The organism is Pectobacterium quasiaquaticum (assembly GCF_014946775.2).
GTDB lineage: Bacteria > Pseudomonadota > Gammaproteobacteria > Enterobacterales > Enterobacteriaceae > Pectobacterium > Pectobacterium aquaticum.
Map to the genome: position 1 here is coordinate 4,320,778 of NZ_CP065177.1, position 115,343 is coordinate 4,436,120.

Annotated in this window: 92 protein-coding genes, 3 tRNA genes, 3 rRNA genes and 1 pseudogene (2 of these 99 only partly in view); 49 read left to right on the forward strand and 50 right to left on the reverse strand. The window is 52.2% G+C overall.

Features of this window, described 5'->3' with window-relative positions; translation table 11 throughout:
• From IG609_RS19775 to IG609_RS19795, 5 genes are all read right to left on the reverse strand, one after another.
• Positions 1-1,186, reverse strand: the 5' portion of a protein-coding gene (locus IG609_RS19775; RefSeq protein WP_193400982.1) for a PTS mannitol transporter subunit IICBA. It extends 722 nt beyond the left edge of the window; 1,186 of the gene's 1,908 nt are visible here — the first part of the coding sequence; it begins with the start codon at positions 1,184-1,186; its stop codon lies off the left edge, out of view.
• Positions 1,187-1,622: 436 nt separating this feature from the next.
• Positions 1,623-2,327 carry a DUF3053 domain-containing protein gene (locus IG609_RS19780; RefSeq protein ID WP_193399027.1) on the reverse strand — a complete coding sequence of 235 codons (705 nt, stop codon included), beginning with the start codon at positions 2,325-2,327 and terminating at the stop codon, positions 1,623-1,625.
• Positions 2,328-2,677: 350 nt separating this feature from the next.
• The gene (gene glyS / locus IG609_RS19785) at positions 2,678-4,747 is read right to left on the reverse strand and encodes a glycine--tRNA ligase subunit beta (protein ID WP_193399026.1); all 2,070 of its coding nucleotides are present in this window, start codon (positions 4,745-4,747) and stop codon (positions 2,678-2,680) included.
• 9 nt (positions 4,748-4,756) lie between these two features.
• The gene (glyQ, locus tag IG609_RS19790; protein ID WP_010286428.1) at positions 4,757-5,671 is read right to left on the reverse strand and encodes a glycine--tRNA ligase subunit alpha; all 915 of its coding nucleotides are present in this window, start codon (positions 5,669-5,671) and stop codon (positions 4,757-4,759) included.
• Positions 5,672-5,798: 127 nt separating this feature from the next.
• Complete coding sequence (locus IG609_RS19795; RefSeq protein WP_193400984.1) at positions 5,799-6,605, reverse strand: sulfite exporter TauE/SafE family protein; 807 nt, start codon at positions 6,603-6,605, stop codon at positions 5,799-5,801.
• A gap of 269 nt (positions 6,606-6,874) precedes the next feature.
• Between IG609_RS19795 and IG609_RS19800 the strand changes: the two genes are divergently transcribed.
• From IG609_RS19800 to IG609_RS19840, 9 genes are all read left to right on the forward strand, one after another.
• Positions 6,875-7,438: a DNA-3-methyladenine glycosylase I gene (locus IG609_RS19800; protein ID WP_193399025.1), complete on the forward strand. Its 564-nt coding sequence runs from the start codon at positions 6,875-6,877 to the stop codon at positions 7,436-7,438.
• Complete coding sequence (locus IG609_RS19805; protein WP_193399024.1) at positions 7,435-7,884, forward strand: N-acetyltransferase; 450 nt, start codon at positions 7,435-7,437, stop codon at positions 7,882-7,884. Before IG609_RS19800 ends, IG609_RS19805 begins: the two co-directional genes overlap by 4 nt.
• A 156-nt stretch (positions 7,885-8,040) precedes the next feature.
• Positions 8,041-9,003, forward strand: coding sequence for a glyoxylate/hydroxypyruvate reductase GhrB (ghrB, locus tag IG609_RS19810; protein WP_193399056.1), 963 nt, complete (start codon positions 8,041-8,043; stop codon positions 9,001-9,003).
• A gap of 303 nt (positions 9,004-9,306) precedes the next feature.
• Positions 9,307-10,944, forward strand: coding sequence for a TIGR04028 family ABC transporter substrate-binding protein (locus IG609_RS19815; protein ID WP_193399023.1), 1,638 nt, complete (start codon positions 9,307-9,309; stop codon positions 10,942-10,944).
• A gap of 27 nt (positions 10,945-10,971) precedes the next feature.
• Positions 10,972-11,916, forward strand: a complete 945-nt coding sequence (locus tag IG609_RS19820) for an ABC transporter permease (protein ID WP_193399022.1) — start codon at positions 10,972-10,974, stop codon at positions 11,914-11,916.
• The gene (locus tag IG609_RS19825) at positions 11,913-12,773 is read left to right on the forward strand and encodes an ABC transporter permease (RefSeq protein WP_193399021.1); all 861 of its coding nucleotides are present in this window, start codon (positions 11,913-11,915) and stop codon (positions 12,771-12,773) included. Before IG609_RS19820 ends, IG609_RS19825 begins: the two co-directional genes overlap by 4 nt.
• Positions 12,770-14,452: a dipeptide ABC transporter ATP-binding protein gene (locus IG609_RS19830; protein ID WP_193399020.1), complete on the forward strand. Its 1,683-nt coding sequence runs from the start codon at positions 12,770-12,772 to the stop codon at positions 14,450-14,452. Before IG609_RS19825 ends, IG609_RS19830 begins: the two co-directional genes overlap by 4 nt.
• A 30-nt stretch (positions 14,453-14,482) precedes the next feature.
• On the forward strand, positions 14,483-15,517 hold the full coding sequence (locus IG609_RS19835) for a putative FMN-dependent luciferase-like monooxygenase (protein WP_193399019.1): 1,035 nt from the start codon (positions 14,483-14,485) through the stop codon (positions 15,515-15,517).
• Positions 15,514-16,647: an alkylhydroperoxidase domain protein gene (locus IG609_RS19840; protein WP_193399018.1), complete on the forward strand. Its 1,134-nt coding sequence runs from the start codon at positions 15,514-15,516 to the stop codon at positions 16,645-16,647. Before IG609_RS19835 ends, IG609_RS19840 begins: the two co-directional genes overlap by 4 nt.
• 56 nt (positions 16,648-16,703) lie before the next feature.
• Here the strand turns inward: IG609_RS19840 and IG609_RS19845 are convergent, their stop codons facing one another.
• Positions 16,704-17,213, reverse strand: coding sequence for a phenolic acid decarboxylase (locus tag IG609_RS19845; protein WP_014913676.1), 510 nt, complete (start codon positions 17,211-17,213; stop codon positions 16,704-16,706).
• A gap of 102 nt (positions 17,214-17,315) precedes the next feature.
• On the opposite strand from IG609_RS19845, the gene IG609_RS19850 reads away from it, so the two are divergent.
• Positions 17,316-18,188 carry a LysR family transcriptional regulator gene (locus IG609_RS19850; RefSeq protein ID WP_193399017.1) on the forward strand — a complete coding sequence of 291 codons (873 nt, stop codon included), beginning with the start codon at positions 17,316-17,318 and terminating at the stop codon, positions 18,186-18,188.
• A gap of 43 nt (positions 18,189-18,231) precedes the next feature.
• Here IG609_RS19850 and IG609_RS19855 read toward each other — a convergent pair whose 3' ends face one another.
• A complete protein-coding gene (locus tag IG609_RS19855; protein WP_039510292.1) occupies positions 18,232-18,855 on the reverse strand; it encodes a LysE family translocator in 624 nt (207 codons plus the stop codon).
• A 267-nt stretch (positions 18,856-19,122) separates the two neighbouring features.
• Between IG609_RS19855 and dsbG the strand changes: the two genes are divergently transcribed.
• Complete coding sequence (gene dsbG, locus IG609_RS19860) at positions 19,123-19,878, forward strand: thiol:disulfide interchange protein DsbG (RefSeq protein ID WP_193400986.1); 756 nt, start codon at positions 19,123-19,125, stop codon at positions 19,876-19,878.
• Between the two features lie 33 nt (positions 19,879-19,911).
• Here the strand turns inward: dsbG and IG609_RS19865 are convergent, their stop codons facing one another.
• The 7 genes from IG609_RS19865 to IG609_RS19895 form a co-directional block, all read right to left on the reverse strand.
• A complete protein-coding gene (locus tag IG609_RS19865; RefSeq protein ID WP_193399015.1) occupies positions 19,912-20,817 on the reverse strand; it encodes a siderophore-interacting protein in 906 nt (301 codons plus the stop codon).
• 266 nt (positions 20,818-21,083) lie between these two features.
• Positions 21,084-22,436 carry a glutathione-disulfide reductase gene (gene gorA, locus IG609_RS19870; RefSeq protein WP_193399014.1) on the reverse strand — a complete coding sequence of 451 codons (1,353 nt, stop codon included), beginning with the start codon at positions 22,434-22,436 and terminating at the stop codon, positions 21,084-21,086.
• A gap of 128 nt (positions 22,437-22,564) precedes the next feature.
• On the reverse strand, positions 22,565-23,407 hold the full coding sequence (locus IG609_RS19875; protein WP_102118774.1) for a 23S rRNA (adenine(2030)-N(6))-methyltransferase RlmJ: 843 nt from the start codon (positions 23,405-23,407) through the stop codon (positions 22,565-22,567).
• A gap of 465 nt (positions 23,408-23,872) precedes the next feature.
• Positions 23,873-24,694 (reverse strand): energy transducer TonB family protein, encoded by an 822-nt coding sequence (locus IG609_RS19880; protein ID WP_193399013.1) that lies wholly within the window; start codon positions 24,692-24,694, stop codon positions 23,873-23,875.
• A gap of 200 nt (positions 24,695-24,894) precedes the next feature.
• On the reverse strand, positions 24,895-25,884 hold the full coding sequence (locus IG609_RS19885) for a FecR domain-containing protein (protein WP_193399012.1): 990 nt from the start codon (positions 25,882-25,884) through the stop codon (positions 24,895-24,897).
• Positions 25,881-26,393, reverse strand: coding sequence for a sigma-70 family RNA polymerase sigma factor (locus tag IG609_RS19890; RefSeq protein WP_010296516.1), 513 nt, complete (start codon positions 26,391-26,393; stop codon positions 25,881-25,883). Before IG609_RS19890 ends, IG609_RS19885 begins: the two co-directional genes overlap by 4 nt.
• Before the next feature lie 179 nt (positions 26,394-26,572).
• A complete protein-coding gene (locus IG609_RS19895; protein ID WP_193399011.1) occupies positions 26,573-29,122 on the reverse strand; it encodes a TonB-dependent receptor in 2,550 nt (849 codons plus the stop codon).
• 321 nt (positions 29,123-29,443) lie between these two features.
• Here IG609_RS19895 and prlC point away from each other — a divergent pair, with 321 nt between their 5' ends.
• From prlC to IG609_RS19910, 3 genes are all read left to right on the forward strand, one after another.
• On the forward strand, positions 29,444-31,486 hold the full coding sequence (gene prlC / locus IG609_RS19900) for an oligopeptidase A (protein WP_039284904.1): 2,043 nt from the start codon (positions 29,444-29,446) through the stop codon (positions 31,484-31,486).
• On the forward strand, positions 31,483-32,229 hold the full coding sequence (gene rsmJ, locus IG609_RS19905) for a 16S rRNA (guanine(1516)-N(2))-methyltransferase RsmJ (protein ID WP_193399010.1): 747 nt from the start codon (positions 31,483-31,485) through the stop codon (positions 32,227-32,229). The genes prlC and rsmJ overlap by 4 nt, the downstream gene beginning before the upstream one ends.
• A 151-nt stretch (positions 32,230-32,380) precedes the next feature.
• Positions 32,381-34,276, forward strand: coding sequence for a bifunctional metallophosphatase/5'-nucleotidase (locus tag IG609_RS19910; protein ID WP_193399009.1), 1,896 nt, complete (start codon positions 32,381-32,383; stop codon positions 34,274-34,276).
• A 279-nt stretch (positions 34,277-34,555) separates the two neighbouring features.
• Here IG609_RS19910 and IG609_RS19915 read toward each other — a convergent pair whose 3' ends face one another.
• From IG609_RS19915 to gmk, 7 genes are all read right to left on the reverse strand, one after another.
• Positions 34,556-36,247 (reverse strand): AsmA family protein, encoded by a 1,692-nt coding sequence (locus IG609_RS19915; protein ID WP_193399008.1) that lies wholly within the window; start codon positions 36,245-36,247, stop codon positions 34,556-34,558.
• A 158-nt stretch (positions 36,248-36,405) separates the two neighbouring features.
• Positions 36,406-37,794, reverse strand: a complete 1,389-nt coding sequence (locus IG609_RS19920; RefSeq protein ID WP_193399007.1) for a nucleobase:cation symporter-2 family protein — start codon at positions 37,792-37,794, stop codon at positions 36,406-36,408.
• Positions 37,795-38,000: 206 nt separating this feature from the next.
• Positions 38,001-40,082 carry an ATP-dependent DNA helicase RecG gene (recG, locus tag IG609_RS19925; protein WP_193399055.1) on the reverse strand — a complete coding sequence of 694 codons (2,082 nt, stop codon included), beginning with the start codon at positions 40,080-40,082 and terminating at the stop codon, positions 38,001-38,003.
• Positions 40,082-40,774 (reverse strand): tRNA (guanosine(18)-2'-O)-methyltransferase TrmH, encoded by a 693-nt coding sequence (trmH, locus tag IG609_RS19930; protein ID WP_193399006.1) that lies wholly within the window; start codon positions 40,772-40,774, stop codon positions 40,082-40,084. Before trmH ends, recG begins: the two co-directional genes overlap by 1 nt.
• Positions 40,775-40,779: 5 nt before the next feature.
• Positions 40,780-42,879: a bifunctional GTP diphosphokinase/guanosine-3',5'-bis pyrophosphate 3'-pyrophosphohydrolase gene (spoT, locus tag IG609_RS19935; protein ID WP_193399005.1), complete on the reverse strand. Its 2,100-nt coding sequence runs from the start codon at positions 42,877-42,879 to the stop codon at positions 40,780-40,782.
• A gap of 18 nt (positions 42,880-42,897) precedes the next feature.
• The gene (rpoZ, locus tag IG609_RS19940; RefSeq protein WP_005968230.1) at positions 42,898-43,173 is read right to left on the reverse strand and encodes a DNA-directed RNA polymerase subunit omega; all 276 of its coding nucleotides are present in this window, start codon (positions 43,171-43,173) and stop codon (positions 42,898-42,900) included.
• A 53-nt stretch (positions 43,174-43,226) separates the two neighbouring features.
• Complete coding sequence (gene gmk, locus IG609_RS19945; RefSeq protein WP_193399004.1) at positions 43,227-43,850, reverse strand: guanylate kinase; 624 nt, start codon at positions 43,848-43,850, stop codon at positions 43,227-43,229.
• A 321-nt stretch (positions 43,851-44,171) separates the two neighbouring features.
• Here gmk and ligB point away from each other — a divergent pair, with 321 nt between their 5' ends.
• The 4 genes and pseudogenes from ligB to IG609_RS19965 all read left to right on the forward strand — a co-directional run bounded on the left by ligB (position 44,172) and on the right by IG609_RS19965 (position 48,998).
• Positions 44,172-45,863 (forward strand): NAD-dependent DNA ligase LigB, encoded by a 1,692-nt coding sequence (ligB, locus tag IG609_RS19950; protein ID WP_193399003.1) that lies wholly within the window; start codon positions 44,172-44,174, stop codon positions 45,861-45,863.
• Between the two features lie 256 nt (positions 45,864-46,119).
• Positions 46,120-47,799: a kdo(2)-lipid A phosphoethanolamine 7''-transferase gene (eptB, locus tag IG609_RS19955; RefSeq protein ID WP_193399002.1), complete on the forward strand. Its 1,680-nt coding sequence runs from the start codon at positions 46,120-46,122 to the stop codon at positions 47,797-47,799.
• Positions 47,800-47,931: 132 nt separating this feature from the next.
• Positions 47,932-48,008 (forward strand) — tRNA-Pro (locus IG609_RS19960).
• 261 nt (positions 48,009-48,269) lie between these two features.
• A pseudogene (locus IG609_RS19965) lies at positions 48,270-48,998 on the forward strand (IS1 family transposase).
• Between the two features lie 140 nt (positions 48,999-49,138).
• Here IG609_RS19965 and IG609_RS19970 read toward each other — a convergent pair.
• Positions 49,139-50,344: a BaiN/RdsA family NAD(P)/FAD-dependent oxidoreductase gene (locus IG609_RS19970; RefSeq protein WP_193399522.1), complete on the reverse strand. Its 1,206-nt coding sequence runs from the start codon at positions 50,342-50,344 to the stop codon at positions 49,139-49,141.
• Positions 50,345-50,621: 277 nt separating this feature from the next.
• Here IG609_RS19970 and pitA point away from each other — a divergent pair, with 277 nt between their 5' ends.
• Positions 50,622-52,127, forward strand: coding sequence for an inorganic phosphate transporter PitA (gene pitA, locus IG609_RS19975; RefSeq protein WP_193399523.1), 1,506 nt, complete (start codon positions 50,622-50,624; stop codon positions 52,125-52,127).
• 131 nt (positions 52,128-52,258) lie between these two features.
• On the opposite strand, the gene uspB is transcribed toward pitA, so the two are convergent.
• Positions 52,259-52,594, reverse strand: coding sequence for a universal stress protein UspB (uspB, locus tag IG609_RS19980; protein WP_010281678.1), 336 nt, complete (start codon positions 52,592-52,594; stop codon positions 52,259-52,261).
• Positions 52,595-53,152: 558 nt separating this feature from the next.
• On the opposite strand from uspB, the gene uspA reads away from it, so the two are divergent.
• The 3 genes from uspA (at position 53,153) to IG609_RS19995 (ending at position 56,728) form a co-directional block, all read left to right on the forward strand.
• A complete protein-coding gene (uspA, locus tag IG609_RS19985) occupies positions 53,153-53,590 on the forward strand; it encodes a universal stress protein UspA (RefSeq protein WP_102118793.1) in 438 nt (145 codons plus the stop codon).
• 291 nt (positions 53,591-53,881) lie between these two features.
• Entirely contained in the window at positions 53,882-55,225 is a 1,344-nt protein-coding gene (gdhA, locus tag IG609_RS19990) for an NADP-specific glutamate dehydrogenase (protein WP_193399524.1), read from the forward strand.
• A gap of 189 nt (positions 55,226-55,414) precedes the next feature.
• Entirely contained in the window at positions 55,415-56,728 is a 1,314-nt protein-coding gene (locus IG609_RS19995) for an NAD(P)/FAD-dependent oxidoreductase (RefSeq protein WP_193399525.1), read from the forward strand.
• Between the two features lie 363 nt (positions 56,729-57,091).
• Here IG609_RS19995 and fabY read toward each other — a convergent pair whose 3' ends face one another.
• The 4 genes from fabY to typA form a co-directional block, all read right to left on the reverse strand.
• Positions 57,092-58,033: a fatty acid biosynthesis protein FabY gene (gene fabY, locus IG609_RS20000; RefSeq protein ID WP_193399526.1), complete on the reverse strand. Its 942-nt coding sequence runs from the start codon at positions 58,031-58,033 to the stop codon at positions 57,092-57,094.
• 106 nt (positions 58,034-58,139) lie between these two features.
• Positions 58,140-58,577, reverse strand: coding sequence for a D-aminoacyl-tRNA deacylase (dtd, locus tag IG609_RS20005; RefSeq protein WP_102118797.1), 438 nt, complete (start codon positions 58,575-58,577; stop codon positions 58,140-58,142).
• A gap of 64 nt (positions 58,578-58,641) precedes the next feature.
• Positions 58,642-59,253 (reverse strand): glucose-1-phosphatase, encoded by a 612-nt coding sequence (gene yihX / locus IG609_RS20010; RefSeq protein ID WP_193399527.1) that lies wholly within the window; start codon positions 59,251-59,253, stop codon positions 58,642-58,644.
• 162 nt (positions 59,254-59,415) lie between these two features.
• A complete protein-coding gene (gene typA, locus IG609_RS20015) occupies positions 59,416-61,239 on the reverse strand; it encodes a ribosome-dependent GTPase TypA (protein ID WP_010298147.1) in 1,824 nt (607 codons plus the stop codon).
• Between the two features lie 369 nt (positions 61,240-61,608).
• Here typA and glnA point away from each other — a divergent pair, with 369 nt between their 5' ends.
• The 4 genes from glnA (at position 61,609) to IG609_RS20035 (ending at position 65,987) form a co-directional block, all read left to right on the forward strand.
• Entirely contained in the window at positions 61,609-63,018 is a 1,410-nt protein-coding gene (glnA, locus tag IG609_RS20020; protein WP_010298142.1) for a glutamate--ammonia ligase, read from the forward strand.
• Between the two features lie 217 nt (positions 63,019-63,235).
• The gene (glnL, locus tag IG609_RS20025) at positions 63,236-64,285 is read left to right on the forward strand and encodes a nitrogen regulation protein NR(II) (protein WP_010281649.1); all 1,050 of its coding nucleotides are present in this window, start codon (positions 63,236-63,238) and stop codon (positions 64,283-64,285) included.
• An 8-nt stretch (positions 64,286-64,293) separates the two neighbouring features.
• Positions 64,294-65,706, forward strand: coding sequence for a nitrogen regulation protein NR(I) (gene glnG, locus IG609_RS20030; protein ID WP_193399528.1), 1,413 nt, complete (start codon positions 64,294-64,296; stop codon positions 65,704-65,706).
• A gap of 143 nt (positions 65,707-65,849) precedes the next feature.
• Positions 65,850-65,987, forward strand: a complete 138-nt coding sequence (locus IG609_RS20035; RefSeq protein WP_145962345.1) for a YshB family small membrane protein — start codon at positions 65,850-65,852, stop codon at positions 65,985-65,987.
• Between the two features lie 183 nt (positions 65,988-66,170).
• Here IG609_RS20035 and hemN read toward each other — a convergent pair whose 3' ends face one another.
• The 3 genes from hemN to yihI all read right to left on the reverse strand — a co-directional run bounded on the left by hemN (position 66,171) and on the right by yihI (position 68,498).
• Complete coding sequence (hemN, locus tag IG609_RS20040; RefSeq protein ID WP_193399529.1) at positions 66,171-67,544, reverse strand: oxygen-independent coproporphyrinogen III oxidase; 1,374 nt, start codon at positions 67,542-67,544, stop codon at positions 66,171-66,173.
• A gap of 219 nt (positions 67,545-67,763) precedes the next feature.
• A complete protein-coding gene (locus tag IG609_RS20045) occupies positions 67,764-67,940 on the reverse strand; it encodes a hypothetical protein (RefSeq protein WP_164669126.1) in 177 nt (58 codons plus the stop codon).
• A 3-nt stretch (positions 67,941-67,943) separates the two neighbouring features.
• On the reverse strand, positions 67,944-68,498 hold the full coding sequence (gene yihI / locus IG609_RS20050) for a Der GTPase-activating protein YihI (RefSeq protein WP_039510244.1): 555 nt from the start codon (positions 68,496-68,498) through the stop codon (positions 67,944-67,946).
• Between the two features lie 203 nt (positions 68,499-68,701).
• On the opposite strand from yihI, the gene yihA reads away from it, so the two are divergent.
• Positions 68,702-69,337, forward strand: a complete 636-nt coding sequence (gene yihA, locus IG609_RS20055; protein ID WP_029367904.1) for a ribosome biogenesis GTP-binding protein YihA/YsxC — start codon at positions 68,702-68,704, stop codon at positions 69,335-69,337.
• 206 nt (positions 69,338-69,543) lie between these two features.
• Here the strand turns inward: yihA and spfP are convergent, their stop codons facing one another.
• From spfP to IG609_RS20075, 5 genes are all read right to left on the reverse strand, one after another.
• The gene (gene spfP, locus IG609_RS20720) at positions 69,544-69,591 is read right to left on the reverse strand and encodes a small protein SpfP (RefSeq protein ID WP_071892919.1); all 48 of its coding nucleotides are present in this window, start codon (positions 69,589-69,591) and stop codon (positions 69,544-69,546) included.
• Between the two features lie 162 nt (positions 69,592-69,753).
• On the reverse strand, positions 69,754-72,543 hold the full coding sequence (gene polA, locus IG609_RS20060; RefSeq protein WP_193399530.1) for a DNA polymerase I: 2,790 nt from the start codon (positions 72,541-72,543) through the stop codon (positions 69,754-69,756).
• Between the two features lie 378 nt (positions 72,544-72,921).
• Positions 72,922-73,545, reverse strand: a complete 624-nt coding sequence (gene dsbA / locus IG609_RS20065) for a thiol:disulfide interchange protein DsbA (RefSeq protein ID WP_193399531.1) — start codon at positions 73,543-73,545, stop codon at positions 72,922-72,924.
• A gap of 24 nt (positions 73,546-73,569) precedes the next feature.
• Entirely contained in the window at positions 73,570-74,556 is a 987-nt protein-coding gene (locus IG609_RS20070) for a serine/threonine protein kinase (RefSeq protein ID WP_193399532.1), read from the reverse strand.
• 78 nt (positions 74,557-74,634) lie between these two features.
• Positions 74,635-74,904 (reverse strand): YihD family protein, encoded by a 270-nt coding sequence (locus IG609_RS20075; protein ID WP_005968263.1) that lies wholly within the window; start codon positions 74,902-74,904, stop codon positions 74,635-74,637.
• Between the two features lie 210 nt (positions 74,905-75,114).
• Here IG609_RS20075 and mobA point away from each other — a divergent pair, with 210 nt between their 5' ends.
• Positions 75,115-75,693, forward strand: a complete 579-nt coding sequence (gene mobA / locus IG609_RS20080; RefSeq protein ID WP_193399533.1) for a molybdenum cofactor guanylyltransferase MobA — start codon at positions 75,115-75,117, stop codon at positions 75,691-75,693.
• Complete coding sequence (gene mobB, locus IG609_RS20085) at positions 75,683-76,204, forward strand: molybdopterin-guanine dinucleotide biosynthesis protein MobB (protein ID WP_193399534.1); 522 nt, start codon at positions 75,683-75,685, stop codon at positions 76,202-76,204. The genes mobA and mobB overlap by 11 nt, the downstream gene beginning before the upstream one ends.
• Positions 76,205-76,393: 189 nt before the next feature.
• Here the strand turns inward: mobB and rrf are convergent.
• The 12 genes from rrf to IG609_RS20145 all read right to left on the reverse strand — a co-directional run bounded on the left by rrf (position 76,394) and on the right by IG609_RS20145 (position 88,424).
• Positions 76,394-76,509, reverse strand: a 5S ribosomal RNA gene (gene rrf, locus IG609_RS20090).
• Positions 76,510-76,638: 129 nt separating this feature from the next.
• Positions 76,639-79,545: ribosomal RNA gene (locus tag IG609_RS20095) — 23S ribosomal RNA — on the reverse strand.
• 221 nt (positions 79,546-79,766) lie between these two features.
• A tRNA-Ala gene (locus IG609_RS20100) sits at positions 79,767-79,842 on the reverse strand.
• A gap of 42 nt (positions 79,843-79,884) precedes the next feature.
• Positions 79,885-79,961 (reverse strand) — tRNA-Ile (locus IG609_RS20105).
• A gap of 73 nt (positions 79,962-80,034) precedes the next feature.
• Positions 80,035-81,576 (reverse strand): 16S ribosomal RNA (locus IG609_RS20110).
• The 16S, 23S and 5S rRNA genes sit together here with 2 tRNA genes alongside, the layout of an rRNA operon.
• A 429-nt stretch (positions 81,577-82,005) precedes the next feature.
• Positions 82,006-83,001, reverse strand: coding sequence for a ribose operon transcriptional repressor RbsR (gene rbsR / locus IG609_RS20115; protein WP_193398783.1), 996 nt, complete (start codon positions 82,999-83,001; stop codon positions 82,006-82,008).
• Between the two features lie 3 nt (positions 83,002-83,004).
• Positions 83,005-83,931 carry a ribokinase gene (gene rbsK / locus IG609_RS20120; protein WP_039317415.1) on the reverse strand — a complete coding sequence of 309 codons (927 nt, stop codon included), beginning with the start codon at positions 83,929-83,931 and terminating at the stop codon, positions 83,005-83,007.
• A gap of 71 nt (positions 83,932-84,002) precedes the next feature.
• The gene (gene rbsB / locus IG609_RS20125; RefSeq protein ID WP_039275930.1) at positions 84,003-84,890 is read right to left on the reverse strand and encodes a ribose ABC transporter substrate-binding protein RbsB; all 888 of its coding nucleotides are present in this window, start codon (positions 84,888-84,890) and stop codon (positions 84,003-84,005) included.
• Positions 84,891-84,915: 25 nt separating this feature from the next.
• Positions 84,916-85,884 (reverse strand): ribose ABC transporter permease, encoded by a 969-nt coding sequence (gene rbsC, locus IG609_RS20130; protein WP_193400306.1) that lies wholly within the window; start codon positions 85,882-85,884, stop codon positions 84,916-84,918.
• A gap of 7 nt (positions 85,885-85,891) precedes the next feature.
• Entirely contained in the window at positions 85,892-87,397 is a 1,506-nt protein-coding gene (gene rbsA, locus IG609_RS20135) for a ribose ABC transporter ATP-binding protein RbsA (protein WP_193400308.1), read from the reverse strand.
• 7 nt (positions 87,398-87,404) lie between these two features.
• Entirely contained in the window at positions 87,405-87,824 is a 420-nt protein-coding gene (gene rbsD, locus IG609_RS20140; protein WP_193400310.1) for a D-ribose pyranase, read from the reverse strand.
• 204 nt (positions 87,825-88,028) lie between these two features.
• Entirely contained in the window at positions 88,029-88,424 is a 396-nt protein-coding gene (locus tag IG609_RS20145) for a YgiW/YdeI family stress tolerance OB fold protein (protein ID WP_193398785.1), read from the reverse strand.
• 258 nt (positions 88,425-88,682) lie between these two features.
• On the opposite strand from IG609_RS20145, the gene qseB reads away from it, so the two are divergent.
• Both qseB and qseC read left to right on the forward strand, forming a co-directional pair.
• Positions 88,683-89,345 (forward strand): quorum sensing response regulator transcription factor QseB, encoded by a 663-nt coding sequence (gene qseB / locus IG609_RS20150; protein WP_193398786.1) that lies wholly within the window; start codon positions 88,683-88,685, stop codon positions 89,343-89,345.
• Positions 89,342-90,700: a quorum sensing histidine kinase QseC gene (qseC, locus tag IG609_RS20155; RefSeq protein WP_193398787.1), complete on the forward strand. Its 1,359-nt coding sequence runs from the start codon at positions 89,342-89,344 to the stop codon at positions 90,698-90,700. The genes qseB and qseC overlap by 4 nt, the downstream gene beginning before the upstream one ends.
• 129 nt (positions 90,701-90,829) lie before the next feature.
• Here the strand turns inward: qseC and kup are convergent, their stop codons facing one another.
• Positions 90,830-92,698: a low affinity potassium transporter Kup gene (gene kup, locus IG609_RS20160; protein ID WP_102118008.1), complete on the reverse strand. Its 1,869-nt coding sequence runs from the start codon at positions 92,696-92,698 to the stop codon at positions 90,830-90,832.
• 348 nt (positions 92,699-93,046) lie between these two features.
• Here kup and ravA point away from each other — a divergent pair, with 348 nt between their 5' ends.
• Positions 93,047-94,546 (forward strand): ATPase RavA, encoded by a 1,500-nt coding sequence (gene ravA / locus IG609_RS20165; protein WP_193398788.1) that lies wholly within the window; start codon positions 93,047-93,049, stop codon positions 94,544-94,546.
• Positions 94,547-94,551: 5 nt separating this feature from the next.
• Positions 94,552-96,030, forward strand: coding sequence for an ATPase RavA stimulator ViaA (gene viaA, locus IG609_RS20170; RefSeq protein ID WP_193398789.1), 1,479 nt, complete (start codon positions 94,552-94,554; stop codon positions 96,028-96,030).
• On the opposite strand, the gene asnA is transcribed toward viaA, so the two are convergent.
• The gene (gene asnA, locus IG609_RS20175; RefSeq protein WP_193398790.1) at positions 96,027-97,019 is read right to left on the reverse strand and encodes an aspartate--ammonia ligase; all 993 of its coding nucleotides are present in this window, start codon (positions 97,017-97,019) and stop codon (positions 96,027-96,029) included. The two genes, viaA and asnA, sit on opposite strands and share 4 nt — an antisense overlap.
• Positions 97,020-97,171: 152 nt before the next feature.
• Between asnA and asnC the strand changes: the two genes are divergently transcribed.
• The 13 genes from asnC (at position 97,172) to IG609_RS20240 (ending at position 108,691) form a co-directional block, all read left to right on the forward strand.
• A complete protein-coding gene (gene asnC, locus IG609_RS20180; RefSeq protein ID WP_102118004.1) occupies positions 97,172-97,633 on the forward strand; it encodes a transcriptional regulator AsnC in 462 nt (153 codons plus the stop codon).
• A gap of 89 nt (positions 97,634-97,722) precedes the next feature.
• Complete coding sequence (gene mioC / locus IG609_RS20185; RefSeq protein ID WP_193398791.1) at positions 97,723-98,166, forward strand: FMN-binding protein MioC; 444 nt, start codon at positions 97,723-97,725, stop codon at positions 98,164-98,166.
• 390 nt (positions 98,167-98,556) lie between these two features.
• Positions 98,557-100,446 carry a tRNA uridine-5-carboxymethylaminomethyl(34) synthesis enzyme MnmG gene (gene mnmG, locus IG609_RS20190; protein ID WP_193398792.1) on the forward strand — a complete coding sequence of 630 codons (1,890 nt, stop codon included), beginning with the start codon at positions 98,557-98,559 and terminating at the stop codon, positions 100,444-100,446.
• 82 nt (positions 100,447-100,528) lie between these two features.
• The gene (gene rsmG, locus IG609_RS20195) at positions 100,529-101,149 is read left to right on the forward strand and encodes a 16S rRNA (guanine(527)-N(7))-methyltransferase RsmG (protein WP_102118002.1); all 621 of its coding nucleotides are present in this window, start codon (positions 100,529-100,531) and stop codon (positions 101,147-101,149) included.
• A gap of 622 nt (positions 101,150-101,771) precedes the next feature.
• Positions 101,772-102,158, forward strand: a complete 387-nt coding sequence (gene atpI, locus IG609_RS20200) for a F0F1 ATP synthase subunit I (protein ID WP_102118001.1) — start codon at positions 101,772-101,774, stop codon at positions 102,156-102,158.
• A 22-nt stretch (positions 102,159-102,180) separates the two neighbouring features.
• On the forward strand, positions 102,181-102,981 hold the full coding sequence (gene atpB / locus IG609_RS20205; RefSeq protein WP_193398793.1) for a F0F1 ATP synthase subunit A: 801 nt from the start codon (positions 102,181-102,183) through the stop codon (positions 102,979-102,981).
• 49 nt (positions 102,982-103,030) lie between these two features.
• Positions 103,031-103,270, forward strand: coding sequence for a F0F1 ATP synthase subunit C (gene atpE, locus IG609_RS20210; protein WP_005976545.1), 240 nt, complete (start codon positions 103,031-103,033; stop codon positions 103,268-103,270).
• A gap of 63 nt (positions 103,271-103,333) precedes the next feature.
• Positions 103,334-103,804: a F0F1 ATP synthase subunit B gene (atpF, locus tag IG609_RS20215; RefSeq protein ID WP_010681466.1), complete on the forward strand. Its 471-nt coding sequence runs from the start codon at positions 103,334-103,336 to the stop codon at positions 103,802-103,804.
• A gap of 14 nt (positions 103,805-103,818) precedes the next feature.
• The gene (gene atpH, locus IG609_RS20220) at positions 103,819-104,352 is read left to right on the forward strand and encodes a F0F1 ATP synthase subunit delta (protein WP_193398794.1); all 534 of its coding nucleotides are present in this window, start codon (positions 103,819-103,821) and stop codon (positions 104,350-104,352) included.
• 12 nt (positions 104,353-104,364) lie between these two features.
• The gene (gene atpA, locus IG609_RS20225; protein WP_005976551.1) at positions 104,365-105,906 is read left to right on the forward strand and encodes a F0F1 ATP synthase subunit alpha; all 1,542 of its coding nucleotides are present in this window, start codon (positions 104,365-104,367) and stop codon (positions 105,904-105,906) included.
• A gap of 52 nt (positions 105,907-105,958) precedes the next feature.
• Positions 105,959-106,822, forward strand: a complete 864-nt coding sequence (atpG, locus tag IG609_RS20230) for a F0F1 ATP synthase subunit gamma (protein WP_005976554.1) — start codon at positions 105,959-105,961, stop codon at positions 106,820-106,822.
• Positions 106,823-106,869: 47 nt separating this feature from the next.
• On the forward strand, positions 106,870-108,252 hold the full coding sequence (gene atpD / locus IG609_RS20235; protein ID WP_039317443.1) for a F0F1 ATP synthase subunit beta: 1,383 nt from the start codon (positions 106,870-106,872) through the stop codon (positions 108,250-108,252).
• Positions 108,253-108,271: 19 nt separating this feature from the next.
• On the forward strand, positions 108,272-108,691 hold the full coding sequence (locus IG609_RS20240; RefSeq protein WP_005976558.1) for a F0F1 ATP synthase subunit epsilon: 420 nt from the start codon (positions 108,272-108,274) through the stop codon (positions 108,689-108,691).
• A 410-nt stretch (positions 108,692-109,101) separates the two neighbouring features.
• On the opposite strand, the gene pelX is transcribed toward IG609_RS20240, so the two are convergent.
• Positions 109,102-111,336, reverse strand: a complete 2,235-nt coding sequence (pelX, locus tag IG609_RS20245) for a pectate disaccharide-lyase PelX (RefSeq protein ID WP_193400312.1) — start codon at positions 111,334-111,336, stop codon at positions 109,102-109,104.
• A gap of 324 nt (positions 111,337-111,660) precedes the next feature.
• On the opposite strand from pelX, the gene glmU reads away from it, so the two are divergent.
• The 3 genes from glmU to IG609_RS20260 form a co-directional block, all read left to right on the forward strand.
• Positions 111,661-113,031, forward strand: a complete 1,371-nt coding sequence (gene glmU / locus IG609_RS20250) for a bifunctional UDP-N-acetylglucosamine diphosphorylase/glucosamine-1-phosphate N-acetyltransferase GlmU (RefSeq protein ID WP_116237569.1) — start codon at positions 111,661-111,663, stop codon at positions 113,029-113,031.
• Between the two features lie 201 nt (positions 113,032-113,232).
• Complete coding sequence (glmS, locus tag IG609_RS20255) at positions 113,233-115,065, forward strand: glutamine--fructose-6-phosphate transaminase (isomerizing) (protein ID WP_193400314.1); 1,833 nt, start codon at positions 113,233-113,235, stop codon at positions 115,063-115,065.
• Positions 115,066-115,181: 116 nt separating this feature from the next.
• A protein-coding gene (locus IG609_RS20260) for a TnsA endonuclease N-terminal domain-containing protein (protein WP_193398798.1) crosses the window boundary here: on the forward strand, positions 115,182-115,343 show its start. The gene runs 204 nt beyond the window's last position; the window shows 162 of its 366 coding nt (coding positions 1-162); its start codon is at positions 115,182-115,184; its stop codon lies beyond the right edge, outside the window.

The following is a 115,343-nucleotide window of genomic DNA, read 5'->3' on the forward strand; positions in this document are numbered from 1 at the left end:
GCACACCCGCACCCATCGCGCTGGAACCCATACCGGCGTCACACGCTACGATGATTTTACGCACGGTGCTCATATCACCGCTGACACCGACATTAGTCGCCGTACCTTTAGAAGACGCTTTCATTTCCTGCATGCGGCGCGTTGCGTCGCTCAGGTCTTCTTCTTTTTGCTTGGTGCTTTTCAGCAGAATCGCCGACACGATGAAGGACACCGCGAAAGCCGCTGCAATAGCGGCAAGGTTAGCGAAGTAAGCGCCTTTTGGCGTCATCGCCAGCACCGCCAGAATGGAGCCCGGAGACGCAGGAGAAACCAAACCGCCACCCAGCACGCTCAGCGTAAACACGCCGGTCATCCCGCCCAGAATCACCGCGATAATCAGACGCGGATTCATCAGCACATAAGGGAAGTAGATTTCGTGAATCCCGCCCAGGAAGTGGATAATCGCCGCACCCGGTGCTGATTCTTTCGCGTTACCACGACCGAAGAACATGTACGCCATCAGCACGCCCATACCCGGGCCTGGATTCGCTTCGATCAGGAAGAAAATAGATTTGCCCGTTTCCGTCGCCTGCTGAATGCCCAGCGGTGAGAAGATACCGTGGTTAATGGCGTTGTTCAGGAACAGAATTTTCGCCGGTTCAACGAAGATAGACGTAAACGGCAGCAGGTTGTTCTGCACCATCAGGTTAACGCCGGAAGCCAGTACCTGAGAGAAGACTTCAACTAGCGGACCAATTGCCAAAAACGACAGGATTGCCAACAACATACCGATGATACCGGCAGAGAAGTTGTTGACCAGCATTTCAAAGCCGCTCTTGATTTTACCGTCGACCATGCGGTCAAAACGTTTGATCGCCCAGCCGCCCAACGGGCCCACAATCATGGCGCCGAGGAACATCGGGATATCGGTCCCGACGATCACACCCATCGTCGTAATCGCACCCACCACACCGCCACGCTCACCGAATACCAGACGTCCGCCGGTATAACCAATCAGCAATGGCAGCAAATAGGTAATCATCGGACCGACGAGCTTCGCCAATGTTGCATTGGGGAACCAGCCAGTAGGGATAAACAGCGCGGTAATAATACCCCAGGCGATAAATGCGCCAATATTGGGCATCACCATATTACTGAGGAAGCGACCAAAGTTTTGCACCTTGATCTTAATATCTGGTGAAAGCATAAAAACACACCCCTATTGAAACGCGCTGACAATAAGAGCGCGTGGTAATTATCGTGAGACGGCGTGGCAATAAAAACACCGATTACCACAAGAAGACGTCCGTCATTATTACTGTATGCAGCGCGGACTCTAACACGCTGTTTTCATACCGCAACTCCATAGCGGTAACGTGACAAAAATCACACAACCACCCTACATCAACGACACAAATAGGTGATTTACTTCACAAAAAGCCGTTAAAAATGAAAAACTAAACAGATTTTTAGACAAACACCGCGCCTTATATGTGATTTGAGTCACACTTTACAGGCCTGTATTTGTTTTATTTGTGTGACGTTAATCACAATTTATTTTTACCCTCTCACCAGCCACATGCATCTTATCCAGAACACCTCTCTGCCATACCACATCGCTAAAGCGTCGGGGCACGACGCGGTTAGGGGTAATTCACGCCAGTTATTCCTCTGAGCGCATTCATTAAATTCTGCTGCTGTAGAGGTAACGCTGCCACCATGCTGTTATATTGCGCCACCTGTTGCGGCGTACGGAATTGCACGGACGCGCCATTAAACACAGCCTGATCGCCCTGAGCCTGAAGGAAATCGCCGATCTGGATCAGGCTCTGTGCGAAGGCAATCGCATTCGGAATGGCGGGTAGCAGCGCATTGGTGGGCTGTATTACCGTGCGTGCATACAACCGCTCATAGGGTATTTGCACGTCTTCGGGCTGTTTTAGCAGCCGATGGGCATTGTCTGCCTGCACTTTCGCCGCCTGCACATGCTGGCTCAACAGGTTCATTGCCCCAATGGATTGCCGAAGGTCATCACGCTGTGCCAAATAGTCTTTAGGGACGCGAATACGGGAAATTTGTCCCAGCATCGGTGTTAAACTGCCGGACACCGCCTGATTAAACTGCTGAGAAAAGGTGGTTAAGATCGCGTAATCGTTAGTGAAATTGCCAAAATTCTTCTTCTGCTCTTCCGTCAACGTCGGCAATTTCCCATCCTGCTGCGACTGCACGATTTGCAGGAATGCAACGAATGCCTTCCGCTGATCGGCTTCGCTGTCACCACAGGCAGCCAGTTGCAATGCCGCCAGAATAACCAGAACTGGCAGCAGCCAGCGTGAACGGTACGTCATCAGCCTTCTCATTCCCTACTCCTGTTACGCTTACTGCCCCGCCAGCCATGCTTTATTCAAACAAAAACACGCTGACGACGGATTTTCCATGACAAGATTTTCTACGACATAAGCATAGTCGAATCAGGCTGGCTGTGCAGAAAAAGGCCAAGCCTGACAACGAATACCGCTCGTTTAGGCATCGGGATACACGGGGCGACCATAGGATTTTACCAACGAAGTCGTCAGTCGATACGGATCGATACGAATCGATACCGCGGGGTGAGGCGGGACGCTTTGCGGAGCGGAAAAAAATAACCCCCGAACAGGCGAACCTACTCGGGGGTTAGTATTACGTAACGCTATCGCCGTTATTGCAGGACGGAAATATCCGCAACCTGCAAGAACAGCTCACGCAGTTGGCTCAGCAGCGTCAGGCGGTTCACTCGAACCTGCTCATCTTCCGCCATGACCATCACCTGATCGAAGAACGCATCGACAGGCTCACGCAGTGAGGCCAGCTCAACCAGCGCTTCCTGATAGCGGCCTTCAGCGAACAGCGGCGTCAGTTTGTCGCGCAGCACGACAAGGTGCGTGGCCAGCGTAATTTCCGCCGCGTCTTTCAATACGGCAGCGTTGACGCTCTCGTTCAGCGTATCGGTAGATTTCGCCAGAATGTTGGAAACGCGCTTGTTAGCCGCTGCCAGCGCCGCGGCGGCATCCAACGAACGGAAGTGGCTGACGGCTTTCACGCGGGCATCGAAATCAGCCGGACGGGTCGGACGACGCGCTAATACCGCCTGAATGGTATCCACGCTGTGGCCTTCTTCCTGATACCAGGCACGGAAGCGACCGAGCATAAACTCAATCACGTCATCCACAACCTTGGCATTAGACAGCTTATCGCCATACAAACGCGCCGCTTCTTCGGTCAGCGTCTGCAAATCCAGCGGCAGACGTTTTTCGACGATGATGCGCAGCACACCGAGGGCAGCACGACGCAGCGCAAACGGGTCTTTGTCGCCTTTAGGATGTTGGCCGATGCCAAAAATCCCTGCCAGCGAATCCATTTTGTCGGCAATCGCCAGCGCACAGGCCACCGCAGAAGACGGCAGTTCGTCACCCGCAAAGCGCGGCTGATACTGCTCATTCAACGCCACGGCAACATCTTCCGCTTCGCCATCATGACGCGCATAGTGCATCCCCATCACGCCCTGCGTGTCGGTGAATTCGAACACCATGTTGGTCATCAGGTCACACTTGGACAGCAGACCCGCGCGCGTCGCGTGATTCACATCAGCGCCAATCTGACCAGCAACCCAGCCAGCCAGTGCCTGAATACGGTCAGTTTTGTCGCGCAATGAACCTAACTGCTGCTGGAACAAGACGGTTTCCAGACGCGGCAGGTGATCTTCCAAACGCTTCTTACGGTCGGTATTGAAGAAGAATTCGGCGTCAGCCAGACGCGGGCGCACCACTTTTTCGTTACCGGAAATAATCTGCTGTGGATCTTTGGATTCGATATTGGCAACAAAGATGAAGTTCGGCAGCAGATTGCCGCTGTTGTCGTAAACCGGGAAATACTTCTGGTCACCTTTCATGGTGTAAACCAGCGCTTCGGACGGCACAGCGAGGAATTTTTCTTCAAATTTCGCGGTCAGCACCACTGGCCATTCCACCAGCGAGGTGACTTCTTCCAGCAGGCTGTCGCTCAGATCGGCATTACCGCCAATCTTGCGTGCGGCTTCTTCTGCATCGGCTTTGATTTTCGCTTTACGTGCATCGTAGTCGGCGACGACTTTACCGCGCTCCAGCAGAATTTGCGGATACTGTTCGGCGTTATCGATCGTAAATTCAGCTTCACCCATAAAGCGGTGACCGCGAAGAGTACGAGCGGAATCGATACCCAATACCTGACCGGGGATCAGTTCTTCACCCAGCAGCATGGTTACCGTGTGCACCGGACGCACAAACTGCGTTTCTTTGTCGCTCCAGCGCATCAATTTTGGAATCGGCAGCTTAGATAATGCAGTGCTTACCATGCCAGCCAGCAGTGTCTGCGCCTGTTCGCCTTTCGCGTGAGCGCGATACAGCAGCCACTCGCCTTTGTCGGTCGTCAAACGTTCAGCTTGCTCAACGGTAATACCACAGCCACGCGCCCAGCCTTCTGCCGCTTTGGTCGGTTTGCCTTCAGCATCAAACGCTTGTGAGATCGCCGGACCACGTTTTTCTACTTCGCGATCGGGCTGAGAAGCGCTTAAGCGTGCCACTTTCAGCGCCAGACGGCGCGGCGCGGCAAACCAGCTTACGTCACCGTGTGCCAGATTGGCGGCATCCAGCTCCGCCGTGAAATTCGCGGCAAAAGATTCTGCCAGATTACGGAGAGCCTTCGGCGGCAGCTCTTCCGTGCCAATTTCCACCAGAAAAGTCTTGTCAGTCATCGCTGCCTCTTAGCTCTCTTTCTTATTACACATCGGGAAACCCAACGCCTCACGCGAGGCATAGTAGGCTTCCGCAACCGCTTTGGTCAGGGTACGAATACGCAGAATGTAGCGCTGGCGTTCGGTAACCGAGATCGCTTTACGCGCATCCAGCAGGTTAAAGCTGTGCGCCGCTTTCAGAATGCGTTCGTAAGCCGGTAAAGGCAGCGGTTTTTCCAGCGCCAGCAGGTGCTGCGCTTCTTTCTCATATTGCTCGAAGCAGCTGAACAGGAAATCGACATCAGCGTGTTCAAAGTTGTAGGTCGATTGCTCGACTTCGTTTTGATGGAACACGTCGCCGTAGGTGGTTTTCCCTAACGGGCCATCGCTCCAGACCAGATCGTAAACGCTATCAACGCCCTGAATGTACATCGCCAGACGTTCCAGACCGTAGGTGATCTCGCCCGTCACCGGTTTACATTCCAAACCGCCAACCTGCTGGAAGTAGGTAAACTGCGTGACTTCCATACCGTTCAACCAGACTTCCCAGCCCAGGCCCCATGCGCCCAGCGTTGGGTTTTCCCAGTTGTCTTCCACGAAGCGGATATCGTGAATGGTCGGATCCATACCCAGCTCTTTCAGAGAACCGAGGTACAGCTCCTGAATATTGTCCGGTGATGGCTTAATAACGACCTGAAACTGGTAATAGTGCTGTAAGCGGTTCGGGTTTTCACCGTAGCGTCCATCGGTCGGACGACGAGAAGGCTGCACATAGGCGGCAGCCATCGGCTCCGGTCCCAGTGCCCGCAGGCAGGTCATAGGATGTGAAGTGCCTGCGCCGACTTCCATGTCCAATGGTTGAACAATGGTGCAGCCCTGGCGAGCCCAATAATCCTGTAACGTCAGGATCAGGCCCTGGAAGGTCTTGGTATCAAACTTTTGCATGTTGGATTCGCGCGCGATACAAGTGGATTTATAAGGAATGCGCCAGTATACCCTCTGACCGCAAGATATACAGCCAGAATGCGGCAACAAGTGCAAATCCCCCGTCATCATCTTTCAAATTTCAGGATCAGCCGGAAAAAACGGTCTGCAACATCTTCAGGCTCAACAGCAGCAACAGCGCGGCAAAGGCCTTTTTCAGCGTCGCCACGGGCAGACGGTGCGCCAGACGAGCCCCAACGGGCGCGGTGAAGAAGCTGACGGCAGAAATCAGGAGAACGGCAGGCAGAGAGACATAGCCGACGCTGTAATCAGGTAATCCCGTCGTCGACCAGCCGTTAATCATGTAGCCCAGCGCACCGGACAGGGCAATGGGTAGCCCCACCGCCGCCGATGTGCCAATCGCCTGCTGAATACGGACGTTGCACCACGTCAGGAACGGCACGGTGAGCGACCCGCCGCCGATAGCCACCAGCGCCGAAATGCTGCCAATCACCAGTCCCGCCAGCAACACACCTGCCGTACCGGGCAACTGGCGCTGCGGTTTTGGCTTGATATTCAGCACCATTTGCAGCGAAACGTAGGCCATAAAACAGGAGAAAAAGATCGCCAGCGCCCGCGTCGGTAACAGCGTCGCCAGCCAGGTGGCCGCGAATGTCCCAATCAGGATGGCAGGCGTAATCCGCATCACCACAGGCCAAAGCACCGCCTGATGTTGATGATGCGTGCGCAAGCTGGAAATCGCCGTGACGACAATCGCCGCCATTGATGTGCCCAACGCCAGATGCACCAGATGCGTATTCTCCACGCCCTGTGCAGCAAACAGCGCCGTTAGCACTGGCACCATAATACCGCCACCGCCAATACCCAATAACCCCGCCATAAAACCAACTACCGCGCCTAATGCCAGATAGGCTGCTATCCACTCTACTGCCATTCCCTGTACCCCTGTCTCTGTCTATGCTTTTCTTATGATCGATTGAACAGCCTTGAGCGAATAAAGCGAATAAATAGCCCTAAGCTGTTGGCGAAACATTATTCATGATTCCGCGACGACTTTCTGCCCCATCCGCAAGCGACCTTTCATATCTGCGAGCACACCCGCAAAACACTGGTTGCATATACAGCAACATAAATGCCATGATCGATCCCGACTTGCGACAGACTGCCTTACAATGAACGGCTCACCCTAATCAGGAGAAAGGTATGCAACGCTGCGGCTGGGTTACACAAGACACCTTATATCAGGATTACCACGATAACGAGTGGGGGAAACCCTGCACCGACAGCCAGAAGCTGTTTGAGTTACTGTGTCTGGAGGGCCAGCAGGCAGGTCTTTCCTGGATTACCGTCCTGAAAAAACGCGAACACTATCGCCGTTGCTTCCACCAGTTCGATCCTGAGCAAGTGGCGCAGATGACGCAGGATGACGTCGAGCGACTGGTGCAGGACAGCAGCATTATTCGCCATCGCGGAAAAATCGAGGCAATTATCACCAATGCAAAAGCGTGGGTGGCGATGGAAAGTCAGGGAGAGCGTTTCTCGCACTTCATTTGGTCTTTCGTCGAACACCAACCGCGTCTCAATCACCCCGCTTCGCTCACCGAGGTGCCAGCTAAAACCGACGTTTCAGATGCCATGTCCAAGGCCCTGAAGAAACGCGGCTTCAAATTTATCGGTTCAACCATCTGTTACGCCTTCATGCAGGCAGGTGGATTGGTCAATGACCATGTCACCGACTGCTTTTGTCATCAGGAAAGCCCCTCATGATTCGACCTTACCGCGACCCCGATCTCGAACCGCTGATGCAGCTTTGGCTGAAAAGTACCACTCTGGCGCATCCGTTTATTCGTGAAGGTTATTGGCGAGAAAGTGCCAGCGCGGTACGTGAGATCTATATTCCCCAGTCGCAAACCTGGGTTTATGAGGAACAAGGGAGCCTCATCGGCTTTATCAGCGTGCTGGAGGCACGGTTCATCGGCGCGCTGTTTGTGGAACAAGCCTATTATGGCAAGCAGATTGGTACAGCGCTGATCCAGCATGTTCAGGCACAGTACCCCTTACTCAGCCTGGAAGTGTATCAGCAGAATACGCGCGCCTGCCGGTTCTACCATAAGCAGGGATTTGTCATCGTGGAGGAAAACGTCAATCAGGATACACAGGCCACGGCGCTGATCATGCAGTGGAAACAGGAACATCCTGTGTGTTTACGATGAGGCGGTTGCTCATCACATCAATCGTGCAGACTTCCCATTAATCACGGTTAACCTTGGGCAGGTGCGGGGGCGGTATCGCTTGCAGTCTCTCGCCAGCTACGCGATTATTCGATGAGCTATTTCTACGTTAACTTCCTTAATCTGCTGGAGTTTGTGATGAAACCTAGCGTTATCCTGTATAAAAAAATTGCTGACGACCTACGCGCTCGTTTAGACCAACACTTCACCGTCACTGAACTTGACGCCTTTCCCTCCCTCGACCACCCCGCTCTGGCAACGGCCGAAGGCATCATTGGTTCCGGCGGTAAAGTCGATAAAGATTTCCTGCAACACGCACCGCGTTTACGCGCGGCTTCCACCATTTCAGTCGGTTATGACACCTTTAACGTCGACGCGCTGAATGAAAAAGGGGTGATTCTCATGCACACCCCGACCGTGCTGACGGAAACGGTAGCGGATACAGTTCTGGCACTGATGCTCGCCAGCGCGCGCCGGGTCGTGGAAGTGGCCGAGCGGGTCAAGGCGGGCGAATGGAAAGAGGGGGTAGGCAGCGACTGGTTTGGTACCGACGTTCACCATAAAACCATCGGTATTCTGGGGATGGGCCGCATTGGTCTGGCCGTCGCGCAACGCGCCCACTTTGGTTTCAGCATGCCGGTTCTGTACAACGCACGCCGCCATCACGCCGAAGCCGAGCAGCGTTTTAATGCCCGCCACTGCGATCTTGATACGCTATTGGCTGAATCTGATTTCCTCTGTATCACGCTGCCGCTTACGACGGAAACTCACCATCTGATTGGCCGCGAGCAGTTGGCAAAAATGAAGTCCAGCGCCATTTTGATTAATATCGGTCGTGGTGCCGTTGTGGATGAAGACGCGCTAACGGAAGCCCTGGTGAAAGGGACAATCCAGGGCGCAGGTCTGGATGTGTTTGTCAAAGAACCGCTGCCCGTCGATTCTCCACTGCTGGATTTACCTAACGTGGTGGCGCTGCCGCACATCGGTTCTGCCACGCACGAAACTCGTTACGGCATGGCTGCCTGCGCCGTTGACAACCTGATTGCCGCCCTGAGCGGTCAGGTGAAAGAAAACTGCGTGAATCCGCAGGTTTTGAAATAACCCTAAGTCGACCTTAGCGCTGCGACGAGGCTTTCGCAGCGCTGCTTTTCCCCACGAACCAACCCCATCATCACACGCGAAACGCGGCGATTTCTCGCAAAAACCATGCTTTTTCCTAACTAAAAACTGGATAACCAATACCGGTATTGTTCTTTGCGGTTTCTTACTTCCTATGGAAGTATCGGCTGTAACGAGCGGTTAACGTCTTCTGCTGTATTCCCCGTTTCAGGACGTAATCGATACGCGTATTTACCTGATAAAAAACAAATTTAATAAAAACCATCACCTGTAGGGAAAACCATCGTGGCGACTTTTTTGCATCCTCATCAGAAACTCACTATTTTTGCCTCATTGCTCCTTCTGGGCGGTGCGTTAAGCGCACAGGCAGCGAACGACACACCGAAAATCGGCGGCACGCTGATTTATCTGGAACAGCAGGCGCACACCAACCTCTATACGCCCGCAGGTGGGTTTTACCCGAACGGCGGCATTCTCAACCAGATTACCGATAAACTGACGTATCAGAACCCCGAAACGCTGGAGATCGAGCCGTGGATTGCGGAATCCTGGACCATTAATGCGGGTAACACCGAATACACGTTCAAGATTCGTCCCGGTGTCAGCTTCTCTGACGGTACGCCGCTGGATGCCAACGCGGTAGCGAAAAACTTCGATACCTATGGGTTAGGAAATACGGCGCTCAACCAGCCGGTTTCCGAGGTCATCAATAACTACCTACGCAGTGAAGTCATCGATCCGCTCACGGTGAAGTTTTACTTTAAGAAGCCGTCTCCGGGCTTTCTGCAAGGGACTGCAACCATCGGTTCCGGTCTGGTTTCTCTCAGTACGCTGGAGCGCAATTTCAACCAGTTAGGCAATGCTAAAAACATTATTGGCTCCGGCCCGTTCGTGGTGAGCAGCGAGAAACTGGGACGCGAACTGAAGCTAACCGCCCGTAAGGATTACAACTGGGCACCGGTTAAATCGAAGCATCAGGGGCGCGCCTATCTGGACGGTATTACCTATCTGGTGACCCCGGAAGACAGCGTGCGTATTGGCGCGTTGGTATCCGGTCAGGCTGACTTCATTCGTCAGATTCAGGCCTATGATGAGAAGCGGGTGCAGAGTCAGGGCTTCAATCTTTATGCTCCGCCGACGCGCGGCGTCAATAACAGCGTAGTTTTCCGCCCGGATAACCCGCTGGTCGCCGATATCCGCGTGCGTAAAGCACTGCTGCACGCCACCAACACCAAAGAGATCATCGATACGCTGTTCTCAGACAACTACCCACAGGCCACGTCACCGCTGGCTAAAACCGCCGCTGGCTATGTCGATCTCTCCAGCAAGCTCACGTTCGATCCCGCACAGGCCAACAAACTGCTAGATGACGCGGGCTGGAAAACCGGCTCGCAGGGATTACGGCAAAAGGATGGCAAAACGCTGGAGCTGACCGCCTATGAATCCCTGCCGCAACCGCAGAACAAAGAAACCTTACAGCTGGTTTCTCAACAGTGGGCAAAAGTCGGCGTGAAGCTGAACGTGCTGGCAGGCGATGCGGGCAGCAAGACCGTCGATAGCCTGGATCCGCTGAAAACCGGCGTGGCTCCCGCGATGGTAGGCCGTGCCGACCCGGATGTGCTGAAAAGCCAGTATTACCCGACGGTACGTAACGTCCTGCTGCAAAAAGGCGGTTCCAGCGACAAGGTGAACACCTTTGTAGATTCACATCTGAATACGCTATTGGATGGCATCGCGGCGGAAACCGACCGCAGCAAGCGGCTGACGCTGGTTGGAGAGGTGCAGAGTTACCTGATCGATCAGGCCTACGTCATTCCTATTTTTGAAGAACCGCAGGTGTTTGCTGGCGCCCCTACCACGAAAGGCATCGCGTTTGAAGCCGTTGGTCGCCCCAGCTTCTACAACACCTGGCTGGATAAGTAACACAGAAGAAAGAAGGAGGAGGTCATCATGAACCGATATCTGGCATTGCGCATCGGTCAGGCACTGCTCGTCCTGTGGGCGGCATTTACTCTGTCTTTTATCCTGCTTCAAGCGATGCCGGGTGATGCGGTACTGATCAAGTTCCAAAACCCAGAGCTCGGCCTCAGCACCGAGCAGATCGCCCAGTTACGTTTGTCCTACGGTGCCGATACACCGGTACTCACGCAATATTTTCATGCGATAGCCCAGATCCTGCGGGGCGATCTCGGCCTCTCTCTTCAGGCGGGCGTGCCGGTCACCGAGCTGATTGCCGCAAATCTGCCGCCTACGCTGCTGCTCGCGGTGCTGGGTTTTATTGCCGCTGGGCTGCTGGCGTTTGCCCTCGCGTTCTTATCGACGTTAACGCCGTTCCAGTGGCTGCGAACCGTGCTTCAATCGCTACCGTCGCTGTTTATTTCCGTGCCGACCTTCTGGCTCGGCATCGTACTGATTCAAATTTTCTCTTTCCGTCTGGGGCTGATCCCGGTGATTAACCCCGGCGAATGGGAAGGGCTGATTTTGCCCGTTCTCACGCTGGCATTGCCGATTTCCGCTCCGCTTGCCCAAGTACTAATGCGCAGCATCGATCAGGTGCAAACCCAGCCGTTTGTTGCCGTCGCCCGTGCCAAAGGCGCCAGCCGCAGCGGCGTACTCTGGCGACACATCGCCCGCAACGCGATGCTGCCCACACTGACCATCGCCGGCCTGCTGTTGGGCGAGCTGATTGCGGGCGCACTGATTACCGAAACCGTATTTGGCCGTAACGGGCTCGGCCAGTTGACGCAGGAAGCCGTGAACTATCAGGACAGCAGCGTATTGCAGGCCATCGTACTGATTTCCGCTGCCGCCTTTGTTGTTGTCAATCTGGCCGTCGACCTGCTCTATCCCCTTCTCGATCCGCGCCTGAAAAAAACGCCAGGAGCCACGCTATGACTACCGTACAGCTGGAAAAAATTACGTTTCCTCTTCTGCGCAAGCGGCCTCTGCTGCGTCGCTACGCCTTTCAGCCGGGGCTGTTGCTGGCCTGGCTGGTTATGCTGACCGTCGCGCTCTGGGCGCTGTTCCCCAGCTGGTTTACCGGCTATAGCCCGACGGAAGGCATCGCGGGCGCACAGCGGCTGGCACCTGACGCCGACTACTGGCTCGGCACCGACCAGTTGGGGCGCGATCTCTATGCGCGCATCGTTTATGGCGCGGTGCACTCGCTTTCGGGCGCGGTTATCGCCGTCGGGCTGGGTCTGGTGCTCGGCAGCCTGTTCGGTCTGTTGGCGGGCGCGGTGGGCGGCTGGCTGGATAGCATCGTGATGCGCAGCATTGATGTATTACTGGCTATCCCCGGCCTATTGCTGGCACTGAGCGTCATTATCCTCTTGGGTTTCGGCACGGTTAACGCCGCGATTGCCGTGGGCGTCACCTCCGTCGCCAGTTTCACCCGACTGGTGCGTTCAGAAGTGCTGCGCGTGCGCCACAGCGACTACGTCGAAGCCGCCTATGGCAGCGGCGGCACCTTTTTCAGCGTGCTATGGCGGCACATCCTGCCGAACTCACTGACTACCGTTTTCGCCTTTGCCGCCCTGCAATTCGGCAGCGCGATTCTGGCTATCTCCACGCTGAGCTTCCTCGGCTACGGCGCACCGCCACCCACGCCGGAATGGGGTTTGCTGATCGCCGAAGGCCGCAACTACATCGCAACCGCCTGGTGGCTAACCACCTTCCCCGGCCTGATTGTCGTACTCGTTGTGCTGTCCGCTAACCGTATCAGCCAGTCGATCAGGAGGACGGAACGATGAGCCTGTCAGCCAGCTTACAAACCAGCGCGGCCGTGCCCGTACTGGCTCTGGAAAACGTCACGATTGCCTATCGCAGTGACGATCGCGAGCAGACTGTGGTCGAAGGCGTCTCTTTCCATATTCAGCCCGGTGAAGTGGTGGCGCTGGTGGGGGAATCCGGTTCAGGGAAGACGACCACCGCGCAGGCTGTCATCGGTTTACTCGCCGAGAACGGCAGGTTAACGCGCGGCTCCATTCGGCTAAATGGCGTGGATATCAGCGGCTGGTCGCAGAAGCGATTGGATAGCGTGCGCGGTGCACAGATCAGTCTGATCCCGCAAGATCCCACCAGCTCCCTGAACCCGGTGCAGACCATCGGCGAGCAGGTAGACGAGATTCTGCGGATTCATCAGCGGGAAGATCGTCAGACTATCCGTCAGAAAACGCTGGCGCTGCTGGAACGCGTGGGGCTAAACCAGCCGGAGCTGCGCGCAAAGCAGTATCCGCATGAGCTGTCCGGCGGTATGAAACAGCGCGTCCTGATCGCCATTGCGATTGCGCTAAAACCCGCGCTGATTATTGCCGATGAGCCCACCAGCGCGCTGGACGTCACGGTGCAGAAACGTATTCTCGATCTGCTCGATGAGCTACGGCGCGAAAATGGGACGGCGGTGCTGTTCGTCACGCACGATCTGGGGGTGGCGGCCGAGCGTGCCGATCGGCTGCTGGTCTTCCAGAACGGCTACATTCAGGAACAGGGGCCAACACTTGAGGTGCTCAACGCGCCCGCAAGCCATTATGCCCGCACGCTGCTGGCGAACGTGCCGTCGCTTAACCCCACTCCGCGTCCACCGCGCAACCATGCTTCCGATATTATTGTCTCGGTTGAAAATCTGGTGCAGACCTTTCCCCTGTCGGGCCGCAAAGGGGAACATTTTCGGGCCGTGGATGACGTTTCTTTCAGCGTGGCGCGCGGCACAACGCACGCCATTGTTGGCGAGTCTGGTTCCGGCAAAACCACCACGGCACGCAGCCTGCTCGGGTTCCATCACCCCAGCGCGGGGCGCATTCTGATCGACGGTACCGACATCACGCATCTGAAAGGTGAAGCGCTGCGGCAATTCCGGCAGAAAATCCAGTTGGTCTATCAAAACCCTTTTAGCTCGCTCGATCCGTCGCAGCGTCTCTACGACATCGTCGAGGAACCGCTGCGTAATTTTAATCGCCATACCGCCGCGCAGCGGGAGCGAAAAATTCATGAGATGTTCGAGCGCGTTGCCCTGCCGGTCGCGCTGCTGTCACGCAAACCGCGTGAGCTGTCCGGCGGCCAGCGCCAGCGTGTCGCCATCGCCCGGGCGCTGGTGCTGGAACCTCAGGTGCTGGTGCTGGACGAGGCCGTTTCCGCACTGGATGTCACCGTGCAGGCGCAGATTCTGCGTTTACTGGCTGAATTACAGGAATCACTCGGGCTGACGTACCTGTTCATTTCGCACGATTTAGCGGTGGTACGCCAAATCGCCGACACCGTTTCCGTGCTGTACCACGGCAAGCAGCTTGAATCCGGCCCGGTGGAGCAGATCTTCGCCCAGCCCGAACATCGCTACACCCGTGAACTCATCGAGGCCATCCCCGGGCAGAAACACCCAGCTTTTGCCCCCTCGCACCACGCTAAAATTCACTCTGAAACACATTCACTTTGAAAAAAGTCGCACTAAACCAAGGACTGTAGAATGACAACGAAACGGCTGGGATTTTTCACTCGATTGCTGGATGACGTATCCGCCCAGCAGCGCTATCGGCTGGCGACGGAACAGATCGTCAAAGCCGAACAATTAGGATTCGATAGCGCCTGGGTCGCACAGCACCACTTTCACGCTGATGAAGGCGGGCTGCCTTCACCGCTGGTGTTTCTGGCGCAGGTCGCCGCCCGCACTCAGCGCATCCAACTCGGCACCGGCGTGATTACGCTGCCAATGGAGGAGCCGCTGCGCGTAGCGGAAGACACCGCCGTGCTCGATTTACTCAGCAATGGCAGGCTGGAAGTCGGTGTAGGTTCTGGCGGCACGCCGTCCTCATTTGCCGCATTCGGCCACGACAGCACACAGCGCGGGCAGATCCTCGGGCGCTATCTGGAAAAACTGCGTGCCGCGTGGCGGGGGGAAGCCTTGAGCGAAGACGGTAATCAGCTCTACCCTGCCGCGCCGCATTTGGATAAGCGCGTCTGGCAGGCCACGTTTTCTATCGAAGGCGCGGAACGAGCGGGTAAAGCGGGCGATGGTCTGATGCTCTCTCGCACCCAGCCACGCCCGGAACATTTCCCGGACGCCACGCTGGCTGACCTGCAAAATCCGATGATCGACGCCTATCTGGCCGCACTGCCTACGGGCGTCACACCGCGCATTCTCAGCTCACGCAGCGTTTTTGTGGCTGACGATCGTCAATTAGCGCTGACTCTGGCAGAAAAAGGGCTTAATCGCTCCGCCGCCCGTTCCGGCACGTTCCGTGCGATCCCTCACGACTCGGTAGAGGCGCTGATCGCCTCCTTCGATAGCCATGTCGGCACCGCGCAGGATGTCATCGCGTCATTGCGGACAGACAGTTCGCTGGAGCGTGCGACCGATGTGACATTCCAGGTGCATTCCATCGATCCGCCGCATGCGCTGATTCTGCGCTCGCTTGAACTGATTGCCACTCAGGTGGCCCCGGCATTGGGCTGGAGACCCGCCGTCAAACAGAAAAGCCCGCTCGGGCAGGAGATTGCATGACGCACGCTAACACGTTACACACCTATGACGTACTGGATGCGCTTGCTGAAATCAGCTCGGATTCTGCCCTCGCCGCCGCCAGAAAAACCCGTGAGGCGGCAACCCGCCACACTCAGGGCAGCTACGATGCGCTGTTTAACGCCGACGCCGCAGACGATGCGACATTTCCGCTATCGCTGCGCTTCTGGTTTGCGACCAAAATCAGCGGCTGGCAGCAGGACGATCAGCTACAGCATTTTTATGCCGAGCGGCTGGTGGACTTCCCGGAACCCGCGCTGACACCTACGCTAAAGCTGGCGCTGGACCATGCCGAGCGTCTGACGAAAACGCCTGTGCAGGCCTCGGCGTCCCACGTCGACGCGCTGGAGCAGGCGGGCTGGTCGGTAGACGACATCGTGACGCTGTCGCAGCTCATCGCGTTTGTGAATTTTCAAAGCCGATTGCTGCGTGGCTATCGCCTGATTGCCGGTCATCGCGTCAGCCAACCGCATTCTCAGGCCGCTGTCGCAGGTCAGTGGCATACCCAACCGCAGACGCACAGCGGTAAGTCTGCGCCGCAGGCGTTTACTCAGGCAGAACTGGGCTGGGAACCGTGGATCGCCCCCAAACCGCTGGCCGCCTTCAATGCCGATGAGCAGGCGATTCTGGCGCGCTTCGGCCACACCGATTCCGACTATTTCCGTCTGCTAGGCCGCAATCTTCCGGTGCTGGAACAGCGCACGCTGACGGATAAAGGGATTTTCTATACCGCAGGCGGCCTGCCGCGCAAGGAGCGTGAACTGATCGCCGCCGTCACCAGCAAGGTCAACGGCTGCATCTACTGCGCCTCGGTACACGCGCGTAAAGCCAGCCAGCTATCCAAGCAGGACGGCGATGTGCAGCGGCTGCTGGACGTCGTCCCCGGCGGGGATTTGAGCATCGGCCACAGCCCGCGCTGGCAGGCGATTATCGATTTCTCGGCACGCCTTTCCGCCACGCCCGCGCAGGTCAACGCAAACGACCTGAAACAGTTGCAAGAACAGGGATTGGAAACGCTAGAGATTGTCGATGTGGTGCAGTCGGCCGCCTTCTTCTCATGGGCCAACCGACTGATGCTCACGCTAGGCGAACCGTTCTGGCCGGAGCATTAAATCAGCGTTGCACTATAGCGAATCAGGCGGCACTGCTGCGTGTCGCCTTTCGGTCTTTATTTTTTCAGGTAAGCAGGGAAATCCGCAGGCAATTCGCTGGCAGGACAGTTGATGACTTCGTTGTTGTTCTCACCACAGTCGCGGATGAACGTGATGGTGGCGAATTCATCGATAACTTCGGTAGGGTACGCTGGGCCCGCATCGCGATAGGCTTCCATTTCAGCAATGTGTTCGTTCTGGAAGCATACTGTTTTTTCAGGATTATTGATGATCCAACGCGGGAAGAAGATAGTGCCGTGGAAAATCTTATCGGCAATATTCGCAATCAGGCTGACGTCTGTTCCCGTCGGTTCTGTCCATGAAATCTTATACACCTCGCGGGCGACCTGTACGATATACACCTGCTGATCCTTAACCCAACGATTACCCACGATACCGCTATGAATGCGGTAGTCTATGGTGTTGGCATTTTTGACATACAGCTCGTAATTCCAGCCATTATCATAGGTATATACCAGGTGTTTCCCTACAAAATGGCTCAGATCGTGTTGATTGAATGAAGGCATTATCGTTCTCCTGAAGTGTGTGAATTCACTTTAGAGCTTTATTAATTCGATGAATAACGCTATTTTTCAGGGAAACTCATTCAATATTTAGATGTATTAAAGATGCTGGCAAAGACGACGCTGGAACAGTGGGAAATCCTTCAGTCAGTTATTGATTTGGGCGGCTATACACAGGCGGCAAATGCGCTTCATCGCAGTCAGTCTTCGGTCAGCTACCAGCTTGCTCTGCTGCAAGAGCGATTGGGCATCGCGCTACTCACGATCCACGGACGCAAAGCCGAGCTCACGCCAGAAGGCGAAAATCTACTCGCACAGGTGCGGCCCGTAATACGTTCGTTTCATGCGTTGGAGGCCCGCGCCCATTCACTGAAAATGGGTGAACAGTCCAGCATCAACCTGGTGGTTGACAGCACCTTCCCCAAAGATCGCCTATTTCACCTGCTCAGCACCTTTCAAAAACAGCATCCGGCCACACGTATCCACCTGACCGAAGTACTGCGCAATGAAACGCCGGAACAGTTGAAGGCACGCGATGCGGACATTTACGTCATCACACAGCGTGAGCTCGACGGCCTCGCTGGGCAATGGCTGATGAACGTTGATTTTGTCGCTGTTGCCCACTGCTACCATCCGCTTTTCGCACTCCCCGCGCCGTTAAGCCACGAGGCACTGTCTCACTACCCTTGCGTAGAGATCGTGACGCGCACAACACCACATACGCAGCCTTCCTCCGCCGAGAGTTGGACATTCACCACGTTTGAAGCCGCTACGCAGGCCGTTTTGCATCAGGTGGGCTATGGCTGGCTGCCGGAAGCACGAATTGCAGAACACATTACGCGGGGCGAATTGCAAATATTACCGTTGCAACAGGGGGAAAGGCGCACCACCCCACTCTATCTGTTAGCAGAAGAGAAAGGGCAGGCGCTCAGTAAAGCGATCCTCACGCTCATCGCGCTACTGTTCGGCAGGCTCTGAGGTATGAGGGGCGTTTATCGATAATATCGATGCTAAAGCCGTCCTACCGCCGGGACAAAGCCAGACGCGCGGCGAATGCCAGAAAGAGAACGCCTGTCGTTCGGTCCATCCACTTCACTACGGAACCACGACGCAAAAAACGCGACAGCGGGCGCGTAGCGGCAATCAGCGTGGACGACCACAGCGTGCCGATAAAGACGTGAATAAGAACAAGCAGGTAAGTCCACAGCACGACCGAATGGCCGGCAGGGATAAACTGCGGCAGGAATGAAACATAGAACACGCCAATTTTCGGGTTGAGTACGTTACCCAACATGCCACGGAGAAACCAGTTCTGCTGCTTCGGTGCGTCTTGTGACGCCGCCATCACCAGCTCGGTTCTGGGTTTCAGGATCATTTGCAAACCCAGCCAACAGAGATACGCCGCACCGCACCATTTCAGGATGTTATAGGCCAGTTCCGACGCCGCAATCAGCGTTCCCAGACCAAACGCCACCATCGCGCCCCAAATCAGGCAGCCGACTTGAATACCAAACGCCGCATGGAAGGCTTTCTTACTGCCTTCAACGGTCGCGGTGCGTAAAATCAATGCCGTGTCCAAACCCGGCGTCAGGGTTAATATCGTCGCGGCAAACGTAAAAGCAATCAGCGATTCGGTCAACGTCACGGTAATTCATCACTCCAGCAGGGAAAACCACAAAACGCATTCTTCTCTGCGAGAAGAATGGTGCAAGACAACCGACAAACAATCCTAATTAAGCTCCGCGTAATATACGACAGAGCCTGACCCTACCCAACACATCTCTTCAGCCAAGATCGTATAGCGACAGCTCACATCAGGCCCAGATTCAAAAAGCGTAAATAAACTCCCCCAGCCGGTTGCCTTCCGCTACGCTATCCGGCAGGCAATGACTCACAATACAGGTGCAACACCATGATAAAACGCGTCTTCCTCACGCTCGCTTTATTGACGCTTTCCGCGCCTTCTCTGGCGCAAGATGCTCTGCCAGATGCGGTGAAGAGCATCGAAAAACAAGGTATTACGATCATCAAACCGTTCACTGCCCCCGGCGGCGTGCAAGGCTGGCTGGGTAGCTATCAGGGCGTGGGGGTGACCATCTACTTAACGCCGGACGGTAAGCATGCCATTTCGGGCTATATGTATGACGAACACGGCAACAATCTGAGTGAAGCGCTAATTCAGCAGGAAGTGTATGTGCCTGCCGGTCGGGAGATGTGGCAGAAATTACAGCAGGCGCCGTTTATTACCGAAGGGGCGAAGGATGCGCCGCGTAAAATCATCGTCTTTGCCGACCCATTCTGCCCGTACTGCAAACAGTTCAGGCAACAGGCACAGCCGTGGGTAAAAGCAGGAAAAGTCCAACTGCAAACGCTACTGGTTGGCGTCATCAAACCGGAAAGCGGGCGTTATGCCGCTGCGATTCTTGCCGCCAGCGATCCGGCTAAAACCTGGCATGAATATGAGCTGTCGAACGGCAAAACGGTGCCCCCGTTCCCCAAGGACTCATCACGCGATATCTGGAATAACATTCAGCATAATCAGCGACTAATGGATGAACTGGGTGCAAACGTCACGCCCGCCATCTATTACCTGAATGATAAGAATGAGCTACAGCAGGTCGTCGGGCTGCCGGATGCACAGCAGCTGGCGGAGATGATGGGGAAATAGGCACAGGAGGGAATCTCCCTCCTGACGTTTCTCTTAGCGATGCGACCAATACGCCATAAAGTTGATCGTCTCTTTATCGAGGTGCCGCTCGTCGAGCAGATAGCGGCGCAGCCGTTTGATGGCGGAAGACTCTCCCGCCGCCCAGGCGTAAAACGGGCGATGTGCCGTTGCCCGTTCCCACAGTAGCTCGTCTTCCGGCGTTTCCTGTGCGCTCTCATCACGGTTAGTACAGGCGCTGGCGGGAATCTTCACGTCCTGCTGCACCGCAGCCAGCAGGCGTTCGCCCCATACTGCGCTGCCCGTTTCCTCACGCGGCAGCCAGTGAATCTGCGCAAACGGGAAGTCGCCTGCTGTCACGCAGTCAGCCACTTTCGGCACTTCAAAAAAAGCCTGTACCGACGGAGGAGAAGTCTGGGTAGCCAGCTGTTCAAGAATTCCCATTGCCGCTGGCAGCGCCGTTTCATCTGCAATCAGCAGCACCTGCTCAACGCCCTCATGCGGTGCCCATTCATAGCCACCGCTGTCGCCATCAGCCTCTGCATTGGGCGCGACAATCTGTAGCGCATCGCCCGGCTTAGCGTGGCCCGCCCAGCTTGAGGCAGGCCCGGTATCACCGTGCAGCACAAAATCGATCGTTGCCTGCTGTGACTCGCGTGAAACGGAACGCAGCGTATAGGTGCGCAAAATCGGACGACGCTCACGCGGCAGCGCCAGATAGTCCTGATACCAAGTATCGCTCACGGCCATCGGCGTCAGCTCCCCGCTTTCACTGGCGAACAGCAGCTTGATGCGCTGATCCGGCGCATCCAGTTTCATCTGGCGCACTTCCGGGCCGGTGAACACGCAGCGAGCGAATGAAGGTGAGAGTAACGTCTTACTCTCTAAGCGTAAGTTGAACAGCCGATAGGCGGAAGACGTTGTACGGGTAGCTAAAGACATAGTGAGAAAACCGTATGTTTTGTAAGGAAAATCAGTTCACGGGATAAACCCCATTCACCGCAACTTGCCATAAACAAAACACTAACGATAATCATTATCACCATTCAGATGAATGTCGTGATAAAAGCAGCATTTTCTTCATCTCGCCGGCCAGAAGCCGTCCTGAGCGGGCATAAAAAATGCCGGCCAAATAGTTCACTATTCAACCAGCACATTTTCGTTTTTCATAAAAGCAGTAAGACCCGCTTTCCTTTACTACTACGCCATTACCGCATCGTCACAAACTCTTCTGACGCAGTCGGGTGGATAGCAACGGTGTTGTCGAAGTCTTTCTTGGTTGCGCCCATTTTGACGGCGACCGCGAAGCCTTGCAGCATTTCGTCCATACCAAAACCGATGCCGTGGATGCCGACGATTTTTTCTTCTTTACCCACGCAGACCAGCTTCATGCGGCACGGCTGGCGGTGCTGCGTAACGGCGGTGTACATCGCGGTGAAGGCAGATTTATAGACTTTCACCTGATCGTCACCGTACTGCTCACGCGCCTGCGGTTCGGTCAGCCCAACGGTGCCAATCGGCGGGTGGCTGAAGACGACGGTCGGGATGTTGCTGTAATCCAGATGCTCGTCCGGCTTGTTATTAAACAGACGTTCGGACAAACGACGCCCCGCCGCGACAGCAACCGGCGTTAGCTCGACGGCACCGGTGTTATCACCTACGGCATAAATGCCAGGAACGTTGGTGTTCTGGAATTTATCGACGTTAATGTAGCCTTTGTCGTTCAGCGCTACACCGGTGACGCTCAAGTTCAGGTTATCCGTCGCGGGTTCACGACCAATCGCCCAAATCAGGCAATCAACAGTCTGTGATTGGCCGTTTTCCAGCTCCAGCGTCAGGCTGCCATCGGCATTCTTCACAATCGCTTTCGGGATCGATTCGGTATGCAGCGTCGGCCCTTCGGTGTTCATCACTTCCACCAGCGTGTCGACAATCAGCGGATCGAAGCTGCGCAGCGGTGCGTGTTTACGCACAAACAGGTGAGTTTCAGAACCCAGTCCGTTTAGCACGCCGGCAATCTCTACCGCGATATAGCCTGCACCGACGATAGCCGTACGCTTCGGCAACGCATCCAGCTCAAAGAAACCGTCGGAATCGATACCGTATTCCGCACCGGGAATAGCAGGGTGAACCGGACGACCGCCGGTCGCGATCAGGATATGGTCAGCCGTAATTTTCTCGCCGTTCACTTCCACCGTGTGCGCATCGACAAAGCGGGCAAAACCGTGGATGACATCGACTTTATTCTTACCCAGCACGTTATCGTACGACTGGTGGATACGATCGATATAGGCGCTACGGTTCTTAACCAGCGTGCCCCAGTTAAACTGGTTTACCGTGGTATCGAACCCGTAATCCGGCCCGTACTGATGGATCGCTTCGGCAATCTGCGCCGCATGCCACATCACTTTCTTCGGCACACAGCCGACGTTGACGCAGGTGCCACCCAGATATTTTGCTTCGATCAACGCACATTTTTGTCCATACATCGCCGCGCGGTTAATAGACGCGATACCGCCGCTGCCGCCGCCAATAGCAAGGTAGTCATAGTGTTTGGTCATCAGTGTATCCATGCTTAAGTGAATAAAATTTGCCTAGAGTGTAACGCCAGAGCCATACGCCGAATAAAGGTTATGCCTATGGTTGCGATAAGAAAAATCAACCGGGTCACCCACCGCAACGGGGCGCATTACTCCGGTACGATTTGCTCCACCAGCGTATGTCCGGTGCCTTCTGGTACCAGTACGCTATGCAGCCACGGCAGCACGCTCTTCATCTGAGATGCCAGCTTCCACGGCGGGTTAATCACAATCATGCCAGACGCCGTCATGCCGTAGCGATCGCTGTCCGGCAGCACCGCCAGCTCAATTTGCAGAATGTTGCGAATGCCCGTAGCTTCAAGCTCTTTCAGCATGCGTTTGATGTGCTGACGCAGCACCACCGGATACCACAGCGCAAATACGCCTGTGCCAAAGCGTTTATGCCCTTCCTGAATGCCTTTCACCACGGCCTGATAGTCCGTTTTCAGCTCATAAGGTGGATCGATCAGCACAAATCCCCGACGGGAAAGCGGCGGCAGTTGTGATTTCAACTGCTGATAGCCATCGTCACGCAGCACTTTGGTGCGCGAATCCTTCTGGAATTCATTGCGCAGCAGCGGGAAATCGCTGGGGTGAAGTTCGGTCAGGTGGAGCTTGTCCTGTTCGCGCAGCAGTTGGCGGGCAATCAGCGGGGAGCCGGGGTAATAGCGCAGCCGCCCATTGTGGTTATAGGTGTGCACGGCCTGCATGTAAGGTTCGAGTTCAGCCGGAATGTCATCACGCTGCCAGATTTTCGCGATGCCATCCAGATACTCCCCCGTGCGCTCGGCGTGTTCGCCGCTGAGCTGATAGCGGCCAGCACCCGCATGAGTATCGAGATACAGGAAAGGTTTTTCTTTCTCTTTCAGGGCAGTGATGATCAGGCTCTGAACGGTGTGTTTCAGCACGTCGGCGTGATTGCCGGCATGGAAACTGTGGCGGTAACTTAGCATGCTTGCTTTCCGGTGAAGTTTTCATAAATAACGTCGATTAACCGACAGTATAACCGCCTGCGACGGAAAATATCCCGTCAAACGCTCCCCTCTGCGAGCCGCCCCGCAAACCAGCCATTTTTATCTCTTAAATCAGTAAATTGAGAAACATGGCCGTTTTTCATCAATACTGACGGCCGAGGGCGTGAAGTTATCATTCAGCGCATTTGGTATCAGGCGGGCCTCGCCATGTTGTCAAACGCTAATCAGGCTGTTCGTCGTGCCCAGATCGAGACCAATCAATCGCCAAAGAAGCGTCTTGCGGGTGCGTCATGCTGTTCTTCCTTATTAACCATTCCGCGTGCACTACCGATTCCCAGAGTGCCCATCAGGCGCAGATCAATAGCCCGTTCGGCGAGCAGGGCAATAATATACCTCTTTTTTATGCAGGCTATGATGCGCACACGCCACGTTAGTAGATTCCCGCTAGCGGCGAACTTCCCGTAAATCAAAGCTAATGGGGATGGTGATGGTGAGCTGCGCATTATCCCCTATCACCTCTGCTGGCGGAGCCGGAAGCGGCTGAGCACGCTGCGGCAAGGCGACAGATTCCTTATCCAGCGGCATCACTCCGCTGCTGCTGGCTAACGAGACGGCCAGCACACTCCCCGTCCGATCCAACGTCACGCGAATCTGGGCGACGCCCTGTAATCGCTGCCGCACCGCCTGTGCCGGATAACGTTTATAGCGGCTCAGGTGTGCCAGCAGTTGGCTGCTCCAGTCCGCCACCCCTTTGCGCATCTGCGCGGCATCGCTGTTATACGGCGCAGCGACTTGCTGGCTGCTGCCAGGCAGCGGCGCGCTGGTGACGGGCGCGGGCGGTTTTTCCGATGGCGCAATCTCTTCCTGTGGCGTGGTCTCCTGCACCGGTTTTTCCATTTTTTTCTGCACTTTTTTCTGCGGCTGCGGCTTTTCCTTTTGTGCCGCCGCCATCACCGGCTTCGGCGCGGGCGCAAGCAGAGGCACCTCCTGCGTCATTTTTTCCGGCTGAGTCGCCGCTTCTTGCGGCGTGGACAGCGTCTGCTGCGGGCCGACAGGCGCATCCTGAGGGCTGGGAGTCGATTGCACGCTATCCGCCACCATCAACATCATGGCGGGCGGCGGCGCTTCAATGGAGGAATCAAGCGCATGGTAGCTAATCCAGACAATCAGCCCCGCGTGTAACGCCAATGCCAGCAGCCAGCCGCTCCCCCAACGAACCGTCGTGGCGGGCTGAATCGTATTGTATTGCAGCGTCTGTGCAGCCATTAGCCTACTGCCCCTCGCCGTGGAGACAGGGGCTGCACTCTCAATGAATGGGGCTCTGAGGAGGTCATCATGCGTTCTTCATCACATCGTTAGGATAAAACGGACAGCAGATAATAGTAGGTCGTTCAGCTACGGGGATCGGGCAGAAAAAAAGTGAAAACAGCATAAAAAGTAATGTTATTACGTTTTAGCAGGATATTTTATCGCTCAGCAATCTGAACCCAGTAGCGAGAGAAATAACGCACCTGTACAGGAAGCGCCTCCACCAGCGCCGCTAAAATATTATCGGTATCAGACAGCGGGAAGACGCCGGAAAATCGCAGGCTCTCCACCTCTGGCTGGCAACGAATGATACCGCTGCGATAGCGGCTCAGTTCATCAACAAAATCCACCAGACGCTGATTATCCGCCAGCAGTTGTCCTTTCACCCAAGAAGGCTCTGCCTTCGCCGCCGCTATCTGGCCACAGCGCTGCGTGGTGAACGTCGCCATCTGTCCGCTTTTCACCACCTGTATATCCTGACCGTTCTGCTGCGGATGAAGCCTTACCGCACCGTCATACACCGCCACCTGCGTGTGTTCATCCTGCACTCGCAGGCTGAAGCGCGTACCCAGCGCCTGCACTTTTCCCTGTGCCGTCGTCACAATGAAAGGACGCGGATACAACGCGGCCTTCTCCGCCTGACCGGTTTCGATCATGACTTCACCGCGAATCAGCGTAAGCTGACGTAGATCGTCACCGTAGGCCACATTCAGCGCCGTCTGCGTATTCAGCAGCAGCGTCGTACCATCGTCCAATACCGCATGGCGCTGTTCACCGACCTGCGTCTGGTAATCCGCCGTCAACGACTGCCAGAGGTCGGTGCGCGATCCCGCCACGCCAGCGCCGCCGGTCAGACAGAGAATCGCCAGCGCTTTGAGTACGCTGCGACGCTGCATACCGTTAAGCGTCGACAGGCTCTGGTGTGCCGCCCGTGCGTTAAGCTGACCCAGATTGGCACACACGGATTCGATATGCTGCCACGCCTGTTCGTTATCCGGCGAGGCTTCCCGCCAACGCTGCCACTCGCGGCGATCCTGTTCCGTGACGCTGTCGGACATCAGCTGAGTCAGCCACGCCACCGCTTCACGCGCGCTGTCCGGCTGAATCGGCTGACCCTGTCGGTCACGATAAAACGTGCGATCGTTCATAGCGGCAGCGCAAAGAAACACTGGAGGTTGGCGCGTTGCAGATACTGTTTCACCGAACTGCTGGAAACCCGCAAGCGTTCGGCGATATCGCTGTAGCGCATACCGTGGAGGTGCGCCAGCAGGAACGCTTCCCTGACCGGCGCTGGCAGGCCATCCAATGCAGCATCAAGCTGTTCAAGAATTTCGAGGGTAAGCAGACGCGTTTCCGGAGAGGGCATACAAGCATCCGGCTGCGTGCTCAGCACATCCAGATAGGCATCTTCAATCTTTTTACGGCGGTAATGGTTGGCGACCAAACGGCGAGCCACGGTAGCCAGAAACGGGCGCGGCTGGCGAATCGTGAGCAGTTCTGGGTTCATCAGCACGCTCAGGAATGTGTCCTGTGCCAGATCTTCCGCATGCTGGGCGCAATCCAGTTTATGGCGCAACCAGTTACACAACCATCGGTGGTGATCGAAATAGAGCTGCTGGGCAAAGTCATTAACGCTGGCCGTCGCTTTCCTCACCATCGAACTTTACCCCAGAGCACTATTTAAACATAAGAATGATAATCGTTCTTATTTATGTTTTTTCCCTCTGACTGTCAAGTTCCGAAACGAAAATTATTCAAATTTGCTGAATTTACATTACGCCCATGCAACACCCCTCGCGAACGGGGCGGCAAGGCTAGCCGCCCCGAGCATCGCAATCAGAAACGCTGTAACACGCTGATTTTCACGTTACGTCCTACGCCGGACACCGATTCGCCCAGATACGGGTAGTAGTCGGTATTCAGCAGGTTATCAACCGTCACACGCGCTTCGAATCCTTTTATCGTCTGCGGCTGCCAACTGGCAAACAGACCATGCAGCACATATCCCTTCGTCTTCGGTAACGCCCAACCAGAAGCGAGCGGGTCGCCATCGGCAGGTGAACGATCCTGCTTGCGCACAAAATCCCCCGTCCAACCTACGGCCATATCCAGACTCGGGATTTTGGTACCCAGCGTGGCGTGTGCTGTCGTCGGTGGTATTTCGGCGATCCAGGTTTTATTGCCCCATGGGTTACGCGGCGATGCATCACGTTCTCCACGAATCGAGGAGAAGGACAGGCTGCCAAACAGCCAGCGGCTGTCGTAGAAGGATTCAATCTCAACCCCTTCAATGGTATAGCCCGGCAGGTTGCGGTAAACCGACAACGGCCCAGCGCAGGAAGAATTGCTGCCCGTCTGGGAAGATGCCGCGCAATAAACACCGGTGCGTTTGAAAATTTCGTTTTTGCCACGGTTACGGAACAGCGTGGTGCGAATTTGCAGACTGTCTTCTTCCAGCACCAGGTGGTTGAAATCCAGAATCGCCCCTAGACGGATGCCTTTGATGCTTTCCACATCCAGATTACGGCTACTTCCCGGCACACCCGAGGTCGCTGACTGCACTTCATACTGTTCATCAATGACGGGCGCACGCCAGGTACGGCTGGCATCGGCAAACAGCGACAGATTGTCCGTCGCCTTCCACAACGCCCCAATACGTGGCGACCAGCCGGTATAGGTCACGCTGCTGTAATCATGTCCTGCGGACAGGCTACTGCTGTTATAACGCGGGGCAACGTTGGGCTGACCAGTGTTAGTCACATGGTCATAACGCACGCCCGGCGTTATCGTCACTCTGCCCAACGTCACCGCATCTTGTAGATACAGGCTGCGGGTTTCCTGTTCGCCTGCCGGCATATAGTGAGGCTGGAAATAGCCATAGTTATACTCAACGCTATTCTTACCGGACGGATAATAGATCAGCGTGTCGCGCTTATGCTGGTGCCAGCGCATACCCACCAGCAGCTTATGATCGAGCGGGCCAGTGGTGAACTGACTTTCGTTACTGACCTCCGCCAGTTGATCTTTATAGCTCACCCAGCTTTCATTCCCCAGCGTCCCCAGAAAACTGTCTTGTGACGCCGAATCAGGGCGTTTGTCATGCTGTTCGGTTTTTGAGGTGGCAAATGACGCCGTCAGATTCAGCCACGGCTTATCCTCCGGCGCGATATTCCATTTCAGCGAGTAGTTCTTATCCACCTGATCGCGATAAACCAGCTTGCGCAGCCAGGCTTCTTCCCAACCGTAGAGATCAATGTCCCTTTGTGAAGGTGCTGTCATATCGTCACGCTTCGCAGCAAACGGCTGCCAGCCATCAGATTCGGAACGCATGGCCGAGAGCGTCAGTGTCTGTGAATCCGTCAGATAGATGTTGGTCTTCAGTAAATAGGACGCCATGTCGCTGGTCGAATAGACAAAGCGCGTGCCATCAGGGCGTTCGATGTTGTCGCCATCGCGCTTGCTCATGTAGAGCAGGCCGTCAGCCATCCCGTCTTCCGTGCGGCCATACAGCGCGCCGCTGTAGATATTTTGCCGATCGTTGGTGTGATAGCTGTATTTCGTCATCCCACCGAAATTTTCTCCCGGCAGCAGCAGATCGCTAGCGTCTTTGGTATCAACGTGAATGGTACCGCCAAAGCCGCCGTTGCCGCTGCGAATGTCATGCGGGCCTTTATCGACGTCGATCCGCTTAATCAGCTCAGGCTCAATAAATACCGAGCCCTGGCGGTATTTCTCAAAGCCTTTCGGCGCGCCGTCCAGCACGACTTTGACGTCTTCCATGTCGCCCATGCCCCAGATATTCAGGCTTTGCCCACCCGGACGGGGTGACCCCGCCATCGATACGCCGGGGAGTTTATCGAGCAGGCTGGCAATATTATCGGCCTGCACGCGGTCAACATCGGCCTGACGCAACACCGAACGTCCGGCGGCGGCGCTGTCCGATGTGCCACCAACAACCGAAAGCGTCGGGATCATCAGGCTGCCGTCGCTTCCTTCGGCGGCAAGCGCGGATTCCAGCCGATAGCCCGTGGCCGTCTGTACCGCACTCAGTCCCGTTCCCGCCAGCGCAGCCGCAAAAGCTTCCTGAACGGTGTAGCTTCCCTGAACGCTCCCGCTGGTTTTATTCTGTGTTTGATCGGGAGAAAACGTGAGAATGACATTGGCGCGGCTGGCAACGGCCTGCAACGTGGTTCCTAGTTGCCCAGCGGGGATAGAAAACGTCACTGTCGGCGCCGCGACAGCTGTCGGCGTTTCCGCCGCCAGCACCGAACTGACCGTTCCGGCACTCAAGATCAACACGCCGGACAGCGCCAAATGCACTGCCCGCGCCACCGTCAAGGCGGGTTTGTGCGCAATGCGCCCGCCCTTATGATTGTTTATCGCCATTGTCATTCCCCTGAAGTATTGAAAAAAAAGACACACCAGGTAGGTCACGCGAAAAACCAAATCGGGCAGGGAAAGTGCAAAAAATTTCAGGAAAACGTATTCAACACGGCATTCGCCGCCGTGTTCAGGTAACAAACGGGGCTTATCCAAGGCCACAAAACGCACCGTTGGTCACGAGCGATAATCCCTCTGCCATTGATTTTCACGGCGCTTGACCTCATCTTAGTGAGTAATCCCCAGTAGATATCCGCCTTGCCGGCCTTTATTCAACAGATTCCACTTACCGGCAACGAGATCACCCACAATTATCAGGACGGCACCATGACGAATCCATTACTGACCTCATTTACCCTGCCCCCGTTCTCCAGTATCAAAACGGAAGATATTGTCCCAGCGGTGAAGTCCGCACTGGATGAATGCCGCGAGACGGTAGAACGTGTGGTGGCGCAAGCGGGGCCGTTTACATGGGATAATCTGTGCCAGCCGCTAGCAGACAGCGACGATCGTCTTGGTCGCATCTTCTCCCCTATCAGCCACCTGAACGCGGTGAAGAACAGCCCGGAGCTGCGTGCGGTTTATGAAGAATGTCTGCCGCTGCTGTCCGAACACAGTACCTGGGTCGGCCAGCATGCCGGACTCTATCAGGCCTATCGCAGCCTGCGCGACGGCGAGCACTACACCGCACTGAGCCTGGCGCAGAAGAAATCGGTTGATAACGCGCTGCGCGATTTTGAACTGTCCGGCATCGGCCTGTCGCCAGAAAAACAGAAACGCTACGGTGAAATTTCCGCTCGCCTGTCCGAACTTGGCTCGCAGTACAGCAACAACGTACTGGATGCTACGATGGGCTGGAGCAAGCTGATTACCGACGTCGCCGAGCTGGATGGCATGCCGGAAAGCGCGCTGGCAGCGGCCAAAGCGCAGGCTGAAGCCAAAGAACAAGACGGCTGGCTGCTGACACTGGATATCCCAAGCTACCTGCCGGTGATGACCTACTGCACCAATCAGGCACTGCGCGAAGAGATGTACCGTGCCTACGGCACGCGCGCCTCCGATCAGGGGCCGAACGCAGGCAAGTGGGACAACAGTGAGGTGATGGCAGAAGAGCTGGCACTGCGTCACGAACTGGCACAGCTACTGGGCTTCGACAGCTATGCGCACAAATCGCTGGCGACCAAAATGGCGGAAAACCCGCAGCAGGTACTCGATTTCCTGACCGATCTGGCGAAACGCGCCCGTCCACAGGCGGAAGAAGAACTCGCGCAGTTGCGTGCCTTCGCCAAAGAACACTACGGCGTAGAGGAATTGCAGGCCTGGGATATCACCTACTACAGCGAACAGCAGAAGCAGCATCGATATTCCATCAGCGACGAGCAGCTTCGTCCGTACTTCCCAGAAGAACGCGCGGTGAACGGCCTGTTCGAAGTGGTTAAACGCATCTACGGCATCACCGCCAAAGAGCGTAAAGACGTCGATGTCTGGCACCCAGACGTTCGCTTCTTCGATCTGTTCGATGAAAGCGGCGAACTGCGCGGCAGCTTCTACCTCGATTTATACGCCCGTGAACATAAGCGCGGCGGAGCCTGGATGGATGATTGCGCGGGTAAACTGCGTAAAGGCAACGGCGAACTGCAAAAACCGGTCGCCTATCTGGTCTGTAACTTCAACCGCCCGGTCAACGGCAAACCCGCGCTGTTTACTCACGACGAAGTCACCACGCTGTTCCACGAATTTGGTCACGGCCTGCACCACATGTTGACCCAGATCGATACCGCCGGTGTGGCGGGCATCAACGGCGTACCGTGGGATGCGGTCGAGCTGCCAAGTCAATTTATGGAAAACTGGTGCTGGGAACCGGAAGCGCTGGCCTTTATCTCCGGTCACCACGAAACCGGTGAACCGCTGCCGCAGGAACTGCTGGATAAAATGCTGGCGGCGAAGAACTATCAGGCTGCGCTGTTCATTCTGCGCCAATTGGAATTCGGCCTGTTCGATTTCCGTCTGCATGCCGAGTTTGATCCTGCGAAAGGCGCACAGATTCTGCCGACGCTGGCCGAAATCAAAGCGCAGGTGGCCGTGGTGCCAAGCCCTAGTTGGGGCCGCTTCCCGCACGCGTTCAGCCACATCTTCGCGGGCGGCTATGCCGCAGGCTACTACAGCTATCTGTGGGCCGACGTGCTGGCGGCAGATGCCTATTCCCGCTTCGAGGAAGAAGGGATCTTCAACCGTGAAACCGGCCAGTCTTTCCTGGATAACATCCTGACCCGCGGCGGTTCCGAAGAGCCGATGGAGCTGTTCAAACGCTTCCGTGGCCGTGAACCGCAGTTAGACGCCATGCTCGCGCATTACGGCATCAAAGGATGAGCATCTGCTTAATCGCAGAGGAAGGCGCCGATAGTGGCGCCTTATCTTCTCTGGCCGCACGCTGGGGGCTGGTTTCCGATCCCGATGCGGTCATGGCGCTGGTGCTAACAGCCGAACGTTTGGAGCTGCGCAAGCAGGATGAACCGAAGCTCGGTGCTATTTTCGTGGATTTCGTTGGTGGGGCGATGGCGCACCGTCGCCGCTTTGGCAGCGGACGCGGCGAGGCTGTTGCCAAAGCTGTTGGTATCAAAAAAGATTACCTGCCGGATGTCGTGGACGCGACGGCCGGGCTGGGGCGCGATGCCTTCGTGCTGGCCGCATTAGGCTGCCACGTACGCATGGTGGAGCGCAATCCAGTGGTTGCGGCGCTGCTGGACGACGGGTTGCAGCGTGGCTATCGGGACGCAGAAATTGGCCCGTGGCTACAAGAGCGGCTCACCCTGCTGCACGCATCGAGCATGACCGCACTTCGCGATATCACACCACCGCCAGATGTGGTTTATCTCGATCCGATGTTCCCGCATAAACAAAAGAGCGCGCTGGTGAAGAAAGAGATGCGCGTGTTTCAGTCGCTGGTGGGTGCGGATGACGATGCCGATGCGCTGCTGGAACCTGCCCGCGCGCTGGCGAAAAAACGCGTCGTGGTGAAGCGACCAGACTATGCGCCGCCGCTGGCTGGCGTACCGGCACAGTCCATGCTGGAAACCAAAAGCCACCGCTTCGATTTCTATCTTCCCGCCTGAACAATCTCGTCGCCGCGACGCTAAGCGTATCGGCGACTAAAAACTTAGCCTGCTTCGCATTTCCTACGCTGCTTTTGCAAAGTCTGTGGCACTAATGAGAAGCAAATCGCATAATTCCGCGCATCACCTTTTATGACACTAAGATGACATAATGAAAAAAACGCTTCTGTCACTTCTGCTTTGTTTGAGCACTTCTGCTATGGCCGCGCAAGAACCCGTCAATATTACGATTCTGGGGACATCCGATCTGCATGGCACCTTTGTTCCCTGGGATTACGCCACCGACACCGCCAACATGGCTGGTAGCCTAAGCCAGATCGCCACACAGGTGCATAAGGTTCGTGCGCAGCAGCCGAATGTGATTCTGGTTGATGCGGGCGATACCATTCAGGGCAACTTTGTCGAAACCTTTAAGAATGACAAAAACAGCCCGATGATCCTCGGTTTTAATGCCCTGAATTATGACGTCTGGGTGCTGGGCAACCACGAGTTCGATTTCGGGCTGAACGTGCTTTCCACCTCGCTTGACCAGTTCAAAGGCACCGCGCTGGCAGGCAACATTTTTTGGGAGAGCGGTAAACCTTACTTACCCGCCTATAAAATTGTCGAACGGCAGGGCGTGAAGATTGGCATCATCGGCATGGATACGCCGATGACCGCAGAATTCGCCAAAGGCACTGACCGCGTGAAAGGGCTGAACTTTACTGACCCTGTCGGGGCGGTAAAAACCGTGATCCAGCAAATTCACGATAAGGTCGACGCCATCGTGCTGGTCGCCCATATGGGCATCGATAACGAGAACCAACGGCCGGGCACTGGCGTCGGTGATATCGCGCGCGCTAACCCTGAATTAGCCGCTATTGTCGCGGGCCATATGCACATAAAAGTGGACAAAGAGGTGATTAATGGCGTGATTGTCACCGAACCGGACAGATATGGTCGTGCACTGTCGCGCATCGATTTGCAGTTTGAGCAGCAGAACGGCAAATACGTGCTAATCAATAAGGACAGCTATACCTATTCGATTAAGGACGTGGATTCTGACCGCAAGATGGAAGACATCTACGAGCCTTATCACAATACCCTGCGCGCCAACGCCAACCGTCCGATTGCGCAGCTCCTCGGGCACGATCTGGTGCCGCAAGATGCCGTGAAAGGCATTCCTCAGGTACACGTGCAGGACACCGGTATCAGCGCCCTGTTCCAGGAAGCCAGCCGCCATTACGCCCCTAAAGCGCAGGTCATCGCGCTGCAAATTGATAACGATCGGCCCAAGCTGAACGTCGGCACCATCTCCGCCAAGGATATTGCCTTTAACTATCAATATGCTGGCGGTGAAATCACGGTTTATCAGCTCACCGGAAAAGAACTGAAGAAATACATGGAATGGTCTGCGGGTTACTTCAACCAGTTGCAGGACGGCGATGTGACTTACAGCTTCAATCCGCAGCGCCGCGCGTCCAAGTATTCCACCAATGATTTCTTCGACGGCGTGACGTACACCATCGACCTGACGAAACCCGCCGGGCAGCGCATCACCGACCTGAAAATGAATAACGGCACGCCAGTTACCGACGACATGCCGATTCGTCTGGGCATGAACAGCTACCGCATGGGCCACCTGACGCAGAAAGGCGGCGTGCTGGAAGGCATGCAGTTCCCAGTGCTGTCAGACACCAAAGCGGAATATGGCGAAGAGGCGGGTACGATTCGTAACCTAACCATCCGCTATCTGACCGAGGTGAAAAAAGGCCAATACGAGGGTACGGTGCCGCAGCGCTGGAAACTGGCGGGATTGCAGGGCTATGAGCGCGAACGCCGCATTATCGAATCGCTGCTCAACAGCGGAAAAATCAGCGTGCCGACGTCAGACGACGGTCGCTACAGCAACGTGCAATCCATCAACGTAAAATCGCTGCTACTGCCGGATGCCGCGCAGAAGGAGAAACGCGTAGCGGAATTGACGCAACAGCGCGACAGCGCCACCAACGCGTTGACCAAACAGCGGCTGAACGATCAACTGACGATTATCGCGGCCATTAACTAACCGACACCTTGCGGGAATCTGGGCAGTAGACAAAGTACAGCGGTAATAATGGATAGATCGTAAAGACGCTGCAAGTTCGTCCATGTAAGCTCGGCTTGCGCAGATATGAATCTCATCCCTGAAATTCAGTCTTTCAGGGCCGTCGCAAGCGACGTTCAAAAGCGTTCCTGACGCTTTTGTCCTTGGCGCGACGCTTTACTCTTTTATTCCGTTACTCCCGTTTCCATTTGGTAAATAGATTTGTCAGCGGTCTAGCCCCGTATTTTGAAAACGTAATAATTATGGCGTTTCTGTCACGGTTCCCTGATGCATTTGTTGCCTTATCGGATGGTCGTTGCTATCCACACCCTGTAGTGTACCGTTTAGCGTCGGCTTCAGCGGAGTATCGGCAACAAGCCGCCCATTCAACTGCAATTGCAGATTCGTGTTACCCGTCGGTGCGGTTGCGGGTTCTGGCCATCCCCAGCGTGTCAGAACATCCAGCGGTACGGCGCGTCCTGTCAGTGACAGGGTAAAATTGCGTGCCGGTTGCTGGTTGATCGTTGCCTTGGCATCCAGCATGCCATTTTGCGTAAACGCGCTGAGTTCGTTAATGGCGATCTGATTATCGTCGGCTACCAGTGCCATGGAAGGACGGCGCACATCGACTTTATTAAACGTTGCGTCGCTGGCATTAAGATTCAACGATCCTGCCCACATTCCCCACTGGTGGTTGTGAGCCAACCGCAAATCGCTGCCGTAGCCATCCAATGCGGTTAGCTGGAAGGGGAAGTCTGGGTTAATATCGATCAGCAGATTGCGGTTCGCCGTAAATTTTCGCACATTCACTTCTGCCAGCCATGATGGCAGGGTCGCTTGCCAGCGCTGACGCCAATCGCTGGGGAGCGTGTACTCCATCCCTGCCACAACAAATTCATTCAGTTGTAAACGGTGGTTACTACGCTGCCAACTGCCGTTGGTTCGCAGTAAGCCGCCTTCCCAGCGCGTAGAAAACTGCTTGATGTTAACGCCCGTCGGCGACAAATCCAGATTTACGATAGGGTCTATAAGGTGCATGTTGCCGTTTACAATGTCAGTCGCATTGAACGACAGCGTTCCCCCTTCGCTCTGCCAGTCATTCTGCTTAAACGTGACATTTTGCAGGGCAACATCAAGGTCGATAAACGCCCAACCCGGCCCTTCGATACGGGCATCAATCAGATCAAAGCGGTCAACCGTAACAGAAGGCAGTTCGGTAACGGGTTGCCAGAAGGCCTCCGGTGTTCTCTGCGTTTGCAAACGGACATTGCTGAGCCGCAGGCTACCGATCTGCCAACTGCCGTCTTCTGCGCGGCTGGCATTGCCTGTTAGCTGCCCTTGAGCGACATCCGCGCCGAAATTGCTCAGAATCAGCTGGTTGTGGTTGATTTCACCCTGAACCAATACCTGACTGGCGGGAATATCGTTGAGTTCGAGTGAACGGGCGCTGAGCTGGAACTGTCCCTGTTTACCCAGCAGATAGCCTGCCTCGGGCTTCCACGGCGTTATTCCACCGTTAATCTGTTGACCATTCAGATGCCAATTGCCGTCCTTTGCCTGCAGCGCCATGGTACGCAGCTGTAGCACATCGGCCTCGATAGGGAGTGTCGCCGCCTGAGAGGAAAGATTGAGCGTTCCGCCTTCCAGTTCAAGACTGGCGAAATGGTGCGGCTCGGTAATTTGACGGGCGCTAAATCCAACTGAAATCTGCTTTGCAGTGAGTGTCGGCGGCTGATTTTTCTGACCAAAACTGACATCGGTGAGTTGGATATGATCGGCTGTTGACCAGTCATGATTAATTTTGCCCAGTGACAACTGGTAGTCAGTATTCTGGTTTACCCAATTACTTATCCAGCCTGCCGCCCAACTGGTTTGCAGTAATACATATACGACCACCAGCGCTAAAAAGGCCAGCAGCAGTAGAGTCAGCAATAATTTCCCGATAAATTTCATCGTGTCAGTCCATGCCAATCGTCAGGGAGAACTGTTCTTATGCCGCAATTTCCCTGAAGGCTCAATAGGTAATGCTGTTACAGACAGTAAAAAGCGAGCAGTGTTGCATCACCGCTCGCTTTTTACATGAACTGAACTGAAATTATTGCGGGCTGGCGCTATTTTTCTTCGTGTGGGAAGACAATATTCAGCACGATTGCCGTAATCCCGCCAGCGGCGATACCGGAAGACAGTAATGTTTTAATCCAATCCGGTGCGAACTGCAGAATCAGCGGCTGCTGCGATACGCCAAGACCAACAGCCAGTGACAGCGCAATAATCATGATCGCACGACGATTCAGCGGCTCACGGGACACAATGCGCACACCAGAAGCGGCGATCGTACCAAACATCACGATAGTGGCACCGCCCAGAACCGGCTCTGGAATATGCTGCACAAATCCGCTAACGGCAGGGAACAGCCCCAGTGCGATCAGCATCAGCGAAACCACAAAACCCACATAGCGGCTGGCAACCCCGGTAAGCTGGATGACGCCATTATTCTGGCCGAAGCAAGAGTTTGGGAAGGTGTTGAATACGGCAGAAAGGCAAGAGTTCAGGCCATTTGCCAGCACGCCGCCTTTTAAGCGTTTCATGTACAGCGGGCCCCTGACCGGCTGCTCTGAAACGTCGGAGGTCGCGGTGATGTCGCCGATGGTTTCTAACGATGTCACCATGAAGACCAGCATCAGCGGAATCAACAGGTTCCAATCAAAGCCTAAACCATAATACAGCGGCGTGGGCACCATAATAACTGTGTCGTTTTGAGCAGGCGCATTTTCCGGCAGCATTCCCATCAACCAGGCACCCAGATAACCCACCGCCATGGCAATCACTAGCGAGGCGACGCGTAGGTAAGGGTTACGCTGGCGGTTAAGCAGAATAATAACCAGCAACACCGCTCCCGCTAATAGTAAGTTCTTGGGCGCGCCGAAGGTGTTATTACCCATTGCGGCATAGCCGCCGCCGATGGAGGTCAGGCCGACCTGAATCAGCGACAGACCAATGATCATCACCACAATGCCGGAAACCAGCGGGGTAATGATGCGACGGGTTAAATGCAGGAAGCGTGAAAGAATGATTTCGGTGAAGGAAGCGACCATCAACGTACCGAACAGCGCTGCCATCATCGTGGGAACATCCGCGCCGCCGTTTTTCAGCGCCAGTCCGCCCATAATCAGCGGCGTCACGAAGTTAAAGCTGGTGCCCTGAATTGACAGTAGACCAGAACCGACAGGGCCCCAGGTTTTAATTTGGAGAATAGAAGCCAGACCGGAAGCGAAAAGCGACATGCTGATAATGCGCTGCGTATCCTGAGCGGGTAAACCTAATGCCTGACAGATCAGTAGCGCGGGGGTAATCACCGCAACAAACATGGCAAGCAGGTGCTGACTGGCGGCAAACAACGTTTGCGGCAGCGGCGGCCTGTCTTCAAGGCGATAGATGAGTTCACTGCGCTGAGGTGCGGCAGCGGCTTGTGTTTGGGACGTTTCCGTGGTGGTAGTCATGATGTAAGTTGGCGTTCCTGAAACGACAAAGAGCGCATTTTAATGATCTCTTTGTTGAAAGCAAACGTTTGCTAACTCATCTTTTCGATATGAATGTTGTCTGATGAACAAGGCCTTATTATTTAAGGTGATATGCCCATCATACTTCACGCTGCCTATGCGTTGCCGGCGAGGGTTTAGTAAAAATGAAGAATACGCTGCAGTGGTTAGGCATTGGTATAGCGTGCGCGCTCGGGTAGCCAGCGTTCGATTAGTGCAACGGCATGCTCGGGATAGTGCTCATGAAGATGGCGCGCAACGCGCTGCACCTGTGGGATCAGTTCCTGATCGCGCAGTAGGTCGGCTACTTTAAACTCGGCATTGCCCGTCTGGCGCGTACCTAATAATTCACCCGGCCCGCGGATTTCCAGATCGCGCTGCGCGATGACAAAGCCATCGCTGCTGTCGCGTAGAACCTGAAGCCGTTTTTGTGCGGTCTTGCTCATCGGCGTTTTGTAGAGCAACACGCAGTGAGACGCCACCGCCCCCCGTCCGACGCGCCCGCGCAACTGGTGTAGCTGTGCCAGGCCCAGACGCTCCGGGTTTTCAATGATCATCAGGCTGGCATTGGGGACATCCACACCGACCTCGATGACGGTGGTCGCCACCAGCAGTTGCAGTTCGCCCTGTTTGAAGGCCTGCATCACTGCCTGCTTTTCCTGTGCTTTCATGCGGCCGTGAACCAATCCAACCTTAAGGTTCGGCAGAGCAGCCTTCAACTCTTCGCTGGTGGCTTCTGCTGCCTGCGCTTCCAGCAGGTCAGATTCTTCGATCAGCGTACACACCCAATAGGCCTGTCGCCCTTCCTGCTGACAGGCATTATTCACGCGCTCGATAATGTCGCAGCGGCGTGAATCGGGTATGGCGACGGTGGTGACGGGGGTTCTGCCCGGCGGCAGTTCATCAATGACGGACGTATCCAGATCGGCATAGGCCGTCATCGCCAGCGTACGGGGAATTGGTGTGGCGGTCATAATCAATTGATGAGGATGAAAGCCTTGTTCTTCGCCTTTTTCCCACAGCGCAAGGCGTTGATGCACGCCAAAGCGGTGCTGTTCATCAATAATGACCAATGCCAGCCCGTTGAATTTAACCTGCTGTTGGAAAATAGCATGCGTCCCGACAACCATGGAAACCTGACCGCTGGCGATGGCATCCTGCTGCGCCTGACGCGCTTTCCCTTTTTGTTTGCCAGCCAGCCAGCCCACTTCAAGCCCTAGCGGTTCAAACCACTGACGGAAATTATGGGCGTGCTGTTCGGCCAATAGCTCGGTTGGTGCCATCAGCGCGACCTGTTTGCCGTTGGCAATGGCGCGTAATGCTGCCAGCGCGGCAACCAGCGTTTTCCCTGAACCGACATCGCCCTGTACCAGACGCATCATCGGGAAATCTTTCGCCATATCTGCTTCAATCTCCGCCACAACACGCTCTTGTGCCTGCGTGGGTTTGAACGGCAGGGCATCAAGCAGACGTTGCTTCAAGCCGTCTTGCGCCTGTAGCGGCGAGGCTTTATGCCGCTGCTCCCCTGCTCTTACGGCGAGCATACTCAGGTTATGCGCCAGCAGTTCTTCCATAATCAGCCGCTGCTGTGCAGGGTGTTTCCCGTGTTCAAGCTCGCTGAGCTGCATATCCGGCGGAGGACGATGTAACGTGCGTAGTGCATCCGGCAGACTAATGAGCGATCGGCTCAGGGATTCAGGCAGCAGCTCATCGATGGGGTTTGCATCGAGCAACGCCAGAGCCTGATCGGTAAGTTTGCGGAGCGTGGCCTGACGAACGCCCTCTGTGGAGGGATAAACTGGCGTGAGCGATTCTTGTAATTCGACCTGCGTACTATCTCCCTGAACACGATATTCAGGATGGATGATTTCCGCGCCGATTTTGCCACGCTTGATTTCGCCATAAGCGGTAACGCGCTGTCCCGGTGCGAGGCTGTTCTTCATCGCGGCGCTGAAATTGAAGAAGCGCATGGTCAACATACCGCTGCCGTCGCTGATTTGGCAGGTCAACATGCGACGGCTGCCAAAGGTAATGTCGTTGCGTAGGATTTCACCTTCCACAGTGGCATACATACCGGGGAGGAGGTCACCAATAGGATAAAGATGCGTGCGGTCTTCGTAGCGCAGGGGTAAATGCAGCAGGAGATCCTGCACGGTTTCCAGTCCGAGTCGCGCGAGTTTCGTTGCCTGACTTGTACCCACGCCGGTAAGTGTACTCAGCGGTTGGGTGTTCAGCAGGCGGCCTTTCATCAGCACTCCGACGATTGCATCGCGGCCCACCACGGGGTATCCGCTACAATCTGACCCTGATGGTCAATATAAGGGCGAGGAAGCCCTTTACGTTTTGCGACGCGAGCCAGTACCGGGTAGCCCCCTTCAAAAAGCAGGCGCTGCTGCTCTTCTTCATCAAGCGGGCTGTCTTCACGCTGGTACATACCGGCGATCTGGCGTTGGCGCTGCGCTTCATACAGGATCAACGCCGAGGCTACGGAGACATTCAGTGACTGTACCATGCCAGTCATCGGAATGATGATATCCCGATCGGCCAGTTTGAGCGCTTCGGCTGTAATACCAGTTTTTTCTTGTCCAAGCAGAATACAGGTCGGGCGGGTGTAATCAATTTCCCGAAAATCGACCGCGTGTTCAGACAAATTGGTCGCCAGAACCTGCATGCCTTCGGCCTTCAGGTGACCAACCGCATCACCTATGCTGCGATGGGTTTTAACCTGCACCCAGCTATTGCTGCCTGCGGCGGAGGAGACCAGCGTTTTCATCCGGCTGGTGGGCCAAATCGCATGGACTTCATGCACACCGACGGCATCCGCAGTGCGAATAACCGCAGAAACGTTATGAGGCTTATGCACCTGCTCCATGCAAATCGTCAGATCGGGCTGACGACAGTTGAGCATTTCTTTTATGCGTGCATAACGTTGAGGAGTCATGACGGTTAATTTCGGTTACGGTTAACTTTGATGACATCCGGCATCACGCGAATTTTACGCATAATATTGGCCAGATGAACACGATCGAGGGTGGTGAGACGGATGAAGACGCTGTATACGCGGCCGTCTCTCTCTTCCGTGTTGATGCGCTGAATATTGGAGTTTGCAGTGTTGATCGCGGCAGTCAGATTCGCCAGTGCACCCTGATGGTTGAACATATCCACTTTGATTTCGGCGATGAACTCTTGTTCCGTCACCTTATCCCACTCTACCGCCATGAATTTTTCAGGTTCTTTCTGATAGCCGCGAATGTTGCGGCAGGATTCATGGTGAATAACCAGCCCTTTACCGGGGCTGACGTGGGCAATAATCGGGTCACCAGGGATGGGGCGGCAGCATTTGGCAAATGAGATCATGACGCCATCTGCGCCCTTGATCGGCAACTTGCGCAGCCCAGTTGTGCCCAGTTCAGATTGTTCGTTCAGCAGATTTTTCGCTACAACGACGCTCATAGCATTACCCATGCCAATTTCCGCCATCAGATCGTCCAGCGTGGCGAGCTTCATGCGCTCAAGCTCAAGCTGAAGCGACTTTTCAGGGATGTCGGAGAGTTTGCGGCCATTGCCTAATGCGTGGTTCAGCAAACGGCGTCCGAGACTAACGGAATCATCACGCTTGAGGTTTTTCAGCATCTGGCGAATTTTGGAGCGCGCTCTGGAGCTAACCACAAAGTTAAGCCATGCGGCATTCGGTCTGGCGCCGGGAGCGGTAATGATTTCAACGGTTTGACCGCTGGTTAGCGACTGTGACAGCGGGTAAGGCTGGCGGTCGACGCGGGCGCCGACGCAGGCGTGGCCAATATCGGTGTGTACTGCGTAGGCGAAGTCGACGGGCGTCGCACCTGCGGGGAGTTCCACAATACGGCCTTCTGGTGTAAAGACGTACATCTCGTCAGGGAAGAGATCGGACTTAACACTTTCGATAAATTCAAACGAGCTACCGGCACTTTGCTGGAGTTCTAGCAGGCTTTGCATCCAGCGCTGGGCGCGTACCTGTGCGGTAGTGCTGCTTTCACCTTCTTTATAGGCCCAGTGTGCAGCGACACCCATTTCCGCCATTTGATCCATATCATCGGTGCGAATCTGCACTTCAACTGGCACGCCGTGCGGGCCAATTAGAGAAGTATGCAGTGACTGATAGCCGTTGGCTTTGGGAATGGCAATATAGTCTTTTACTCTGCCTGGGCGGGGTTTATACAGGCTGTGAACCTGGCCTAGCACGCGATAACAGGTATCCTGTTCTTTCACGATGACCCGAAACGCGTAAATATCCATGATGGAATGAAAACGCTGCTCTTTCAGGTGCATTTTGCAGTAGATGGAGTACAGGTGTTTTTCGCGACCGCTCACGCGGCAGGCAATCCCAGCTTCAGTCAAACGTCCTTCGATTTCCGACAGGATTTTCTGAATCATTTCCTTGCGGTTACCACGAGCAGCCTTGACGACTTCTTTAATGACGCGATAACGGTTCGGATACAGCGCCTCAAAACCCAGCTCTTCCAGCTCGGTTTTGAGGTGATGGATACCCAACCGGTGTGCCAGCGGGCTGTATATTTCCAGCGTTTCGCGGGCAATGCGGCGGCGCTTGTCAGGGCGCAATGAGCCCAGCGTGCGCATGTTATGGGTACGGTCTGCGAGTTTGATCAGGATGACGCGAATATCCTGCACCATTGCCATGATCATTTTGCGAAAGTTTTCAGCCTGCGCTTCTTTCTTATCGCGGAACTTCAGCTTGTCCAGCTTGGACACGCCCTCTACCAGTTCAGCAACGCTTTTACCGAAAAGCTGTTCCATGTCCTGATAGGTGGCGGGTGTGTCTTCTATGACATCATGCAGCAGTGCTGCCATCAGCGTTTCGTAATCGAGACGCATCTCCGCCAAAATACAGGCGACGGCAACAGGGTGTGTGATGTAGGGTTCACCGCTGGAGCGAGTCTGCCCCTCGTGAGCATCACGTGCAACTAAGTAAGCCTGCTGTAAACGTTTGATCTGATCTTCTGGCAGATAACGTTGAATCAGCAGATTAAGGCTTTCGAAAATGTACAAGGGCGACTCGTGGTGTGATTAACGACGGCCTTCAGCAATCGCGGTAACCGCCTGAATCTCTGCGGCTTCCTGCTCTTGCTGTTCCTGACGGTCACGAACATCCAGAATCTGGTTGTTGATCAGACCTTCTTCGATTTCACGCAGTGCGATCACGGTGTACTTATCGTTTTCTTCAGGAACCAGCGGATCTTTGCCGCCAGTCTGGATTTGACGGGCGCGACGAGCAGCGACCAACACCAGATCAAAACGGTTACCAATTTTCTCTACAGCGTCTTGAACAGTTACGCGTGCCATAATGTGCTACTCCACAGGAAATAAAATGACTGGGCATCATACTGAAAGAGGCGTCAGTCTGCCAATAGTTTGGTGATTAATGCATCATGCCGAACCTGTTGTCTGCTCAAACGCAGACGTTCGGCGCGAATAATGGTTTTGAGATCGAGCAGCGCCAGATCAAAATCATCATTCACAATCAGGTAATCATACTCGCCGTAGTGCGTCATTTCAGCTACGGCCTGAGACATACGACGGGCAATGACTTCATCGCTGTCCTGTCCACGGCCACGCAGGCGGCGAGCCAGTTCTTCTTTTGACGGCGGCAGAATGAAAATACTGCGCGCGTGCGGCATTTGGGCGCGGATTTGCTTGGCACCTTGCCAGTCGATATCCAGAAAAACATCAACGCCAGTCGCTAATACCTGCTCAATTGCTGGCCGAGATGTACCGTAGTAATTACCGAAGACCTCAGCGTGTTCCAGAAATTCACGGTTCTGAATCATACGCTTGAATTCATCGACTTCGACGAAGAAATAGTGTTCGCCGTGGTTTTCTCCCGGTCGTTTAGCTCGCGTGGTATGCGAAATCGATACCTGAGTGTCGTAAAGCGGCTGAGTTTTTAATAACGCCTGAATCAGGCTGGATTTCCCAGCTCCACTGGGAGCAGAAACGATATATAACGTGCCTTGAGCCATAATGAAGTTTTATTAACGGTTACGATGGTGAATGGTGACATGCAGCAGAAAAATGCGCATTTCCCCGCATTATACACGCCTATATGTCATCAGTCGCGCTGCGATAAATTCTCCACTGACTGTTTTTTCGTTATGCCATCGGGAAAACGTTTTTCCAACGTTTCTTTTTTAGATTGCGAAGCACGTTCCCGTCTTTTTTATCAGTGCTGCAAACGATGAATCATCTTGCGGCACGTTTGGCATTTCTCCTTTTTTCGCCTCGTATTTTCCTCTGCGTTGCTATGTACTGCGGCCATTCGCTAATGGATGGCAGGAGGTTCTATGTGGCTCAGGATCCGCACATTTTTGATCATCATCGTCATGGGGGGCATCAGCAATTTCCCTGCCGTGGCTGCAGAGTGCCCTGATTGGGATAGCACGCGTTCCGGCAAAGAAATTGATGTATTGCGTCACCAGTTAGAACAGTGGGATAACGTGTATTACACCGAAGGGAAAAGTCCGATAGAAGATGACGTTTATGATCAGTTGCGGGAACAGTTAAACGAGTGGTTAGGGTGTTTTCAGCCCCAAAACGCTATTCCCGCTCGGTTACCCGATAATGGCAAGCAGCCTCATCCTGTTGCTCATACAGGGCTGAAAAAATTGTCCGATCGTCGGCAACTGGTGCAATGGATCGCACAGCGTGAGGATTTATGGATTCAGCCAAAAGTTGATGGTGTGGCTGTTACGCTCGTCTATCAGCACGGCAAGCTCGAGTCCGCGGTTAGCCGAGGCAACGGTCTGCAAGGCGAAGACTGGACGGAAAAAGTGCGCCTGATTCCGGGAATTCCTCATTTATTAACCGATGCGCCTTCCTCATTGGTATTACAGGGGGAACTATTCCTGAAGATGACCGATCATCATCAGCACACTCATGGCAGCGTTAATGCTCGCTCGGTCGTGGCCGGTGAAATGCGTCGTCATCAGCCATCGACTGTGTTGTCGCAGATTGGTCTATTTGTTTGGGAATGGCCGGATGGCCCAAAGACGATGCCCGAACGTCTGGAGAAATTGAAGGAAATGGGGTTTGCCATGACGGCGGACTATACCCATGCTATTGAGTCATTCACCGACGCGGAGAAATGGCGTCATGACTGGTATCACGGTCCGCTGCCTTTTGTGACGGATGGCGTAGTTATCCGCCAGACCAAAGAGCCGCAGGGTCGCTATTGGCGTAATACATCAGCCGACTGGGCGATCGCATGGAAATATCCGCCTGTTCATCAGGTTGCAGAAGTCGTTGATGTGGTGTTTTCTGTCGGGCGGACGGGTAAGATCGCCGTGGTATTAAAACTCAATCCTCTTAAATTGGATGACAAATCGGTCAGCCGGGTGAATGTGGGCTCGCTGTCTCGTTGGAAACAGTGGGACGTGTTGCCTGGCGATCGGGTGAGCATCAGCCTTGCAGGGCAGGGGATTCCACGTCTGGATAATGTGGTATGGCGTAGCACTGAGCGGCCAGCTATCGTCTCCCCCAGCGAACATGATTTCCATACTTTTAGCTGTTTCCAGTATAGCGCAGTTTGCCAGCAGCAATTTTTGGCGCGCTTAGTCTGGTTGAGTGGAGATCACGGTTTAAAGCTAGCGGGAGTGCGTGAAGGGATGTGGCTGCGCCTGATGCAACATGATTTACTGGAGGATGTGCTGTCATGGCTATCGCTGACGGAGGTACAGCTTAATGCGGTCAATGGCATGGGCGATAAGCGAGCGCGAGATATCTATGAAAGCTTACAGTCGGCGCGGCAGATGCCACTATCCCGCTGGCTACTTGCCTTGGGTATTCCTGTTCCTCGTTCCGCTATTAGCGCATTAGATAATGCGGATTCGCTGGCGTTACAGCAGTGGACGGCGCAACAGTGGCGACAGTTCTCCGGTATTGGGGAGCGACGTGCAGAAGAGATTATGGCGTTCCTGAAACACCCTATCGTGATGGAATTAATGACCCGATTAGATCGCGAAGGCGTGCATAGATAAGCGGTGATGATTTTTCAGAACATGTTGGGATCACATCTTTTATTTTTTCGTGGATTCATTCACATGAAAGGACAATTTTTTTCTGTTCTCTCGACTTAATCATAAGTAAGATTTACGAATTAAAGATCTACGCCTATTTGCTGTTTTTGCGATATAGAAATGCCTGATAGTCTGATTATTTACATTGAACTCAGGCATACGGATGTTGTCGTATAGCTTCAGATAATAAGAAAGGTTTGTTGGAGCACTTGTCATAATGAAGTTTGTAGCATCTTTTTCGCAACCCAAATTATCGTTTGTCCTTGCAATTTATATTGGTCTTTTTCTCAATATCTCAGTCTATTATCGCCGATTTGATTATTTTTCACTCTCTGCTGGTAGCCAGGTTCCCACGTTTATTCCTGCTCTTGTCGAATTGACCGCGAGTATCTTATTTACCTTTTTCCTGATGAGGATTATTTCACTCGGGGGACGCCGTTTTTATCGGATAGCCGCTTCTCTCTTGGTGCTGATTTCTGTTGCTGCCAGCTATTACATGACATTTTTTAATGTTGTGATTGGCTATGGCATTATTGCTGCGGTCATGACTACGGATATTGATCTTTCTAAAGAAGTCATTGGCTTTCGTTTTTTCCTGTGGATGCTGGTGGTGGGTGCGCTGCCGCTGTTTTTGATCTGGAAAAATTCGCTGCGTCATACGTTGCTTGAACAGCTTAAATCACGGGGAAAGCGTTTGGTTCCTCTTGTGGTTCTTGCCGCTGTTGTTGCGCTGGTTTGGATGCCACTTCGCTATATGGACAACGTTCAGTCAGTGTCCGAACGAGAATCCAATGTGGATTTGCCCAGCTATGGCGGCGTAGTCGCTCACTCATATCTTCCTTCCAACTGGTTGTCTGCATTAGGGTTGTTTGCGTATACCAAGTATGACGAGAGTCAGGATTCTTCTAATCTTTTTGATCCGGCTCAGCATTTTACCTATGTTCCGCCGAAAGGCATTGACGATACCTACGTGGTTTTCATTATCGGTGAAACAACTCGATGGGATCATATGGGGCTGTTAGGCTACGAGCGAGATACGACGCCGAAGCTATCAAAAGAAAAAAACCTGGTCGCATTCCGTGGTCAGTCGTGTGATACCTCAACTAAGCTTTCCATGCGCTGTATGTTTGTGCGAGAAGGCGGTACGGAAGACAACGCACAGCGAACGCTGAAAGAACGGAACATCTTTTCCGTACTGAAAGAGCTGGGTTTTACCTCTGAGCTGTTTGCTATGCAAAGTGAGGTATGGTTTTACAATAGTATCGAGGCAAACAACTATTCTTTCCGCGAAATGATCGCGTCAGAGAAACACAATGACGGCAAGTCGGTGCAGGATATGTTGCTGATCGATGAGGTCAAGGGATCGCTGGCACGCTACCCCAAGGGTAAACACCTGGTTGTACTGCATACTAAAGGCTCCCACTACCTGTATTCCATGCGATATCCCCGCAGCTATGCGCGCTATCAGCCAGAGTGTATGGGCGTTGATGCTTCCTGCACACGTGAGCAACTGATTAATGCTTTTGATAATAGTGTGCTCTATACCGATAGCTTTATTGATAGCGTGATCGATCAGGTGCGGGATAAGAAAGCGATTGTGTTTTATGCCTCCGATCACGGTGAATCCATCGATGATAACTACCATTTGCACGGCACTCCGCGTCAGATGGCACCGCCTGAACAGTTCCGTTCACCGATGATGGTATGGACATCGGATAAGTTTCTGGCTGATCCCGATAACCAGCATGCGTTTGAGCAGTTGAAGGCTCAGCAGCGCGTTGGCAAAACACATCGCCATGAAGAGCTGTTTGATACGATTCTTGGATGTGTGGGATACACATCGCCTGACGGCGGTATTAACCCTAAAAATAACTGGTGCCAGAAACCCGCTAATTGACATGAATCACGGACAAGGACGTCGGTTTCAGGCTGTAAATACAAGAGATGGATACTTTAACGGCAACTGAAAATCCTTTTGCTAAAAAGGTATTGACGCTCTAATAAGGTAGCAGTAATATGCGCCCGCATTCGGCGAGTAGCGCAGCTTGGTAGCGCAACTGGTTTGGGACCAGTGGGTCGGAGGTTCGAATCCTCTCTCGCCGACCAATTTTCTTCCTCAGTAAGTCATTTTAATTTTTTTCCCTTGTTCGATATCGTCTATTCACACTATTCGCTTATAAAACTGTTCGTTCATAAGAATTGCCCTTTCAATAATAATCCTATTATAAAAATAGGGTTTTATCCTGGCGCTTGCTGATGTCGTGTATTGCTATATTTTCCTTTTTTTTAGTTCAGAATGTTCCCAAAAATCGGTAATGACTCTAATTGGTTGAATTGACGTTTACTGCTCGCTTTTGAGGTTTTCTTATGGCCAGCGTTACTGTTCATTGTCCCCGTTGTCAGTCTGCTCTGGTTTACCGACATGGGCAGAACCCTAAAGGCCGTGATCGGTTTCGCTACCGCGATTGCTACCGCGTGTTCCTCCTCACTTATACCTATGAAGCCCGTAAGCCCAGTGTCAAAGAGCAAATTACCGAAATGGCCTTCAACGGAGCGGGCGTCCGAGATACGGCAAGGACACTCAACGTCGGTATTAACACCGTATTCGCACGTTAAAAAACTCGCGCCGAAACGAATAACGTCATCTCCGGTTGCCCATGCGGATGTGGCACTCATATGTGAATTTAATGAACAGTGGAGCTTCGTTGGCAGTAAGGCGCGACAACACTGGCTCTGGTACGCTTACAACACCAAAACCGGTGGTGTACTGGCCTACACCTTCGGTCCACGTACCGATGATACATGTCGGGAGTTGCTGGCACTTTTGACGCCGTTCAGCATTGGCATGATAACCAGTGATGGGGCAGCTATGCCAGAGAGGTGCCGAGGGATAAGCATCTGACGGGTAAAATCTTTACGCAGCGCATTGAGCGTAACAACCTGACTCTCCGTACGCGAATCAAGAGGCTGGCTCGCAAAACGATTTGCTTCTCGCGCTCAATAGAAATCCACGAAAAAGTCATTGGAGCCTTCATCGAAAAGAAAAATATATGTTCTACTAATTGGAGGCATTACCCATTATTCGTCACACGGTGAAGTGTACAAATCTTCAGGCAATGATACATCCCTTTGTTCGACTAATGGGGGGTATTAATTCTCGCGAAGGTGACCTGAATGTCGAATCCATTGGAACGGTTGTGGTTGTGATGTTGCTCCTGATGAAATAAGGGAAAAGGTTACCGTTCCTGCATGGCTTGCAGCGCCTGTGCACAGGCCCATGCTGAGCTCCACGCCCATTGGAAGTTATAGCCGCCGAGCCAGCCGGTCACATCGACCACTTCGCCGATGAAATACAACCCCGGCACCGCGCTGGCTTCCATGGTTTTGGAGGACAACGCACGGGTATCAACGCCGCCGAGGGTAACTTCGGCTGTGCGATAACCTTCCGTACCGTTTGGCTGCACGCGCCACTGTTGCAGGCTCTGTTCAATCTGCATTTGCTGTGCGCTGTTGAGCTGTTTCAGTGTGACGTCCGGCAGTTGTCCTAACGCCTGTAGGCATTCAACCAGTCGTTTAGGTAGCCACTGTGCCAGCGTGTTTTTCAGGCTTTGGTTCGGGTGAGTGGCGCGCTCGTCATTAATAAGCTGGGTGAGATCGCGATCGGGTAGCAAATTGATGGTGACGAATTCACCCGCTTGCCAGTAGCTGGAGATCTGCAAAATAGCCGGGCCAGAAAGCCCACGGTGCGTAAACAGGATGTTTTCACGGAAGGTCACGCCGTTTTCTGCGGTGATGACGGTCGGCACGGAGACGCCGGAGAGCGTTTGTAGCTGTTCGAGCAGCGGCTTGTGCAGCGTAAAGGGCACCAGTGCAGCGCGAGTTGGCAGCACATTGATACCGAACTGTGCGGCAAGCTGGTAGCCAAACGGCGTCGCGCCTAGGCCGGGCATCGACAGGCCGCCGCAGGCAACGACTAACGATGCGCTCTGGAATGCTGTGCCGTTGCTTAGCTGGACGGTGAACCGATCGTCTGATTTCTCCACCGAGGTCACTTCACTGCGCAGACGGAGGGTGACGTTCGCCCGCTCACATTCTGTTACCAGCATGTCCACGATTTGCTGGGCGGAATCATCGCAGAATAACTGGCCGAGGGTTTTTTCGTGATAAGCGATGCGGTGGCTGTTGACCAGACTGATGAAATCCCATTGGGTATAACGCGCCAGTGCCGATTTACAAAAGTGGGGATTGTGAGACAGATAGGCCGCTGGCTCTGCATACATATTGGTAAAGTTGCAGCGCCCGCCCCCGGACATCAATATTTTCCGGCCAGCCTTCTTGCCGTTATCGAGCAGTAGAACACGCAGTCCGCGTTGTCCTGCCTGTGCCGCGCAAAACATGCCTGCTGCACCGGCACCGATGATGACAGCGTCAAACTGTTCCACAATGCATTTCTCCGATGAGTGATTTTATCTTCTTGGATTGCCACAGGCTGAAAGCCGTAGGGCGGCAAATTGTAGTGTTGGTTTTTGTTCGACACCAGCGTAACAATTTGCATATTTTAGTAAAAATATATAATTATTTGATTTTTATTGATTAAGTGGTTTATTCACCGATCGTCGTCACATATTAAGTCAAAAAAATGTCATATTTCGCTTTTCCAGACCCCTGCTTGTCGCAGATAATGCGCCGCGTTCATGACCACTAAATGGCCTAACGTTTATGCTACATTTATTTGCCGGTTTGGATTACTACACTGGCCTGATGTTGATATTGGCTTTGTTGTTTGTACTGATGTATGAAGCCATCAACGGTTTTCACGATACTGCGAATGCCGTTGCCACTGTTATTTATACCCGAGCTATGCGCGCCGAGTTTGCCGTTGTTATGGCGGGTGTCTTTAATTTCTTCGGTGTACTGCTGGGTGGCCTGAGCGTGGCCTATGCCATTGTTCACCTTCTCCCCACGGATTTATTGCTGAACGTGAGTTCGGCGCACGGCCTGGCGATGGTCTTTTCCATGCTGCTGGCCGCCATTATCTGGAACCTGGGTACTTGGTACTTCGGTATTCCTGCCTCCAGTTCTCACACGCTGATCGGCTCCATTATTGGTATTGGTTTAACCAACGCGCTGTTGACGGATACCTCCGTCGTGGACGCGTTGAACGTGCCGAAAATGATCAGCATTTTCCTGTCGTTGCTGCTCTCGCCGATTGTGGGGATGGTGGTCGCAGGTCTGATGTTGCTGGTACTGCGTCGGTTCTGGAACAACAGCAAAAAACGCAAGCGCGTGCATCTGACGCCTGTCGATCGCGAAAAGCAGGACGGCAAACGTAAGCCGCCGTTCTGGACGCGTACCGCGCTGATTTTATCAGCGATTGGGGTGAGCTTCTCTCACGGTGCAAACGACGGTCAGAAAGGTATCGGCTTGATTATGCTGGTGCTGATTGGCGTCGCGCCTGCCGGCTTTATTGTCAACATGAACGCGTCTGGCTATGACATCAGCCGTACCCGTGATGCCGTTGTCAATTTGCAGGAATACTACAAGCAGCACGGCGACGCGCTGACGCACGTTATCGACCTGTCTCCACCAGTCATTCCTACGCCAGAAAGCACGACTCCCAGCAACGGTCAGAAAGAGTTTCACTGTGACAGTTCACGCGTAATGATTGCGATTGAACGTACACAGGGCCTGCTGAATAACCTGAAAAGTTACGACCAGTTGAACCCTGACGATCGTAGCAGAGTGCGTCGCTTGCTGATGTGTATCTCTGACACGATGGACCGAGTGATCAAGCTGCCAGAAACGTCGGGCGAAGATAAGCGCTACCTGAGCAACCTACGTAAAGACATGCTGCAGACGGTTGAGTATGCGCCTCTCTGGATTATCGTCGCTGTCGCATTGGCGCTGTCTCTGGGCACCATGGTGGGCTGGAAACGCGTTGCAGTGACCATCGGTGAGAAGATTGGTAAGAAAGGCATGACCTACGCACAGGGCGTTTCGGCGCAGGTGACGGCGGCTCTGTCGATTGGCGTTGCCAGTTACACCGGTATGCCGGTTTCCACCACGCACGTATTATCCTCGGCGGTTGCCGGGACGATGATTGCGGACGGTGGGGGAGTACAGGGCAAAACGATAAGAAGTATTCTGCTTGCCTGGGTGTTGACGCTGCCTGTCTCAATGCTGATGTCCGGTACGCTGTACTGGCTGGCGTTGAAGCTGATCTAACTATCATAAAAAAGGCGATTCTGTGGGGAATCGCCTTTTTACTTTTTATCGACGTTCATGGTTGTCATACCAGTGATGGTGTTAATAACAATAGTGATGTTAATACCAGAAAATTGTGTAAGTATCCGCGTTTAATACCATATCGTCATCGCAAACAGACTGATGACGATAAGGCCACACAGGGCGGTCGTAAGCAGAAACTGTCCCCGCACGCGCTCGCAACGGCGAATAAACTCAGGGTCGTGATGATCAAGATAGCGTTGCGCGTAAATATAGCGTACCAGCCGGATTTGTTTACTTGGCTGGCCATGCGATGTAAAAAATCCCCCCCCGTCAACGTATTGGTAAAGCAGCGGGTCACAGTCACGCAAAATCAGCAGTAATACGCGTAATGAAGAATAGTACCTCGCCATATTGATGATACAGACGATACATAAAGCCCAGAAAAGCGCAAATGTACTAATCATGCTTTCCTCCCGGTCGTTCTATTCGTCAGGTTCGATGGTCATACATTCCCGTTATCCACCAGTCACCGGTGACAAGCGTTACTATTTATTATCCGCGACGCTTATCGACGCCGTTTTTTCTGTGACATTTTTTTCTACGAATAGTTATGCCACGCGCTTGCGCACGATTTTATTGTCATTTTGGCTAGCCAACGGCATCACGACTAGCCCCATTCTCGTTTTCCATCCCAAGGTGCAGCGGACAAGTTCACCACCCCTACTTGTAGTGTAGAAGAAGAATGTTCGTTTGTGCCAGAGAGGCTGGCGCAATCGGCATAAAGGACGATTTTCGACGAGATAATGCCATTTCAGAAAGGAGAAGCTGCGCGATTTAACTGTGAAAAGGAGCGGTTTCTACTACACTTATCAATAGAATTAACAGGTTTTAAAACGGGTTGTGATCGACTGAACAGTCCGATAGCGTGGACGAGTGCTATCCTATAATCCGCTGTTAAGTATCAGATTGGCAGGAGAAATATCTGCTAACCCTTAATTAGTCTTTACGGAAGGAGTCTTATTATGGCTTACAAACATATCCTTATTGCTGTTGACCTTTCTCCAGAAAGCAAAGTGTTAGTGGAAAAAGCCGTTTCAATGGCAAGACCGTACAATGCGAAAGTCTCGTTAATCCACGTTGATGTGAACTATTCCGATCTCTACACAGGGCTGATTGACGTCAATCTGGGTGACATGCAACAGCGTATCTCTGAAGAAACCCAGAATGCGTTGACTGAGCTGTCCCAGAACGCGGGCTACCCTATCAGCGAGACGCTGAGCGGCAGCGGCGATTTAGGGCAGGTGTTGGTTGATGCGATTAAGAAATACGATGTCGACCTCGTGCTGTGCGGTCACCATCAGGACTTCTGGAGCAAATTGATGTCTTCTGCTCGCCAACTGATTAATACCGTACATGTCGATATGCTCATCGTGCCGCTGCACGATGAGGAAGACGAATAAAAATTAGCTTTTTTTGCATTTTTTTTCAGTGATGAAAGGCACGGCTTCTTAGCTGTGCCTTTTGTTATATAACAAAAACTTATAGCAGATTTCTCTTCTCAAATCACCAAAAAACCCTTCCTATCCCATTGGATTATAACGTTTATATGAAAAGAAAACGCTTGCTTAAATATCCATCGCCAGTGTTATAGTCCAGAGGACACAACATCATTTTCACCGACCCCACAAGCTTCTGCGTGTCTAAAAATAAAGAAGCAGACGGGAACTTATTCGTTCAATCAGGAGCTGTTCATGGCACAAATCGTATCTCTGGCAAGTTTTCTTGATTCTGTTCAACAGCGCGATCCGCATCAACCTGAGTTTCTACAGGCCGTTAATGAAGTCCTTTCCACTCTGTGGCCTTTTCTGGACCAGAACCCTCACTATGCGGATTACAGCCTGCTGGAACGATTGGTAGAACCGGAACGTGTGATTCAGTTCCGCGTCGCATGGACGGACGACAAAGGTCAGGTACAGGTGAACCGCGCCTGGCGCGTCCAGTTCAGCTCAGCAATCGGCCCATACAAAGGCGGCATGCGTTTCCATCCATCCGTTAACCTGTCGATTCTGAAATTCCTCGGATTCGAGCAGACGTTCAAAAATGCGCTGACGACACTGCCAATGGGCGGCGGCAAAGGTGGCTCGGACTTTAACCCGAAAGGGAAAAGCCAAGGCGAAGTCATGCGCTTCTGTCAGGCGCTGATGACGGAGCTGTATCGTCATCTGGGCGCGGATACGGACGTTCCGGCGGGCGACATCGGCGTGGGCGGCCGTGAAGTCGGTTTCATGACCGGCATGATGAAGAAGCTGACCAACAACACCGCGTGCGTCTTCACGGGTAAAGGATTGTCGTTCGGCGGCAGTCTGATCCGTCCTGAAGCGACGGGCTACGGCCTGATCTATTTCACGGAAGCGATGCTGAAACGCCACGGTCTGGGCTTTGAAGGCATGCGTGTTGCCGTGTCCGGTTCTGGTAATGTGGCGCAGTACGCGATTGAAAAAGCGATGGAGCTGGGCGCACGCGTGGTTACGGCATCGGATTCTAACGGCACGGTGGTGGATGAGAACGGGTTTACCCCAGAGAAACTGGCGCTGCTGGAAGAGATCAAAAATAAACGCTATGGCCGTGTGGAAGATTATGCGCGTGAAGCGAAACTGACTTACCTCGCAGGCAAAACGCCGTGGGAAGTACCGGTAGACATCGCGCTGCCGTGTGCGACGCAGAATGAGCTGGATCTGCCTGCGGCGCAGACGCTGATTGCTAACGGCGTGAAAGCCGTGGCAGAAGGTGCCAACATGCCAACCACGATCCCAGCGACCGACGCGTTCCTGGATGCAGGCGTACTGTTTGCGCCGGGCAAAGCGGCCAATGCGGGCGGCGTAGCGACATCTGGGCTAGAAATGGCGCAGAATGCGGCGCGTTTGGGCTGGAAAGCCGAGAAGGTGGATGCGCGTCTGCACCACATCATGCTGGATATTCACAGTGCCTGTGTGCAGTATGGCGGTGAAGACAGCCAAACTAACTACGTGCGCGGTGCCAACGTGGCAGGTTTTGTAAAAGTGGCTGACGCGATGCTGGCGCAGGGCGTCGTGTAACGATGATTGTGTAACACATATAGGCAGTCAAGGTGCCTGTATTCGCAGGCGCTTTGACTTTTCACTTATTTATCTAAGTTTTAGCGACATTTCTTGCTGGACACCGCTTCCTGCCTTTCTTTATCTTAATCAGCATCGCGTATCGTCAGTCTTCTGGTACAACCCGTTCTCTTCAAGGCTTACACCATTGTGAAAATCAAACATCTTCCTTTCGATCAGAATCGTAATGGCTGGTCGGCAGATCTTGTCGATAAACCGAATTACCCGCAGCAGCGTGGAAAAACAACGGCAGACTGGCTGGTGATCGGCGCTGGCTATGCGGGGATCGCCTTTGCACAGCGTCTGGCTGAACAGCGCCCGGATAAAAATATTATCCTGCTGGATGCGGGCGAGATTGGTGACAATGCTTCTGGACGTAACTCCGGTTTTGTCATCGATTTGCCGCACAACATCGGTAGTTCGACGGCCGAGCTGGAAAAAGCGGCGGCGTATCGTCGCCTGTTGCAGTCCGGCGTGGCGCATCTGAAGGAGAAGGTGGATCGCCATGCGATTGCGTGCGACTGGAGCGTGGCGGGGAAATATCACTGCGCCGTCAGTTCGACGTTTGACGGCCTGATCGATACCTATGTCCGCGAATTGAACGATCTTGGCGAACCCTATCAGGTGGTGGAAAAAGACGAACTTACCCGCCGCTTAGGCACGTCTTTCTACCATCGTGCGGTGTACACCCCCAATTGCATTTTGCTAAACCCGGCGGCGCTGGTGGTCGGGCTGGTGGCGAACCTACCGAAGAACGTGACGGTTTACGCCCATTCTCCGGCGCTGAATATCGAAACTGGATCGCGCATTCGCGTGGAAACGCCATACGGCGAGATTCAGGCAGATAAGCTGATGATGGCGATTAACGGCGCGGCGCGCGGCCTGCCGCTGTTCAATGGCCGGGTGTTTGCCGTGGCGACCTTCGCGACGCTGACAGAACCGTTGAATGCGGAACAACTCGCACGCATGGGCGACATGCCGGACTGGGGGCTGACGCCGGTTAATGCGCTGGCCAGCGCGACGCTACGCTATACGCGCGACCATCGCTTCCTGATTCGGGAGCATGTGAAATTTACCCCAGAGCTTGTCAATAGCGCGGTAGAAACCGGACGCCACGCGCGTCGTCACGCGGCTATTTTTGCTCGGATGTTCCCGCAGTTGAGCGACGTGAAGATGGCGCATACCTGGTCAGGCTTGATTAGCGTAACGCGCAACGGCGCGCCAATTTGGGGGCAGCTAAGCGACAATGTGTACGCGTCCGCTGGCTGTAACGGGGCGGGACTGTCGAAACAAACCGCTGCCGGACATATTCTGGCGGATTTGGCGCTGGGTGAAGACAACCCGCTGATCGTTGATATGCAATCCCTCGGACAGGCGAACTACCTGCCGCCACGCCCTTTCCTGGATGTGGGCGTGAACGGCTACTTGACGAGCGAACGCTGGAAAGCCCGAAGTGAGAGATAGCAGTGTTTGCTGATCGTTGGAAAACCTCTTCGTAGAGTGAAAACGATGATAATGGGATAGAAGAGTAAAGCGTTTGCGCCAAGGACAAAAACGTCAGGAACGTTTTTGAACGTCGCTTGCGACGGCCCTCAAAGGGTGGGTCTCAGGGATGAGATTCATATCTGCGCAAGCCGAGCTTACATGGACGAACTCGCAGCGTCTTTACGATCTATCCGTTACTCCCGCTCTACGGACTTTGTCAGCAACATCACCCAGTGAGAACTACGGGTATTATTATGGCGAAATGTGCTGGCTAACATGCAGCGTGATGTATTGATGGGAAGAACGTTATCATGCTTGGCTGTCACAATGATTAGCCACGGGCTAATCCACTACTGACCCGCCTTCTTCCAGTGGCGTATCTGGTTGAGCAGGCAGCACAATATAAACCCCTTCGAACAACGCCCCTTTACTGTCATCACCAAAGAGCTCAACATTGAGCTGCACGCGCGCCTTACGCCCACGCGCGAGACGATCCAAATCGCCACTCAGCGATCCTAAATCAGCGATGGCGTTCGGTCGGCCACTGACTGGCTTACTGTAACGAATGTGCGCATCCGCCAGAATAATCGTTCCACCGAGGTGCCGTTCACGCAGCAACAGCCAGATTAATCCCCACCCGGTGAGCGTAGCGAGAGAAAACATGCTGCCGGCAAAAAGCGTATGGTGCGGGTTCTGGTTGCCCGTTTCAGGCATGGTGGTAATAAATTGCTTTCCGGTGTACTGGCTTATCCGCACACCCATTTTTTCACTCAGGGGAATATGCTCGTACCACGCCTGCTGCAGCTGTCCGCACCAGTCAGGACGATGCAAAATATCATCCAGCGTCGCCACCGGTTTAATCATCAGGAAGTGCCGCACGGGTGTGGTTTGTGGCGCGGTGATCTCCCCCTGGTTAACAAAGCCCAGCTTGGAGAAAAAATCCATGGCGTCTTCTCGAGCGCTACAGACCACGCGCTTGACGCTTTCCTGACGCGCGACTGACTCCAGAGTAATCGCCACCAGCGTGCCTAACCCTTTCCCTCGGACGTCGGGGTGAACAGCTAAAAAACGGATTGCCGCTTCATTATCCGCATTGATAGAAAGACGCCCAATCGCAACCAGCCTCCCCTGTTCATCCACCACAGTTTGGTGATGTGCCAGAGCATCATAGGCATCACGCTCGGAGCCCAGCGGCTGATGTAGAGGTTTACGCAGCATTTCCCAGCGAAATTGATAGTACGCCTCCAGTTCTTCCGCGCTTTCAGGTACTCTCAAATGATACATAACCCTTCCTCTATACCGAGATGCCTCATTGCATCAGGGTTCATGAAATCAGACGGTTGAAGCAAATTTATAAGCGGGACGACAACGGTGATAGCACGTTAAAACGCTATGTCTGTAGCCAGAACGTCACTGGGCCATCATTCACTAATGCCACTTTCATATCCGCCGCAAACTGCCCTGTTTCTGTGTGAACGCCTTGCTCACGACACTGTCCGACAAAGTATTGATAGAGGCGATCGGCCTCTGAAGGATGTGCACCGCGAGAAAAACCAGGCCGCATGCCACGCTGCGTATCGGCAACGAGCGTAAACTGTGAAACCACCAGCACATTACCGCCAGCCTGACGAACATTGAGATTCATTTTCCCGTCATCGTCACCGAATATGCGGTAACCCAACACACGTTCGCAGAGTCGCGTGGCTTTTTGTTCGTCATCGCCCTGCTCAACGCCCAGCAGGATCAGTAAACCTTTATCGATTTTCCCAACCACACTGCCTTCTACCGTCACGCTGGCGCTGGATACTCGTTGAATTAGCGCAATCATAAAACCCAACTACTCCCGATGTTATCATTCCCAATAGGGGCTGTGTCCGCCCCTGCGATATAAATCATGCGTTAGCCGTCGTCGCCTGCATGGAGAAAAAATCCTGCACCACCTGACGATCGGTCACCAAAATGCTGTGAATTCCAAGGCTCTGTGCGGCATCGATATTTACGGCATTATCGTCAAAAAAAACGGTTTGCGCTGGCGTCACGCCTTCTTGCGTCAAGACGTATTGATAAATCGCCTGTTCCGGTTTACGTAATCCAATGTCTTGCGACAGATAGAGCTTGTCGGCCGCCGTCTCCACTTCAGGGAATAGTGCAGGCCAATGTGCACAATGAAGGCGATTGGTATTCGACAAAATCACCACACGGTGCCCTTGCTGACGCAGGCGCTGCATGATGCCGATAACCTCGGGACGCAGCGCGACAAAAATGGCCTGCCAGCCAGCGGTGAATTGTTCGAAGCTCAGAGCGATGCCCATTTCCTGGCACAGTCTGGTGGCAAACTCCTCGTCGCTGATCTCACCCCGCTCATGCTGTTCAAACGCTTCGCCCATGACAAAGCGCTCTTGCAACGTCGCGAGCGGCGCGCTACTCAGATTACTCCAGACACCCAATACTCTATTGAAATCAATATCTATGACGACATTGCCTAAATCAAAGATATACAGCATGGCAGTGACCTCCTGACGTAATCGTAGGATTTTCACTGTAGCGGGAAATGGCGAAACTGAACAGGGAGGAAATATAAAGGAAAGGTTAAAATAGAAAAAAACGCATAAAATTCAGGGCACCCGAAGGTGCCCTGTTGCGTAACAAGACAAATCCGTCTGAAATTAGACGTCTTTGCTGCCGCGGCTAGCGCGTTTACGATCGTTTTCAGTCAGGTGACGCTTACGAATACGAATAGACTGTGGCGTAACTTCAACCAGTTCGTCATCATCAATGAACTCCAGCGCTTGTTCCAGAGACATTTTGATCGCCGGAACCAGCGTGGTTGCTTCATCAGTACCCGATGCACGCATGTTGGTCAGTTTCTTACCGGTCAGACAGTTTACCGTCAGGTCGTTAGAACGTGAGTGAATACCGATGATCTGGCCTTCATACACTTCTGCACCGTGTCCGAGGAACAGCTTACCGCGATCCTGCAGGCTGAACAGCGCAAACGCGACGGCTTTACCCTGACCGTTAGAGATCAGTACGCCGTTCTGACGCTGGCCGATTTCACCCGGACGCACGTCATCGTAGTGACTGAACGTGGAGTACAGCAGACCAGTACCAGACGTCATGGTCATGAATTCGGTACGGAAACCGATCAGACCGCGAGCAGGGATCAGGTAATCCAGACGGATACGACCTTTGCCATCTGGGATCATGTCTTTCACATCACCCTTACGTTCACCCATGGCTTGCATGACTGAACCCTGGTGCTGTTCTTCGATGTCCAGCGTCACGTTTTCAAACGGCTCTTGGTTACGACCGTCGATAACGCGGTTGATAACTTTCGGACGTGATACGGCCAGTTCAAAGCCTTCACGACGCATGTTTTCGATCAGAACTGACAGGTGCAGCTCACCACGACCAGAAACGCGGAACGCATCAGCATCTTCGGTTTCGTCAACGCGCAGGGCAACGTTGTGTACCAGCTCTTTGTTCAGACGCTCCAGAATCTGGCGCGACGTAACATACTTACCTTCTTTACCACAGAATGGTGAAGTATTGACGTTGAAGAACATGGTAACGGTAGGTTCATCGACGCTCAGTGCTGGCAGCGCTTCGACATTCTGTGGATCACAGATGGTGTCGGAAATGTTCAGCTCGCCCAAACCGGTGATCGCGATGATATCGCCTGCTTCCGCTTCAGTCGCGTCGATACGCTCCAGACCCAGGTGAGTCAGAACTTTACCGACTTTACCGTTACGGGTTTTGCCTTCGCTATCAACAATAGTAACTTGTTGGTTAGGCTTAACTTTACCGCGCTTGATACGGCCGATACCGATAACGCCAACATAGTTGTTGTAGTCCAGCTGAGAGATCTGCATCTGGAACGGCGCATCCATCTCAACCTGAGGCGGAGAAACGTGATCGACAATCGCCTGATACAGCGGAGTCATATCTTCCGCCATGTCGGTATGGTCGAGACCCGCGATACCATTCAGCGCAGAAGCATAAATGATCGGGAAATCCAGCTGCTCGTCAGTCGCATCCAGGTTCACGAACAGGTCGAATACCTGATCGACAACCCAGTCAGGACGTGCACCAGGACGGTCAACTTTGTTGATAACCACAATGGGCTTCAGACCGTTGGCAAATGCTTTTTTGGTCACGAAACGCGTTTGCGGCATCGGGCCATCCATCGCATCAACAACCAGCAGTACCGAGTCAACCATCGACATGACACGCTCAACCTCGCCGCCGAAGTCGGCGTGTCCCGGGGTATCTACGATGTTAATACGGTAGTCTTTCCAATTAATGGCGGTATTTTTTGCGAGGATGGTAATTCCACGCTCTTTCTCCAAATCGTTGGAGTCCATTACACGCTCGGTTGCTTCGACACGTTCACCGAACGTTCCGGATTGTTGCAACAGCTTGTCAACCAGGGTGGTTTTCCCATGGTCAACGTGCGCAATAATGGCGATGTTACGCAAATTTTCGATCACAGCTTTGCCTCAGGCATTTAGAAATAGCGCGCTATTGTACACGTATTAATCGAGGGACTAAACAAGATCACAAGCATCTATGATAAACAACCTAGAGCTGCCTGCTTTGTGATCCCTTTCACGGTGCAAAAGCGCTACAAGCGAACATGAATGCACTAAATAAGTGCAATAATTCACATATAGAGCACCATTTTGGTGCTTTAGACTATAATGGTGCAGTGGGTTTACGTGAGAAAGCCCCACAGAGCAACACATTGCACACATTTAAAAAGTTGGCACACTTTTAGCTTTAGTCTACTCACGGCAACAACATCAATCCACAACGATATTCGTTCCACGACGATAAATGACCAATCGGGAGAACCAAGTATGTCCGCAGAACATGTTTTGACGATGCTGAATGAGCACGAAGTGAAGTTTGTTGATTTACGCTTCACGGATACTAAAGGTAAAGAGCAGCACGTCACCATTCCGGCTCATCAAGTCAATGCCGACTTCTTCGAAGAAGGTAAAATGTTTGATGGTTCTTCGATTGGCGGCTGGAAAGGTATTAACGAATCAGACATGGTTCTAATGCCCGATGCCAGCACCGCAATGATCGACCCGTTCTTCGAAGATTCTACACTGATCATTCGTTGTGACATCCTCGAGCCAGGCACGATGCAAGGTTATGATCGCGACCCGCGTTCTATCGCTAAACGTGCGGAAGATTTCCTGCGTTCTTCCGGCATTGCCGATACCGTCCTGTTCGGGCCTGAGCCAGAATTCTTCCTGTTCGATGACATCCGTTTCGGCAGCAGCACGTCCGGTTCCCACGTTGCTATCGACGATATCGAAGCTTACTGGAACTCCGGTAAAGCCTACGAAGGCGGTAACAAAGGTCACCGTCCAGGTCTGAAAGGCGGCTACTTCCCAGTTCCACCAGTCGATTCATCACAGGACATCCGTTCTGCTATGTGTCTGACCATGGAGCAAATGGGTCTGGTTGTTGAAGCTCACCACCACGAAGTGGCTACCGCGGGTCAGAACGAAGTGGCTACCCGCTTCAACACCATGACCAAAAAAGCTGACGAAATTCAGATCTACAAATATGTCGTGCATAACGTGGCTCACGCTTACGGTAAAACCGCGACCTTCATGCCAAAACCTATGTTCGGTGATAACGGTTCAGGTATGCACTGCCACATGTCTCTGTCTAAAGACGGCACGAACCTGTTCGCTGGCGACAAATACGGCGGCCTGTCTGAATTGGCACTGTTCTACATCGGCGGTGTTATCAAGCACGCTAAAGCCATCAACGCCTTGGCTAACCCGACCACCAACTCTTACAAGCGTCTGGTCCCAGGCTACGAAGCACCTGTTATGCTGGCTTACTCTGCCCGTAACCGTTCTGCTTCAATCCGTATCCCAGTGGTTGCTAGCCCGAAAGCACGTCGTATCGAAGCACGCTTCCCAGATCCAGCAGCTAACCCATACCTGTGCTTCGCTGCACTGTTGATGGCTGGCCTCGACGGCATCATCAACAAAATCCACCCTGGCGATGCGATGGACAAAAACTTGTACGACCTGCCACCAGAAGAAGAAGCAGAGATTCCAAAAGTTGCAGGTTCTCTGGACGAGGCCCTGGCTGCACTGAACGAAGACCGCGAGTTCCTGACTCGTGGTGGTGTGTTCACCGACGACGCTATCGACGCGTACATCGAGCTGCGTAAGCCTGAGATTGACCGCGTTCGTATGACGCCACACCCAGTTGAGTTCGAACTGTACTACAGCGTCTAATAACTACAGCGTCTAATCTTTACCTCGGCGTGGTTGGGTATGCTAATACCCAATCATGGCCGATAAACAACAGAATACTAATAATTTTGTTTTTGTTGCCGTGGAAACGCTTCAGCCCATCTTCGGATGGGCTTTTTTCACCACCGGCATTGGCCGTTGCGACGTAACATCCATCATCCACACTACAATGCACCACGACGGTGCGGGAGTCTGCGTTATGGCAACAGGCACGCTGCCCGATGCTGGGCAGATCCTAAATTCCCTGATAAACAGCATCTTATTGCTGGATAACGATCTGGCTATTCACTATTCCAACCCAGCAGCACAGCAATTACTGGCACAAAGCTCGCGTAAATTATCCGGCACGCCGCTGCCCGATTTGCTGGGATACTTTTCTCTGAATGTCGATTTGCTGCGTGAAAGTCTGGATTCAGGGCAAGGTTTTACGGATAACGAAGTCACCCTCGTCGTGGATGGTAAAGCGCACATCATGTCGCTCACCGCTCAGCGGGTACAAAACGATTTTATCCTACTGGAAATGGCGCCGATGGATAACCAGCGCCGTCTCAGCCAGGAACAGCTTCAACATGCACAACAGCAGGCTGCCCGTGATTTGGTCCGGGGTCTGGCGCATGAGATAAAAAATCCGCTTGGCGGATTGCGTGGTGCCGCGCAGTTGCTTGCTAAAGCACTGCCCGACCCGGCATTGACGGAATATACCAAGGTCATCATTGAACAGGCGGATCGCCTGCGTAATCTGGTTGATCGCCTGCTCGGGCCACAGCAGCCCGGCCTGCACGTCACCCAAAGCATCCACCAGGTCGCTGAACGCGTTTGTCAGCTCGTCTCTCTGGAAAAGCCAGATAACGTGACGCTGGTGAAAGACTATGACCCTAGCCTGCCAGAGCTGACGCACGACCCCGATCAAATTGAACAGGTACTGCTGAATATTACCCGCAACGCGCTACAGGCGCTGGGCGAGGAAGGCGGGACGATTACGATACGTACCCGCACGGCTTTTCAGCTTACGTTACACGGTGTGCGCTATCGTCTCGCCGCGCGTATTGACGTGGAAGATGACGGCCCCGGCGTGCCTGCTCAACTACAGGACACGTTGTTTTACCCGATGGTGAGCGGACGCGAAGGGGGCACAGGTTTGGGGCTTTCCATTGCCCGCAGTCTTATCGACCAACACTCCGGTAAAATTGAATTTAACAGTTGGCCAGGACACACCGAATTTTCGGTTTACCTGCCCATTCGCCAGTGAGGTTCACAATGCAACGAGGGATAGTCTGGATTGTCGATGACGATAGCTCCATCCGTTGGGTGCTTGAGCGCGCGCTTGCTGGTGCGGGTTTAACCTGCGCAACGTTTGAGAACGGAAATCAGGTATTGCATGCGCTGGCGACACAAACGCCCGACGTTCTGCTGTCCGACATCCGTATGCCAGGGATGGATGGATTAGCGCTCTTACAGCAAATCAAACAGCGCCACCCGATGCTTCCGGTCATCATTATGACGGCACATTCCGATCTGGATGCCGCCGTCAGCGCTTATCAACAGGGTGCGTTCGACTATTTGCCGAAGCCGTTTGATATTGATGAGGCCGTTGCACTGGTTGAGCGTGCGATCAGTCATTATCTGGAACAGCAGCAGCCGGTACGCAACCAGCCAATCAACGGCCCGACAACCGACATTATTGGCGAAGCCCCCGCGATGCAGGATGTCTTTCGCATCATCGGTCGCCTTTCTCGCTCGTCAATCAGCGTGCTGATTAATGGCGAATCGGGGACGGGTAAAGAGTTGGTAGCGCAGGCCCTGCATCGCCACAGCCCGCGTACCAAATCCCCTTTTATCGCGCTGAATATGGCGGCCATTCCTAAGGATCTGATCGAATCAGAACTGTTCGGCCATGAAAAAGGCGCGTTTACAGGCGCAAACCAGATTCGTCAGGGCCGCTTTGAGCAAGCCGATGGCGGTACGCTATTTCTGGATGAAATCGGCGATATGCCGCTAGACGTACAAACACGTCTGTTGCGCGTATTGGCAGACGGACAGTTTTACCGCGTTGGCGGCTATGCCGCAGTAAAAGTGGATGTTCGTATTATCGCGGCAACGCACCAAAATCTTGAACAACGCGTGCAAGAAGGCAAGTTCCGTGAGGATTTGTTCCACCGCCTGAATGTGATCCGCGTTCACCTGCCGCCGCTGCGCGAACGTCGGGAAGATATCCCCCGTCTAGCGCGTTACTTTTTGCAGGCTACAGCCAAAGAACTGGGCGTCGAGCCGAAGAATCTGCATCCAGAAGCAGAAACGGCGCTAACCCGTTTACCGTGGCCTGGCAACGTGCGCCAATTGGAAAACACCTGTCGCTGGTTGACCGTCATGGCCGCTGGTCAGGAAGTGCTGATTCAGGATCTGCCGCCTGAATTGTTCGAGACCACCGCACCTGATTCCACCGTGCATATTCTGCCGGACAGTTGGGCCACGCTGTTGGCACAATGGGCCGATCGCGCGCTGCGTTCCGGTCATCAAAATCTGTTGTCAGAGGCACAGCCGGAAATGGAAAGGACGTTGCTGACAACGGCACTGCGGCATACGCAGGGGCATAAACAGGAAGCAGCAAGATTGTTGGGATGGGGCAGAAATACCCTGACGCGTAAATTAAAAGAGCTGGGAATGGAGTAGCAAGATTGCTTTTTTATTGCTCAATTGTTAACAAACAAACTGGTGATAAAAAATACAATCTGGCGCACGAAATTGTCATTAATTCGTCCTTTACTTGCCTCGAGTCAGCAGTATGATCGTGTCGCTGATTCGGGAGGAACACCATGCTGGACTCATTGATTTCCGTTGCAACACTTTCCGTTGCAACACACGGCGCTGAAATTGGCTCCGCGGCAAGCCATTCGCCGCAGGCTGCTATTGCCGCCGTTTTGTGTGCCGCACTGATTAACTTCTTTAGTTAATCCTATATACCCTAAATAATTCGAGTTTCAGGAAGGCGGCAAGAGAAGGAATCCCGATGAGCTTACTCAGGTAAGTGATTCGGGTGAGTGAACGCAGCCAACACACCTGCAACTTGAAGTATGACGGCTATAAACGTTTGAGAACAGCCAGTCGGTACTAACATCGACTGGCTGTTTTTTTGACTAAATCACGCGGGAAAATTGCTGTGTTCTGAGCTTGCTACGTAGATAAACGTCAAAGCACATACAGATATTGCGGATCAGCAAACGTCCTTTCGGCGTCACCACCAGCCCGTCTTCCTGACTCTCGACCAGCCCGTCGGCCACCAGCGGAGCAAGCAGTGCTAAATCCTGCTCAAAGTAGGTTTTAAAATCGATAGCATATTCCGCCTCAATGGGCGAATAGCTGAGCTGGAAATTACAAATGAGCGTCTTAATCACATCGCGGCGGAGGCAGTCATCACGCGTCAGCTGTAACCCACGCCACAAGCCATTCCCTTGGTCCTTGACCTGCGCATAATACTGCTTCAGCTCTTTCTGGTTCTGAGCATAGCTATCACCGATCATACTAATCGCCGAAACGCCCATTCCAAGCAGATCGCTATCGCCCTGCGTCGTATAGCCCTGGAAATTGCGATGCAGTTTCCCTTCTCGCTGCGCCACCGCCAGCTCATCGTCCGGGCGAGCAAAGTGATCCATACCGATAAACTGATAGCCCGATTGCGTCAGCGACCCAATCGTCTGTTGCAGAATATCCAGCTTTTGCTCCGCGCTCGGCAAATCCGCTTCTTTAATCTTGCGCTGCGCGGCGAACAGGCTGGGTAAATGCGCATAGTTAAAGACGCTAAGTCGATGCGGGCTTAATTCCGCAACGCGCTGTAGCGTAAAGGCGAAGCTTTCCGGCGTTTGTTTCGGCAGGCCGTAAATCAAATCGATATTGGTTGAAGTGAAACCCAGCGCCTTTGCCCGTTCAATAAGGGCAAAAATAAAGTCTTCATCCTGCTCACGATTGACCAGCTTCTGCACGTCTTTATTAAAATCCTGCACGCCCATGCTCAGGCGGTTGAACCCTTCAGCCCGCAGATGATCGAGGACGTCCAGCTCAATTTCTCGCGGATCGACTTCAAGCGACAGCTCAGCCTGATCGGAAAAAGAGAACTGCTCGCGCAGCAGCGACATCAGTCGGCTGATTTGTACTTTATTCAGATAGGTTGGTGTACCGCCACCCCAATGCAATTGCGTCACCGTTCGCCCAACGAACAGCGGCGCACGCTGGCGGATTTCCAGTTCCAGCACATCAAGGTATTCATCCGCTTTATGCTGCTGACGCGTAACCAGCTTATTACAGCCGCAGAAATAGCACAGCCGATGGCAAAAAGGGATGTGGATATACAGCGACAGCGGTCGCTGCGGATAACGGGTAATGGCCTGCTGAAACGCTGGCTCATCGTAAGCTTCGCTGAATTCTAACGCTGTGGGATAAGACGTATAACGCGGCCCAGAATAGTTATATTTTTGAATCAGGGCCAGATCCCAGTCAACGGACGGTATCGACATATTCGCTCACTCCTTCCAGTTTTTACTCGGTGGGTTATCCTTCCCCTCCTTCAGATCACCAAAAATGGCGTTCAAAAGCGTTTCCTACGTTTTGTTACTCGTCTCATCCCTGAGACTCGCCCTAAGGGCCGTCACGTTGTGACGTTCAAAAACGCTCCCGGCGTTTTGTTACTCGTCTCATCCCTGAGACTCGCCCTAAGGGCCGTCACGTTGTGACGTTCAAAAACGCTCCCGGCGTTTTTGTCTTGGGCGTAGGCGTCGCACCTGATTCATGCGCCCATTAAACAGGGCGCGGTGCAACCGGTGCTTACGCTTCGACAATAGCCATAGTTTACTGAACAGACAGAGCAGATAAAACGCAACCAGCAATATCAGGAACAGAAACAGCCATTTCATTGATTAGAACGTGTCTTTCGGGTTATTACGTTTCAAAAGCTGCAACATATCTTCCTGCGGCTCTTCTTCGTCATCATCACCCAGCTCAATTCCAAGCTCTTCCATCAGGATGTCGATACGATCCAGCGTTTCATCAACCCATGACTGATCTTTAGCGCTTAGCGTCTCGCCGCTATCCAGACGATCCAACAAAGCATCCAGGCGCGCATCGTTTTCTAACATTTCCAGCTCTTCTTCCGGCGACATTGTCGGCTTCGCAGCAACGACTTTCTCCACAGGCTCAGAAGGCTTCGATTTAGGCTTAGGTTTAGCCACAGCGCTGTCTAACACGCCAAGCTGTACAGGTTTTTTGCTGCCGATACGCGGATCGGCAACTTTACGCTGACCAGAACGCTGATCTGTAGAGGCTTTTTCCTGAGTTCGGCTGCCCGACGCGTTGCCACGGTGCTTTTTATCTTTTTTCCGCTCGCGCGCTTCACGCTCCAGCTCTTCGCGGGTCTTTCTTTTTACTTTGGGTTTCCCTGCCTTATCGGCAGCCCCTTTGACAGGTCGGTTCATAATATTGTTCTCAGGTACACAGATATAAGGGAAGTGCGGCGGAATCTAGCAGAAAGCCCGCGAATAAAAAAGCGTCCACATCAGACAGCTGAGCTTTTCTTTTCGCATCAGTCTGCTGCATTTCACGACAGATAAAGCCGCCTTTATTGTCAGTTACAGGTATAATCCCCAACCAGACAGAGATCCAGATAGAGATAACCATCGTGACCCAGCAATATAACTACCACATGACGCGTTTTATCATCAGCGCCCCGGATATTCGCCATCTGGCAACAGATAGCGGTATTGAAGTGGCCTTTGCTGGGCGCTCTAATGCCGGAAAATCCAGCGCACTGAACACGCTGACCAACCAGAAAAACCTGGCACGAACCAGTAAAACGCCAGGCCGTACTCAGTTGATTAACCTGTTTCAGGTGGTAGACGGCGTGCGTTTGGTCGACCTTCCCGGCTATGGCTATGCCGAAGTGCCGGAGCAAATGAAGATCAAATGGCAACGTGCGCTCGGTGAATACCTGCAAAAGCGCAACAGCCTTAAAGGTCTGGTTGTGCTGATGGATATTCGCCATCCGCTGAAAGATCTCGATCAGCAAATGATTCAGTGGGCAGTTGATGTCCAGCTTCCAGTCTTAGTGCTGCTGACCAAGGCCGATAAGCTGGCTTCAGGCGCGCGTAAGACACAGTTGAACATGGTTCGCGAGGCAGTCTTACCATTTATGGGTGATATTCAGGTCGAAGCATTTTCGTCACTGAAAAAGCTCGGCGTCGATAAACTACGGCAGAAATTGGATAACTGGTTCAGCACGTTGGAACACGCTGAAGAAGAACAAGAAGCAGAGTAATCCTTTCGCGTGGTGTAGAGTATCATCACTCGCATCACGCCCCCTACTTTCCCGCAATGATCACCCACCAGAAACGTTATTTTCACACGCGTAACCGTGTTGACATGTTGCTGTCTGCTACACGGCTACCGGCGTTTTGAGGGTAAATATCCTAGATAAAGCCCATAAAAAACGCCCCGCTCAAAACTGAGCGGGGCGGCTAATATTCAGCCAAATCCGATTACGTGAAGTAAAAGGTCTGAAAGATAGAACATCTTACCTCTGTACCCTACGTCTTTAACTCTACCCTATTTTTTCACGGGAACAAAGGCTTTTTTGTTGTTTACTTTCATAGAAAATGGTTATCGATTACACAAAGTTAAACCAGGTCACACAATACTGTTATTTAATTACAGAAATAGCGCAAGAATCGGCCATTAATGTGCTTCATCCCAGTTCATGCCCGTACCGATGTCTACCTGTAACGGAACATTCAATTGCATACAACCTTCCATTAATGCTTTGATTTTACTAATGGATTCTTCAATAACCGAATCATGAATCTCGAAAACCAATTCATCGTGAACCTGCATGATCATCTTCACCTTCGGCGTGTCTTTCTGTAGCCAATCGTCAATCGCGATCATTGCTTTCTTAATAATATCAGCAGCGGTGCCCTGCATTGGGGCGTTAATCGCCGCACGTTCTGCGCCTTTACGCGCCATCGCATTACGAGAATGGATATCAGGCAGATAGAGACGGCGACCGTCAAGCGTGGACACATAGCCATGCTCTGCGGCCTGTTGGCGCGTACGCTCCATGTAATCCTGCACACCTGGGTAACGCTCAAAATACAGGTTCATGTATTTCTGCGATTCGCTACGGGGAATATTCAACTGACGCGACAGACCAAATGCGCTCATGCCGTAGATCAGACCAAAGTTGATCGCTTTCGCACTGCGGCGCTGTTCTGATGTCACCTTATCCAAGGCGATGCCAAACACTTCTGACGCCGTTGCCCGGTGGATATCCAGCCCGTTAGCAAACGCGTTCAACAGCCCTTTATCACCGGATAAGTGCGCCATGATACGCAGTTCGATTTGCGAGTAGTCCGCCGCAACAATGCTGTAGCCCTTCGGTGCAATGAATGCCTGACGAATACGGCGCCCTTCGTCATTACGCACTGGGATATTTTGCAGGTTCGGATCGCTGGAAGACAAACGCCCGGTCGCGGTAACAGCCTGATGATAAGACGTATGAACACGCTTCGTCGCCGGATTGATCATCAGCGGCAGCTTATCGGTGTAAGTAGATTTCAGCTTGGCCAACCCACGATATTCCAGGATCAACTTCGGCAGAGGGTAATCCAGCGCCAGTTCAGCCAGCACTTCCTCATTGGTTGACGGTGCGCCTTTTGGCGTTTTCTTCAGAATCGGCAGCTTTTGTTTTTCATACAGAATACCCTGTAGCTGCTTGGTCGATGAGAGATTGAACTCTTCGCCCGCCAGCTCATAGGCTTGTGTTTCCAGCTCTGCCAGACGGATTGTGAGCTCTTTTGAATGTTCCGCGAGAATAGCAGGATCGATCAGTACACCTGTACGCTCGATGCGGGATAAAACCGGCACCAGCGGCATATCAATAGTCTGGAAAACCTGGCACAGATCGGCATGCGGCTGGAGTTTCCCCCAGAGCTTCTGGTGTAGATGCAGCGTAACGTCCGCATCTTCAGCTGCATAAGGACCAGCCTGTTCCAGCGCAATCTGATTAAACGTCAGCTGATTTTTTCCCTTACCCGCGATCTCTTCGAAGGTAATGGTTTTGTGGCTCAGATAGCGTTCGGCCAGGCTATCCATATCGTGGCGGCCCGCGACGCTGTCGAGCACATAAGATTCCAGCATGGTATCAAACGCGATGCCGCGTAAATCGATGTCATACCGCTGCATCACGCCTTTATCAAATTTGAGATTCTGACCAATCTTAAGCAGCTTCTCATCTTCCAGCAGCGGTTTGAACAAGGCCAACACCTTGGTGCGATCCAACTGTTCCGGCGCATCCAGATAGTCATGCGCCAGCGGCAAATAAGCGGCTTCACCCGGCTTAATTGCGAATGACAGCCCAATCAGATTAGCGGTGAGTGTATCCAGCCCGTCGGTTTCCGTATCAAAAGCGAAAACTTCAGCCTGTTTTAAACGCTCAACCCAATCGAGCAGCGTTTTTTCATCAAGAATCGTGACATAGCCTTCGGCAGAAAGTGTAGGCGCATTATCTTCTTCAGCAACTTGCTCAACCACCGCGTTACTGACAGCCTGGACAGGCTGGCTGCTCTTTTTACCCTGCATCCAGGTACCGGATTCAATATCTGATAACCAGCGTTTAAATTCATAACGGGAAAAGAGACGATGCAGTTCATCCACATCCAGCTCGTTAACGGTGAGCTGATCGCAGCTAAGCTCCAGCTCGACATCCGTTTTAATGGTGGCTAGCTGATAAGAGAGGTAGGCCACGTCTTTGTGCTGTTCCAGCTTCGGCGCCATGGTCTTCGCACCACGGAAGGAAAGCCCGGCAATTTTATCAAGATTGGCATAGAGCGAATCCAGCCCGCCGAGCCCTTGCAATAGCGCTTGAGCCGTTTTTTCACCCACGCCAGGTACACCGGGAATGTTATCTGATGCATCCCCCATCAGCGCGAGGAAATCGATAATCAGATCAGGAGGAATACCGTACTTATCACACACTTCCTGTGGGCCAAGAATCGAATTATTCATGGTATTAATAAGCGTCACGCTCGGCGTCACCAGCTGCGCCATATCTTTATCGCCGGTACTAATCAGCACCGACTTACCCGCTTTTTCCGCCTGAACGGCGAGCGTCCCAATCACATCGTCCGCCTCTACGCCGGAAACCGCCAGAAGCGGCAGCCCCATTGCTTTCACCATCTTATGCAGAGGCTCTATTTGCTCGCGTAGATCCTCCGGCATCGGTGGACGGTGAGCCTTATAATTTTCGAATAGTTCATCGCGAAACGTTTTTCCTTTCGCATCAAAAACGACGGCAACGTGGCTGGGCTGATATTGCAACAGCAAACTGCGTAGCATATTCAGTACGCCATACATTGCACCGGTGGCTTCTCCCGCGCTGTTTGTTAACGGTGGGAAAGCGTGATAAGCACGATACAAATAGGATGAACCGTCTACCAGTATTAAAGGATTTTCTGCAATCTGAGCCATAGCCTGCCATGATCGTTGTGGTCTGTCATAGCGCTAAGCATGCCATAGGTCAGGGAAAGAGACGATCCTTAACGTGAGGTATTGGCTGATTTTGCATGGATCCTCGCAAGATCTTCCTGTGGATAACTTTGTGAATAGTTTTATCCGCTTAATTGTTAATTTCCCCTATTATCTTAAGTTATTTTTTTATATCCCTTAATTTCATGAAGTTATAATATAAGCTGTTTATTTTTAAGGCGTGATAAACCGTCATCCAATTTGTGGATATAAACAAACAGATAAATAGATATTGCGAGATGATGAGATATAAAAGATAAGAAGATGAACCACGGTAAGGTATAAAGTCATGCGGTTTTACCCGCATGACTTATTAAATAATTACTTCTTGGCAATGAGGAACTTCACCACGTCAGCGTACTGTTTTACATACCCATCCATTGAACTGGTATCAAGACCATCATTCTTGATCATATATTTACCGTTAACGAACATGGCTGGAACACCACGTAATTGTAAATCTGCCGCCGCTTTTTCCTGCTGGGCAACCAAAGATTTCACAACAAAGCTATTCAGAGCACCATCAAATTCTTCCGCACTCACGCCAGCTTTCACAAAGACTTCGCGAATATCTTCCGGTTTTTGTACGGTCTGTGTTTTCTGAACGGCATCAAACATCAGCGGGGTAATTTTATCTTCAACGCCCAGCGCCATAGCAACAGCCCATGCCTGCGTCAGGTTTTTACCCAATGGGCCCAGGAAGTCCACGTGATAACGTGTCATCTTCGTACCTTCTGGCAACGCTTTTTTTACTGCATCTGGAACGTGGTAAACCTGTTCAAATTGATAGCAGTGCGGGCAATAGAATGAGAAGAACTCAAGAACCTGAGACTCTTGGGTTGCAGGTTTATCTAATTCTACATATTGTTTGCCGTCAGAAAACTCTGCAGCAGAAGCACTAAATGCCAGAACAACGCCCATCAGCGCAAGCCATAATTTTTTCATAAATTTCACTCTCTCCATTTAATTTCAGTACATTGGCATTAGCTGTAGAGGAGGTTCCTGCAACAGCTGAGTTTGCCCAATAAATATTGCCGTTTGCTTCAACCAGAAATCAGCATCCGTCATCCAGGGGAAATTTTTCGGAAACGCGGGGTCTTCCCAGCGCCGGGCAACCCAAGCCAGATAATAAACCTGCCGCATCGCGCGAAGAGGCTCAATCAGCGCGAGCTCTTTCTCCTGAAATTCCGCAAATTCGCTATAGGCTTCTAACAAGATATCCAGTTGAATACGTTGTTCACGACGGTCACCATGCAACAGCATCCATAAATCCTGAATTGCTGGACCATTGCGGGCATCATCCAAATCCACAAATAGCGGACCATCACGCCACAAAATATTGCCTGGATGACAATCCCCATGCAGACGCAGTGGCCGCCAGTCGTTATGCCAATAAGTTTCAACTGTATCAATCAGTTGACGGGTCGCTTGTAAAAAATCATGTCGATGTATTTTCGGTATTAGCGGACATGTCTCCAACAACCGATAAGATTCATGCAGATATTCATTTACCCCTATCGTCGGACGCTCGGTGAATAACGATTTCTGCCCCGTCTGGTGAATCCGGCCGAGAAAACGACCGACCCACTCTAGCTGGTCTTCATTATCCATTTCATACTGCCGCCCACCCACGCTGGGGAATACAGCAAAATGAAACCCTTCATAGACGTTCAACGTTTGCCCATTAAGCGAGACGGGCGCGACAACAGGGACTTCATCTTCTGCCAATTGCTGGGCAAAAGTATGCTCCTCCTGAATCTGCACCGCGCTCCACCGTTCCGGACGATAAAATTTCACCACAAATCGTTTACGATCTTCATCCGCAAACTGATACACCCGATTCTCATAACTGTTTAATGCCGTCAAACCAGAATCAACGCGCAGCCCAACATCCAGCAAGGCATCCACGATCAGATCTGGGAATAGCGTCTGAAAATTAAATATCGAACTATTCATCACGGCCACAAATGGTTAGAGGCAACGTAAGAGGTATGCGTGCAATAGTTAGCATCATGAACGTGTTATTCCTTTCCACTAGTCTTTAATAACTCCCCGGGCACGAAGCAAAGCTGTCTTAAAATCTTCTTCGTAGTCCTTCTTCAAACCGGGGATGACTTGTTCTTTATCTGCATCACGCATTTTTAGATGGTAAATAAGGATATCATCAGTCAGTTCATTTAACTGCCCCTCAAACCCCGCCTCCTGTGCAAGGTTTTGTAAAAATTGCACCAGATTTAAATCGGGCTCTTTTTGCCAGGCTGGGTGCAACAGTTCAATCAACTCATTAACACGATGACATTTCATTTTTTTCTCCTTAAAAACGATTTGTACTCAATAAATTTCAATATGCAGGAAGCGACTTGAACGCTATTTAGTATATAGCGATAAAAATAACAGCCTTGCTCACATGAGGAAAGAACTTGGTCTTCTGCGAAAGTTTTCAGAGAATAGCGTATGGTTTAGCCCCACAAACTTTCGGTAGAGGAAAGTGGGTATCGATAATTGGAAAGTGAAATGATTACAGGCGTTATTCTCGCAGGCGGACGGGCAACACGCATGGGCGGGCACGATAAAGGTCTGGTAGTACTGAACGGTGTGCCACTATACCAGCACGTTCTGTCTCGGCTTAAAGCACAGGTCGATGAGGTCATGATCAGCGCTAACCGCAATCAGGCTGTGTATGCGCAAAGTGGCTGCCGCATTATTAGTGACTTTGATACAAGCTTTCCAGGCCCGCTGGCGGGTATTCTGAGTGGATTACATGCCTCTCCATCCGAATGGGTTGCATTCGTTCCTTGCGATGTCCCAGCGCTCCCTTGCGATCTGGTAAACCGCTTGTGGCAAGCACGTGGGGAAGCCAATGCGGCTTATGCCACTGATGGAGAACGGCCACATCCCACATTACTCTTAATCAATAAAAACCTTATTGAATCACTAGAGACCTATCTGCATCTCGGAAACCGTAAGCTGATGCTATTTATGGAACAGGTTGGAGCAAACGCCGTTTCATTTAGCGATCAGCCTGAAGCTTTTCGCAATATGAATTCGCCTGAAGATTTATCCAATTGGGAGGAGCAACACCGTGAATCGTAATCGTGTCCCTTTGCTCGCTATTACTGCTTATAGCGGTACGGGTAAAACGACATTATTTAAACACGTCATCCCGCTACTGACTAATCATGGTATTCGAGTAGGACTCATTAAACATACGCATCATCAGATGGATATTGATACGCCAGGTAAAGATAGCTATGAGCTACGTAAGGCAGGCGCAGCACAAACTATTGTTGCCAGCAGCCAAAGATGGGCGCTGATGACCGAGACGCCTGATCAGGAAGAACCCAATATTTACGATCTAGCAGGGAAAATGGATGCATCAGCTCTCGATCTAGTGCTGGTTGAGGGGTTCAAACACGAGAAGATCGCTAAAATAGCCTTGTTTCGCCAATCGTTGGGTAGAGAATTAAGTGATTTGATCGATGAATATGTCATTGCGATTGCAGCGGATACTGAGATAGACGCCCAACTTCCTGTGCTCGATATCAATCAACCAGAACAGGTTGCTGCTTTTATCCGACAATGGCTCAAAAATAACCGTTTGTAGTGCGGAATAAACTACCGCTCACACTGAACCATTGGATAATGTCTGGCAGAAAATGGGCTTCTGAACCCAAAAAAACTAAACCCTCCCCATGCGCTGTATCCATCATGTGATCTCCAGATTTTTGTAAATCCACCCAATTCCCATAGCAAAAAGCCCCTGTCTTTCGACAGGGGCTTTCACTTATTTGATGCCTGGCAGTTCCCTACTCTCACATGGGGAAGCCCCACACTACCATCGGCGCTACGGCGTTTCACTTCTGAGTTCGGCATGGGGTCAGGTGGGACCACCGCGCTATCGCCGCCAGGCAAATTCTGTTTCATTCCAGCCGTTACTTTACATGACTTTCTCTTTGTCATCTCCGTAACCACCAGAACCAATCTCTGAACAAGCTGAATATCGTTCTCTATGAGTCTTTAAAACACCTTCGGTGTTGTAAGGTTAAGCCTCTCGGGTCATTAGTACTGGTTAGCTCAACGTATCGCTACGCTTACACACCCAGCCTATCTACGTCGTCGTCTTCAACGGCCCTTCAGGGGCATCTAGTGCCCAGGGAAGACTCATCTCGAGGCAAGTTTCCCGCTTAGATGCTTTCAGCGGTTATCTCTTCCGCACTTAGCTACCGGGCAATGCAATTGGCATCACAACCCGAACACCAGTGGTGCGTTCACTCCGGTCCTCTCGTACTAGGAGCAACCCCTCTCAATCTTCCAACGCCCACGGCAGATAGGGACCGAACTGTCTCACGACGTTCTAAACCCAGCTCGCGTACCACTTTAAATGGCGAACAGCCATACCCTTGGGACCTACTTCAGCCCCAGGATGTGATGAGCCGACATCGAGGTGCCAAACACCGCCGTCGATATGAACTCTTGGGCGGTATCAGCCTGTTATCCCCGGAGTACCTTTTATCCGTTGAGCGATGGCCCTTCCATTCAGAACCACCGGATCACTAAGACCTGCTTTCGCACCTGCTCGAGCTGTCACTCTCGCAGTCAAGCTAGCTTATGCCTTTGCACTAACCTCCTGATGTCCGACCAGGATTAGCTAACCTTCGTGCTCCTCCGTTACGCTTTGGGAGGAGACCGCCCCAGTCAAACTACCCACCAGACACTGTCCGCAACCCGGATTACGGGCCCACGTTAGAACATCAAACATTAAAGGGTGGTATTTCAAGGTCGGCTCCACGCAGACTGGCGTCCACGCTTCAAAGCCTCCCACCTATCCTACACATCAAGGCTCAAGGTTCAGTGTCAAGCTATAGTAAAGGTTCACGGGGTCTTTCCGTCTTGCCGCGGGTACACTGCATCTTCACAGCGAGTTCAATTTCACTGAGTCTCGGGTGGAGACAGCCTGGCCATCATTACGCCATTCGTGCAGGTCGGAACTTACCCGACAAGGAATTTCGCTACCTTAGGACCGTTATAGTTACGGCCGCCGTTTACCGGGGCTTCGATCAAGAGCTTCGCCTTGCGGCTGACCCCATCAATTAACCTTCCGGCACCGGGCAGGCGTCACACCGTATACGTCCACTTTCGTGTTTGCACAGTGCTGTGTTTTTATTAAACAGTTGCAGCCAGCTGGTATCTTCGACTGATTTCAGCTCCGTGAGCACGTCACTTCACTTACCATCAGCGTGCCTTCTCCCGAAGTTACGGCACCATTTTGCCTAGTTCCTTCACCCGAGTTCTCTCAAGCGCCTGAGTATTCTCTACCTGACCACCTGTGTCGGTTTGGGGTACGATTTGATGTTACCTGGAGCTTAGAGGCTTTTCCTGGAAGCGTAGCATCGGTTACTTCATCACCGTAGTGACTCGTCATCACGCCTCAGTGTTAATGACGACCCGGATTTACCAAGGTCATCCACCTTCACGCTTAAACCGGGACAACCGTCGCCCGGATAACCTAGCTTTCTCCGTCCCCCCTTCGCAGTAACACCGAGTACAGGAATATTAACCTGTTTCCCATCGACTACGCTTTTCAGCCTCGCCTTAGGGGTCGACTCACCCTGCCCCGATTAACGTTGGACAGGAACCCTTGGTCTTCCGGCGTGCGGGTTTTTCACCCGCATTATCGTTACTTATGTCAGCATTCGCACTTCTGATACCTCCAGCAGCCCTCACAGGCCACCTTCGACGGCTTACAGAACGCTCCCCTACCCAACAACACCTAAGTGTCGCTGCCGCAGCTTCGGTGCATGGTTTAGCCCCGTTACATCTTCCGCGCAGGCCGACTCGACCAGTGAGCTATTACGCTTTCTTTAAATGATGGCTGCTTCTAAGCCAACATCCTGGCTGTCTATGCCTTCCCACATCGTTTCCCACTTAACCATGACTTTGGGACCTTAGCTGGCGGTCTGGGTTGTTTCCCTCTTCACGACGAACGTTAGCACCCGCCGTGTGTCTCCCGTGATAACATTCTTCGGTATTCGGAGTTTGCATCGGGTTGGTAAGTCGGGATGACCCCCTAGCCGAAACAGTGCTCTACCCCCGAAGATGAGTTCACGAGGCGCTACCTAAATAGCTTTCGGGGAGAACCAGCTATCTCCCGGTTTGATTGGCCTTTCACCCCCAGCCACAAGTCATCCGCTAATTTTTCAACATTAGTCGGTTCGGTCCTCCAGTTAGTGTTACCCAACCTTCAACCTGCCCATGGCTAGATCACCGGGTTTCGGGTCTATACCCTGCAACTTAACGCCCAGTTAAGACTCGGTTTCCCTGCGGCTCCCCTATTCGGTTAACCTTGCTACAGAATATAAGTCGCTGACCCATTATACAAAAGGTACGCAGTCACCTAACGAGTAGGCTCCCACTGCTTGTACGTACACGGTTTCAGGTTCTATTTCACTCCCCTCGCCGGGGTTCTTTTCGCCTTTCCCTCACGGTACTGGTTCACTATCGGTCAGTCAGGAGTATTTAGCCTTGGAGGATGGTCCCCCCATATTCAGACAGGATGTCACGTGTCCCGCCCTACTCATCGAACTCACACCTTGTGCATTTTTGTGTACGGGACTATCACCCTTTACTGTGCGACTTTCCAGACGCTTCCACTAACACACAAACTGATTCAGGTTCTGGGCTCCTCCCCGTTCGCTCGCCGCTACTGGGGGAATCTCGGTTGATTTCTTTTCCTCGGGGTACTGAGATGTTTCAGTTCCCCCGGTTCGCCTCATTATGCTATGTATTCACATAATGATAGTGTGTCGAAACACACTGGGTTTCCCCATTCGGGTATCGTCGGGTATAACGCTTCATATCAGCTTACCGACGCTTATCGCAGATTAGCACGCCCTTCATCGCCTCTGACTGCCTAGGCATCCACCGTGTACGCTTAGTCGCTTAACCTCACAACCCGAAGATGTCTTTGATAAATCAAAGTCACTGTCGCGCTGCGATTATTTGAGAGACTCATTGACAGACTGACTCACCACGACACACCCGAAGGCTGTCATGCATGTTCAGCTGTCATGTTTCAATTTTCAGCTTGTTCCAGATTGTTAAAGAGCAAAACGTCGCAGTGCACCCTAACAGGTACACTCTGAAGTTTTCTATAGCGCGAGTAGTGATGGTGGAGCTATGCGGGATCGAACCGCAGACCTCCTGCGTGCAAGGCAGGCGCTCTCCCAGCTGAGCTATAACCCCATCGTTGCTTACAGATACCTTAGATACCACTCACGGAAGAGTTGGTAGGCCTGAGTGGACTTGAACCACCGACCTCACCCTTATCAGGGGTGCGCTCTAACCACCTGAGCTACAAGCCTATTAAGGTATTTCTGCTCGTTATTTTCATCAGACAATCTGTGTGAGCACTTCACTTAACGCACATCTTCTTGGTAAGGAGGTGATCCAACCGCAGGTTCCCCTACGGTTACCTTGTTACGACTTCACCCCAGTCATGAATCACAAAGTGGTAAGCGCCCTCCCGAAGGTTAAGCTACCTACTTCTTTTGCAACCCACTCCCATGGTGTGACGGGCGGTGTGTACAAGGCCCGGGAACGTATTCACCGTAGCATTCTGATCTACGATTACTAGCGATTCCGACTTCATGGAGTCGAGTTGCAGACTCCAATCCGGACTACGACGTACTTTATGAGGTCCGCTTGCTCTCGCGAGGTCGCTTCTCTTTGTATACGCCATTGTAGCACGTGTGTAGCCCTACTCGTAAGGGCCATGATGACTTGACGTCATCCCCACCTTCCTCCGGTTTATCACCGGCAGTCTCCTTTGAGTTCCCGACCGAATCGCTGGCAACAAAGGATAAGGGTTGCGCTCGTTGCGGGACTTAACCCAACATTTCACAACACGAGCTGACGACAGCCATGCAGCACCTGTCTCAGAGTTCCCGAAGGCACCAAAGCATCTCTGCTAAGTTCTCTGGATGTCAAGAGTAGGTAAGGTTCTTCGCGTTGCATCGAATTAAACCACATGCTCCACCGCTTGTGCGGGCCCCCGTCAATTCATTTGAGTTTTAACCTTGCGGCCGTACTCCCCAGGCGGTCGATTTAACGCGTTAGCTCCGGAAGCCACGCCTCAAGGGCACAACCTCCAAATCGACATCGTTTACAGCGTGGACTACCAGGGTATCTAATCCTGTTTGCTCCCCACGCTTTCGCACCTGAGCGTCAGTCTTTGTCCAGGGGGCCGCCTTCGCCACCGGTATTCCTCCAGATCTCTACGCATTTCACCGCTACACCTGGAATTCTACCCCCCTCTACAAGACTCTAGCCTGTCAGTTTTGAATGCAGTTCCCAGGTTAAGCCCGGGGATTTCACATCCAACTTAACAGACCGCCTGCGTGCGCTTTACGCCCAGTCATTCCGATTAACGCTTGCACCCTCCGTATTACCGCGGCTGCTGGCACGGAGTTAGCCGGTGCTTCTTCTGCGGGTAACGTCAATCGATAAGGTTATTAACCTCATCGCCTTCCTCCCCGCTGAAAGTGCTTTACAACCCGAAGGCCTTCTTCACACACGCGGCATGGCTGCATCAGGCTTGCGCCCATTGTGCAATATTCCCCACTGCTGCCTCCCGTAGGAGTCTGGACCGTGTCTCAGTTCCAGTGTGGCTGGTCATCCTCTCAGACCAGCTAGGGATCGTCGCCTAGGTGAGCCATTACCTCACCTACTAGCTAATCCCATCTGGGCACATCCGATGGCGAGAGGCCCTAAGGTCCCCCTCTTTGGTCCGAAGACGTTATGCGGTATTAGCTACCGTTTCCAGTAGTTATCCCCCTCCATCAGGCAGTTTCCCAGACATTACTCACCCGTCCGCCGCTCGTCACCCAGAGAGCAAGCTCTCCTGTGCTACCGCTCGACTTGCATGTGTTAGGCCTGCCGCCAGCGTTCAATCTGAGCCATGATCAAACTCTTCAATTTAAGATTTGTTTGATTTGCTGAACTCGTCAGCGATGCTCAAAGAATTAGTAACTGTTTATTCGTAATGAATTTACTGTTGTTCACTCTTCAAGACTTTTTTATATCGTTAAGATACGGTCTTGTGAGTGCCCACACAGATTGTCTGATTAAATTGTTAAAGAGCAGTGCCACATCTTCCGTGGCGCGGGCCGCATATATTATGCTTTTCCGCTGTGAAGTCAAGTCATTACTGACCGCCTTCGTTGAATTTTTTCTGTCACACCAACTTCGTAAGTCGCTGTTGCCGTGTCAGTGGAGGCGCATTATAGGGACTTCTCGGCCACTGACAAGCGCTAAATGCAAAAAAACTACCGAGTGAGGATTTTTTCAGCAAAGTGAATTAAAAGACGCCATTATGCCGGGTTTTTCGCCGCAAATTGAGAGAAAACCTCATCGGACAGACTGGCGTACCATCAATTCCGGCGTCAACACCAGCGCATTAGGTTCAGTATTGGGATGTTCCAGACGATACAAAAGTGTATCCACCGCCAATTCACCGAGTTCATCTTTAGGTTGGTGAACGGTAGTAAGAGGTGGTGACATATAGCGGGCCAGTTCAATGTCATCGTAACCAATAACCGCCATGTCTTGCGGAATAGAAAGTCCAGCCTGATAAAGCGCATGGTAAACGCCAACGGCCATTGCATCGTTACTGGTGAACACCGCTTCAGGTTTATCCTCCAGCGCTAACAACTGCTGCATAGCACGGTAGCCCGCTTCAAACTCAAAATCACCGAAAATTTCATAATCAGCGGGAACGGATAGCCCAGCGAGCTGCATCGCCTGTCGATAACCTTCTAATCGGTTATAGGCGGTCGTCTTGTCTTTTGGACCCGCAATACAGGCTATCTTTTTATAGCCACGAGAAATGAGGTAATTGGTCGCGATCTCTCCACCGAGCAGAGAGTTATCTTTGATGACGTCCATGACGCCCTCAAAGGGGGCCCAATCCATCATGACCATAGGTATTGAAGGATAGCGGCTCATCATTTCGGGCAAAGGGCGATGGCTTTCGGTGCACATCAACAGTACACCGTCGACCCGCTTTTGCAGCAGCGTTTCGAGACTATGGCTCATTCTATCGCGATCGCCTTCGGTATTGCACAGAATCAGACTATAGCCTCGCTCATAACAGCAGCGCTCTACGCCACGAACCACTTCGGCATAAAACGGGTTATTACTGGCAGTGAGCAACATGCCGATGGTGCGGGTCTGGTTTATTTTCAGACTTCTGGCCAGCGCAGACGGCGCATAGTTGAGATCCTCAACGGCCTTCATCACTTTTTCGCGAATGGTGTCGCTGACAAAGCGATTGTTATTAATGACGTGAGATACTGTAGAAGTAGAAACGCCCGCAAGACGGGCGACATCTTTCATGGTGGCCAAAGATCACCCCTGGGTTTGCAAAAATGCGTCGATCTCTTCACGCCACGGGACAGAGGGCTGAGCGCCTCGGCGAGTAACGGCTATCGCAGCTGCCGCATGGGCAAATTTTACTGCGGAGGACATGGGCTTATTTTCCAACAATGCAGTCACTAACGCACCGTTAAACGTGTCTCCGGCGGCGATAGTATCCACGGCTTTTACACGATATCCCGGAATGCGCTGCCCCTGACCGTTTTCACTTAACCATACGCCACGGCTACCCAATGTGATGAGAACCGTTTCAATGCCTTTATCGTGCAGAACCTGTGCTGCGCGAGCCGCATCGTCTTCCGTCTCAACGGTAATTCCCGTCAGGAACTGCGCTTCGGTTTCATTCGGCGTGATCATATTAACCAGCGATAACAGTTCATCGGGCAGTTCACGGGCAGGGGCGGGGTTAAGAATCACTTTCGTTTGGTGTTCATGCGCCAGTTTAGCGGCCGCAATGACCGTTTCCAGCGGCGACTCAAGCTGCATAAGCAATGCTGAAGCATCAATTATGTGTTGCTGATGACGATGAAGATAATCAGGCGTCACAGCAGCATTCGCGCCGGCATTAATCGCGATCATGTTCTCAGCGTCGGCGTTAACAAAAATCAGTGCAACGCCGGTTGTTTCCCCGGAGATAGCCTCAACGGCGGAAACATCGATATTGTCCTTGGATAACTGCTGGCAAATACGGGTACCGATATCATCTTCTCCAACGCAGGCAATAAAGGCGATGTCTGCACCGCTTCGACCAGCGGCAACGGCCTGATTGGCACCTTTCCCACCGAAAGCAACGCTATATTGCTCACCGATCACCGTTTCACCTGGACGGGGAAATTGCTCAAGATTGAGAATATGGTCAGCATTAATACTGCCCAGTACCACCAGCTTACCCGTTTTCATTATGTCGAATCCCGCTACGTTAATAATGCGCCACCACAAACGGGTGGCGCGAGCCCTGCTTTATTCTTTAATTATTTTGCTACCAGCTTCAGGTCAACCGGAATGATGGCCTGAGGTTTTTCACCTTTCAGCACTTTCGCAGCCGTTTCGATACCGATCACACCGATCTGATCAGGACGCTGAGCAACAGTCGCAGCCAGCTTGCCTGACTCAACGGCCTTCACACCATCCTGAGTGCCGTCAAAGCCGACAACCAGCACATCTGTTTTACCTGCGGTTTGCAGTGCACGCAGTGCACCCAACGCCATTTCATCGTTTTGAGCAAATACGGCCTGAACGTCAGGGTGCGCGGTCAGCAGGTTCTGCATCACGTTCAGCCCTTTAGTACGGTCGAAGTCAGCAGGTTGGCTGGCCAGCATAGCGAATTTATTTTTCTCAGCAGATTTCATGAAACCGGCCCCACGCTCGCGCGCGGCAGACGTTCCGGCGATGCCTTCCAGCTGAATCACTTTAGCGCCTTCACCCAATTTCTTGGCAATGAAGTCACCGGCAACTTTACCGCCGAAGGCGTTATCAGAAGCCACATGGCTCACAACTTCACCACTGCTCGCAACGCGGTCCAGCGTAATAACAGGGATCTTGGCTTGGTTAGCCATTTTAATCGCATTACCTACTGCATCAGAATCGGTCGGGTTGATCAGCAGAACTTTAGTTCCACGCACCGTCAAATCCTGAACGTTAGCCAGTTCTTTTGCTGGGTTATTCTGGGAATCCAGCACAATCAGCTCGTAACCCAGTTTGTCAGCTTCTTTCTGCGCACCCTCTTTCATTGAAACAAAGAACGGGTTATTCAGCGTAGAAACCACCAGAGCAACCGTATCTTTGGCCAAGGCATTAGCACTGACAGTCGCGCTCAGCGCAACAGCGGAAACCAGAGTAGCCAGCTTTTTCATATTCATAACTCAATTCCTGTGTGAATGAAGGTTATTTACTGCTTTTGTTATCTACCAGAACCGCCAGCAAGATGACGACTGCTTTAACGATCATTTGGTAGTAAGAAGAAACACCTAATAAATTCAGTCCGTTGTTGAGGAAACCAAGGATAAGTGCGCCGATCAACGTACCAACGATACGCCCTTTTCCTCCAGCCAGACTGGTGCCGCCCAATACTACAGCCGCGATAGCATCCAGCTCATACCCTGTACCCGCCGTCGGCTGTGCAGAGGACAAGCGTGCGACTTCGATAATTCCCGCTAGGGCAGACAACAGCCCACACAGGGAATAGACAATAATTTTGACTTTATCAACACTGATGCCGGACAAACGGGTGGCAGACTCGTTGCCGCCCAACGCATAGATATAGCGCCCCAGACACGTATGATGCAACATGTACCAGGCTGCCGCGAACACGATAGCCATGATCCAGATTGGCGTCGGAATCCCCAGCGGACGACCGATACCAAACCAGCCAAACGCATCTGCTACGTCGGAAAAACCGGTATTAACCGGGCTGCCGTTGGTATAAACCATCGTCACACCGCGAAGTAACAGCATCATGACCAACGTGGCGATAAACGCCTGCACTTTGCCTTTAGATACAATAACCCCCGTACCCGCACCAATCAGCGCCCCCAGCGCCAGTGCGCCAAACACCGCCACCAGCGCATTGACTTCAAGCCCGACGATGGAAGCCGCTACGGCACCGGTTAATGCCAGCAGGGAACCCACTGACAAATCGATGCCCGAGGTCAGAATCACCAGGGTCATGCCGACGGCCATGATGGCGTTCACCGACGTCTGCTGGAGAATATTGAACAGGTTGTTCAGGGTAAAAAAGTTAGGGCTCATGGCGGAAACAACCGCAATCAGGATCAGGAGCGCGATCAGCGATTTCTGCTCCAGTAACCACTCTTTGCTGAACCAGCGTTTTGCCGCGATAGATTGAGAACTCATGTCTGACTTACTCCTGCTTTGCGCCGTATTGCTTACCAACGGCCGCGGCCATCAGTGCTTCCTGGGTAGCTTGCTCAATAGGGAAATCACCGCTCAAGCGCCCTTCATGCATCACAATGATGCGATCGCTCATTCCCAAGACTTCGGGCATTTCGGATGACACCAATATGATGCTCAGCCCTTCTTCTTTGAATTGATTGATTAACTGATAAATCTCTTTCTTCGCCCCGACATCGACGCCACGCGTCGGTTCATCAAGGATCAGGACATTTGGGCGCGTCATCAGGCCACGGGCAATCGCCACTTTCTGCTGATTACCGCCGGAAAGCAGGCCGATAGGCTGCTCCATCGAAGGCGTTTTCACGTTGAACAGGCGAATAAAGTCGGCAACGGTCAGTTGCTCTTCGGCATGTTTCAAACGACCGCCCGCATGGCTGAAATAGCGCAGTGCGGTTAAGGACATGTTTTCTTTTACTGACATGCCCAGCACCAGACCATCACGTTTGCGGTCTTCGGAAATGTAAACGATGCCGTTCGCCAGGCCATCCTGCGGTTTACGGGTCACAACGTCGCGGCCATCCAGCGTCACATTACCGCCAGTTCGCGGTAGTGCGCCGTAGATAATCTTCATCAGTTCGGTACGGCCCGCGCCCATCAGCCCTGCGACGCCCAGAATTTCGCCTTTCCGCACCGTAAAGCTGACACTGTCGACGCCCGGCCCAGACAGGTTCTGTACCTTAAGGCGAACCTCTCCCGGCACTTTATTCGAACGTGGGTACTGATCTTCCAGCTTACGACCGACCATCATTTCAATCAGCGTATCTTCCTCTAAATCACTAACCGGACGCTCGCCGATAAACTGACCATCGCGGAACACGGTAATGTCATCGCAGATTTCAAAGATTTCTTTCAGACGGTGGGAAATATAGACAATGCCGCATCCCTGAGATTGCAGCTCTTTGATCACGCTGAATAACGAAGCGGTTTCAGTATCTGTCAGGGCATCAGTCGGTTCATCCATGATGATGACTTTCGATTCAAAGCTCAGCACCTTGGCAATTTCTACCATTTGCTGATCGCCAATCGATAAATCCCCGACCATACGACGGCTGTCATAGCGCAGATTAAGGCGTTTCAGCAACTTATCGGCTTCCGCATACATCTTGTTCCAGTCGATACGACCGAAGCGGTTGGTAAATTCACGACCAAGGAAGATATTCTCGGCAATTGTGAGTTGGGGAATCAGGTTAAGTTCCTGATGGATAATACCGATACCTGCTTCCTGGGACGCTTTCGGCCCGCTGAAATCGACCTCTTTCCCCAGAAAATGAATGCTGCCGGCATCTTTACGATAGATCCCGGTCAGGACTTTCATCATGGTGGACTTGCCCGCACCGTTCTCGCCCACCAGCGCCATCACTTTTCCCGGATAGACGTTGAGTGCCGCACCGGAAAGCGCTTTAACGCCGGGAAAAGATTTCGTGATGCCTTGCAGTTGCAGTAAAGGTTGCATTGATGCCTCAGAACGTTACGCCAGCACAAAGGATGACATTGGCATACGGAGAGCACTCTCCGCTGCGAATGATGGCCCGGCTTTTGCCGCTTTGGGTTTTAAATTCTTCATGGCTGACATAGTGCAATGCAATTGAGTTGCCCTGGTGTTGTTCAAGTTGCTTCAATTGATCGAGTAATGCGTCATGGACTGCGGGGTTCTTTTCAATAATCTCTTTCGCCAGAATAGCGGCCTCGACCTGCATTTCGCTGGTGACAACGCTAACGACCTGCAAGAACGTCGGCACATTATGCGTCAACGCCAGATCGATACGGGTCGTCGTTTCAGGAATCGGTAAACCGGCATCGCCAATCACAAGGCTATCGGTATGCCCTAGTCGAGAAATCACAGAAGAAATATCTGAATTCAATAATGCTGCTTTTTTCATCTTCTCACCCCACTAGCGAAACGTTTCGCTAATAACATTCTAGAAAAAGAAGCAAGAAAGGCAATGAAGAGATAAAAAAAATGTGATCGCTATCGAAACGTTTCGCTAACAAAAAAATAAAGAGAACACGAGGCCGTTATAGAAGGTTGATAAAAAGAGAAATAGCGGGCAACAGCCCGCCACTAGGGAATTGAGGATAACGTTTTAGAGTTTGCGAATCTGCTTCACATCCAGCTCGACAGAGTTGAAGTCTTTATCCAGTTCACCCTGAATTTCCACTTTATCGGTGGGTGAAACCATCTGACCATTCCAGCGTTTGTGATCGATCTCGACTTCCATCGTGCCCGTTGAATCGCGGAACAGATAGTTCTCATCACCGATCCGTTTTTCAATATTGCCGCTCAGCGCCACCCAACTGTCATCACGCAAATCTTTAGCCTTATCTACCGTGGTGAGGGAACTCTGTTGATCGATGAATCCCCCTTTATGCGTGCCAACCGCAGGCGTTTCTGGGTTGACGAAACCACCGCCGCTTTGTGCGGCAAATACGGGTACAGAAACCAGAGCGGTAATGGCAAGTAACGCAGCTGCTTTTTTCATGTTTACCTTCCTTATTTTGTCTGTTTTTTCACAGTCAACGGTTTCGCAGTCAACCTGCGGGAGTAATCGGTCTTCGGGAAGGATTAAAACAAACCGTTCTTAACAGAATCTTAAGGAATCAGCGTCTGCATTTTTATTTTTTTATATTGCCGAAATCGCCCGATTTCAGCGATTTGTCCTGTACACGTCGCCCCCCGATTTCGTATAAAACCAGAAAAGGCGCAAACGCAACAGCGACACATTTCCTGCGAGGCAGCCATGAGAATATTGTTAATCGAAGACGATCGCTTGATTGGCGACGGCCTGAAAGCGGGGTTGAACAAACTAGGCTTTAATATCGACTGGTTTATGGAAGGTAAAGCAGGTGCAGCGGCATTGAAGGCGGCACCCTATGATGCGGTGGTGCTCGATCTCAGCCTGCCGGGTATGGACGGGATGGATATTCTGCGCCAGTGGCGTCAGGCTGGGCATGACGAACCGGTACTGATTTTGACCGCCCGCGATGCGCTGGAACAACGTGTGGAAGGGCTACAACGAGGTGCCGATGATTATTTATGTAAGCCCTTTGCGCTGACAGAAGTGGCCGCTCGCCTGCAGGCACTGATTCGCCGCCGTCACGGTCAGCTTCAACCGGCATTAACGCACGGCGCGGTTTCCCTTGAGCAAGGATCGCGGAGCGTCACGCTTAACAACGAACCGCTGATACTAAAATCTCGCGAACTGGCGTTACTGGAACTGTTTTTGCTCAATCCAAACCGCGTACTCACGCGCGCACAGTTGGAAGAAAAGCTCTATGGGTGGGACGATGATGTCTCCAGTAATGCGGTAGAAGTGCATATCCATCATCTGCGTAAAAAGCTGGGCAGCGGGTTTATCCGTACCGTGCATGGCGTTGGCTACATTTTGGGAGATGCACTATGAACCGACTCAGCCTGCGTTTACGCCTGATTGCGGGTTTTACGCTGCTGACTATGATTTGCTGGGGCGTAGCCAGTCTGCTTTCGTGGTATCAAACGCGTCATAACATCAATGAGTTATTTGATACTCAGCAATTGCTATTTGCCAAACGTCTTGCCACCATGAACCCCGATGAATTGCGAATTCAGTCAACTTCTCTGCCCAAAACCAAAAGTTTGGTACACAAGGATCGAGGCAAGCAGGATGATGATGCCCTAGCCTTCGCCATTTTTACTCGTGATGGGAAGATGGCGTTGAATGATGGTGAGAACGGCAAAAATTTCATTTTTGATTACCAGCGAAACGGCTTTACCGACGGCAAATTGCGTGATGACAGTGACGCATGGCGCATCATCTGGTTAACAACGGCAGATGATCGTTACGTGATCGCCGTTGGGCAGGAATGGGAATACCGTCAGGACATGACGCTGGATATTGTAAAAACCAACTTGATGCCGTGGCTGTTTGCGCTGCCGATCATGCTGGCGCTGCTGTTCTGTCTCGTAACGCGTGAACTCTCGCCGCTAAAACACATTACCACCGAGCTTCAACAGCGTTCACCGGGCGAAAGTACACCGCTGGCGACGCAGCACATCCCGCAAGAAGTTCGCCCATTGGTCAACGCATTAAACCACCTGTTTTCCCGCATCAGCGACATGCTGGTTCGTGAACGTCGTTTTACCTCCGATGCGGCTCATGAATTGCGTAGCCCGCTGGCAGCGTTGAAAGTCCAAACCGAAGTCGCACAGCTCGCGCATGACGATGAAGCCATGCGGCACCATGCACTGGTCAATCTGGACAAAGGTATCGATCGGGCTACACGGCTGGTGGATCAACTCCTGACACTATCGCGGCTGGATGCCGAATCGTCACCCGAAGGGATGCAGCCCGTTCAGTTCAATGAACTCCTGCAACAGACAGTGATCGCGCATTACCACACGGCGAAAACTGCGGGTATCGAACTGACGCTAGATTTACCAGACGCCCCCGTTATCCGGCAAGGCCATCCGCTGTTGCTGACTCTGCTGGTACGCAATTTGCTGGATAATGCTATTCGCTACAGCCATGAAGGGGGGACGGTAAACCTGACGCTGACAGAACGCAGCTTTCAGGTTACCGATAACGGGCCGGGTATTAGCAAGGCGGCGCTGGCAAGAATTGGCGAACGCTTTTATCGCCCGCCGGGGCAGGATAAATCCGGCAGCGGTCTGGGAATTTCTATCGTCAACAACATCGCAAAACTACACCACATGCGGGTCACGTTCACCAATCAGCCCGAAGGCGGGCTAATTGTGTCGGTAAATTGGGAAAATAGTTAACGTACTAGCAGCAACTCGCTGCCTGTTATTAGGGAAACACGAGGATGAGGTTCCCGCAGGGATGCCTCGCCTCGTGGTCGACCGTATATCTCGATCTTATCCCAACATAAGATCATCTATTCGGTTCACTTAAATCTCGACCTGTATCCCCAGTTCAATCAGCCTGTTCGGCGGTATTTCAAACTGATCCGCCGCCCGCAGCGCATTGCGGCTGAGCATCATGAATAGCTTACCGCGCAAGCGTAGATACCACGGACGCTCACCGATAATCAGTGACTCATTGGACATAAAGAAAGAGGTTTCCATCATTTGGCAGGTTAACCCATCCTGCCAGCAGCGCTGAAAGACCTCTTCCACATCCGGCGTCTCACGCCAGCCATAGTTGGCAATCACGCGCCAGAACGTCGGCGAAAGCTGTTCAACCGTTACTCGACGCGCGTTCAGCACATAGGGGGCATCCTCCGTTCGCATGGTCAATAGCACCACACGCTCGTGCAGGATCTTATTGTGCTTAAGGTTATGCAGCAGGGCGAACGGAATAACACGAGTCGCGCGCGAGAAATACACGGCGGTCCCCAGCACACGCGTCGGCGGCGTTTTCTCCAGCGAGGCAATCATGGCATCCAGCGAATTACCATGCTCATGCAGCCGGCGCAGCAGCCTGAAGCGCTCGCTTTTCCATGTGGTCATGATGATAAACATAACCATACCCAATGCCAGCGGCAGCCAGCCGCCGGAGAAGATCTTGACCACGTTTGCCAAAAACATCGGCACGTCAATAATCAGCAGGCCCGCCAGCAAAACCCAGGCCAGATAGCGATTCCAGAGCCAATTTTTTACCGCCACCGTAAAGAACAGAATGCTGGTAATCACCATCGTACCTGTTACCGCAATCCCGTAAGCCGCAGCAAGATTGCCCGAATGCTCAAAGCTGACAATCACGATGACAACGGAAATATAGAGCATCCAGTTAATGGCAGGGATATAAATCTGACCGGATTCCATATCTGACGTATGTACGATACGCATCGGCGGCAAGTAACCCAGCCGCACAGCCTGACGGGTAAGGGAAAAAACGCCGGAAATCACTGCCTGAGAAGCAATAATTGTCGCCAACGTAGCCAATATCATCAGTGGAATCAGCGCCCAGTCTGGTGCCAGCAGGAAGAAAGGGTTCTTGATGGCTTCCGGGTCCTTTAACAGCAACGCGCCCTGCCCGAAGTAATTTAACACCAGCGATGGTAGCACCACCGTAAACCAGGCGAGACGAATCGGGAATTTACCGAAGTGCCCCATATCGGCATACAGCGCTTCGACCCCGGTAATCGCCAGCACCACCGCACCCAGCGCAAAGAACGACGCTACTTTATATTCGATAAAGAAGCGCAAGGCGTACATCGGGTTCAACGCCTGCAAAATTTCGGGATTAGCGATAATGCTGCGCGCACCCAGTACGCCAAGCGTCAAAAACCAAATCAGCATCACGGGTGCAAACAGCTTGCCGACGCTACCTGTACCGTGTTTTTGAATAATAAACAGTAATGTCAGAACGACAATCGAGAGGGGAACGATATAGCTGCCCATCGACGGCGCGGCAATTTCCAGCCCTTCCATCGCCGACATCACCGAGATAGCTGGCGTGATGACCACTTCCCCATAGAAGAAGCTACCGCCAATCAACCCCATGATGACCAGCACAGACGTCATTCTATCGGAGGTATTGCGCCCAGCTAACGACATTAATGTGAGAATTCCACCTTCGCCTGCGTTATCGGCACGCATCACATAGGTCAGGTATTTCAGCGAAACAACAAGGACCAACAGCCAAAAGATCAGTGAAAGAAAGCCAAAGACAGAATCAGGTTCGACCCCAAAACCAAACTGCCCTGATAAACATTCCCTTAACGTATAAAGAGGGCTGGTTCCTATATCTCCATAAACTACCCCGATGGCCGCCAGCGTGACAGCCGGAAGCGAACGTTTATGTTCTGAGCTCATAAACCTATCTTCTTTTGTTAATCATGTTGTTAATCAGTCCGCGAAGCGCGTCATTCACAGCAACGCGTCCGAAAGCGCACAGTATGCACAAATCAGGGTAAAAAACCATGTTTATGGTGCGGGGTCATGCATAAGAAACATCCTGTAAAAGGTAGTTTATTGCTTACTTCCCCCGTTAGGGTGAATAATCCGTAAAAGTATTCTAATAAAAATCTGTGATCTGCCGTTTATTATTACTATTGTCTTTCTGAAAGTAGGTTTTTTCTGAGACATCGCTTTCAGTAGAGCAACCGAATTCAAAAAATAAACGATTTCAGTACATCACATCATGGGACTAACGGATTAATTATGCGTCAAACTGCGGCATTGGCTGAAAGAATTTCTCGCCTCAGTCATGCGCTAGAGCATGGGCTCTACGAAAGACAGCATGCCATTCGCCTCTGTCTGCTGGCAGCACTAAGCGGGGAAAGCGTTTTTCTCCTAGGGCCGCCAGGTATAGCCAAAAGTATGATCGCTCGGCGCCTTAAATTCGCTTTTCGTCATGCGAACGCATTCGAGTACCTGATGACCCGCTTTTCCACCCCAGAAGAGGTATTCGGTCCCCTTTCTATTCAGGCATTAAAAGATGAAGGCCGCTACCAGCGACTCACCGCCGGTTATCTGCCGGAAGCCGAAATCGTTTTTTTGGATGAAATCTGGAAAGCGGGTCCCGCTATTTTGAACACCCTGCTGACGGCCATTAACGAACGGCGTTTCCGTAATGGCAACAGCGAAGATACGATCCCCATGCGCCTGCTGGTCGCGGCCTCGAATGAATTGCCAGAGGCGGATGGCGGTCTGGAAGCGCTCTACGACCGAATGCTCATCCGTCTGTGGCTCGATCGCGTGCAGGAAAAACAGAATTTCCGTGCACTGCTCGTGAATAATAGCAGCGAACGCGATAACCCCGTCCCGCCCGCCCTTAGCGTCAGCGATGAAGAGTACCTACAGTGGCAGAAGGATATTGATCAGATTGCGCTGCCTGAAGTCGGTTTCGAGCTGATTTACACGCTGCGTCAGCAGCTCGATGCGCTGGAAAAGGCGCCTTACATTTCCGATCGACGCTGGAAAAAAGCCCTGCGCCTGCTTCAGGCCAGCGCATTTTTCTGCGGACGGGACACTATTACGCCGGTTGATATCATTCTGCTGAAAGACTGTCTCTGGCATGACCAAAGCACCTTGATGCTCATCGAACACCAGCTTGAATTGCTGATTACCGAGCACGCCTACCAGCAGAAAAGTCTACTGTTCCGGCTGCAACAGGCGAATACCAAACGTCAGCAATATCAGCGTGAACAAAGCGAATTGCAGGCATTTTCTGTCGAGAAACAGGGGCACTTCCTTGGACGGAAATTCCATTACACCTTGCCTGACACGATCGTCGCAGAAACGCTGGATCTGGTGCTACAACGCCCGCTGATCCTGCACGATATTGAAGTCAATCACCTGATTATTGAGAAGAATACTTTGCAAGGGTGGCTGCAAAAAGGGGGAGAAATCCGGGGCAAGCTCAACGGCATCGGCTTTACTCAACGTCTCGACCTGCTGGTGGACGATCGCCAGCACCTGACAGTTCGCGATATCAGCCTGCAATCCTCCATGCTTTCTCTGCCGGAAAAGCGCGACTGTGTATTGCCTACCGCGATTACCGATGAATATGAAAAGCTGACCATGCAGCTACGCGAACAACGTCGCTTATTCAGCCAGCATCAGCCTTGTCTGTTCGTCCCCGCAGAGTGGCTAGCTAAAATAGAAGCCAGCTTGCAAGAGGTTGCCGAACAGATCCAGCAATCAGAGCAACAGGACTAACGCCGATGATCACGCTGGAATCACTGGAAATGCTGCTGTCTATCGATGAAAACGAACTGCTGGACGATCTTGTCGTCACGCTATTGGCAACGCCGCAGCTCGCTTTCTTCTTTGAAAAGTATCCCAGCCTGAAGTCGGCATTACTCAACGATCTTCCTCACTGGAAAGAAACCTTAAAGCAGCGCCTGCGCACTACGCAGGTACCGCCAGAGCTGGAGAAAGAATTTAGCTGCTACCAACGTTCACAATCGATCGACAATCAGGCTTTTCAGACACGCCTGCCTGCGATTATGGATACGCTGAACAACGTAGAATCCCCCTTTCTGACGCAGGCCTCACAGCTCATTACCTCTCCAGAGAGAACCTTAGGGCAGAAGATCACCAGTGGGCTCCACGCGCTCTTTCTTCAGCGCTGGCGGCTAAGCCTCACACTGCAAACCGTTTCACTGCATCAGCAGTTAATGGATCAGGAGCGGGAAATCCTGCTGGATGAACTGCAACAACGCCTGACCCTCAGCGGCAAACTCGAACCGATTTTGGCCGAAAATGAAAATGCAGCTGGGAGGCTCTGGGATCTCAGCGCAGCACAGCGTGTTCACACCGATCCCCGTCCATTACTGGATTTCGGTGCCTTCCTGCAACGCCAGCCCGCATTACAAAAACTGGCGGAACGCTTAGGCCGCAGCCGGGAAACCAAATCCATCCTCACGCAAGAGGCACCACAAGAAGCCTTCCGGGTAAGAGTACGAGAACCGGCCACCGTGCCTGAGCAGGTGAGTGGCGTACATCAGAGCGATGACATTTTGCGTTTGATGCCGACGGAGCTGGCCACATTGGGCATTAGCGAATTGGAATATGAATTCTATCGTCGCCTACTAGAGCATCGGCTGCTGACCTATCGCTTACAGGGGGAGAGCTGGCGCGAGAAAATCACCGAGCGCCCCGTGGTACATCAGCAAAACGAACAGCAGCCACGTGGCCCCTTTATCGTCTGCGTCGATACGTCAGGCTCGATGGGCGGCTTTAATGAACGCTGTGCCAAAGCCTTCTGTCTGGCGCTGATGCGCATCGCACTCGCCGACAACCGCCGTTGCTACATCATGCTGTTTTCTACTGGCGTGGTGAAATATGAGCTCACATCTGCGGACGGCTTAGAGCAGGCGATACGTTTTCTCAGCCAATCCTTCCGCGGCGGCACGGATATGAGCGCCTGCCTGTCAGCATTGTTGGATAAAATGGATGACGGACTCTGGCATGATGCCGACGCCGTGGTGATTTCAGATTTTATCGCCCAGCGGTTGCCGGATGAGGTAGTGAATAAGGTGAAAAGCCGCCAGAAGCAGCTACAGCATCGTTTCCATGCTGTAGCGATGTCCGATCATGGCAAACCCGGCATCATGCACATCTTTGACCATATCTGGCGCTTTGATACCGGGTTAAAAAGCCGCTTAATGCGCCGTTGGCAGCACGGCAAGGCTTATTAAAGCAGGCCAGAAACTGACTCATGCAGCGACTGTGGCCAGACGCCGCACTGAACCTGACCAATGTGTGGCAATTGCAGCAACAGCATGACCAAGCGAGACTGACCGATTCCACCACCGATGGTTTGCGGCATTTCACCGCGCAGCAGCGCCTGATGCCATTCTAGCTTCAGACGTTCTTGATCCTGCGTCAGCGCTAACTGGCGTGTTAAGGCTTCAGCATCGACACGGATGCCCATTGATGAAATCTCAAATGCATCGTTCAGAACTGGGTTCCACACGACGATATCGCCGTTCAGGCCCGCCAGTTCGTGCTCGCCTGACGTCGTCCAGTCATCATAATCTGGTGCGCGCACATCGTGAGAGTGTCCGCTGGACAGTTTACCGCCAATCCCAATAAGGAAGACTGCACCCAGTTCTTTAGCGATAGCACGTTCACGCCCTTTGGCATCCAGATCGGGATAGCGCTGTAGCAACGTTTCGGTATGTACAAAGTGAATCTGTTCCGGCAGGAAAGGCTGAATGCCAAACGCCTGATGTACCGCCGCTTCCGTCGCTTTAATACCCTGATAAATACGCGTCACCGTCGATTTCAGATACTCGGCATTGCGCTCTCCATCTCCCATCACGCGCTCCCAGTCCCATTGATCGACATAAACTGAGTGGATCGGGCTTAGACGATCTTCGTCCGGGCGCAGTGCTTTCATGTGGGTATAGATGCCTTCGCCGGAGCTAAAGTCATACGCACCCAGCATTTTACGTTTCCATTTCGCCAGTGAGTGCACCACTTCAAATGTGGCATCCGGCAAGGCTTTAACATTAACTTGTACCGCTTTTTCCGTACCGGACAAGTTGTCCTGCGTACCATCGCCGATACGGCTGAGAATCGGTGCCTGGACTTCAATCAATCCCAGAAGCTGCTCCAGTTGGCTGGAGAAGAAAGACTTAACGAAGCTGATTTGCTGTTGTTTTTCGATGTACTGCTTTTTCATTGCCGCGTCTCTTATTCATCGTATTTAGTTATTCATTAAGCAATAAAAACTGCCTGTCATTCAATAATCTTATAGATAAATTGCACTTGTTCTTTTAATCCGTCATTTTATAGCGGTATAAAATCATTATTCGTTAAATAAGGGGGCTAAAAGTGGCAGATATTTATCAGATCGATAATCTCGATCGCGGCATCCTTTCCGCCTTAATGGAAAATGCGCGCACGCCTTATGCCGAACTGGCAAAACAATTTTCCGTCAGTCCAGGCACAATCCACGTTCGAGTAGAAAAAATGAAGCAGGCGGGCATCATTGTCGGTACGCGTCTGGACGTGAACCCAAAACAGCTGGGCTATGACGTATGCTGTTTTATCGGCATCATTCTGAAAAGCGCCAAAGATTATCCTTCAGCGCTGGAGAAGTTGAACAATCTGGAAGAAGTGGTCGAGGCTTACTACACCACCGGGCATTACAGCATCTTTATTAAGGTCATGTGCCGCTCGATCGAGGCGCTGCAACATGTGCTTATCAACAAGATCCAAACAATTGATGAAATTCAGTCCACTGAAACGCTCATCTCCCTGCAGAACCCCATCATGCGGACGATCGCGCCGTAATGTTTTTTTCCTATACCCATATTATCCACAGGTAGATCCCAGCCAGATCACAGCGTACAATGTCCCGTCTTTTATCGGATGGGATCGCTATGGCAGACATTACCTTAATCAGTGGCAGTACCCTTGGCAGTGCCGAATATGTTGCAGAGCATTTGGCCGAACTGCTGGAGAAGGATGATTTTTCCACTGAAATTCTGCATGGCCCTACGCTTGATGCACTACCTGAAAGCGGTATATGGCTGGTGGTGACGTCTACACACGGTGCAGGAGAATTCCCTGACAACCTGAAAGCACTGTTTGAACAACTGGAACAGCAAAAGCCCGACCTTTCTCAGGTGCGTTTCGGTGCTGTGGGGATCGGGAGTAAAGAGTACGACACGTTCTGTGGCGCGATCCAAACAGCGGATCGTGTATTGGCTCAATTGGGTGCCAAACGGATCGGTGAAATCCTCGAGATCGACATCACTCAGCATCAGATTCCAGAAGATCCTGCAGAAGAATGGCTAGGATCGTGGGTTATTTTACTCAAATAAGATGAAATATTCGGCAGTTGAATGTGGATAACTATGCTTATTTCAGGTGTAAAACCCGTAGTTATCCCAATAACAACCCGAGTATGTTTTTTGTCCTGTGCATAACTACGCATTAAGATCCCAGCTTATACTGGCTAGGATCACCGATCATTCACAGGTAAGGATCATCTCCATTCTCTTGATCTTTAATATGAATAATCACTTATCCACACAACATGACGATCCTAATAAGAGATCTAATAAAGAGATCTTTAAATAAAAAGATCTTTCTTTAATTAACGAGGATCCAACGGACTTGGTCGTTGGCTCAAAGTTGAGTAGAATCGCCTCCCCAGGGCAAATAACGATCGTTCGCCACTCATCATTCGCGATAATGCGAGGAGCAGTACCATGTTTTATCCAGATCCATTTGACGTCATCGTGATCGGTGGCGGTCATGCCGGAACAGAAGCAGCAATGGCTTCTGCCCGAATGGGCCAACAGACGCTTTTGCTCACACACAATATCGACACGTTGGGGCAAATGTCTTGCAACCCAGCGATCGGCGGTATTGGGAAAGGTCATCTGGTTAAAGAGATCGATGCAATGGGAGGCTTGATGGCGCGTGCCGTCGATCAGGCAGGTATACAGTTTAGGATACTAAACAGCAGTAAAGGCCCTGCAGTCAGAGCGACCCGCGCACAAGCGGATCGTGTGCTCTATCGTCAGGCTGTCCGTACCGCTTTGGAAAATCAGCCAAACCTGACGATCTTCCAGCAGGCGGTTGACGATCTGATCGTGGAAAACGATCGCGTTGTCGGTGCGGTTACCCAGATGGGACTAAAATTCCGTGCAAAAGCCGTGGTGTTGACGGTAGGCACTTTCCTTGATGGCAAAATTCATATTGGGCTGGATAACTACAGCGGTGGCCGTGCAGGCGATCCGCCTTCTATTCCGCTCGCGCGTCGTCTGCGTGAGTTACCTCTGCGCGTCAACCGTCTGAAAACCGGTACGCCGCCACGTATTGACGCCAGAACCATCGATTTTAGCGTGCTGGCTCAACAGCACGGTGACAACCCGATGCCCGTTTTCTCGTTCCTGGGTAATGCGAGCCAGCATCCGGCGCAAATGCCGTGCTACATCACGCATACCAATGAGAAGACCCACGATGTGATCCGTAATAATCTGGATCGTAGCCCGATGTATGCCGGGATCATCGAAGGGATCGGCCCGCGGTATTGCCCGTCGATCGAAGACAAAGTCATGCGCTTTGCCGATCGAAATACGCATCAGATCTTTCTTGAACCGGAAGGCCTGACCAGCAACGAAATTTATCCTAACGGAATCTCAACCAGTTTGCCGTTTGACGTCCAATGGCAGATTGTTCGCTCGATGGCAGGGATGGAAAATGCACGCATCGTTCGTCCTGGCTATGCGATTGAGTACGATTTCTTCGATCCTCGCGATCTGAAACCTACGCTGGAAAACAAATTTGTTCATGGCCTTTTCTTCGCTGGACAGATCAACGGAACAACAGGTTATGAAGAAGCGGCCGCACAGGGCATGCTAGCTGGGCTGAATGCAGCTCGACTGGCTGCCGATAAGGAAGGTTGGTCACCACGTCGCGATCAAGCTTATCTCGGCGTGTTGGTTGACGATCTCTGTACGCTGGGGACGAAAGAACCCTACCGGATGTTTACCTCACGTGCTGAATATCGTCTGATGCTGCGCGAAGATAACGCTGATCTACGTTTGACTGAAATGGGTCGCGAGCTGGGGATGGTCGACGATCATCGCTGGGCACGTTTCAACGAGAAGCTCGAGAATATTGAGAAAGAGCGTCAGCGCCTGCGCGACATTCACGTTCACCCGCAATCTGAGCAGTTAGATCAGGTCAACTCATTGCTGAAAACGCCGTTGTCCCGTGAAGCGAACGGTGAAGAACTGCTGCGTCGCCCGGAAGTGGATTACGTTCAGCTTACTGCGCTACCGCTGTTTGCTCCAAGATTAACCGACGAACAGGCCGCAGAGCAGGTTGAAATTCAGGTCAAATACGAAGGGTATATTGCTCGCCAGCAGGATGAAATCGAAAAACAGCAGCGTAATGAAAATGCACTGCTGCCTACCGATCTGGATTACAAACAGGTGAGTGGATTGTCCAATGAGGTGATTGCCAAGCTGAACGATCACAAGCCTTCGTCGATCGGTCAGGCTTCACGGATTTCTGGTATTACGCCTGCGGCGATCTCCATTCTACTGATCTGGCTTAAAAAACAAGGTCTGCTGCGCCGCAGCGCCTGATTTAAGGTAACCTTATCCCCTAAATAGCCGGTTATCCGGCTATTTTTATTATTAACTTCATATTTTTCATCGGGATCTTATTGTGCGCAACACACTCGATAATCTGCTAAACGCGGCTGGTATGGTGATTTCAGATAAGCAAAAAAATCTTCTGATACAGTATGTTGATATGCTGAATAAGTGGAACAAAGCTTATAATCTGACGTCGGTACGCGATCCGCAGCAAATGCTGGTCCGCCACATCATGGACAGTATCGTGGTTGAGCCACATTTACACGGACAGCGTTTTATCGATGTGGGTACCGGGCCTGGGTTACCAGGAATTCCGTTGGCGATTGTTCGCCCTGAGTCGCATTTTACTTTGCTGGATAGCCTAGGTAAGCGTGTGCGCTTCCTGCGTCAGGTTCAGCATGAACTACAGCTTGAAAACATCACGCCAGTACAGAGTCGCGTTGAGGCGTTTCCAGCAGAACCCCCTTTTGATGGGGTGATCAGTCGGGCATTTGCCTCTTTGCAGGACATGATTAACTGGTGCAACCATCTTCCAGCCAGACCTACAGGGCGGTTTTATGCGCTAAAAGGCCTACTTCCAGAGGATGAATTGTCATCCTTGCCACAAGATGTCCTATTAGATCAAGTTGTTCGCTTATCCGTTCCCGATCTGGAAGGTGAACGCCATTTGGTCGTGCTTAAACCAAACTAATTTTGTTTTTTATCAAAAAAATTATAACTAAATATTGCATGTCAGGATGCCACCTCGTCTATCGGTGGCATTGTCCTGGAACGCATTGCGATCACTGAAATTTTACATCTTCGTTTTTTCAGCGTTGTCCTTTTGCTTTCGCACTGAATAATAACGAGCGAAAATAAATCATCGGCATCAAAATTTAGTTATTTTTGTGTTAATTGAGTAAAAAAACGATATCAATAATGTCAATAGGTGGTTGAAAGCTTGTTTATTGCGATTTTTGGATAGGTTTTTTATTAAATTATTGAAATTAAATAAAATAAATACGTTTTATTACTAAGGACAAAAAAAATACATCCTGTTGTAAATATTCGTAAGCCCTTTTATGTGAGTCATATCACAGATTGGAGGCCTTTAGACATTAATGACACCAGACATGAGTCGCGAGGATTGTTAGTAAAAACGGGGCTTCAGAAAGAAATTTAAATAATTGTTCACCTTTTCGCTACTTATCGATTGAATTCGCAGGTATGACCCGTATAATTTGCTCGTTTTTTGCTGCTTGACTCAGTGGTGTAAAGGCAGTTTTATACGTCATTCGGTATACCTCTGAAAAGGTACGGAGAGAGCAAACGTCATGCCTGTATCACTTTACAGCGGAAAAGTCGCCTTAAGGCTGCTGTTGTTACAGTTAGTGACTTTTGCTTTGTTGAGTGCTGTTTTCAGCCTCAATAGCGTCAACGCTGCTGCTTCTGCATTAGGCGGAGGATTGGCAGCCTGGTTACCGAATGTGTTGTTTGTGCTGTTTGCCTTGCGTCACCAGTCACACAAGCCTGCTGATGGACGTGTGGTGGCTTGGTCATTCGCGATTGGCGAGGCGCTTAAGGTATTTATCACCATTGCACTGTTAGTGGTGGCGTTAGGCGTGTTTAAAGCGGCATTCTTTCCGCTTGGCCTGACTTATTTATCGGTGCTGGTTATGCAGATCGTGGCACCGGCCGTAATTAATCGTTGCCGTAATTAACAACAAAAGGGTAAGAGACATCATGGCTGCTGGAGAAATCTCTACTCCGCAAGAGTATATCGGTCACCACTTGCAGCATTTGCAGGTCGGGACGGGTTTTTGGGCGATCAACGTCGATTCGATGTTTTTCTCCATCGCTCTTGGGGTCCTCTTTCTGGTTATCTTTCACCGCGTAGCGAAACGTGCAACCAGCGGTGTGCCAGGTAAGCTGCAAACCGCTGTCGAACTGGTTATCGGTTTCGTTGATGGTACCGTGCGCGATATGTTCCATGGCAAAAGCAAACTGATTGCTCCTCTGGCACTGACCATTTTCGTCTGGGTTTTCCTGATGAATATGATGGACCTGCTGCCCATCGATCTGTTGCCGCAAGCCTGGGCGGGTGTCTACAGCCTATTGGGGTTCGACCCTGCGCATGCTTATCTGCGTGCTGTCCCGACGGCTGACGTGAACATCACGCTGTCGATGGCGCTTGGGGTATTTATCCTGGTTCTGTTCTACAGCATCAAAATGAAGGGGCTTGGCGGTTTTGTTAAAGAACTGACCATGCAACCGTTCAACCATCCAGTATTTATTCCTATCAACCTGATTCTTGAAGGTGTCAGCCTGCTGTCCAAACCTATTTCCTTAGGCTTGCGACTGTTTGGCAATATGTATGCGGGTGAGTTGATCTTCATCCTGATTGCCGGTCTGTTGCCGTGGTGGTCACAATGGCTGTTAAATGTGCCTTGGGCTATTTTCCACATTTTGATTATTACGCTTCAGGCTTTTATTTTCATGGTTCTGACGGTTGTTTATCTCTCGATGGCATCTGAAGAGCATTGATTTTCTTTCAACAAATAACGTTTTTAACTGAAACAAACTGGAGACTGTCATGGAAAACCTGAGTGTGGATCTGCTGTACATGGCTGCCGCGTTAATGATGGGTTTGGCGGCGATCGGTGCTGCGATCGGTATCGGCATTCTGGGTGGTAAATTCTTGGAAGGTGCTGCTCGTCAGCCTGACCTGATTCCTTTACTGCGTACACAGTTCTTTATCGTCATGGGTCTGGTTGACGCCATCCCAATGATCGCTGTTGGTCTGGGGCTGTATGTGATGTTTGCGGTGGCCTAAGCAGAATGTGTTCTGCTGAGGTTAAAACATCAACTTATTTAACTTTGAAAGAGGCATTGTGCTGTGAATATTAATGCAACAATCCTCGGCCAGGCCATTGCGTTCGTCCTGTTTGTCTGGTTCTGCATGAAGTATGTATGGCCGCCGATGATGGCAGCCATCGAGAAACGTCAGAAAGAAATTGCTGACGGTCTGGCTTCTGCTGAACGTGCCAAAAAAGATTTGAACTTGGCTCAGGCCAATGCGACAGATCAATTGAAGAAAGCCAAAGCGGATGCTCAGGTTATCATCGAGCAGGCGAACAAACGCCGTGCTCAGATCCTGGATGAGGCGAAAGCTGAAGCGGAAGCTGAACGTAACAAGATTGTGGCGCAGGCGCAGGCTGAAATCGAAGCCGAACGTAAACGTGCTCGTGAAGAGCTGCGTAAGCAAGTTGCTGTATTGGCGATTGCTGGTGCCGAGAAAATTATTGAACGTTCCGTGGATGAAGCTGCTAACAGCGACATCGTTGATAAACTGGTCGCTGAACTGTAAGGAGGGAGGGGCTGATGTCTGAATTTGTCACGGTAGCTCGCCCCTACGCCAAAGCAGCTTTTGACTTTGCGGTTGAGAATCAGGCCTTGGATCGCTGGCAGAACATGCTGGCGTTTTCGGCCGAAGTGGCGCGCAATGAGCAGATTGCCGAGTTGCTTTCTGGTGCGGTAGCACCGATTGAACTGGCGAAAACGTTCATTGCCGTTTGTGGTGATCAACTTGATGAAGCCGGTCAGAACCTGATTAAGGTGATGGCCGAGAACGGACGTTTACCGGTGCTTACTGAAGTACTGGAACAATTTATTCAACTGCGGGCAGCGCTAGAATCGACGGTTGACGTCGATGTCATTTCTGCCAATACGTTGAATGAGCAGCAGCTATCGAAGATCGCTGCCGCTATGGAAAAACGTCTGTCACGCAAAGTGAAGCTGAATTGCAAAATTGATAAGTCTGTCATGGCCGGCGTGGTTATCCGCGCGGGCGATATGGTGATAGATGGCAGCATTCGCGGTCGTCTGGAACGTCTGGCAGACGTCTTGCAGTCTTAAGGGGACTGGAGCATGCAACTGAATTCCACCGAAATCAGCGAACTGATCAAGCAGCGCATTGCTCAGTTCAATGTGGTGAGCGAAGCTCACAATGAAGGTACTATTGTTTCCGTCAGTGACGGAATCATCCGCGTCCACGGTCTGGCAGACGTGATGCAGGGAGAGATGATCTCTCTGCCGGGTAACCGTTATGCAATCGCACTGAACCTGGAGCGCGACTCCGTTGGTGCGGTAGTCATGGGTCCGTATGCGGATCTGGCTGAAGGCATGAAAGTAAAATGCACCGGCCGTATTCTTGAAGTTCCAGTTGGTCGCGGCCTGTTGGGTCGTGTGGTCAACACGCTGGGCGCACCGATTGACGGTAAAGGCGCACTGGATCATGACGGTTTCTCTGCGGTTGAAGCGATTGCGCCTGGCGTTATCGAACGTCAGTCCGTTGATGAGCCGGTACAAACGGGCTATAAGTCCGTTGACGCCATGATTCCAATCGGTCGTGGTCAGCGTGAGCTGATTATCGGTGACCGTCAGACGGGTAAAACCGCACTGGCCATCGACGCCATCATCAACCAGCGTGATTCCGGCATCAAATGTGTGTACGTCGCTATCGGCCAGAAAGCCTCCACGATTTCTAACGTGGTACGTAAACTGGAAGAGCACGGTGCACTGGAAAACACCATTGTTGTTGTTGCTACTGCGTCTGAATCTGCTGCTCTGCAATATCTGGCACCGTATGCTGGCTGTGCGATGGGCGAGTACTTCCGTGACCGCGGTGAAGATGCGCTGATTATTTATGATGACCTGTCTAAACAGGCCGTTGCTTATCGTCAGATTTCTCTGCTGCTCCGTCGTCCGCCAGGTCGTGAAGCTTATCCTGGTGACGTTTTCTATCTCCACTCCCGTTTGCTGGAGCGTGCATCGCGCGTTAACGCCGATTACGTTGAAGCATTCACCAAGGGTGAAGTGAAAGGGAAAACCGGTTCGTTGACCGCTCTGCCGATCATCGAAACGCAAGCGGGTGACGTTTCTGCGTTCGTTCCAACCAACGTAATTTCTATTACCGATGGTCAGATCTTCCTTGAATCCAACCTGTTTAACGCCGGTATTCGTCCTGCGGTTAACCCAGGGATCTCCGTATCCCGTGTGGGTGGTGCAGCACAGACCAAGATCATGAAGAAACTGTCCGGTGGTATTCGTACCGCTCTGGCACAGTACCGTGAGCTGGCAGCATTCTCTCAGTTCGCTTCCGATCTTGATGATGCAACCCGTAAGCAGTTGAGCCACGGTCAGAAAGTGACCGAGCTGTTGAAGCAGAAACAGTATGCGCCGATGTCAGTCGCACAGCAGTCTCTGGTTCTGTTTGCGGCGGAACGTGGTTATCTGGAAGATGTTGAGCTGTCGAAAGTCGGTAGCTTTGAAGCGGCACTGTTGGCTTATGCTGACCGTGAGCATGGCGAACTTCTGCAACAAATCGACCAGACTGGCGCTTATAACGATGAGATCGAGGGCAAGTTTAAAGGCATCCTCGATACTTTTAAGGCAACCCAGTCCTGGTAACGCCCGGTGGCCTGCTGTAAAGCAGGCCGCAAGGCTTTGAGGAGAAGCAAAGATGGCCGGCGCAAAAGAGATACGTAGTAAGATCGCAAGCGTCCAAAATACGCAGAAGATCACCAAAGCAATGGAAATGGTCGCCGCTTCCAAAATGCGTAAATCGCAGGATCGTATGGCGGCCAGCCGTCCTTATGCGGAAACCATACGCAATGTGATTGGTCACCTTGCGTTAGGAAATCTGGAATATAAACACCCGTACCTGGAAGAACGCGACGTTAAGCGCGTTGGGTATCTGGTGGTGTCTACTGACCGTGGCCTGTGCGGTGGTCTGAACATTAACCTGTTCAAGAAACTGCTGGCTGATATGAAATCCTGGAGCGACAAAGGCGTTGAAACTGATTTAGCGCTAATTGGTTCCAAAGCGGTCTCTTTCTTCGGTTCGGTAGGCGGAAACATTGTTGCTCAGGTTACCGGTATGGGTGACAACCCTTCCGTATCAGAATTGATCGGCCCGGTTAAAGTTATGCTGCAAGCCTATGACGAAGGTCGTCTGGACAAGCTGTATATCGTCAGCAACAAGTTTATTAATACCATGTCTCAGGAACCGCTTGTTGTTCAAGTGTTACCGTTACCGCCTTCGGATGACGGTGAGTTGAAGAAGAAAGCCTGGGATTACCTGTATGAACCCGATCCTAAGTCGCTGCTGGATACCCTGCTGCGCCGTTATGTAGAATCTCAGGTTTATCAGGGTGTCGTAGAAAATCTGGCTAGTGAGCAGGCCGCGCGAATGGTTGCGATGAAAGCCGCGACCGATAACGGCGGTAGCCTGATCAAAGAGCTGCAGTTGGTATACAACAAAGCTCGTCAGGCCAGCATTACCCAGGAACTCACCGAAATCGTCGGGGGAGCCTCCGCGGTTTAAAGCAGGTTTACGAATTACGTATTGTCGAATTACGTAGAGGATTCAAGATGGCTACTGGAAAGATTATCCAGGTAATCGGCGCCGTGGTGGACGTCGAGTTCCCGCAAGATGCCGTACCGAAGGTGTACGATGCGCTTGAGGTAGAGAACGGCGCTGAAAAACTGGTGCTGGAAGTGCAGCAGCAGTTGGGCGGCGGCATTGTTCGTTGTATCGCAATGGGTTCTTCTGACGGCCTGCGTCGCGGGTTGAACGTGAATAACCTGGACCACCCGATCGAAGTGCCGGTAGGTAAAGCAACGCTGGGTCGTATCATGAACGTATTGGGCGATCCCATCGACATGAAAGGCGACATCGGCGAAGAAGAGCGTTGGGCTATCCACCGTTCAGCTCCGAGCTATGAAGAGCTGTCAAACTCACAGGAACTGCTGGAAACCGGTATCAAGGTTATCGACCTGATGTGTCCGTTTGCCAAGGGCGGTAAAGTGGGTCTTTTCGGTGGTGCGGGCGTAGGTAAAACCGTAAACATGATGGAGCTGATCCGTAACATCGCGATCGAGCACTCCGGTTACTCCGTGTTTGCAGGCGTAGGTGAGCGTACCCGTGAAGGTAACGACTTCTACCACGAAATGACCGACTCCAACGTAATCGATAAAGTATCACTGGTGTATGGTCAGATGAACGAGCCGCCGGGTAACCGTCTGCGCGTAGCGTTGACCGGTCTGACCATGGCGGAAAAATTCCGTGATGAAGGCCGTGACGTACTGCTGTTCGTCGATAACATCTACCGTTATACCCTGGCCGGTACGGAAGTATCTGCACTGCTGGGTCGTATGCCTTCTGCGGTAGGTTATCAGCCGACGCTGGCGGAAGAGATGGGCGTTCTGCAAGAACGTATCACCTCAACCAAAACCGGTTCTATCACCTCCGTTCAGGCCGTTTACGTTCCTGCGGATGACTTGACTGACCCGTCACCAGCCACCACCTTTGCTCACTTGGATGCAACCGTGGTACTGAGCCGTCAGATCGCGTCTCTGGGTATCTACCCGGCCGTTGACCCGCTGGATTCCACCAGCCGTCAGTTGGATCCGCTGGTTGTTGGTCAGGAACACTATGATGTTGCTCGTGGCGTGCAGTCTATTCTGCAACGTTATCAGGAACTGAAAGACATCATCGCGATTCTGGGTATGGACGAGCTGTCTGAAGAAGACAAGTTGGTGGTATCCCGTGCGCGTAAGATTCAGCGCTTCCTGTCTCAGCCGTTCTTCGTAGCGGAAGTATTTACCGGTTCTCCGGGCAAATACGTTTCCCTGAAAGACACTATTCGTGGCTTTAAAGGGATTATGGAAGGCGAATACGACCACCTGCCAGAGCAGGCGTTCTATATGGTTGGTTCCATTGAAGAAGTCGTGGAAAAAGCCAAGAAACTGTAACGCCTTGTAGGAGGGTGACATGGCTATGACTTACCATCTGGATGTCGTGAGTGCAGAACAGCAAATGTTCTCCGGTCTGGTGCAGAAGATCCAGGTAACGGGGAGCGAAGGCGAACTGGGTATTTATCCGGGACATGCCCCTCTGCTCACTGCCATTAAGCCGGGTATGATTCGTATCGTTAAGCAGCACGGTGAGGAAGAGTATATCTATCTTTCTGGCGGCGTCCTTGAGGTGCAGCCGAATATGGTCACCGTACTGTCTGATACCGCTATCCGTGGGCAGGATCTGGATGAAGCACGTGCGCTGGAAGCGAAGCGCAAAGCCGAAGATCATATCCGCAATTCGCATGGCGATGTGGATTATGCTCAGGCTTCCGCAGAGCTGACTAAAGCGATTGCGAAGCTGCGTGTTATCGAGCTGACCAGAAAAGCGATGTAACAGATAAGCTTGCAATAATTGAAGGCCAGTCAGTTCACACTGACTGGCCTTTTTGTATTTAAGGTTATGCCCCTTCCCTGCCTTCACAGATTTGCCTCTTAGTGACATTTTTATGCAGACTAAGAGACGGTTTCGTGCGCGATAATGCCGTCATTTTCATGCGGCTCTGTAGCACGCGCCCGACGCAGGGACGCTCAATCGCCGCCGCCCTGCGAACCCAGGCTTCCGGCTAAATTATGCCGCTACGCGGTACCTTCGTCGGTATCAGGCTTAACGGACCGCTTGCGACACGTTCTTGACGTGGCGCAAGCTTTCGCCGCGTCCATGCGGCTCATCCTAAGCCTGCTATCTCCTCAGCATAATTTTTTACGCCGGATAACGGCAAAATCTGTGATGCTCTCTGCGCTGGCTTATTTTTTCTTCAGAAAATCGCCAAGTACCAGATTGCCTTTGGCATCACGCGTAAACGTCTCCGGAACGGTAACGGATACGAAGTTATTTACGGTGATTTCCTTGCCTTGCGCGTTAACCGAACGGTCTTCTTTGATGAAATAGTTGGTGTTATCGATATTGCCGACAACCGCATCATCATATTTACCCGCTTTGGTTTTCAGCGAAATGTTGTTCTTGAAGACGCCTTGTTTTTCCGGGCCAGAGTAAGGGCTTGGGCGGAAGATAAAGTTAAAGCGTTCGTTATCTAACGCGATGTTGTTTTCAACGATCAAGGCGCCAGGGTTGAAGTTGTCAGTGAAACCATCAAGTTTGTTGCCCACAGCAATGCTGTTTTTAACCTGATGCGCCACTGGTTGGCCTTCACCACCCATTTTGAAGCCGTTGCTGGTGTTGTTCATGGCAATTGAATTCTCGATCACCACAACGCCGTTGGCGCCGTCTTCAATTTTGTTAAACAGGTCGAAGCCGTCATCGATGTTGTTGTGCGAGAACGCACCGCGAATCACGTTGCCTTCACCCACACGCATTTTCACCGCGAAACCGTCGGCGTTAATTTTGCCTGGATCTTGGTTGCTGTGAGATTCTGAATTCAGAATCAGGTTATGGCTGGCCCACAGTGGTCTGCCTACATCTGCCGTCGAGGTCACCTGAATACCCGTATCGTCAGCGTGGTGCGCCAGAACGCGTTCGATGGTGTTATAGCTCCCTTCGATACGGAACGGTTTCTCTGTAATTTCAATCCCTTTAACATGCCAATGGCTCGCTTTCAACTGCAGGCCATGAATGACGGCTTTATTGCCGACAGCAAACAGGTTCTTGACGGTTTTTTGCTGGCCGCTGGCGCTGACAGGGATTTCAGCCGCGCTGTAATCGCCATCGTTGAGCCAGATAGTGCCACCAGCAGGAAGAGCGGCGACGGCGCTGGCTAAATCGATCGGTGCATTTTTACTGCCGTCATTGCTGGCTGAACCTTGTGGCGAAACATACAGATTTTTAGCGTCTGCATAGGCTACTCTTTCAACCTTGAACGTGCTCTCTTTTACTGCTTTATCATCGCCTTCCGTAGGCTGGTAGGCAATCTTGAACTCAGCGCCGTTACCAGCAATTTTCGCTGGCAGAGATAAGGTTTCTCCCGCTTTTACCTGCTTCGCTTCACCCAGAGATTTACCATCTTGCGACACCGCGATCGTGCCATTGTAATTGGCTCTGGCCTGAACCACATAGTGTTCGCTGGTGGTTTTAGGCGATGACATAACCTGGAGCAAAGGATCATAATCCTTGGCTTTAAACTCCGGTGAGCCTTTGGTTTGCGCTGGTGTCGTGGTCAACTGTGCATTGCTGATGGTAATTTTGGCGTTACGGGAAGCAAAGAAACCGACGTAGTAATGGTCTTTATCCAGCTTGGTGACGACGTCCGCGCCTTTGACTTCTTTTGATACCCAGTTGTCCGTGCCTTTCGGCGCATAAGAGGTAATGAAGCCGTCGTTGGTGCGTTCCAGTTTCAGACGGAACGTTGGCGTTTGCTCTAGATTTACATTTTCCTGATAGCTGGTTTTGGTAATTTTCGCGCCGGCGTTGCCCCACGGTTGTGTGACGCCATTACGTAAAATTGCCTGTAGTTTGATTTCGGTATGAGACTTTTTATCCTGCGTCATGATGGCGTTCATCACCATGTTGGATGCCGCAGGGAATTCCTCATACCCTTCTTTCAGCGGTTCCTGACGCGGCACGCCGATAATATCGCGCACCAGAATCCCCGCGCCTTCCTGAGCTGCCGGTTTGGCGCCGTTTTCTGGCCCAAACTGTTCCACAGTAATATCAGACTGAAGTGTAAAGTTCACATTCGCAGGCAGTTGCGTATAGAAGAACGTCAGCCCGTCATGGGTGTTGGCAATCTTTCCGCCACGGCTCTCGATCGTGATCGGTGTGGATAAATCAGCATTATCCCCCGGTGATAATTTTTTGCCGTTAATGGTGACGTTATTAACACCAACTTTTTCCGGCAGGACATTGGATGAGAAGTTGACGTCTGTCGATTGGCCAAAGGCGACACCGTGCCAGACTGGCGATGATTCTGTCGCGGCGTGTGTACTGAAGCTGAAAAGTAATGCATTCGTCAACGCGACGGCTGCGAGGCGTGAAGAACGGTGTTTCCGTAATGAATCACATTTTTGTGAAGAACAACGTTTCATTGTATCTCCTTCGTTATTGAATTATTTGCCCGCGTATATTGCTATAAATGAAACGCTGTTTCTTTTGTGTGTGTCACAAATGGAAATACTTAAAAAAAAAGTCTGTTTTTTATGAAACTCTGTGTCATTTCTGTTGATGTCGATAGCACGGTGTCCGTTTCTTCTCCTTATGAACATTCGCCGTTTTGAGTGAAATTTTCAGAAAAAACTCACCAAAAAGTATCCGCGTTAAGCAGTAGTTTCGGTAAACTCTGGTTATTCATGCCGTAGCAGGCTGGCCATTTTATTCTTGCGGAGCGGTGGCTCCGTATTGTCAGGATACTTATGTCAAATAGTTCGATGAGTGTGGTAATCCTTGCTGCGGGTAAAGGGACCCGTATGTATTCGGACCTTCCCAAGGTGCTGCATAAACTGGCGGGTAAGCCGATGGTTCAGCACGTTATTGATGCTGCAATGACGACAGGCGCACAGCACGTTCATCTGGTCTATGGCCACGGCGGCGATCTGCTAAAACGTGAATTGACCGATCCGGCGTTGAACTGGGTATTGCAGGCGGAACAGCTGGGAACTGGGCATGCGATGCAGCAAGCCGCGCCTCATTTTGCTGATGATGAAGACATCTTGATGTTGTATGGCGATGTGCCGCTGATTTCATCGCAAACGCTGGGGCGTTTACGCGAGGCTAAGCCGCAGGGCGGTATCGGCCTGTTGACGGTGAAGCTGGACGATCCGACGGGCTATGGACGAATTGTGCGTGAAAAGGGTGCCGTAGTCGGGATCGTCGAGCATAAAGATGCCAGCGAAGAACAGCGCCAGATTAACGAGATCAATACTGGTATTTTGATCGCGAACGGCAAAGATCTGAAGCGTTGGCTAAGCCAGTTGAATAACAACAACGCACAGGGCGAGTTTTACATCACCGATATTATTGCGATGGCAGCGGAAGAAGGTCAGCGTGTTGAAGCGGTCCATCCCGAGCGGTTGAGCGAAGTTGAAGGCGTTAATAATCGTCTGCAACTGTCGGCGCTGGAGCGGGTTTATCAGCGTGAACAGGCGGATAAACTGCTGTTGGCGGGTGTCATGCTGCTCGATCCGGCTCGATTTGATCTGCGCGGCGAATTGACTCATGGTCGCGATGTGGTGATTGATATCAATACGGTCGTGGAAGGCAATGTTAAGCTGGGTAACCGAGTGAAAATCGGTGCTGGCTGCGTGATCAAAAACTGCATCATTGGCGATGATTGTGAGATCAGCCCTTATTCCGTGTTGGAAGATGCCGTACTCGAAGCACAGTGTACCGTTGGCCCATTTGCCCGCCTGCGTCCAGGATCAGAACTGGCTGAGGGTGCGCATGTTGGCAACTTTGTCGAACTGAAAAAAGCGCGTTTAGGTAAAGGATCAAAAGCGGGTCACCTTAGCTATTTGGGGGATGCGGATATCGGTTCCGGTGTTAATATTGGCGCGGGAACGATCACCTGTAATTATGACGGCGCAAATAAACACAAAACAATTATTGGTGACGATGTATTTGTTGGTTCGGATAGTCAGCTGGTAGCGCCCGTTAGCATAGCCAGCGGTGCGACGATCGGTGCAGGAACGACGGTTACGCATGATGTGGCAGAGAATGAGCTGGTGGTCGGTCGCGTGAAGCAACGGCATATTTCCGGCTGGCAACGTCCGGTGAAAAAGAAATAATATTTAATGCCTCCGCACGCGGCGGAGGCGGTTTTGCCCTGTGCTTTGGCCTATCCCCTGTGTGGGTCGGTCCCCGAGCACAGAACAAAACATAATAATCCCCAACTTTCTACAAGGCTCGGGGAACCCGGAAAAACCGGAACAATCAGGTCTAAGACATCCCTGGTGACACAATATGTCACTTTTATAGGAATACCATCGATGTGTGGAATTGTAGGCGCTGTTGCGCAACGTGATGTTGCTGAAATTTTGTTGGAAGGTTTACGCCGTCTTGAGTACCGCGGCTATGACTCTGCGGGCCTGGCGGTTGTTGACAGCGAAGGACATGTCGCTCGTTTGCGTCGTCTGGGGAAAGTGCAGGTGCTGTCTCAGGCAGCCGAAGAGCATGAACTGCACGGCGGTACGGGTATTGCCCATACTCGCTGGGCAACGCACGGTGAACCTTCTGAAGAGAACGCACACCCGCATGTTTCTGAACATATCACTATCGTTCATAACGGCATTATCGAAAACCACGAGCCGCTGCGTGAACTGCTGATCGGTCGCGGCTATCGCTTTGTCTCCGAAACCGATACGGAAGTGGTTGCCCATCTGGTTCATTTTGAACAGCAACAGAATGGCGGAACGCTGGTTGACGTGGTTAAGCGCGTGATCCCACAGCTGCGCGGCGCGTATGGCATGGTGGTGTTGGATAACCGGGACCCAAGCGTACTGGTTGCTGCACGTTCTGGTAGTCCGCTGGTGATTGGCCGTGGTGTTGGTGAAAACTTCATCGCCTCCGATCAGCTGGCGCTGCTGCCAGTGACTCGCCGTTTCATGTTCCTGGAAGAAGGCGACATCGCGGAAATCACCCGTCGTGATGTGCGCGTGTTTGATAAATCCGGCCAGCTTGCCGCACGCGAAGAAATTGAATCAAAAGTGAATTACGATGCTGGTGATAAAGGCGCGTATCGTCACTACATGCAGAAAGAGATCTACGAACAGCCGATGGCGATCAAGAACACCCTTGAAGGGCGTTTCAGCCACGGCGAGATCAATCTGTCTGAGTTAGGCCCGAAAGCGGATGAGCTGCTGGCGAAGGTTGAACACGTTCAGATTATTGCCTGTGGTACATCCTACAACTCCGGTATGGTTTCTCGTTACTGGTTTGAATCACTGGCCGGTATTCCGTGCGACGTGGAGATTGCTTCCGAATTCCGCTATCGCAAGCCTGCCGTGCGTAAGAACAGCCTGATGATTACCCTGTCTCAATCCGGTGAAACCGCAGATACGCTGGCAGCACTGCGTTTGTCCAAAGAACTGGGCTATCTGGGATCGCTGGCTATCTGTAACGTCGCCGGTTCCTCGCTGGTGCGTGAATCCGATCTGGCGCTGATGACTAAAGCGGGCGTAGAGATTGGCGTGGCCTCGACCAAAGCCTTCACTACCCAGCTTACCGTTCTGCTGATGCTGGTGGCGCGTGTTGGCCGCCTGCGCGGTATGGATGCGAAAATTGAGCATGAGATCGTTCACGGTTTGCAGGCGCTGCCAGCGCGTATTGAGCAAATGCTGTCTCAGGACAAACTCATCGAATCTCTGGCGGAAGGTTTCTCTGACAAGCACCATGCGCTGTTCCTCGGCCGTGGCGATCAGTATCCGATCGCAATGGAAGGGGCGCTGAAGCTGAAAGAGATTTCTTACATCCACGCGGAAGCCTATGCCGCAGGCGAACTGAAACACGGCCCGCTGGCGCTGATTGATGCGGATATGCCGGTTGTTGTCGTGGCACCGAACAACGAGCTGTTGGAAAAATTGAAATCCAACATCGAAGAAGTTCGGGCGCGCGGCGGTGAGCTGTATGTCTTCGCTGACGAAGATGCCGGTTTCACCAGCAGCGAAAATATGAAGATTATTCCACTGCCGCATATCGAAGAAGTGATTGCGCCAATCTTCTATACGGTGCCGTTGCAGTTGCTGTCTTATCACGTCGCGCTGATTAAAGGCACCGATGTCGATCAGCCACGTAACCTGGCGAAATCCGTTACGGTAGAGTAATTTTTAAAAATGAAGGTAAATAGTTGTCGGGATCTAATAAAGATAGATAAATTATAATAAAGTCTGATAAAAATAAGCCTCCAGCTATGCTCAATACAACAGCTGGAGGCTTTTTCATGTCTGACGCCAACAAACCTATCGATCCTAAGGATTTGCATCGCATACAGAAATTCGGTTTAGGTATCGGTAAAGAATATGAACCATTCATCAAAGTGGATGAGCTTAGCAGCCGAGGCGAGAGTATCCGTGAGCAATTCCCTATCCCTGTAACTGACACT

What these genes read in the sequence shown, in the direction of transcription:
- IG609_RS19780 (WP_193399027.1), bottom strand. Translation starts at nt 2,327, where the DNA reads ATGACGTACCGTTCACGCTGGCTGCTGCCAGTTCTGGTTATTCTGGCG.
- glyS (WP_193399026.1), bottom strand. Translation starts at nt 4,747, where the DNA reads ATGACTGACAAGACTTTTCTGGTGGAAATTGGCACGGAAGAGCTGCCG.
- glyQ (WP_010286428.1), bottom strand. Translation starts at nt 5,671, where the DNA reads ATGCAAAAGTTTGATACCAAGACCTTCCAGGGCCTGATCCTGACGTTA.
- IG609_RS19795 (WP_193400984.1), bottom strand. Translation starts at nt 6,605, where the DNA reads ATGGCAGTAGAGTGGATAGCAGCCTATCTGGCATTAGGCGCGGTAGTT.
- IG609_RS19800 (WP_193399025.1), top strand. Translation starts at nt 6,875, where the DNA reads ATGCAACGCTGCGGCTGGGTTACACAAGACACCTTATATCAGGATTAC.
- IG609_RS19805 (WP_193399024.1), top strand. Translation starts at nt 7,435, where the DNA reads ATGATTCGACCTTACCGCGACCCCGATCTCGAACCGCTGATGCAGCTT.
- ghrB (WP_193399056.1), top strand. Translation starts at nt 8,041, where the DNA reads ATGAAACCTAGCGTTATCCTGTATAAAAAAATTGCTGACGACCTACGC.
- IG609_RS19820 (WP_193399022.1), top strand. Translation starts at nt 10,972, where the DNA reads ATGAACCGATATCTGGCATTGCGCATCGGTCAGGCACTGCTCGTCCTG.
- IG609_RS19825 (WP_193399021.1), top strand. Translation starts at nt 11,913, where the DNA reads ATGACTACCGTACAGCTGGAAAAAATTACGTTTCCTCTTCTGCGCAAG.
- IG609_RS19830 (WP_193399020.1), top strand. Translation starts at nt 12,770, where the DNA reads ATGAGCCTGTCAGCCAGCTTACAAACCAGCGCGGCCGTGCCCGTACTG.
- IG609_RS19835 (WP_193399019.1), top strand. Translation starts at nt 14,483, where the DNA reads ATGACAACGAAACGGCTGGGATTTTTCACTCGATTGCTGGATGACGTA.
- IG609_RS19840 (WP_193399018.1), top strand. Translation starts at nt 15,514, where the DNA reads ATGACGCACGCTAACACGTTACACACCTATGACGTACTGGATGCGCTT.
- IG609_RS19845 (WP_014913676.1), bottom strand. Translation starts at nt 17,213, where the DNA reads ATGCCTTCATTCAATCAACACGATCTGAGCCATTTTGTAGGGAAACAC.
- IG609_RS19850 (WP_193399017.1), top strand. Translation starts at nt 17,316, where the DNA reads ATGCTGGCAAAGACGACGCTGGAACAGTGGGAAATCCTTCAGTCAGTT.
- dsbG (WP_193400986.1), top strand. Translation starts at nt 19,123, where the DNA reads ATGATAAAACGCGTCTTCCTCACGCTCGCTTTATTGACGCTTTCCGCG.
- IG609_RS19865 (WP_193399015.1), bottom strand. Translation starts at nt 20,817, where the DNA reads ATGTCTTTAGCTACCCGTACAACGTCTTCCGCCTATCGGCTGTTCAAC.
- gorA (WP_193399014.1), bottom strand. Translation starts at nt 22,436, where the DNA reads ATGACCAAACACTATGACTACCTTGCTATTGGCGGCGGCAGCGGCGGT.
- IG609_RS19875 (WP_102118774.1), bottom strand. Translation starts at nt 23,407, where the DNA reads ATGCTAAGTTACCGCCACAGTTTCCATGCCGGCAATCACGCCGACGTG.
- IG609_RS19880 (WP_193399013.1), bottom strand. Translation starts at nt 24,694, where the DNA reads ATGGCTGCACAGACGCTGCAATACAATACGATTCAGCCCGCCACGACG.
- IG609_RS19885 (WP_193399012.1), bottom strand. Translation starts at nt 25,884, where the DNA reads ATGAACGATCGCACGTTTTATCGTGACCGACAGGGTCAGCCGATTCAG.
- IG609_RS19890 (WP_010296516.1), bottom strand. Translation starts at nt 26,393, where the DNA reads ATGGTGAGGAAAGCGACGGCCAGCGTTAATGACTTTGCCCAGCAGCTC.
- IG609_RS19895 (WP_193399011.1), bottom strand. Translation starts at nt 29,122, where the DNA reads ATGGCGATAAACAATCATAAGGGCGGGCGCATTGCGCACAAACCCGCC.
- prlC (WP_039284904.1), top strand. Translation starts at nt 29,444, where the DNA reads ATGACGAATCCATTACTGACCTCATTTACCCTGCCCCCGTTCTCCAGT.
- rsmJ (WP_193399010.1), top strand. Translation starts at nt 31,483, where the DNA reads ATGAGCATCTGCTTAATCGCAGAGGAAGGCGCCGATAGTGGCGCCTTA.
- IG609_RS19910 (WP_193399009.1), top strand. Translation starts at nt 32,381, where the DNA reads ATGAAAAAAACGCTTCTGTCACTTCTGCTTTGTTTGAGCACTTCTGCT.
- IG609_RS19915 (WP_193399008.1), bottom strand. Translation starts at nt 36,247, where the DNA reads ATGAAATTTATCGGGAAATTATTGCTGACTCTACTGCTGCTGGCCTTT.
- IG609_RS19920 (WP_193399007.1), bottom strand. Translation starts at nt 37,794, where the DNA reads ATGACTACCACCACGGAAACGTCCCAAACACAAGCCGCTGCCGCACCT.
- recG (WP_193399055.1), bottom strand. Translation starts at nt 40,082, where the DNA reads ATGAAAGGCCGCCTGCTGAACACCCAACCGCTGAGTACACTTACCGGC.
- trmH (WP_193399006.1), bottom strand. Translation starts at nt 40,774, where the DNA reads ATGACTCCTCAACGTTATGCACGCATAAAAGAAATGCTCAACTGTCGT.
- rpoZ (WP_005968230.1), bottom strand. Translation starts at nt 43,173, where the DNA reads ATGGCACGCGTAACTGTTCAAGACGCTGTAGAGAAAATTGGTAACCGT.
- gmk (WP_193399004.1), bottom strand. Translation starts at nt 43,850, where the DNA reads ATGGCTCAAGGCACGTTATATATCGTTTCTGCTCCCAGTGGAGCTGGG.
- ligB (WP_193399003.1), top strand. Translation starts at nt 44,172, where the DNA reads ATGTGGCTCAGGATCCGCACATTTTTGATCATCATCGTCATGGGGGGC.
- eptB (WP_193399002.1), top strand. Translation starts at nt 46,120, where the DNA reads ATGAAGTTTGTAGCATCTTTTTCGCAACCCAAATTATCGTTTGTCCTT.
- pitA (WP_193399523.1), top strand. Translation starts at nt 50,622, where the DNA reads ATGCTACATTTATTTGCCGGTTTGGATTACTACACTGGCCTGATGTTG.
- uspB (WP_010281678.1), bottom strand. Translation starts at nt 52,594, where the DNA reads ATGATTAGTACATTTGCGCTTTTCTGGGCTTTATGTATCGTCTGTATC.
- uspA (WP_102118793.1), top strand. Translation starts at nt 53,153, where the DNA reads ATGGCTTACAAACATATCCTTATTGCTGTTGACCTTTCTCCAGAAAGC.
- gdhA (WP_193399524.1), top strand. Translation starts at nt 53,882, where the DNA reads ATGGCACAAATCGTATCTCTGGCAAGTTTTCTTGATTCTGTTCAACAG.
- fabY (WP_193399526.1), bottom strand. Translation starts at nt 58,033, where the DNA reads ATGTATCATTTGAGAGTACCTGAAAGCGCGGAAGAACTGGAGGCGTAC.
- dtd (WP_102118797.1), bottom strand. Translation starts at nt 58,577, where the DNA reads ATGATTGCGCTAATTCAACGAGTATCCAGCGCCAGCGTGACGGTAGAA.
- yihX (WP_193399527.1), bottom strand. Translation starts at nt 59,253, where the DNA reads ATGCTGTATATCTTTGATTTAGGCAATGTCGTCATAGATATTGATTTC.
- glnA (WP_010298142.1), top strand. Translation starts at nt 61,609, where the DNA reads ATGTCCGCAGAACATGTTTTGACGATGCTGAATGAGCACGAAGTGAAG.
- glnL (WP_010281649.1), top strand. Translation starts at nt 63,236, where the DNA reads ATGGCAACAGGCACGCTGCCCGATGCTGGGCAGATCCTAAATTCCCTG.
- glnG (WP_193399528.1), top strand. Translation starts at nt 64,294, where the DNA reads ATGCAACGAGGGATAGTCTGGATTGTCGATGACGATAGCTCCATCCGT.
- IG609_RS20035 (WP_145962345.1), top strand. Translation starts at nt 65,850, where the DNA reads ATGCTGGACTCATTGATTTCCGTTGCAACACTTTCCGTTGCAACACAC.
- hemN (WP_193399529.1), bottom strand. Translation starts at nt 67,544, where the DNA reads ATGTCGATACCGTCCGTTGACTGGGATCTGGCCCTGATTCAAAAATAT.
- IG609_RS20045 (WP_164669126.1), bottom strand. Translation starts at nt 67,940, where the DNA reads ATGAAATGGCTGTTTCTGTTCCTGATATTGCTGGTTGCGTTTTATCTG.
- yihI (WP_039510244.1), bottom strand. Translation starts at nt 68,498, where the DNA reads ATGAACCGACCTGTCAAAGGGGCTGCCGATAAGGCAGGGAAACCCAAA.
- polA (WP_193399530.1), bottom strand. Translation starts at nt 72,543, where the DNA reads ATGGCTCAGATTGCAGAAAATCCTTTAATACTGGTAGACGGTTCATCC.
- dsbA (WP_193399531.1), bottom strand. Translation starts at nt 73,545, where the DNA reads ATGAAAAAATTATGGCTTGCGCTGATGGGCGTTGTTCTGGCATTTAGT.
- IG609_RS20070 (WP_193399532.1), bottom strand. Translation starts at nt 74,556, where the DNA reads ATGAATAGTTCGATATTTAATTTTCAGACGCTATTCCCAGATCTGATC.
- IG609_RS20075 (WP_005968263.1), bottom strand. Translation starts at nt 74,904, where the DNA reads ATGAAATGTCATCGTGTTAATGAGTTGATTGAACTGTTGCACCCAGCC.
- mobA (WP_193399533.1), top strand. Translation starts at nt 75,115, where the DNA reads ATGATTACAGGCGTTATTCTCGCAGGCGGACGGGCAACACGCATGGGC.
- rbsK (WP_039317415.1), bottom strand. Translation starts at nt 83,931, where the DNA reads ATGAAAACGGGTAAGCTGGTGGTACTGGGCAGTATTAATGCTGACCAT.
- rbsB (WP_039275930.1), bottom strand. Translation starts at nt 84,890, where the DNA reads ATGAATATGAAAAAGCTGGCTACTCTGGTTTCCGCTGTTGCGCTGAGC.
- rbsC (WP_193400306.1), bottom strand. Translation starts at nt 85,884, where the DNA reads ATGAGTTCTCAATCTATCGCGGCAAAACGCTGGTTCAGCAAAGAGTGG.
- rbsA (WP_193400308.1), bottom strand. Translation starts at nt 87,397, where the DNA reads ATGCAACCTTTACTGCAACTGCAAGGCATCACGAAATCTTTTCCCGGC.
- rbsD (WP_193400310.1), bottom strand. Translation starts at nt 87,824, where the DNA reads ATGAAAAAAGCAGCATTATTGAATTCAGATATTTCTTCTGTGATTTCT.
- IG609_RS20145 (WP_193398785.1), bottom strand. Translation starts at nt 88,424, where the DNA reads ATGAAAAAAGCAGCTGCGTTACTTGCCATTACCGCTCTGGTTTCTGTA.
- qseB (WP_193398786.1), top strand. Translation starts at nt 88,683, where the DNA reads ATGAGAATATTGTTAATCGAAGACGATCGCTTGATTGGCGACGGCCTG.
- qseC (WP_193398787.1), top strand. Translation starts at nt 89,342, where the DNA reads ATGAACCGACTCAGCCTGCGTTTACGCCTGATTGCGGGTTTTACGCTG.
- kup (WP_102118008.1), bottom strand. Translation starts at nt 92,698, where the DNA reads ATGAGCTCAGAACATAAACGTTCGCTTCCGGCTGTCACGCTGGCGGCC.
- ravA (WP_193398788.1), top strand. Translation starts at nt 93,047, where the DNA reads ATGCGTCAAACTGCGGCATTGGCTGAAAGAATTTCTCGCCTCAGTCAT.
- viaA (WP_193398789.1), top strand. Translation starts at nt 94,552, where the DNA reads ATGATCACGCTGGAATCACTGGAAATGCTGCTGTCTATCGATGAAAAC.
- asnA (WP_193398790.1), bottom strand. Translation starts at nt 97,019, where the DNA reads ATGAAAAAGCAGTACATCGAAAAACAACAGCAAATCAGCTTCGTTAAG.
- mioC (WP_193398791.1), top strand. Translation starts at nt 97,723, where the DNA reads ATGGCAGACATTACCTTAATCAGTGGCAGTACCCTTGGCAGTGCCGAA.
- mnmG (WP_193398792.1), top strand. Translation starts at nt 98,557, where the DNA reads ATGTTTTATCCAGATCCATTTGACGTCATCGTGATCGGTGGCGGTCAT.
- atpI (WP_102118001.1), top strand. Translation starts at nt 101,772, where the DNA reads ATGCCTGTATCACTTTACAGCGGAAAAGTCGCCTTAAGGCTGCTGTTG.
- atpB (WP_193398793.1), top strand. Translation starts at nt 102,181, where the DNA reads ATGGCTGCTGGAGAAATCTCTACTCCGCAAGAGTATATCGGTCACCAC.
- atpE (WP_005976545.1), top strand. Translation starts at nt 103,031, where the DNA reads ATGGAAAACCTGAGTGTGGATCTGCTGTACATGGCTGCCGCGTTAATG.
- atpH (WP_193398794.1), top strand. Translation starts at nt 103,819, where the DNA reads ATGTCTGAATTTGTCACGGTAGCTCGCCCCTACGCCAAAGCAGCTTTT.
- atpA (WP_005976551.1), top strand. Translation starts at nt 104,365, where the DNA reads ATGCAACTGAATTCCACCGAAATCAGCGAACTGATCAAGCAGCGCATT.
- atpG (WP_005976554.1), top strand. Translation starts at nt 105,959, where the DNA reads ATGGCCGGCGCAAAAGAGATACGTAGTAAGATCGCAAGCGTCCAAAAT.
- atpD (WP_039317443.1), top strand. Translation starts at nt 106,870, where the DNA reads ATGGCTACTGGAAAGATTATCCAGGTAATCGGCGCCGTGGTGGACGTC.
- IG609_RS20240 (WP_005976558.1), top strand. Translation starts at nt 108,272, where the DNA reads ATGGCTATGACTTACCATCTGGATGTCGTGAGTGCAGAACAGCAAATG.
- pelX (WP_193400312.1), bottom strand. Translation starts at nt 111,336, where the DNA reads ATGAAACGTTGTTCTTCACAAAAATGTGATTCATTACGGAAACACCGT.
- glmU (WP_116237569.1), top strand. Translation starts at nt 111,661, where the DNA reads ATGTCAAATAGTTCGATGAGTGTGGTAATCCTTGCTGCGGGTAAAGGG.
- glmS (WP_193400314.1), top strand. Translation starts at nt 113,233, where the DNA reads ATGTGTGGAATTGTAGGCGCTGTTGCGCAACGTGATGTTGCTGAAATT.